This window comes from Bradyrhizobium sp. 195, from assembly GCF_023101665.1.
GTDB lineage: Bacteria > Pseudomonadota > Alphaproteobacteria > Rhizobiales > Xanthobacteraceae > Bradyrhizobium.
Genome location: NZ_CP082161.1, coordinates 2,167,880 through 2,283,222, shown reverse-complemented (window position 1 = coordinate 2,283,222; position 115,343 = coordinate 2,167,880). Strand labels below are relative to the sequence as shown.

At 64.4% G+C, this 115,343-nt stretch carries 92 protein-coding genes and 2 pseudogenes (2 of these 94 running past the window's edge); 51 read left to right on the top strand and 43 right to left on the bottom strand.

Annotation, left to right across the window (positions count from 1 at the left end; genetic code table 11):
* Both IVB26_RS10545 and IVB26_RS10540 read right to left on the bottom strand, forming a co-directional pair.
* Positions 1-260: the 5' portion of a (2Fe-2S)-binding protein gene (locus IVB26_RS10545; protein ID WP_247006817.1), read on the bottom strand. The gene continues 13 nt to the left of window position 1, outside the view; 260 of the gene's 273 nt are visible here — the first part of the coding sequence; it begins with the start codon at positions 258-260; the stop codon falls past the left edge of the window.
* 162 nt (positions 261-422) lie between these two features.
* Positions 423-719, bottom strand: coding sequence for a hypothetical protein (locus tag IVB26_RS10540; RefSeq protein ID WP_247971594.1), 297 nt, complete (start codon positions 717-719; stop codon positions 423-425).
* A gap of 146 nt (positions 720-865) precedes the next feature.
* On the opposite strand from IVB26_RS10540, the gene IVB26_RS10535 reads away from it, so the two are divergent.
* Both IVB26_RS10535 and IVB26_RS10530 read left to right on the top strand, forming a co-directional pair.
* Positions 866-1,189, top strand: coding sequence for a hypothetical protein (locus IVB26_RS10535; RefSeq protein WP_247971593.1), 324 nt, complete (start codon positions 866-868; stop codon positions 1,187-1,189).
* Positions 1,190-1,415: 226 nt separating this feature from the next.
* A complete protein-coding gene (locus tag IVB26_RS10530; protein ID WP_063201912.1) occupies positions 1,416-1,697 on the top strand; it encodes a hypothetical protein in 282 nt (93 codons plus the stop codon).
* Between the two features lie 80 nt (positions 1,698-1,777).
* Here the strand turns inward: IVB26_RS10530 and IVB26_RS10525 are convergent, their stop codons facing one another.
* Positions 1,778-3,004: a lytic murein transglycosylase gene (locus IVB26_RS10525; RefSeq protein WP_247971592.1), complete on the bottom strand. Its 1,227-nt coding sequence runs from the start codon at positions 3,002-3,004 to the stop codon at positions 1,778-1,780.
* A gap of 7 nt (positions 3,005-3,011) precedes the next feature.
* The gene (gene ettA, locus IVB26_RS10520) at positions 3,012-4,661 is read right to left on the bottom strand and encodes an energy-dependent translational throttle protein EttA (protein WP_247971591.1); all 1,650 of its coding nucleotides are present in this window, start codon (positions 4,659-4,661) and stop codon (positions 3,012-3,014) included.
* A 234-nt stretch (positions 4,662-4,895) separates the two neighbouring features.
* Here ettA and IVB26_RS10515 point away from each other — a divergent pair, with 234 nt between their 5' ends.
* Positions 4,896-5,111, top strand: a complete 216-nt coding sequence (locus IVB26_RS10515; protein ID WP_247323005.1) for a hypothetical protein — start codon at positions 4,896-4,898, stop codon at positions 5,109-5,111.
* Positions 5,112-5,241: 130 nt separating this feature from the next.
* Positions 5,242-6,204 (top strand): D-2-hydroxyacid dehydrogenase family protein, encoded by a 963-nt coding sequence (locus IVB26_RS10510; protein WP_247971590.1) that lies wholly within the window; start codon positions 5,242-5,244, stop codon positions 6,202-6,204.
* 56 nt (positions 6,205-6,260) lie between these two features.
* Here the strand turns inward: IVB26_RS10510 and IVB26_RS10505 are convergent, their stop codons facing one another.
* On the bottom strand, positions 6,261-7,463 hold the full coding sequence (locus IVB26_RS10505) for a L,D-transpeptidase (RefSeq protein ID WP_247971589.1): 1,203 nt from the start codon (positions 7,461-7,463) through the stop codon (positions 6,261-6,263).
* A 318-nt stretch (positions 7,464-7,781) separates the two neighbouring features.
* Here IVB26_RS10505 and IVB26_RS10500 point away from each other — a divergent pair, with 318 nt between their 5' ends.
* On the top strand, positions 7,782-8,627 hold the full coding sequence (locus IVB26_RS10500) for a hypothetical protein (protein ID WP_247971588.1): 846 nt from the start codon (positions 7,782-7,784) through the stop codon (positions 8,625-8,627).
* Positions 8,628-8,700: 73 nt separating this feature from the next.
* On the opposite strand, the gene sseA is transcribed toward IVB26_RS10500, so the two are convergent.
* The 3 genes from sseA to IVB26_RS10485 form a co-directional block, all read right to left on the bottom strand.
* A complete protein-coding gene (gene sseA / locus IVB26_RS10495) occupies positions 8,701-9,555 on the bottom strand; it encodes a 3-mercaptopyruvate sulfurtransferase (RefSeq protein ID WP_247971587.1) in 855 nt (284 codons plus the stop codon).
* Between the two features lie 223 nt (positions 9,556-9,778).
* Complete coding sequence (locus tag IVB26_RS10490; RefSeq protein ID WP_247971586.1) at positions 9,779-10,192, bottom strand: rhodanese-like domain-containing protein; 414 nt, start codon at positions 10,190-10,192, stop codon at positions 9,779-9,781.
* A 129-nt stretch (positions 10,193-10,321) separates the two neighbouring features.
* Positions 10,322-11,497, bottom strand: coding sequence for a vWA domain-containing protein (locus IVB26_RS10485; RefSeq protein ID WP_247971585.1), 1,176 nt, complete (start codon positions 11,495-11,497; stop codon positions 10,322-10,324).
* Between the two features lie 122 nt (positions 11,498-11,619).
* On the opposite strand from IVB26_RS10485, the gene IVB26_RS10480 reads away from it, so the two are divergent.
* The gene (locus IVB26_RS10480) at positions 11,620-11,865 is read left to right on the top strand and encodes a GlsB/YeaQ/YmgE family stress response membrane protein (RefSeq protein ID WP_247971584.1); all 246 of its coding nucleotides are present in this window, start codon (positions 11,620-11,622) and stop codon (positions 11,863-11,865) included.
* 93 nt (positions 11,866-11,958) lie between these two features.
* Positions 11,959-12,801, top strand: a complete 843-nt coding sequence (locus IVB26_RS10475; RefSeq protein ID WP_194404016.1) for an AAA family ATPase — start codon at positions 11,959-11,961, stop codon at positions 12,799-12,801.
* Positions 12,802-14,229: 1,428 nt separating this feature from the next.
* On the opposite strand, the gene IVB26_RS10470 is transcribed toward IVB26_RS10475, so the two are convergent.
* The 4 genes from IVB26_RS10470 to IVB26_RS10455 form a co-directional block, all read right to left on the bottom strand.
* Positions 14,230-15,876, bottom strand: a complete 1,647-nt coding sequence (locus IVB26_RS10470; protein ID WP_247971583.1) for a GMC family oxidoreductase — start codon at positions 15,874-15,876, stop codon at positions 14,230-14,232.
* A 16-nt stretch (positions 15,877-15,892) separates the two neighbouring features.
* The gene (locus IVB26_RS10465; protein WP_247971582.1) at positions 15,893-16,486 is read right to left on the bottom strand and encodes a GNAT family N-acetyltransferase; all 594 of its coding nucleotides are present in this window, start codon (positions 16,484-16,486) and stop codon (positions 15,893-15,895) included.
* A 116-nt stretch (positions 16,487-16,602) separates the two neighbouring features.
* Positions 16,603-17,529: an SMP-30/gluconolactonase/LRE family protein gene (locus tag IVB26_RS10460; RefSeq protein ID WP_247971581.1), complete on the bottom strand. Its 927-nt coding sequence runs from the start codon at positions 17,527-17,529 to the stop codon at positions 16,603-16,605.
* Positions 17,530-17,665: 136 nt separating this feature from the next.
* The gene (locus IVB26_RS10455; RefSeq protein WP_247971580.1) at positions 17,666-18,511 is read right to left on the bottom strand and encodes an AraC family transcriptional regulator; all 846 of its coding nucleotides are present in this window, start codon (positions 18,509-18,511) and stop codon (positions 17,666-17,668) included.
* A 167-nt stretch (positions 18,512-18,678) separates the two neighbouring features.
* On the opposite strand from IVB26_RS10455, the gene IVB26_RS10450 reads away from it, so the two are divergent.
* Positions 18,679-19,782 carry a mandelate racemase/muconate lactonizing enzyme family protein gene (locus IVB26_RS10450; protein ID WP_247971579.1) on the top strand — a complete coding sequence of 368 codons (1,104 nt, stop codon included), beginning with the start codon at positions 18,679-18,681 and terminating at the stop codon, positions 19,780-19,782.
* A gap of 9 nt (positions 19,783-19,791) precedes the next feature.
* Here the strand turns inward: IVB26_RS10450 and IVB26_RS10445 are convergent, their stop codons facing one another.
* Positions 19,792-20,148, bottom strand: coding sequence for a hypothetical protein (locus IVB26_RS10445; RefSeq protein ID WP_247971578.1), 357 nt, complete (start codon positions 20,146-20,148; stop codon positions 19,792-19,794).
* 186 nt (positions 20,149-20,334) lie between these two features.
* Between IVB26_RS10445 and IVB26_RS10440 the strand changes: the two genes are divergently transcribed.
* Positions 20,335-20,559 (top strand): hypothetical protein, encoded by a 225-nt coding sequence (locus IVB26_RS10440; RefSeq protein ID WP_091966320.1) that lies wholly within the window; start codon positions 20,335-20,337, stop codon positions 20,557-20,559.
* 280 nt (positions 20,560-20,839) lie between these two features.
* Here IVB26_RS10440 and IVB26_RS10435 read toward each other — a convergent pair whose 3' ends face one another.
* Positions 20,840-21,496 (bottom strand): glutathione S-transferase family protein, encoded by a 657-nt coding sequence (locus tag IVB26_RS10435; RefSeq protein ID WP_247971577.1) that lies wholly within the window; start codon positions 21,494-21,496, stop codon positions 20,840-20,842.
* 153 nt (positions 21,497-21,649) lie between these two features.
* Between IVB26_RS10435 and IVB26_RS10430 the strand changes: the two genes are divergently transcribed.
* Positions 21,650-22,873 carry a polyhydroxyalkanoate depolymerase gene (locus tag IVB26_RS10430; RefSeq protein ID WP_247971576.1) on the top strand — a complete coding sequence of 408 codons (1,224 nt, stop codon included), beginning with the start codon at positions 21,650-21,652 and terminating at the stop codon, positions 22,871-22,873.
* 47 nt (positions 22,874-22,920) lie between these two features.
* On the opposite strand, the gene IVB26_RS10425 is transcribed toward IVB26_RS10430, so the two are convergent.
* The gene (locus IVB26_RS10425; protein ID WP_247973133.1) at positions 22,921-26,250 is read right to left on the bottom strand and encodes an adenylate/guanylate cyclase domain-containing protein; all 3,330 of its coding nucleotides are present in this window, start codon (positions 26,248-26,250) and stop codon (positions 22,921-22,923) included.
* A gap of 317 nt (positions 26,251-26,567) precedes the next feature.
* Positions 26,568-27,083: a hypothetical protein gene (locus tag IVB26_RS10420; protein ID WP_247971575.1), complete on the bottom strand. Its 516-nt coding sequence runs from the start codon at positions 27,081-27,083 to the stop codon at positions 26,568-26,570.
* A gap of 812 nt (positions 27,084-27,895) precedes the next feature.
* Here IVB26_RS10420 and IVB26_RS10415 point away from each other — a divergent pair.
* Positions 27,896-28,429, top strand: coding sequence for a helix-turn-helix domain-containing protein (locus IVB26_RS10415; protein WP_247971574.1), 534 nt, complete (start codon positions 27,896-27,898; stop codon positions 28,427-28,429).
* Positions 28,430-28,447: 18 nt separating this feature from the next.
* Here IVB26_RS10415 and IVB26_RS10410 read toward each other — a convergent pair whose 3' ends face one another.
* From IVB26_RS10410 to IVB26_RS10400, 3 genes are all read right to left on the bottom strand, one after another.
* The gene (locus IVB26_RS10410; RefSeq protein ID WP_458309364.1) at positions 28,448-29,950 is read right to left on the bottom strand and encodes an aldehyde dehydrogenase; all 1,503 of its coding nucleotides are present in this window, start codon (positions 29,948-29,950) and stop codon (positions 28,448-28,450) included.
* A gap of 70 nt (positions 29,951-30,020) precedes the next feature.
* Positions 30,021-31,223: an ABC transporter substrate-binding protein gene (locus tag IVB26_RS10405; RefSeq protein WP_247971573.1), complete on the bottom strand. Its 1,203-nt coding sequence runs from the start codon at positions 31,221-31,223 to the stop codon at positions 30,021-30,023.
* Between the two features lie 44 nt (positions 31,224-31,267).
* Positions 31,268-33,202 carry an autotransporter domain-containing protein gene (locus IVB26_RS10400; protein WP_247971572.1) on the bottom strand — a complete coding sequence of 645 codons (1,935 nt, stop codon included), beginning with the start codon at positions 33,200-33,202 and terminating at the stop codon, positions 31,268-31,270.
* Between the two features lie 139 nt (positions 33,203-33,341).
* On the opposite strand from IVB26_RS10400, the pseudogene IVB26_RS10395 reads away from it, so the two are divergent.
* Positions 33,342-34,388 (top strand): annotated as a pseudogene (locus IVB26_RS10395) (CaiB/BaiF CoA transferase family protein); the annotation flags it as partial.
* Here the strand turns inward: IVB26_RS10395 and IVB26_RS43505 are convergent.
* Positions 34,325-34,543: a hypothetical protein gene (locus IVB26_RS43505; RefSeq protein WP_247973414.1), complete on the bottom strand. Its 219-nt coding sequence runs from the start codon at positions 34,541-34,543 to the stop codon at positions 34,325-34,327. The pseudogene IVB26_RS10395 and the gene IVB26_RS43505 overlap by 64 nt on opposite strands.
* On the opposite strand from IVB26_RS43505, the gene IVB26_RS10385 reads away from it, so the two are divergent.
* Positions 34,531-35,466, top strand: a complete 936-nt coding sequence (locus IVB26_RS10385; protein WP_247971571.1) for a hydroxymethylglutaryl-CoA lyase — start codon at positions 34,531-34,533, stop codon at positions 35,464-35,466. The genes IVB26_RS43505 and IVB26_RS10385 overlap by 13 nt on opposite strands.
* A 114-nt stretch (positions 35,467-35,580) precedes the next feature.
* Here IVB26_RS10385 and IVB26_RS10380 read toward each other — a convergent pair whose 3' ends face one another.
* Complete coding sequence (locus IVB26_RS10380; RefSeq protein ID WP_247971570.1) at positions 35,581-36,507, bottom strand: 2-hydroxyacid dehydrogenase; 927 nt, start codon at positions 36,505-36,507, stop codon at positions 35,581-35,583.
* A 7-nt stretch (positions 36,508-36,514) separates the two neighbouring features.
* Positions 36,515-37,843, bottom strand: coding sequence for an NAD(P)/FAD-dependent oxidoreductase (locus tag IVB26_RS10375; protein ID WP_247971569.1), 1,329 nt, complete (start codon positions 37,841-37,843; stop codon positions 36,515-36,517).
* A gap of 295 nt (positions 37,844-38,138) precedes the next feature.
* Between IVB26_RS10375 and IVB26_RS10370 the strand changes: the two genes are divergently transcribed.
* Positions 38,139-40,013, top strand: a complete 1,875-nt coding sequence (locus IVB26_RS10370; RefSeq protein WP_247971568.1) for an ATP-binding protein — start codon at positions 38,139-38,141, stop codon at positions 40,011-40,013.
* A 186-nt stretch (positions 40,014-40,199) separates the two neighbouring features.
* On the opposite strand, the gene IVB26_RS10365 is transcribed toward IVB26_RS10370, so the two are convergent.
* A complete protein-coding gene (locus IVB26_RS10365; RefSeq protein ID WP_247971567.1) occupies positions 40,200-41,225 on the bottom strand; it encodes an AraC family transcriptional regulator in 1,026 nt (341 codons plus the stop codon).
* 189 nt (positions 41,226-41,414) lie between these two features.
* Here IVB26_RS10365 and IVB26_RS10360 point away from each other — a divergent pair, with 189 nt between their 5' ends.
* The 4 genes from IVB26_RS10360 (at position 41,415) to IVB26_RS10345 (ending at position 45,661) form a co-directional block, all read left to right on the top strand.
* Positions 41,415-41,864 (top strand): cupin domain-containing protein, encoded by a 450-nt coding sequence (locus IVB26_RS10360; RefSeq protein ID WP_246921449.1) that lies wholly within the window; start codon positions 41,415-41,417, stop codon positions 41,862-41,864.
* Positions 41,865-41,961: 97 nt separating this feature from the next.
* Positions 41,962-43,452 carry a flavin-containing monooxygenase gene (locus IVB26_RS10355; protein ID WP_247971566.1) on the top strand — a complete coding sequence of 497 codons (1,491 nt, stop codon included), beginning with the start codon at positions 41,962-41,964 and terminating at the stop codon, positions 43,450-43,452.
* A gap of 92 nt (positions 43,453-43,544) precedes the next feature.
* Positions 43,545-44,612: a hypothetical protein gene (locus IVB26_RS10350; protein ID WP_247971565.1), complete on the top strand. Its 1,068-nt coding sequence runs from the start codon at positions 43,545-43,547 to the stop codon at positions 44,610-44,612.
* A 65-nt stretch (positions 44,613-44,677) separates the two neighbouring features.
* Positions 44,678-45,661 (top strand): NAD-dependent epimerase/dehydratase family protein, encoded by a 984-nt coding sequence (locus tag IVB26_RS10345; protein WP_247971564.1) that lies wholly within the window; start codon positions 44,678-44,680, stop codon positions 45,659-45,661.
* Here the strand turns inward: IVB26_RS10345 and IVB26_RS10340 are convergent.
* From IVB26_RS10340 to IVB26_RS10330, 3 genes are all read right to left on the bottom strand, one after another.
* Positions 45,658-47,001: a cytochrome-c peroxidase gene (locus IVB26_RS10340; RefSeq protein WP_247971563.1), complete on the bottom strand. Its 1,344-nt coding sequence runs from the start codon at positions 46,999-47,001 to the stop codon at positions 45,658-45,660. The two genes, IVB26_RS10345 and IVB26_RS10340, sit on opposite strands and share 4 nt — an antisense overlap.
* A 12-nt stretch (positions 47,002-47,013) precedes the next feature.
* Positions 47,014-48,729 carry a phospholipase C gene (locus tag IVB26_RS10335; protein WP_247971562.1) on the bottom strand — a complete coding sequence of 572 codons (1,716 nt, stop codon included), beginning with the start codon at positions 48,727-48,729 and terminating at the stop codon, positions 47,014-47,016.
* Positions 48,730-48,916: 187 nt separating this feature from the next.
* Complete coding sequence (locus tag IVB26_RS10330; protein WP_247971561.1) at positions 48,917-49,708, bottom strand: ABC transporter substrate-binding protein; 792 nt, start codon at positions 49,706-49,708, stop codon at positions 48,917-48,919.
* Between the two features lie 245 nt (positions 49,709-49,953).
* Between IVB26_RS10330 and IVB26_RS10325 the strand changes: the two genes are divergently transcribed.
* Both IVB26_RS10325 and IVB26_RS10320 read left to right on the top strand, forming a co-directional pair.
* Entirely contained in the window at positions 49,954-51,147 is a 1,194-nt protein-coding gene (locus tag IVB26_RS10325; RefSeq protein ID WP_247971560.1) for an efflux RND transporter periplasmic adaptor subunit, read from the top strand.
* A 12-nt stretch (positions 51,148-51,159) separates the two neighbouring features.
* On the top strand, positions 51,160-54,312 hold the full coding sequence (locus tag IVB26_RS10320) for an efflux RND transporter permease subunit (RefSeq protein WP_247971559.1): 3,153 nt from the start codon (positions 51,160-51,162) through the stop codon (positions 54,310-54,312).
* A gap of 117 nt (positions 54,313-54,429) precedes the next feature.
* Here IVB26_RS10320 and IVB26_RS10315 read toward each other — a convergent pair whose 3' ends face one another.
* Together IVB26_RS10315 and IVB26_RS10310 are read right to left on the bottom strand one after the other, a co-directional pair.
* Positions 54,430-56,697: a cation:proton antiporter domain-containing protein gene (locus tag IVB26_RS10315; RefSeq protein ID WP_247971558.1), complete on the bottom strand. Its 2,268-nt coding sequence runs from the start codon at positions 56,695-56,697 to the stop codon at positions 54,430-54,432.
* 360 nt (positions 56,698-57,057) lie between these two features.
* Complete coding sequence (locus IVB26_RS10310; RefSeq protein WP_247971557.1) at positions 57,058-58,230, bottom strand: MFS transporter; 1,173 nt, start codon at positions 58,228-58,230, stop codon at positions 57,058-57,060.
* A 62-nt stretch (positions 58,231-58,292) separates the two neighbouring features.
* Between IVB26_RS10310 and IVB26_RS10305 the strand changes: the two genes are divergently transcribed.
* Positions 58,293-59,093, top strand: coding sequence for an AraC family transcriptional regulator (locus IVB26_RS10305; RefSeq protein ID WP_247971556.1), 801 nt, complete (start codon positions 58,293-58,295; stop codon positions 59,091-59,093).
* A 271-nt stretch (positions 59,094-59,364) separates the two neighbouring features.
* Positions 59,365-60,717: a malonyl-CoA decarboxylase gene (locus IVB26_RS10300; protein WP_247971555.1), complete on the top strand. Its 1,353-nt coding sequence runs from the start codon at positions 59,365-59,367 to the stop codon at positions 60,715-60,717.
* A gap of 195 nt (positions 60,718-60,912) precedes the next feature.
* On the opposite strand, the gene tarD is transcribed toward IVB26_RS10300, so the two are convergent.
* From tarD to IVB26_RS10275, 5 genes are all read right to left on the bottom strand, one after another.
* Positions 60,913-62,082 (bottom strand): mandelate racemase/muconate lactonizing enzyme family protein, encoded by a 1,170-nt coding sequence (gene tarD, locus IVB26_RS10295; RefSeq protein ID WP_247971554.1) that lies wholly within the window; start codon positions 62,080-62,082, stop codon positions 60,913-60,915.
* 136 nt (positions 62,083-62,218) lie between these two features.
* Positions 62,219-62,461: a DUF3297 family protein gene (locus IVB26_RS10290; protein WP_041748727.1), complete on the bottom strand. Its 243-nt coding sequence runs from the start codon at positions 62,459-62,461 to the stop codon at positions 62,219-62,221.
* Positions 62,462-62,472: 11 nt separating this feature from the next.
* Complete coding sequence (locus IVB26_RS10285) at positions 62,473-62,949, bottom strand: glutathione peroxidase (protein ID WP_247971553.1); 477 nt, start codon at positions 62,947-62,949, stop codon at positions 62,473-62,475.
* 2 nt (positions 62,950-62,951) lie between these two features.
* The gene (locus IVB26_RS10280) at positions 62,952-64,352 is read right to left on the bottom strand and encodes an amidase family protein (RefSeq protein ID WP_247971552.1); all 1,401 of its coding nucleotides are present in this window, start codon (positions 64,350-64,352) and stop codon (positions 62,952-62,954) included.
* 224 nt (positions 64,353-64,576) lie between these two features.
* Entirely contained in the window at positions 64,577-64,834 is a 258-nt protein-coding gene (locus tag IVB26_RS10275; protein ID WP_247322934.1) for a DUF6894 family protein, read from the bottom strand.
* A gap of 249 nt (positions 64,835-65,083) precedes the next feature.
* On the opposite strand from IVB26_RS10275, the gene pqqA reads away from it, so the two are divergent.
* The 10 genes from pqqA (at position 65,084) to IVB26_RS10225 (ending at position 75,075) form a co-directional block, all read left to right on the top strand.
* Positions 65,084-65,164, top strand: a complete 81-nt coding sequence (gene pqqA / locus IVB26_RS10270) for a pyrroloquinoline quinone precursor peptide PqqA (RefSeq protein ID WP_007595659.1) — start codon at positions 65,084-65,086, stop codon at positions 65,162-65,164.
* Positions 65,165-65,297: 133 nt separating this feature from the next.
* A complete protein-coding gene (gene pqqB / locus IVB26_RS10265) occupies positions 65,298-66,227 on the top strand; it encodes a pyrroloquinoline quinone biosynthesis protein PqqB (RefSeq protein WP_247971551.1) in 930 nt (309 codons plus the stop codon).
* A 20-nt stretch (positions 66,228-66,247) separates the two neighbouring features.
* Positions 66,248-67,003: a pyrroloquinoline-quinone synthase PqqC gene (pqqC, locus tag IVB26_RS10260; RefSeq protein WP_430640356.1), complete on the top strand. Its 756-nt coding sequence runs from the start codon at positions 66,248-66,250 to the stop codon at positions 67,001-67,003.
* A 10-nt stretch (positions 67,004-67,013) separates the two neighbouring features.
* Complete coding sequence (gene pqqD / locus IVB26_RS10255) at positions 67,014-67,325, top strand: pyrroloquinoline quinone biosynthesis peptide chaperone PqqD (protein WP_247971550.1); 312 nt, start codon at positions 67,014-67,016, stop codon at positions 67,323-67,325.
* On the top strand, positions 67,322-68,503 hold the full coding sequence (gene pqqE / locus IVB26_RS10250) for a pyrroloquinoline quinone biosynthesis protein PqqE (RefSeq protein ID WP_247971549.1): 1,182 nt from the start codon (positions 67,322-67,324) through the stop codon (positions 68,501-68,503). The genes pqqD and pqqE overlap by 4 nt, the downstream gene beginning before the upstream one ends.
* A complete protein-coding gene (pip, locus tag IVB26_RS10245; RefSeq protein ID WP_247971548.1) occupies positions 68,493-69,479 on the top strand; it encodes a prolyl aminopeptidase in 987 nt (328 codons plus the stop codon). The genes pqqE and pip overlap by 11 nt, the downstream gene beginning before the upstream one ends.
* 13 nt (positions 69,480-69,492) lie before the next feature.
* Complete coding sequence (locus IVB26_RS10240; protein WP_247971547.1) at positions 69,493-70,170, top strand: DUF4286 family protein; 678 nt, start codon at positions 69,493-69,495, stop codon at positions 70,168-70,170.
* Between the two features lie 236 nt (positions 70,171-70,406).
* The gene (locus IVB26_RS10235; protein WP_247971546.1) at positions 70,407-72,206 is read left to right on the top strand and encodes an FAD-dependent oxidoreductase; all 1,800 of its coding nucleotides are present in this window, start codon (positions 70,407-70,409) and stop codon (positions 72,204-72,206) included.
* Positions 72,176-74,023: a 2-oxoacid:acceptor oxidoreductase subunit alpha gene (locus IVB26_RS10230; RefSeq protein ID WP_247971545.1), complete on the top strand. Its 1,848-nt coding sequence runs from the start codon at positions 72,176-72,178 to the stop codon at positions 74,021-74,023. Before IVB26_RS10235 ends, IVB26_RS10230 begins: the two co-directional genes overlap by 31 nt.
* On the top strand, positions 74,020-75,075 hold the full coding sequence (locus IVB26_RS10225) for a 2-oxoacid:ferredoxin oxidoreductase subunit beta (protein WP_063201775.1): 1,056 nt from the start codon (positions 74,020-74,022) through the stop codon (positions 75,073-75,075). Before IVB26_RS10230 ends, IVB26_RS10225 begins: the two co-directional genes overlap by 4 nt.
* 4 nt (positions 75,076-75,079) lie before the next feature.
* Here IVB26_RS10225 and IVB26_RS10220 read toward each other — a convergent pair whose 3' ends face one another.
* Together IVB26_RS10220 and IVB26_RS10215 are read right to left on the bottom strand one after the other, a co-directional pair.
* Positions 75,080-75,526: a DUF4399 domain-containing protein gene (locus IVB26_RS10220; protein WP_247971544.1), complete on the bottom strand. Its 447-nt coding sequence runs from the start codon at positions 75,524-75,526 to the stop codon at positions 75,080-75,082.
* A gap of 17 nt (positions 75,527-75,543) precedes the next feature.
* Positions 75,544-77,100: an SUMF1/EgtB/PvdO family nonheme iron enzyme gene (locus IVB26_RS10215; RefSeq protein ID WP_247971543.1), complete on the bottom strand. Its 1,557-nt coding sequence runs from the start codon at positions 77,098-77,100 to the stop codon at positions 75,544-75,546.
* Between the two features lie 325 nt (positions 77,101-77,425).
* On the opposite strand from IVB26_RS10215, the gene IVB26_RS10210 reads away from it, so the two are divergent.
* The 6 genes and pseudogenes from IVB26_RS10210 (at position 77,426) to IVB26_RS10185 (ending at position 80,196) form a co-directional block, all read left to right on the top strand.
* Entirely contained in the window at positions 77,426-78,046 is a 621-nt protein-coding gene (locus tag IVB26_RS10210) for a hypothetical protein (protein WP_247971542.1), read from the top strand.
* A gap of 40 nt (positions 78,047-78,086) precedes the next feature.
* A pseudogene (locus tag IVB26_RS10205) lies at positions 78,087-78,534 on the top strand (DsrE family protein).
* A gap of 208 nt (positions 78,535-78,742) precedes the next feature.
* Positions 78,743-79,066: an ArsR/SmtB family transcription factor gene (locus IVB26_RS10200; RefSeq protein ID WP_247322909.1), complete on the top strand. Its 324-nt coding sequence runs from the start codon at positions 78,743-78,745 to the stop codon at positions 79,064-79,066.
* On the top strand, positions 79,063-79,494 hold the full coding sequence (locus tag IVB26_RS10195; RefSeq protein WP_246918837.1) for an SRPBCC family protein: 432 nt from the start codon (positions 79,063-79,065) through the stop codon (positions 79,492-79,494). Before IVB26_RS10200 ends, IVB26_RS10195 begins: the two co-directional genes overlap by 4 nt.
* 55 nt (positions 79,495-79,549) lie before the next feature.
* Positions 79,550-79,762, top strand: a complete 213-nt coding sequence (locus tag IVB26_RS10190; protein WP_458309363.1) for a hypothetical protein — start codon at positions 79,550-79,552, stop codon at positions 79,760-79,762.
* Positions 79,759-80,196, top strand: coding sequence for a DUF1801 domain-containing protein (locus tag IVB26_RS10185; RefSeq protein WP_247971540.1), 438 nt, complete (start codon positions 79,759-79,761; stop codon positions 80,194-80,196). The genes IVB26_RS10190 and IVB26_RS10185 overlap by 4 nt, the downstream gene beginning before the upstream one ends.
* Positions 80,197-80,403: 207 nt before the next feature.
* On the opposite strand, the gene IVB26_RS10180 is transcribed toward IVB26_RS10185, so the two are convergent.
* From IVB26_RS10180 to IVB26_RS10165, 4 genes are all read right to left on the bottom strand, one after another.
* Positions 80,404-81,942 (bottom strand): SpoVR family protein, encoded by a 1,539-nt coding sequence (locus tag IVB26_RS10180; RefSeq protein WP_247971539.1) that lies wholly within the window; start codon positions 81,940-81,942, stop codon positions 80,404-80,406.
* Positions 81,939-83,216 carry a YeaH/YhbH family protein gene (locus tag IVB26_RS10175; protein ID WP_247973131.1) on the bottom strand — a complete coding sequence of 426 codons (1,278 nt, stop codon included), beginning with the start codon at positions 83,214-83,216 and terminating at the stop codon, positions 81,939-81,941. The genes IVB26_RS10180 and IVB26_RS10175 overlap by 4 nt, the downstream gene beginning before the upstream one ends.
* A 31-nt stretch (positions 83,217-83,247) precedes the next feature.
* Entirely contained in the window at positions 83,248-85,191 is a 1,944-nt protein-coding gene (locus IVB26_RS10170; protein ID WP_247971538.1) for a PrkA family serine protein kinase, read from the bottom strand.
* Positions 85,192-85,488: 297 nt separating this feature from the next.
* Complete coding sequence (locus IVB26_RS10165) at positions 85,489-86,151, bottom strand: hypothetical protein (protein ID WP_247973130.1); 663 nt, start codon at positions 86,149-86,151, stop codon at positions 85,489-85,491.
* 305 nt (positions 86,152-86,456) lie between these two features.
* Here IVB26_RS10165 and IVB26_RS10160 point away from each other — a divergent pair, with 305 nt between their 5' ends.
* The 6 genes from IVB26_RS10160 to IVB26_RS10135 are packed head-to-tail and all read left to right on the top strand — an operon-like array spanning position 86,457 to position 93,961.
* On the top strand, positions 86,457-89,306 hold the full coding sequence (locus tag IVB26_RS10160) for a bifunctional transaldolase/phosoglucose isomerase (protein WP_247971537.1): 2,850 nt from the start codon (positions 86,457-86,459) through the stop codon (positions 89,304-89,306).
* A gap of 12 nt (positions 89,307-89,318) precedes the next feature.
* Positions 89,319-90,317, top strand: coding sequence for a phosphogluconate dehydrogenase (NAD(+)-dependent, decarboxylating) (gene gnd, locus IVB26_RS10155; protein WP_247971536.1), 999 nt, complete (start codon positions 89,319-89,321; stop codon positions 90,315-90,317).
* Positions 90,318-90,345: 28 nt separating this feature from the next.
* The gene (gene zwf, locus IVB26_RS10150; protein WP_247971535.1) at positions 90,346-91,857 is read left to right on the top strand and encodes a glucose-6-phosphate dehydrogenase; all 1,512 of its coding nucleotides are present in this window, start codon (positions 90,346-90,348) and stop codon (positions 91,855-91,857) included.
* The gene (pgl, locus tag IVB26_RS10145) at positions 91,857-92,606 is read left to right on the top strand and encodes a 6-phosphogluconolactonase (RefSeq protein ID WP_247973129.1); all 750 of its coding nucleotides are present in this window, start codon (positions 91,857-91,859) and stop codon (positions 92,604-92,606) included. The genes zwf and pgl overlap by 1 nt, the downstream gene beginning before the upstream one ends.
* Positions 92,593-93,123 (top strand): gluconokinase, encoded by a 531-nt coding sequence (locus IVB26_RS10140; protein WP_247971534.1) that lies wholly within the window; start codon positions 92,593-92,595, stop codon positions 93,121-93,123. The genes pgl and IVB26_RS10140 overlap by 14 nt, the downstream gene beginning before the upstream one ends.
* Positions 93,124-93,148: 25 nt before the next feature.
* A complete protein-coding gene (locus IVB26_RS10135) occupies positions 93,149-93,961 on the top strand; it encodes an HAD family hydrolase (RefSeq protein WP_247971533.1) in 813 nt (270 codons plus the stop codon).
* A 211-nt stretch (positions 93,962-94,172) separates the two neighbouring features.
* Here IVB26_RS10135 and IVB26_RS10130 read toward each other — a convergent pair whose 3' ends face one another.
* Both IVB26_RS10130 and malQ read right to left on the bottom strand, forming a co-directional pair.
* Positions 94,173-95,972 carry a glycoside hydrolase family 15 protein gene (locus IVB26_RS10130; RefSeq protein WP_247971532.1) on the bottom strand — a complete coding sequence of 600 codons (1,800 nt, stop codon included), beginning with the start codon at positions 95,970-95,972 and terminating at the stop codon, positions 94,173-94,175.
* A 43-nt stretch (positions 95,973-96,015) separates the two neighbouring features.
* On the bottom strand, positions 96,016-97,977 hold the full coding sequence (gene malQ, locus IVB26_RS10125) for a 4-alpha-glucanotransferase (RefSeq protein ID WP_247971531.1): 1,962 nt from the start codon (positions 97,975-97,977) through the stop codon (positions 96,016-96,018).
* A gap of 205 nt (positions 97,978-98,182) precedes the next feature.
* Here malQ and IVB26_RS10120 point away from each other — a divergent pair, with 205 nt between their 5' ends.
* The 6 genes from IVB26_RS10120 to treY are packed head-to-tail and all read left to right on the top strand — an operon-like array spanning position 98,183 to position 112,192.
* Positions 98,183-100,129: a maltotransferase domain-containing protein gene (locus tag IVB26_RS10120; protein ID WP_247971530.1), complete on the top strand. Its 1,947-nt coding sequence runs from the start codon at positions 98,183-98,185 to the stop codon at positions 100,127-100,129.
* An 11-nt stretch (positions 100,130-100,140) separates the two neighbouring features.
* Positions 100,141-103,434, top strand: a complete 3,294-nt coding sequence (gene treS, locus IVB26_RS10115) for a maltose alpha-D-glucosyltransferase (RefSeq protein WP_247971529.1) — start codon at positions 100,141-100,143, stop codon at positions 103,432-103,434.
* Positions 103,427-105,574, top strand: a complete 2,148-nt coding sequence (glgB, locus tag IVB26_RS10110; protein ID WP_247971528.1) for a 1,4-alpha-glucan branching protein GlgB — start codon at positions 103,427-103,429, stop codon at positions 105,572-105,574. The genes treS and glgB overlap by 8 nt, the downstream gene beginning before the upstream one ends.
* 3 nt (positions 105,575-105,577) lie before the next feature.
* Positions 105,578-107,656: a glycogen debranching protein GlgX gene (gene glgX / locus IVB26_RS10105; protein WP_247971527.1), complete on the top strand. Its 2,079-nt coding sequence runs from the start codon at positions 105,578-105,580 to the stop codon at positions 107,654-107,656.
* Positions 107,653-109,404, top strand: a complete 1,752-nt coding sequence (treZ, locus tag IVB26_RS10100) for a malto-oligosyltrehalose trehalohydrolase (RefSeq protein ID WP_247971526.1) — start codon at positions 107,653-107,655, stop codon at positions 109,402-109,404. The genes glgX and treZ overlap by 4 nt, the downstream gene beginning before the upstream one ends.
* Position 109,405: 1 nt before the next feature.
* The gene (gene treY / locus IVB26_RS10095) at positions 109,406-112,192 is read left to right on the top strand and encodes a malto-oligosyltrehalose synthase (protein WP_247971525.1); all 2,787 of its coding nucleotides are present in this window, start codon (positions 109,406-109,408) and stop codon (positions 112,190-112,192) included.
* 2 nt (positions 112,193-112,194) lie between these two features.
* On the opposite strand, the gene IVB26_RS10090 is transcribed toward treY, so the two are convergent.
* Positions 112,195-112,512 (bottom strand): polyhydroxyalkanoic acid system family protein, encoded by a 318-nt coding sequence (locus IVB26_RS10090; RefSeq protein ID WP_247971524.1) that lies wholly within the window; start codon positions 112,510-112,512, stop codon positions 112,195-112,197.
* A gap of 183 nt (positions 112,513-112,695) precedes the next feature.
* Here IVB26_RS10090 and IVB26_RS10085 point away from each other — a divergent pair, with 183 nt between their 5' ends.
* Positions 112,696-112,860 (top strand): DUF3309 family protein, encoded by a 165-nt coding sequence (locus IVB26_RS10085; RefSeq protein ID WP_018318514.1) that lies wholly within the window; start codon positions 112,696-112,698, stop codon positions 112,858-112,860.
* A 133-nt stretch (positions 112,861-112,993) separates the two neighbouring features.
* Here the strand turns inward: IVB26_RS10085 and ligD are convergent, their stop codons facing one another.
* Positions 112,994-115,343: the 3' portion of a DNA ligase D gene (ligD, locus tag IVB26_RS10080; RefSeq protein ID WP_247971523.1), read on the bottom strand. 332 nt of this gene lie beyond the right edge of the window; the window shows 2,350 of its 2,682 coding nt (coding positions 333-2,682); the start codon falls outside the window, past its right edge; it ends in the stop codon at positions 112,994-112,996.

Genomic DNA, 115,343 nt, shown 5'->3' with positions numbered 1-115,343 from the left:
AGGGCGAATTGAGCGGGCTGGGCCGTCTCGTCATTGGCGGCCACGGTGTGGCTATGCGGGCAGCCCGAGCAGCAGGACTGGGCGCAGGGGCCAAGCGCTTCGTCGATGATGGTCTTGATCGTCCGGGCGCAGCGGCCGCATTCGGCGCTACAGCCGAGGCACCCATAGACCTGCTTGGCATGGCGCACAGCGTCGTCGGACTCGGCGACGGCGGCGCGGATGTCGTCATCGCTCAGCACGTTACAGGAACAAACGATCATGGAAGCGGCAGGCCCTTCGGTGATGCGTCACCATCGATATTTAACGGGCCGGCCGGATGCAAAAGGAAAAAGCGGTATTTGAAGCTATTCCAAACTGGCCCCAGCAGCAGCCTAGAACGGCTCTAAAACCCAGCGTTGCGCTGGATCAAGATTAGAGCGGATCTAGTCGCCGCCGCCCCCTCCACCCCCGTCGCCGCCACCTCCGCAATCCCCGCCACTACCGCCACTGTCACTGCTGGAACGGCTGCCGCCGTCGCTCGAGCTCCCCGAACTGCCGCCGGAAAACCAGCTCCCCAGCCAGACGCCGTCATTCGTCCCCGTGTAGCTGTCGCCGCCGCCATTACCGCCGTCGCCGCCGGCCGCGGCCCGCGAGCGGCGCTGGCTGCGGTTCTGAAAGTGCACGATCCAGCCGTAGCCGATCGCGAAGATAACTCCAGCAGCGATCAATGCACCTATCATCGTGGTCCAACTCGCCTCCCAGGCACATCTGTGCCCGATATCCATTGGTCGCGCCCGGCAAAGGGGCCGTTCATTGATCATTCAAACGAAGTATGGAACTTTGCTCCCAAAGAGTTCCCGCGCGTTCCTACGAAAGGCCAAAGCCCATGAAGAAGTTGCTCCTGGCGGTTACTGCCGTCGCCTCCTTGGCCTTTGCGGCCGCAACACCGGTCCATGCACAGCGCGGCGTCGCGGCGGGAGTGGCGGCCGGAATCATCGGCGGCGCCATTGTCGGCGGTGCACTGGCCTCTCCGTATTATTACGGACCCGGCCCGGGCTATTACGAACCCGGCTATTATCCGCCCCGCTACTACGCGCCGGGTCCGGGCTATGTTTCCGATGGCTATTACGGTGGCAACTGCGTCTGGCAGAAGCAGCGCTTCTGGGACGGCTATGGCTGGCGCGTCCGCCGCGCCAGAGTCTGCGGCTGAAGGCGTCGCGGGGCGGTTCGTCTGGACCGCTTTACTACGGAGGCGCCGTTCATCTCGGAGCCCGAAAAAGACCGCTTTTTCTCGTCACAGCTCCGTGCGCGTTTACCGTGGGTTGACCAATTGCGCGCTTCCTAGCTGCACGGCCAATTCCATCAGCGTGTGCGTGAACCTTTGAAACCCGGGCGCCTCTAACAAGAGGAACCCATCTCCCAGGAGAGCCCTGAGCATGAAGAAGACTTTAGTTGCCGCCCTCACGGTTGCGACGGTCGCCGGTTCGCTGGTGACCGCCACTCCGTCCGCCAAGGCCCATGACGGCGTCGGCGCCGGCATCGCGGCCGGCCTGATCGGCGGCGCGATCGTCGGCGGCGCCATCGCGTCGAGCCGCCCCGCCTACGGCGGTCCGGTTTACGTCGCCGAGCCCCCGCCGCCCGCGCCCTGCTACTGGCAGCGTCAGCGTTATTGGGACGGCTACGGCTGGGTCGTGCGCCCGGTTCGCGTTTGCTACTGATCTGATCGCACGGCGCTCACCAGCGCCGCGATCGAAGCCCGGCCGAAACCATCGGCCGGGCTTTTCTTTTGCCCCCTGCGCTATCGCGCCGCCTGGATCGAGCGCAGCACCTCTTCGCTCGGCCAGCAATCGACCTTCAGCCCCGCCGACTTCTGATAGGCGCCGAGTGCCGCCCGCGTCAGCATGCCGGCCTTGCCGTCGATCTTGTCCTTGTAGAGCCCGACGCGGGTGAGTCCGCGCTGCATGGTCTCGACATCCTTGGTGCGCAATTGCTTGGAGGCCGCCCAGGGTGTTGCGAACGGAAGCGGGCTCGTCATGCGGTCGCTGAGGTGGCCGACGAACAGCACATAGAGGTCGGAGAAATTGTATTCCTTGATGACGAAGTAGTTCTTCGTCGTCAGGAACGACGGGCCGTAGATGCCTTCCGGCTGGAGCAGCGAAGCCGGCTGCGCCTGCTCGGCCGCGCTGAGCTTTTGCCCGCGCACCGGCACAAAACCTTCGCGCAGCCACTGGCCGATCGGCTTCGTCACCTCCGGCACACCCGTCGTGCAATCGATCTTGGCCGGCGCCTGCACCTCGTAGGCCCAGCGCATGCCGCTCTGCCAGCCCTTGTTGACGAGCTGCTGTGCCGCGGAGGCCAATGCATCGGGCACGGAATGCCAGATGTCGATGCGACCGTCGCCGTCGAAGTCGACGCCGTGCTTGTAATATTCCGACGGCAGGAACTGCGTGAGCCCGGTGGCGCCCGCCCAGGACGAACGCATGTCCTTGCGCGTCACCACGCCCTCGCCGAGGATCTTCAGCGAGAGGATGAACTCGGTGCGGTACTGGTCCTTGCGGCGGCCGACATAGGCCTGCGTCGCCAGCACACGAACCAGATCATAGGGCAGCGTGTAGCGGCCGTAATCGGTCTCGCGGCCCCAGATCGCGAGCATGACGGTCGCGGGCACGCCGGACTTCTTCTCGATCTCGCTGAGCGCTGGACGATATTTCTGCAGCAGCCGCTGCCCCTCGCCCGCAAGCCGTGCGATCGAGGCTTCCTTGACGTAGTCGGCGGGCACCTGCACGAACTCGGCCTGCGACGGCGCGCCTAGCGCGGGGCGCCCGGGCAGGATCAGGTCGGGCAGCTTGTAGTCCGGCTCGAGCCCGCGCGTCTGCTCGTCGAACGTCTTGCGCGAGACGCCTTCGGCCTGCGCCTCCGGCCACAGCGAAGCGATGAACTGCGTGAAGGCGGCATCGGCGGCGCGGGCGGACGACGCGCCGCAGGTGACCGCGATCACCGCAGCGATGAGCGCCCGCCGCATCATGCCGCCATCACCGTGTCAGCTTCTTGTACTTCACGCGGTGCGGAATGATGCTGTCCTGGCCGAGCCGGCGCATCTTGTCCTTCTCGTAATCCTGGAAGTTGCCTTCGAACCATTCGACGTGGCTGTCGCCTTCGAAGGCCAGGATGTGGGTCGCGATACGGTCGAGGAACCAGCGATCGTGGCTGATGATGACGGCGCAGCCGGCAAAATCCTCCAGCGCCTCTTCGAGCGCGCGCAGCGTGTCGACGTCGAGGTCGTTGGTCGGTTCGTCGAGCAGCAACACGTTGGCGCCGGACTTCAGCATCTTGGCGAGATGCACGCGGTTGCGTTCACCGCCGGAGAGCGCGCCGACCTTCTTCTGCTGGTCGGCACCCTTGAAGTTGAACGACGAGCAATAGCCGCGCGAGTTGACTTCCTTCTTGCCGAGCAGGATCAACTCGTTGCCGCCGGAGATCTCTTCCCACACGTTCTTGCTGCCGTCGAGCGCATCGCGCGACTGGTCGACATAGCCGAGATGCACGGTCTCGCCGACCGTGATCGTGCCGTTGTCCGGCTGCTCCTGCTTGGTGATCATCTTGAACAGGGTGGTCTTGCCGGCGCCGTTGGCGCCGATCACACCGACGATGCCGCCAGGCGGCAGCTTGAAGGTGAGATCGTCGATCAAGAGGCGATCGCCGTAGCCTTTGCTGAGGCCTTCGAAATCGACCACGTTGGCGCCGAGCCGCTCGGCGACGGGGATGATGATCTGCGCGGTCTGGGTCTGCTTCTCGCTCGCCTGCTTGAGCAGCTCCTCGTAGCGCTGATAGCGCGCCTTCGACTTGGCCTGGCGCGCCTTCGGCGAGGACGCGACCCATTCCTGCTCGCGGGCGATCGTCTTCTGGTGCGCGGCGTCCTCGCGTCCCTCCTGCTCCAGCCGCTTCTGCTTCTGCACCAGCCAGGACGAGTAATTGCCCTCGTAGGGAATCCCCTTGCCGCGGTCGAGCTCGAGGATCCAGCTCGTGACGTTGTCGAGGAAGTAGCGATCGTGGGTCACGATCAGGATCGCGCCGGGATAGGTGCGCAAATGGCCTTCGAGCCACGACACCGACTCGGCGTCGAGATGGTTGGTCGGCTCGTCCAGCAGCAGCAGTTCGGGCTGATCGAGCAGCAGCTTGCACAGCGCGACGCGGCGACGCTCACCACCGGAGAGCTTCGTCACGTCGGCATCGTCGGGCGGGCAGCGCAGCGCGTCCATGGCCTGGTCGACCTTGCTGTCGAGATCCCAGAGGCCCTGGGCCTCGATCTCGTCCTGCAGCTTGGTCATCTCGTCGGCGGTTTCCTCGGAGTAGTTCATCGCCAGCTCATTGTAGCGATCGAGGATGGCCTTCTGCTTGGCGACGCCCAGCATCACGTTCTCGCGCACGCTGAGTGCCGGATCGAGATGCGGCTCCTGCTCGAGATAGCCGACGCGGGCGCCCTGCGCGACCCAGGCCTCGCCGTTATACTCCTTGTCGAGGCCGGCCATGATCTTGAGCAGCGTCGACTTGCCCGAGCCGTTGACGCCGAGCACGCCGATCTTGGCGTCCGGGTAGAACGACAAATGGATGTTGTCGAGCACCTTCCGGGTCGGGTAGCTCTTGGTCAGGCCCTGCATGAAATAGATGAACTGGCGCGCCATCGGTCCCGAAAACCTTCGATTTGAGGAAATTTGCTTCGCCTGCGATGTAGCGATCCCGCCCCCAAAGGGCAATGTTTTCCGTCCGTTCACCACGGATGAATACGGGACGGACACCATCCGGACACCGATCCGGACAATTGAAACCATCTTTTAATAAATCAGGCCGAAAGCTCGGTTTCGCGCGGAAACAGCGCCACCCGCTCAGAACGAACGGGAGCAAAGCGAGGCCGCATCATGGCTCTGATCGAGACCCATTCTCTTCCTGTTCCGGCAGAAGCCGGCCACGTCTCCGACTTCGCCTCGGAGATCAAGGGATTCTGGAAGCGCTTCTTCGCCACCGCCTTCAATCCCTACCGGCCCGAACTGCACTACATGCGCGGCCCCGGCCCCGCCTGGCGCGCCAAGCACGGCATGGATGCGCCGTTCCGCCTGAAGCCCCGCGATTTCTGAGCGTCGCTCTGCTGTCGGATTTTTGAAGACGCATGCGGCTTGCGCGCAAGGCTGATTGCGCGCAACCATGGCCCGGTTCCGACGACGGCGCTCGCCTGGCGCCCTCACCTCTCGCCGTGGATGAACGCTGATGAGCCGGCTGCGCTGTGCAATTCTCGACGACTATTTCAACCTAGCGCTCGACGTCGCCGACTGGCAGAAACTGTCCGACCGCCTCGACGTCACCGCTTTCAGCCATCCCTTCGCCTCCGAACAGGCCGCGGCCAGCGCGCTCGCCGACTTTGAGATCATCTGCGCGATGCGTGAGCGCACCGCATTTCCCAAGAGCCTGTTCGAGAGCTTGCCTAAGCTGAAGCTGCTGCTCACGTCCGGCATGCGCAACGCCGCGATCGACATGGAAGCCGCGAAGGCACGCAATGTGGCGATCGGCGGCACGCAATATTCGCGCGATCCCACGGCACCGCTGACCATGGGCCTGATCCTGGAGCTGACCCGCGGCATCGGCCGCGAGAACGCGCGCATGCATGCCGGCGAGCCCTGGCAGACCTTTGCGGGCGTCGAGATCGAGGGAATGACGCTCGGCATCGTCGGGCTCGGCAAGCTCGGCAGCAAGATGGCCGGGATCGCCAAGGCGTTCGGCATGAACGTGATCGCCTGGAGCCCGAACCTCACGCCCGAGAAGTGCGCAGGCGCAGGCGTCGGCTATGCCACCAAGGAGGAGCTGTTCGCCAAGGCCGACATCGTCACCATCCACGTAGTGCTGAGCGACCGCTCGCGTGGCCTCGTCGGCGCTGCCGATCTCGCGCGGATGAAGCCGACGGCCTTTCTCGTCAACACCGCGCGCGGGCCGATCGTGGACGAGCAGGCGCTGCTCGAGGCGTTGCAGCAGCGCAAGATCGCGGGCGCCGGCATTGACGTGTTCGCGGTCGAGCCGCTACCAGTCGATCATCCCTTCCGCAAGCTCGACAATCTCGTGCTGACGCCGCATCTCGGCTACGCCACCGAGGACGGCTTGCGCATCCACTATGGCCAGATGGTCGAGGCGATCGACGCCTTCACTGGGGGCCGCGAGTTGCCGCGCAAGCTGGCCTGAAACGATGAAGGGCGTGCCGATGGCACGCCCTCCAATCTATCGGATTCGTGGAGCTCTTAGCGCACGGTGACCGGCGCGGGCAGCGGCGGCACCACGGTCGGCTGCGTGCCCGGGACCGGACCGGCCTGGGCGGCCATCGGAGCCGGACCGGCCGCAGCGGGCGCGGGCGCTGCGGAGGCGGTCGCCGTTCCCGGCGGCGGGCCGCCCGGCATCACCACCACGCGGGTGCCGACCTTGACGCGGTCGAACAGGTCGGAGACGTCCTCGTTCAGCATGCCGATACAGCCGGACGACACGAACTTGCCGATGGTCGAGGGCTGGTTGGTGCCGTGGATGCGATAGACGGTCGAGCCGAGATACATCGCGCGAGCGCCGAGCGGATTGCCGGGGCCGCCGGCCATGAAGCGCGGCAGATAGGGCTGGCGCTCGATCATCTCGGTCGGCGGATGCCAATCGGGCCACTCGGCCTTGCGGGTGATCTTCTGCACGCCGGTCCAGGTGAAGCCGTCGCGGCCGACGCGGACGCCGTAGCGGATCGCACGGCCATTGCCGAGCACGTAATAGAGGTAGGTGTTGGGGGTATCGACCACGAGCGTGCCGGCCGGCTCCTTGGTCTGGAACGCGACTTCCTGGCGGCGCAGGTTCTGCGGCAACTGCACCGGGGCAGCATCGGGCTGCTCCTCGGGCGGGAGCGCGGCCATTGTCATCGGCCGGCCATCGGCGCCGACGGGCGGCTGACCGGCCTGGACCGTTCCGGTCGCAGCGGGACCGCCGACGGCTTCCGGTGGACGCAGGCCGTCACCGGCGGGAGCTTGTCCCTGCTGGCCCGGACGATTGGCATAGATCACCGGCGGCGGACCGGCAGGACGGCCGTAGCGGGGATCATCGGGCGACATCACGGGGCCCTGCGGCGGGGCGGCCGAATAGACCGGAGCGCCAGCCGGGCGGCCATAACGCGGATCATCCGGCGACATCACCGGACCCTGCGGCGGCGTGGCCGAGTAGACCGGGGGCGCGCCGACCGGGCGGCCATAGCGCGGATCGTCGGCCGGGCCGGGCGGCGGCAACGATGCCTGCGGCATCGCGTCGTCGTCATCTTCCAGCGCGTCGAAATTCGGTGTGCGATCGCCGGGCCGATATTCAGCCGGAGCGCCATAGCTCGGCGCCTGCTGGACCGGATAGCTCTGAGCCTGCGCGAGCGAGGTTCCCGCCGCAGCGACTGTTGCCGCAGCGCATATCGTCAGAAAATGTTTGATCATCATCGCTCTTGTATAGTCCCCAAGCCCGATCGGACCGTTAACGGCCAGATGGCCGAAGATAGCGGCACATTCAAGACATATCAGGCTTATTTGCGCCGGATTGCCGATTTGTGATCCGCAAGACTACCGTTGCCCCGTTGCATCACGGGGCGGAAATCGCATCGCGCCGTGGATTGCCGGAGTCATGGGCCCGAATTTAAGGGAACGGGGCGGAATCGTTGCGGTATGTTCGAATCAGCCTGATTCGCCACCGCTTTGAGCTCCCACTCCGTATGGCGAACGCGGCAAACAGTACCGTCACCGCGTTTCAGATGGCTCATGGGCCCTGGCCACTTCGCCGCCGGGGCGGAAATTCGCAATCGCTCGATGCTTCCCGGCTTTCGCTTCCTGTTTGCCGCGATCCTGCTGTCAACCTCCATCCTGGTGTTCGGCCTGGGCGCCGCCGCGCTGCTGCGGGCGAGCCATGAGCAGTATGCGAACAACCCCTCCTGGCGGAACGGCCCGCAGGAGCAGAGGTTCGCGCAGGCGTCCGAGCCTGCCGAGCCGGTGCTGGCGGTCCTCCGCGTAGAGCCGGAGGTGACGGCCGAGCCCGAGCCGTCATTGCGCGACCGGGTGCCGACCATCGGATTGCCGTTGACCGAGCCCGAGCAGGTCGCCGCGCTGACGACCGAGGCTGACGTACCGACGCAGGTCGCTGCACCCACGACCGACACTGTGGCCGCCGAACCGGCCAAGGCCGAGACGGCGACGGAGGCCTCTGCACCGGCGCCCGCCGACACGCTCACTCCGGACGACACCACGGCGTCGATCCCCGAAGCCAAGCCTGACCTTAAGCCTGCCGCTGTCGCAACCGCCGGCGAGCCGGCGCCGGCTGACCCCAGCGCGGCCATGGCCTCCTCTGCGCTCGACGTCGCCGCGGCCAAACTGGCCGCGCTGAACGAGCCGGCGACGACGGCCGTGAAGGCTCCACCGGCGAAGGCCAAGGTCAATGACAAGGTCGATCGCAAGGCCGATAGCGGCGCCTCCGACAGCAAGGCGACCAAGCGCAAGGCGGCCAAGAAGCGTCATCGCGTGGTGCGGCGTCCCCCGCCTCAGCAACTGCAGCAACAGCTCGATCCGTTCGGTCAGCAGCAAACGTTCGCGACGACCACGCGCACGCGCTGATGCTCCTTCTTCGCCTCTCCCCGCTAGCGCGGGGCGAGGGAGCGCACGTTCGGCGCGGCCACAATCGAACGTCTCACGCCGGCCCGGTCGCGATTGCAGGGCCTTTTTCCTGGCCCCATTCCGACCATGAGCCGTCATAGAGCGCGGTGTCGGCAATCCCCAGGCGATAGAGCGCGAGCGTGAGCACGCCGGCGGAGACGCCGGAGCCGCAGCTCGTCACGATCGGCGCATCGAGCTTGACGCCGGCGCCCGTGAAGGCGGCGCGGAGATCGTCGAGCGGCTTCATCTCGCCGGTGGCGGCATCGAACAGGAGATTGTAGGGCACGTTGCGGGCGCCGGGGATGTGGCCGGAGCGGATGCCCGCACGCGGCTCGGGCGCACGGCCCTCGAAGCGGTCGGCGGCGCGCGCGTCGATCACCTGCTCCTTCCTGCTTTCGACGTTGGCGATCAGCTGCTGCATGCTGCGCACGCGCTTTGAATCGTAGCTCGCCTTGAACGACGCCGGCTTCGGCTTCACCTCGCCGCTCTCGACCGCTCGCCCTTCGGCACGCCACTTCTTCAAGCCGCCGTTGAGAATGCGCACATTGCCGAGGCCGAAGGCCAGAAACATCCACCACGCGCGCGGCGCCGCAACCCAGCCACCGGCATCGTAGAGCACGACCGTGTCGGTATTTCCGATGCCGAGATTGCCGACGTCACGACCGAACTGCTCGGCGCTCGGATACATGTGCGGCAGCGGGTTGGAATGGTCCGACACCGCATCGACGTCGAAGAACACCGCGCCCGGCAAGTGCGCGGCGAGATAGTCGTCCTTCGGCAGCGGCAGCACGCCCGGCAGCTTGAAGCTGGCATCGAGGATCTTGACGTTGGAATCGTTGATATGGGCGGCGAGCCATTCGGTGGAGACGAGGGGGTCGGTGACGGTCATTGGCTTTTCCTTGTCATTCCGGAGCATGTGCCACGCGAACGAAGTTGAGGTCGCGCGCGTCAGACTCCGCTGTCATCGCCCGGCCAGGGCGCAATTGCGCACTAGGAACGGGCGATCCAGTATTCCAGAGGTGGTTGTGATTGAGCCGAGAGGCCGCGGCGTACTGGATTCCCCCCTTTTGCGGGGAATGACAGCTGATATTGGCGTGACAGCGACGCACCCCTCACCCCTTCTTCTTCGGCTCCCACTTCTCGACGGGGCCGCCGGCGTCGCGCCAGGCCGCGTAGCCGCCGGCGATGTGGGCGACGGGATTCAACCCCATGTCCTGCGCGGTCTTGGCCGCGAGCGCCGAGCGCAGGCCGCCGGCGCAGTGGAAGACGAACTTCTTGTCCTCCTGGAAGATCGGTTTTGCATACGGGCTCTGCGGATCGATCCAGAATTCGAGCATGCCGCGGGTGCAGGCGAACGCGCCGGGGATGCGCCCCTCACGCTCGATCTCGCGGGGATCGCGGATGTCGACGATGACGACGTCGCCGTTCTTGGAGATCTCGATGGCATCCTTGGCGTTGAGCGTCTCGATCTCGGCATTGGCCTCGTCGATCAGCGCCTTGATGCCGCGGGTGATGTTTTGGGGCATGTGGTTTTCCCTTCTCTTTCGTCATTCCGGGGCGCGCGCAGCGCGAGCCCGGAATCCATTTCTCTACACGTGCTGCGGCCCGATGGATTCCGGGCTCGATGCTTCGCATCGCCCCGGAATGACGAGGAGCTAGTGCGTCAGTTCCTTCATCGCACCTTCCAGCCCCTCGATCGTGATCGGGTACATCCGGTTGGCGAAGATGCGTTTGATGATGGTGGTGGATTCCGAATAGTCCCAATGCTTCTGAGCGACCGGGTTCAGCCACACCGAATGCGGATAGGTGCGGATGATGCGGTCGAGCCAGATCGAGCCCGGCTCCTCGTTGACGTGCTCGACCGAGCCGCCGGGCACCATGATCTCGTAAGGCGACATCGAGGCGTCGCCGACGAACACGACCTTGTAGTCGTGCGGGTATTTGTGCAGCACGTCCCAGGTCGGCGTGCGGTCGGTGAAGCGGCGCTTGTTCTGCTTCCACACGCCTTCATAGAGGCAGTTGTGGAAGTAGAAATACTCCATGTGCTTGAACTCGCTCTTCGCCGCCGAGAACAGCTCCTCGACCTGCTCGATATGCGCGTCCATGGAGCCGCCGATGTCGAAGAACACCAGCAGCTTCACCGCATTGCGCCGCTCGGGGCGCATGTGGACGTCGAGATAGCCGTGATTGGCGGTCTCGCGGATCGTGGTGTCGAGATCGAGCTCGTCGGGCGCGCCGGTGCGGGCGAACTTGCGCAGGCGGCGCAGCGCCACCTTGATGTTGCGGATGCCGAGCTCGACATTGCCGTCGAGGTCCTTGAACTCGCGCTTGTCCCACACCTTCACGGCGCGGTTGTTGCGGTTCTTCTCCTGACCGATGCGGACGCCTTCGGGATTGTAGCCGTGGGCGCCGAACGGCGAGGTGCCGGCCGTGCCGATCCACTTCGAGCCGCCCTGGTGCCGCCCCTTCTGCTCCTCGAGGCGCTTCTTCAGCGTCTCCATGAGCTTGTCCCAGCCCATGGCCTCGATCTGCTTTTTCTCTTCTTCAGTCAGGTATTTCTCGGCGAGCTTCTTCAGCCACTCCTCGGGGATCTCCGCCGTCTCCATGGCGTCGAGCAGGTTTTCCAGCCCCTTGAACACCGTGCCGAAGACGCGGTCGAACTTGTCGAGGTTGCGCTCGTCCTTCACCAACGCGGTGCGCGACAGATAGTAGAAATTCTCGACGGAGTAGTCCGCAAGGTCAGCGTCGAGCGCCTCCACCAGCGTGAGGTATTCGCGCAGCGTCACGGGGACCTGCGCGTCGCGCAGAGAGGTGAAGAATTGCAGGAACATGGGTGACAGATTGCCCGTCGGGTGGCGAACGTCAAGGGGCGGAGGCCATCGCGCTGCGCTGGACCCGGGTGCTTTTTGCTCTAGAATTGGCGCCCTCACGGGGTTTTTGGGGGACGTTTGCAATGGGAATTGTCGCAGCGCTCATCATTGGCGCGATCGCCGGCTGGCTTGCGGGCAAGATTGTCCACGGGGCGGGATTTGGGCTGGTCGGCAACATCGTCGTCGGCATCATCGGCGCGCTGGTTGCGAGCTGGGTGCTGCCGCAGCTGCACATCCAGCTCGCCACCGGCACGGTCGGCGCCATTGTGGACGCCACCATCGGCGCGGTGATTGTGCTCGTCATCCTTTCGCTGGTAAAACGGGTCTGAAAGCCTGACCGAACCAGGAACGGCCGCCGCGAGCGGCCGTTCGCTTGTCGTGACCAAGGCATTGCCTGGGACGACGACCAACAAGGACGCGCAATGAAATTTACCGGCACCAAGGACTATGTTGCGACCGACGATCTCAAGGTCGCCGTCAATGCCTCGATCGTGCTCGAGCGGCCACTTCTCATCAAGGGCGAGCCCGGCACCGGCAAGACGGTGCTGGCCGAGGAAGTGGCCAAGGCGCTGAACGCGCCGCTGCTGACCTGGCACATCAAGTCCACCACCAAGGCGCAGCAGGGCCTCTACGAATACGACGCGGTGTCGCGCCTGCGCGACAGCCAGCTCGGCGATAGCAGGGTCTCCGACATCAAGAACTACATCAAGCGCGGCAAGCTGTGGGAGGCCTTCACCGCCGAGCAGCGCCCGGTGCTCCTGATCGACGAGATCGACAAGGCCGACATCGAATTCCCGAACGATTTGCTGCTCGAGCTCGACCGCATGGAATTCCATGTCTACGAGACCGGCGAGACGATCAAGGCCAAGCAGCGCCCGATCATGATGATCACCTCCAACAACGAGAAGGAGCTGCCCGACGCCTTCCTGCGCCGCTGCTTCTTCCACTACATCAAGTTCCCCGACGCCGACACGATGGCCCGCATCGTCGACGTCCACTTCCCCGGCATCAAGAAGCGCCTGGTCGAGGAAGCGTTGCGCATCTTCTTCGAGGTGCGCGAGGTGCCCGGCCTGAAGAAGAAGCCGTCGACATCGGAGCTTCTGGACTGGCTCAAGCTGCTGCTCAACGAGGACATGAGCGTCGAGCAGCTGCGCGAGAGGGATCCGCGAAAACTGATCCCGCCGCTGCACGGCGCGCTGCTCAAGAACGAGCAGGACGTGCATTTGTTCGAGCGGCTGGCGTTCTTGAGCCGACGGGAAGTGTAGGCTGTTCGTGTCCCGGACGCGCTGCAGCGTGCAACGCTGCTGCGCAGAGCCGGGACCCAGAAGGCGACACGGATTGCTCGGAGACATGGGCCCCGGCTCTGCAGCGCACCGTCGAAGGGACGCTGCGCTGCGTCCGGGGCACGAGAGTGGAGTATCACGCACGGTGCCGTAGGGTGGGCAAAGGCGCAAAGCGCCGTGCCCACCGTTCGGTAATGACGCGCGAGATGGTGGGCACGCTTCGCTTTGCCCACCCTACGATACCGAGTGTGTGGCACACTCTCTCCACGTCATTGCGAGGAGCGTGGCGACGAACCAATCCAGAATCCCTCCATGGAAAGACTCTGGATTGCTTCGTCGCAAGGGCTCCCCGCAATGACGGAGTGTGAGGTGACAACTTCGTTCCTCCCATTCGCAGCTTGAATCGCAGACACGCCTTCGCAGCCTCGCGGCGCATGTCGCCCGAGCTTTGCCTGGTCATTCCACCCTCAAATCAAAGAGGGCGCAGGGAAGGCCGGGTGCTGACCTCGCACCCGCGGTCTGCTGCGCGAAACGCACGCGCAGAGAAACCGCACAGCAGCATACAGGTGGTGCCAATCACTCGGCCTTCCCTGCGCGATGGTCGGACGGCTTATGCCGTGCTCTCCCGGGAGCCGAACTTTCCTTCTGGCCTCCCTCACCGTTCGAAGTGACGATGCCGTCCACCCGGTTGGGCTCGCGCACATCTTCGACCGGCTTGACCGTAGCAACGACGGCCAGGACCACACGGTTTTGCCGTACGCAAACAGCGCCGCTCGTCCGCACGCGGGTTGCGGGCTCACAGGGACTACCCGCCCTGCCCGCCCCATCTCGTGCACGACGCCACCGCGTCCACCGCAACCCGGCCCGCGTTTCGAACGACTCGCGAACCGCCCCTCTTCGTCGGGCCGGGCTGTGTCGACTTATGCCGCAAAACCGAATTTCGGTAAAGTGGAATATTTTTATGCGGAGGGGTTGACGGGTGGCGGGGTGTTTTGCCCGACGGAAGAGATCAATGCTTCAGCTCGCCGCCCACTCCAGAGCCGAAAGCACCGTGCCGACGAGCAGGCCATATGAAAATGCCTTTTGAACTGGCGTGCCCCTAGGAAACCATCCAATTCCGCCCATGAAGTACATGACTGCCCAGAGGCCAGCAAACAGGGTCCAATCCCGCCAGCCTACGCGCAACAGCAGACCGACCGGAATAGCGGTGCAGAGAAAGACGAGGCCGCAGACGGCAATCTGGCCAACGGATTGTCGCTCGGTGCCGGTTTGAGTCAGTAGAGCGCGTAGGGCGGATTAGCCGAAGGCGTAATCCGCCACAATCCGTTTCCCCGCCGGCAGAAGTGGTGGGTTACGCCAACGGCCGCGCTTTGCGCGGCCGTTCGCTAACCCACCCTACGCAATTGCGTCTCACGCCACCGCCGTATCCGGAATCCTTGCAGCTTCCATCGGCTGCTTGCCGCGGATCAAATCCGACGCACGATCCGCGATCATCATGGTCGACGCATTCAAATTCGCCGAGATCATGCGCGGCATGACCGAGGCGTCGATGACGCGGAGGCCTTCCAGGCCATGGACGCGGAGTTGGTCGTCGACCACTGCCCAGGTCGAGTCCGCCGGGCCCATGCGGCAGGTGCAACCGGGGTGGAAGGTGGTGGTGCCGCGCTCGGTGGCGGCGGCCAGGAATTCGTCGTCGGTGTTGATGTTGGGGCCGGGGAAATCCTCGTAGGCGTAATAGGGCGACAGCGGCGCGGACTTGAGAAGTCTGCGCGCGAGCTTCATGCCGCCGACGATGACGCGGCGGTCGAGTTCGGCGTCGAGATAATTGGTCTGGATGATCGGCGGCGCGAACGGATCGCTTGAGCGGATGCGGACATAGCCGCGGCTCTCCGGACGCTGCTGCCAGGAGGCAACGGTCATGCCGGGCTCGTCCTCGAGCTGGCCCTGCACGCCTTCCTTGTAGCTCGCTGGCGTGAAGGTGAGCTGCAGGTCGGATGAGTCGGCGCTCTCGCCGGAGTGCCAGAAGCAATAGACCATGGTCGGCGACAGCGAGAGCAGGCCGCGGCGCGCGGTCGCCCATTTCAGCGCCTCGATCCACAGCGAGAAACCGCGGCGAAGCTCGTTGATGGTCTTGATGTCCTTGACCCGCGCCACCGTGCGCGGCGCGTAATGGTCCTGCAGGCCCTCGCCAACGGGGAGCGCGTGACGCACGGCGATGCCGTGGGCTTGCAGCAAATCCGGCGAACCGATGCCGGAGAGCTGCAGGAGCTGCGGCGAGTTATAGGTGCCGCCGGACAGGATGACTTCCTTGTTGGCGCGCACCTCCACCGGCGTGCCGCGAGGGCCGCCCTTCATGTAGCGCACGCCGACGGCGCGCTTGCCTTCGAAAATGATCTCGGTCGCGTGTGCATGGGTGTGCACATGCACATTCGGTCGTTTCATCGCCGGCTTTAGGAACGCGGTCGAGCCGGAGACGCGCAGGCCTTTGTCGATGGTGCGCTGGCAGTAAGAGACGCCCTCTTGCTTGGCACCGTTGTAGTCGGGATTGCGGGGAATGCCGAGCGAGACCGCGCCTTCCATGAAGGCTTCGCAAAGCGGATCGCGCCACTCCATCGTCGTCACGGTGAGGCTGCCCTCGCGGCCGCGATAGGTGTCTTCGCCCTCGCCGACGCGTTTCTCCAGCCGCCGGAAGTACGGCAGCACGTCGGCATAGCCCCAGCCGCGATTGCCCATCTGCGCCCAGGTATCGAAATCCATGCGCTGGCCCCGATTGTAGATGTGGCCGTTGATCGAGGACGAGCCGCCGAGCGTCTTGCCGCGCGGTGCGTAGATGCTGCGCCCGCCGGTCCAGGGCCCCGGCTCCTGCTGGTAGGCCCAGTTGATGCTCTTCATGTGGAAGGTCTTGATGAAGCCGGCCGGCAGATGGATGTAGGGGTGCCAGTCGGAAGGGCCCGCCTCGAGCACGCAGACGCTGACGTTTGGGTCTTCACTGAGCCGGCTGGTGAGCACGCATCCGGCCGAGCCGGCGCCGACGATCACATAATCAAATCTATCCATGGTGCCTCGGCCGCCTCTAGCGCGGCTTGTCGTTGAGTTGAAATTCCAGATGCGCCTGCACCGTCGGCCATTCGGCGGCGGTGATGCTATAGACAACGGTGTCGCGCAGCGTGCCGTTCGGCGCGATTTGGTGGCTGCGCAGGATGCCGTCCTGCTTGGCGCCCAGGCGCTCGATGGCGCGGCGGCTCTGGTGGTTGAAGAAGTGGGTGCGGAATTCGACCGCGATGCAGTTCAGCGTCTCGAAGGCATGGCGCAGCAGCAGGAGCTTGCACTGGGTGTTGAGCGGGCCGCGTTGCGCGCTCTTGCCGTACCAGGTCGAGCCGATTTCGACGCGGCGGTTGGCGGCATCGATGTTCATATAGGTGGTCATGCCGACGACCTTGCCGTCGGCATCGAACACGGTGAAGGGCAGCATCGAGCCCGCGGCCTGCAAGGCCAGGCGGCGATCGATCTCCTTGCCCATGTTCTCCGGCAGCGGAATCGCGGTGTACCAGAGCTTTGACAGCTCGCCGTCCTCGACCGCCGCTACCAGCCCCTCGCGATGATCGTGCGACAGCGGCTCGAGACGGGCATGCTGTCCGCGCAGGGTGACGGGATCGGGCCAGGGCATTGAAGTCTCTCCTTACGTCATTGCGAGGAGCGAAGCGACGAAGCAATCCAGACCATCGCCGCAGAGGCATTCCTGGATTGCTTCGCTCCGCTCGCAATGACGGTAACTAGCACCGTTTATTTGTTTAGGAAATTGAGAGGCAAACCACCGCGCGGCCAGTCCATGGCGACCAGCTCGCCCTTGCCGGACAGCGTGATGTAGGCCGTCTTCAGCTCGGGGCCGCCGAAGGCGATGTTGGTGGTGACGCGGTCGCCGGTCGGGATCTGCTCGACCAGCGTGCCGTCGGGCGCGATCACCGAGATGCAGCCGGAGACGAGGGTGGCGACGCAGACATTGCCGCCAGCTTCGACCGCGAGCGAGTCGAACATCTGGTAGCCGCCGAGGCCGCAGATCGGCTTGCCCCGTTCGCCGCGATAGATCGGATCGCGCGGCTTGAGCGTGCCGGGCGCGGAGAGCTCGTAGGCCCAGAGCCGCCCGGTCGGCGTCTCCGCGATGTAGACAACGTTCTCGTCCGGCGACAGCCCGATACCGTTCGCCGGCAGCACGCCGTGCACGATCTCGACGAGCTCGGTCATCCCGGGCTTGAGATAGTACATGCCGCCGACGTCCATCTCGCGGGCGCGACGCTTGCCGAGATCGGAGAACCAGAGGCCGCCCTGCTTGTCGAACACCAGATCGTTCGGCCCGCGCAGATCGTGCGCGTCGCATTTGGTCACGACGGTCTCGACCTTGCCGGATTGCAGGTCGACGCGCTGGATCGAGCCGCCGAGATAATCGTCCGGCTGCGGGCCCGGCATGATCATGTTGCGGGTCGGGATCCAGGAGAAGCCGCCATTGTTGCAGATGTAGATCTTGCCGTCGGGGCCGAGCGCGGCGCCGTTTGGGCCGCCCGGAATTTTCGCGACGATTTCCTTGCGGCCGTCGGGGTAAACGCGCGTCAGGCGCTGGCCGCGGATTTCCACCAGCACCACCGAGCCGTCCGGCATCACGACCGGCCCTTCGGGAAATTCGAGGTCGGTGGCGAGAACGCGGACGTTGGACATGTGGGGACCCTCCCGGCTGCTTGTTATGACTTGCACGGGATGTCCGGCACGGGCCCCGCAGGCAAGATTTGCCTGCGGTTATGACAAAGTCGCCGGGGCTTGCCAAGCAAGGCGGACGGTATGCCAGCGTTGCGTGCTACTCCTTCACCGGCACCCAGATCTCGAAGCCGCCATTTCCGGTCGCCGGGTCGAACTTTTCGTCATAGCGTTCGAAGCTCGGTGCGTCTGCGGCCTTCAGGCCGGATGCCGGCAGCCACTGATTCCAGATCGTGTTGACGGTGCGGCGGATCGAGGCGACGTGATCGGTGTGGGTGAAGACGGCGTAGCGTTGCTCGGAGATGCGGATGCGGCCGAAGCGGCGCGGCAGGTCCGAGAAATCGGCGACCTCGACGCCAGCGATGTAATCGAAATTGCCGGCATCATCGCCGTTGCAGCAAACACCATAGGCGACTTGATTTTTCCCTTGGCCAACGCGCACGGGAATGTCGGCGACTTCCTGGTGAAAGCGCTGCCACAGACCCGGGATCATGGCGCCGTTGTCGCAGGCGATGCGCTCAGCGGGACCGGCGACGAGGAAGGCCTTTGCGGTCTCGAACCGCGGCGGGGCGAGATGGTCGAGCATGGTGGAATCCATGAGGATCGGCTCCTGAAGCTTGAGGTGGCTCACACACGTTGCCGCCCTCACAGCTTCGGGCGTCGTGCCGAACTGGTCGCGGAACGCGCGGGTGAATGCTTCGTGCGAGCCGTAATCCGCCTCCAGCGCCAGCGACAGGATGTCGGGCGCACCGTTTGCAAGACTGCGCGCAGCTTCCGTCAGCCGCCGCGCGCGCACGTACCGCATCACCGGAAGTCCGGTGGCTGCGGCAAACGCACGCACGATGTGGAACCGCGACACACCCGAGATCGCAGCGATCTCGTCGAGCGTCATCGGCTCGGCCAGATGGCTCTCGATATACCAGAGCGCGCGCTGCGCTGGGTTCATGGCGGTCGTCCTCGTTCGAAGCGCAGTCATGATGCGCGGCATGCGGCCGCGTCGCTTGATCGGCGTTGCTGTCCGCGCGGGAGGATAGTCCGGGAATGGCCACTGGCAACGCCTTGGCGTTCGTGGCTAAACTCCCTGAACCGCTCACGAGAAAGGGGAACCGCGCCATGGAAATCACCGATGTGCGGGCGCACCATATCCGCATCCCCTATGACGCCGGCGTCGCGAGCTTTCGCCAGGGCGCGTCCGCGATCACGGCCCTCGACATGGTGCTGGTCGAGGTCACCACCGATGCCGGCCTGACCGGCTGGGGCGACGCCTTCGCCTATGTCTGCCCGCGCACCACGCGCAGCGCCGTCGAGGAGATGATCGCACCGCAGGCCCGCGGGCTGAAGGTGCCCGATGCGGCCGGCATCCCCGCCGTCATGGAGCAGATCCAGCGCAACCTGCATCTGTTCGGTCGCTACGGCATCACCATATTCGCGATCTCCGGCCTCGACATCGCGCTGTGGGACCTTGCTGCCAAGGTCGAGGGCGTGCCGGTGCATCGTCTGCTCGGCGAGACCAGGCGCACCGCCATTCCAGCTTACGCGAGCCTGCTGCGCATCGGCTCACCCGACAACATCGCGGCCGAATCCCGGAAGGCGCTCGCGCTCGGCTATGGCGCGATCAAGCTGCACGAGACCACGGCGCCGGCGGTGTTCGCCGCGCGGGAGGCGATCGGCCCCCACATTCCGCTGATGGTCGACATGAACTGCCCGTTGACCCCAGGGCAGGCGATCGCGTTCGCGACGAGCTGCCGGGACGCGCGACCGATGTTCCTGGAGGAGCCGGTCTGGCCGCCGGAGGATTTCGCAGGGCTCGCCGAGGTCCGCAGCAAAGGCGGGCTCGACATCGCCGCCGGTGAGAATGCCTGCACGGAATATCAATTCCGCCAGATGATGGAGGCGGGCGCGGTGAGCCACGTCCAGCCGTCGGTGACCAAGGTGGGCGGTATAACCGAATTTCTGAAGGTCGCGGCGCTGGCCGATCAGCTCGGCGTCAAGATCGTCCCGCACTCCCCGTATTTCGGTCCGGGCCTGCTCGCGACACTGCACTTGCTAGCGACGCGCGACGACGGGCTCGTCGAGATGTTCTATCTGAAACGCGAAGCGTGTCTTTGGGGCGGCCGCGCGGATAGCGATGCCACCGGCCATGTCGCGGTGCCGACAGAACCCGGGCTCGGCTGTGAGCCTGATCGCGGCGTGATGGAGCGATATCGCGTGACGTGATGGCCAAGCTTATTTCGCAGCGTCCTTTGCCGGCGGCGCATCCTGCTTCTTCTTCAGGTCCTCGGCCGTCTTGGCCTGGGCGGCCTGGAGATCGCCGAGCGTCTTCTGCAGGCCGGCCACTGTCGTCTTCAACGCGTCGATCTGGCGACCCGCGGCGTCCAGCTTCTGCTGGTGATCGAGGCTGAGCTTGGTGATCGTCTTCTGCAGGAAGTCGACGTTGCTCTGCAGGCAGCTGGTGCGCCGCTCCATGGTCTTCTCGACGGTGCAGATCTCGATGCCGGGCACGTCCTGCGCGTGCACCGGCGCATTCGCCAGCGTTGCGAGCAGCAATATCGCGAAACAAATGCCGGCGTTTCGAAGCAGCATGAAAGGTTCCTCGTCCGATCGATCACGTCAATGTGCGCTGTTTGCGCACAGCCGGGTGAGGCTACCACACTCGCACCGCATTCTCGCGTTGAGCTTGCGCCCGTTCCCTCGGACGGGGAACGATGATCCGCAGGCGGAAGATAGTGGGCGCTCTTTCCGCGGCTTTGTTTAGGGGAGATTTTTCGAATGGCAACGCGCGATAGACGACTGGCGGAATTCGACGGCGCCGGAGAACCACCGCCGGGCCTTGCGCTCGAAGTGCTGTGCGAGGACCACAGCGGAACGTATCAATTGCCGTTCGCCTGCCGCTATGTAGAGGGACGCTGGCAGAACAACGAGGCCGGCATTGCGGTCGAAGCCACCGTCATCGGCTGGCGCCTGCCGCGCGTAAGGCAGCGCGGGGCCGCCTGACGCCCATCTCTGTTCCAAAATGCAACGGCGCCGCGCTCCGCCTTAACCAACGGAACGCGGCCTGAACGAATCGCGCCCGAATCAGCCGAAACGCCATGTACGCAGCTGTTCACGGCTAGATGTCGATGCGGCTGCGCAGCCGTGTACAATATCTGTGCGGCGCGGCCAACGGCATCAGCCGCCAACGGGCCCCAAAGGTTAATCCTGACAAGGGCATAGCTCTCTCGCACCGCCGCGACCGGTCCCGCCCCCGAAACAGGCAAGGCCGCACCAGGCCTGCCTAATATTCGACCTCGAGCTCCTCGATCTCGGCCGGCTCCTCCTTTGCTGCCGCGATCCATTCCTGCATCTCGGGCATCGCCATGATGGTGTCGGCATAGGCCTTCAGCACCGGCTCCAGCTTGACGTCGTAGGTGACGAAGCGCGTCACCACCGGCGCGTACATCGCATCCGCCATGGTGCGCTGCGCCCCGAACAGGAAGGGGCCACCCGATACCGCCAGACAGTCGCGCCAGATGGACCAGACGCGGTCGATGTCGGCCTGCGCCCGCGACCAGATCTTGAAGCCGGGGAAACGTCCCTTCAGATTCACCGGCAACGAGGCGCGCAGCGTGGTGAAGCCGGAATGGATTTCGCCCGAGATCGAGCGGCAATGAGCGCGCTGCACGCGGTTATCAGGCAACAGGCCGGCTGACGGCATCACCTCGTTGAGATATTCGCCGATCGCCAGCGTATCCCAGACTACCGCACCCTCGTGCCGCAGGCACGGCACCAGGATCGACGACGACAGCAGCAGGATCTCGGCGCGCGCCGACGCATCGTCCGGCGCGGTGACGATTTCCTCGAAATCGAGCCCGGAGAATTTCGCCAGCAGCCAGCCGCGCAGCGACCAGGACGAATAGTTCTTGCTGCTGATGGTCAGTGTCGCCTTTGCCATATGGCCCTTCCCTGATCCCGCCTCCGCCGGCTCGCGGACTGCCCTGTGCTTGCCGTGACGTGAACAGCAAGCGACGTGCCAATTTCGCGGCGGGTCCGGCCGTCGTTTGGCGTCGTTATTGCATAGCCCTGCGGAAGGGGTGGGCGTTTCAGTATGATGTCGATGTATTATCAGGCTTTTCAGAACCACATGGACCTGACCGCGCCGTGGCGGACGGGGGCTTCGTCCGCGCTGAGATTCCTCAATCTGGTGCCGCAGGGCATGTCGGATCAGGTCGTCGGCCGGCTGTCGGCGGCGCTGGAGCTGATCTCGCGCTCGACGCTCACCTATCACCGTCCCGCCTACGGCATCGACAGCGTCATGGTGGGAAATCGGGAAGTCGCCGTCAGCGAGGAGATCGCCTACGCGACGCCGTTCGGCTCGCTGCTGCACTTCAGGAAGGACGGCGTGTCGGATCAGCCGCGCATGCTGCTGGTGGCGCCGATGTCCGGCCATTTCGCGACGCTGCTGCGCGGCACCGTGCAGACGCTGCTCCAGGACCATGACGTCTACATCACCGACTGGCACAACCCGCGCGACATTCCCCGCAGCGAAGGCCGCTTCGGACTCGACGACTACACCGAGCATCTCATCGATTTCCTGGGACAGCTCGGCCCCCGCCCGCACATGGTCGCGATCTGCCAGCCGTCGGTGTCGGCGCTCGCGGCGGCCGCGATCATGTGCGAGGACAACCATCCCTCGCGCCCGGCGACGCTGACGCTGATGGCGGGGCCGATCGACACGCGGATCCAGCCGACCAGGGTCAACGACTTCGCCAAGAGCAAGCCGATCGAATGGTTCGAGCGGAACCTGATCAACTATGTGCCTATGCAGTGCCGCGGCGCCCTGCGGAAAGTCTATCCCGGCTTCGTGCAGCTCACCGCCTTCGTCTCGATGAACCTCGAGCGCCACATCAAGCAGCATATGGATCTCGCCAACCACATCGCCAAGGGCGAGAAGGACAAGGCCGCGACCATCAAGACCTTCTACGACGAATATTTCGCGGTGATGGATCTTCCGGCCGAGTTCTACATCGAAACCGTGCGCGACGTGTTCCAGGAGCACCTCCTGCCGCAAGGCAGGCTGATGCATCGCGGCCGTCCCGTGAACACCAAGGCCGTCAGCCGCATGGGCCTGATGACGGTCGAGGGCGAGAAGGACGACATCTGCTCGATCGGCCAGACGCTGGCGGCACAAGATCTCTGCACCGGCGTGCGCGCCTATCGCAGGGTGCACCACATGCAGGCCGGCGTCGGCCATTACGGCGTGTTCTCCGGCAAGCGCTGGAACAACGAGATCTATCCGCTGCTACGGGATTTCGTCCACGTCAATTCGTGACCGTCATCCCCTGCCCGCGGATGGCTCGCTAAGGAAACGGCACGCGCCTAACGCGCTTGCGCGAGCAGCTCCTTCGCTTCCATGACCTCGGGAAGACCTCGCTCCGCATCAAATTCGGCGAGCACGGGAGCGAGCACTTCGGATGCCGCGCCCGCTCGGCCATTTGTCTTGTGCAGGCGAGCAAGCCCAAGGGCGCTGCGCAACTCGAAGGTCTTCGTCTGCTGGCCTCGTGCGATTTCCAGCGCTCGCTTGAGGGCATTTTCGGCACCGGAATCGTCTCGCGGGTCACGACGCAGCAAAAGCTCGCCGAGGGCGCGGTGCAGCTCGGCATCCAGCCAATGCTGACCGGACTGTTCCGTCCATGCAATCAATTCGCTCAGGATTTCCAGTCCGGTTTCGAGTTGGCCCACCTCCGCGTCCGCCATGGCGACATGCATTCCCCAAAATGGTTCACAGAGATAGCAGTCATTCTCGTGCAGCAAGGTCCAGCCGCGACGCATTTCCGTCAGTCCGGCCGTTCGGTCGCCGGCACGCCACTTGGCCAGGCCATTGAGGTAGGTGCCGGCGGCCACATACAGCGGCATCGTGTGGTCGCGCGCGAGACCGAGCGCCAGGATCGTCTCTGTCTGCTGCAACATGCCCCCGCACAGCCCGTCGAACACGGCGCGGTGAACGAGCGCATTGGCCTGGGACAGCGCGCGTTTTTCTCCGGAAGCACTCACGGCTTCGGGGGCCAGCTGACGCGAGCGAGCGATCCTGCCGAGTGGCCAAAGCACCAGGGCAAGGAACCTCATGATCACGAACGGGAGATCCAGCGCGGACGCCCTGAACGTCGCCGGATCCGGCTCGGCACCATAGATCTCCAGTGCCTGCTCGAGATGAACTCTCGCGTTCAGGTAATCACCGCCGAACCAGCACGTGACGCCGCCCGTCCAATGTCCGACGACGGCGGCGACCGGCGAGTCCGGTCGTCGTTCGGCGGCACTCCGGATGGCATCCGCCAGCTCCCGCATCGGAGCGAGTTCGCCGTGTGTCAGGCAGGCATTGAAAAGGCCTGAATGGACCGGCGCGAGTTCAACGGGATCATCGATGTCGGCTGCGAACTGCCGGGCGCGCGTCCAAGCAGCGACCGTTTCGGGAGCGCTGTGACCGAGGCTGCCCCGTAATGCACGGCCATATGCGATTTGAAGATGCAGCCTGCTCATCATCCGGCGGGGCTCATCGGGCAGCTCATCGGCGGTCGCGATCGCCTTGCCGAGATGCGCGATCGCCTCGGAATAGGCCGAGCGTTTCAGCGCCTGCTGGCCCGCCTTCCACCACCACTCGAGGGCGTCCTCGCTCAGCCCCGCCTCGGTGAAGTGATGCGCCAAAACTTCCGGCTCAGTCTCGGCGACGACTGGAAACTTCTCACGCAGGACATCGCCGATGCGCTTGTGAAGCACCTGCCGTTTGCTCCTGAGCAAGCCCTCATAGGCTGCTTCCTGAACGAGGGCGTGCCTGAAACTATAGTTTGCTTCGGGCGGAGCGCCGCGACGCACCAGCAATTCCGCTTCTTCGAGTTGCCCGAGCGCTGCGCTCAGCGTCAGATCATCGCGTCCAGCCACGTATCGCAGCAGCGCGTACGAGAAGTCGCGGCCGATGGCGGCGCCTATTTGCGCCACCTCCTTCACGGGAGCCAGCCGGTCGAGCCGCGCCATCAGCGAATCCTGCAGCGTCGCCGGAATGGCAAGCGGCGGGAGTGGACTATCGAGGCGATAGCCCCCGGACTCCTCGACGAGCAATCCAGACTCCAGCACCATCTTGGTCAGTTCCTCGACGAACAGCGGGATGCCATCCGTCTTGTCGATGATCCGTTTCATCATCTCGCGTGGCAGCTGGCGGCCCACGGTGACCTGCTCGACCAACGCACGCGTGTCCTGCCGGTCTAGTCGGTCGAGCCGTAGCAGACTGACGTTCGCAAGGCCCGACCAGGAGGGCTCGAACTCTGGCCGAGATGTCGTGATCACGAGGATCGGCAGTCCCCTGATCCGATCGACCGCGAGATCGAACAGCTCGAGTGACGTGGCATCGGCCCAATGCATATCCTCGCAGATGATCAACAGGGGCTGCTCTCGCGCCAAACCCTCTAGCTGATCGAGAAGCGAAGCAAATGTCTGTCGCCGCTGCTGCGCGGGGCTCAAACCAAGCGGCGAACAATGGTCGCCGGTTGGAATCGAAAGGAGAGCCGCAATGAGCGGTGTCGCCTGGGCGACCTGCTGCGTTCCAAGGGCCAGCATGGCCTCGAGCTTCTCGAGCTTTTGCCCCGGCGTGTCGTGCGAGCGGATGCCGGCGGCGCGCTCGAGCTGCGCGACAAAGGGATGAAGTGCACTGTTGGTGTGGTAGGGCGAACACTGATATCGCACCCGCCGGTGCGCTCCCAACGCGGGGCTTTCGCACAGCGTTGCGACGAAGCGCGACTTGCCGATGCCGGCTTCGCCGGAAATCAACACCATCTGGCCGTGCCCCTGCCAGGCCAGAAGCTGGCGCGAGAGCGCAAATTCGATCTCCTCCTTGCGGCCGACAAAGCCGATCGAGCGCGCCGCGCGGACCGCCTCGAAGCGACTTTCCGATGCGGGCGCCCCCTCGACGGCCCAGACCGCGATGGGTTCGGCTATCCCCTTGACCTCGCGACGGCCGAGATTGCGAAACGTGAAGAGATCGCCAAGCAGCCTGCGCGTCGAGGAGGCAACGACGACCGCTCCCGGTTCGGCGAGGCTCTGGAGCCGCGCAGCGAGGTTTGGCGTATCGCCGACCGTTGCGTGCTCCTCCGAAGCATCTCCGCTGATGAGGTCGCCGACCACCACAAGCCCGGTCGCGATTGCGATCCGCAGTTCAACCCTTTCGTCGCTGCCTGTCTTGAGTTGCGCAATCGCAGAGATGGCGTCGAGGCCCGCTCGAACTGCCCGCTCGGCATCATCCTCGTGAGCGCGGGGATAGCCGAAATAGACCAGTATTCCGTCACCGACGAACCTGGCTATCCTGCCGTCGTAGGCAGCAACGACGCTCGCGCAGGCGGCGCGGTAGGCCCGGATCACTTCCCACATATCCTCGGGATCGAGACGCGCCGAGAGCGCAGTCGACCCGACCAGATCGCAAAACATCACAGTGAGGTGACGCCGCTCGGCGTCATGAGGAGGCGCCCGCGATGCGATCAACGCGGCTGGATCGAGATCGGCGATAGCGCGAAGCATCTTGCGACGATGGCCGAGCAGGACGCCGAGCTTTTCGAAGTCCTGGTCCATCAGTTCGGGAAGGACGCCCATGTCGATCCCATTTTGGGCAAAACGCTCTGCGTATTGCCCAAGCCCCAGCGTATCGAGCCACTCCGCAATCTGCATTGGCTCCACCGATCGATCGTGTGGTTGGCGGTTCGCAGAGTTTTGGACCACGGCGTGCGGGAACAATATCCCAACGCCATCATGATGGCACGTCTTGTTTGCGGCGCGACAACTTCGGTTGCTCGGTACCGGCACCGCTTCGAGGCAGGCGACATTGCTCGATGCGAACGGCCGCGCTACTCAAAATCGTCTGCACGCCGCGTTGGACGACAAAGGTTGCGATGAGCCGTCAGCCACTCACTCAAGCTGAATCCGACACCGGGCTTGTGCTGACGTCACGACACCGAGCGGACGCCTTTCCGTAAGCACAGTAGCCTTCATTCCTTGTCCATGGGCACTTCATGGTTGCGCGCCATCGTTCCCGCCACGACTTGAAGCGAAGAACCAACCACCCAACAGCCGGCAACAAAGCCGATCAGGCCGTTGGGAAGGTTTTGATCAAGGACAAGGATGCTGACGGACAGAGTTGCTGCGATCGCCGCGCCGAACGTTCCGGCTGCACTCATGAGCTCAGCCGCCTCGGATCCGTTGTATTCCTCCGAGGTGCTCGCAATCGATTTCCGCGCGACACTGCGCGACAAATCGATTCCGACATAGTAACTGAGAGCTCCGTAGAACATCGTCAGCAGCACGATCCAGCCGCTTTCAAAAAGGCCGCCTTTCTGACGCAACAGGGTCGCGCCCACGTAGAGGCCGCAAGAGGCCCCGACGGCCGCGAGCCCAATTCTTTCAAGAAGATGGGCCGTCTTGATAAGGCTGGAACGGGCGATCCTAAGATTGCCGGCGTGCTTTGTCAGAGAAAATGCGCTGGAAATCGGGTTGCTGATCTTCATTGGGGGCTCCTCGTAAGTAGCAGCCTACCGGCCGACCCCGAACAGACGCTGCGTGAACGCGTTTCGCGATGCCCGTGATTCCAATTTCAGAAAGATCTGTGTTGAGTGATGGGGTTGGCTTGCTCGTGAGCAAGACGAGAGCCAATCCAAAGCTGCGAGCACGCGGCCGCGCAGGCATTGCATCTCACCCGTGCCTGTCGGTCAGCTTCCGGGTGCGGCAATTTCTTGTGGGAGTGTTAGACCCTAAGAGAATGACGGAATATGAAGCGGTTCACATACCGCAGCACTCTGGCGTTTCGGCCGGTCACAATTTCCGGAGTTGACGTGGTCAGGCAGGTGATCGGCCATCAGCTCGCAGACACGACCGGCATGGCCAACCCGAAGCGCGTGAGACAGCGCGTCAAGGCCGTGCTTGATCTCGTCCAGCGCGGCAGGTTGACGCTGCATCAATGTGACGGCGGGTTTCGATGCCGGCGCGCTCCGGTTCGATTCGTCCCTCGGGGCCTCGGCGGCTGTCCGTTTGCGCCGGGAGGCGTCGGGGCAATGTCTGCACAGCGGCCCCCCTTGCCGCACAGCCGGTGCGACCGAACGGCGCTTCGGCGAGCGCCGGGGCACATACAACCTTGTGAGGCGCCGCAACTTCTGAAAATATGCGGCGCATGCATGACAGATTGCCTGGACGACGTCCCAAAATTTCGGAAGCGCCTGGAAACGAGGGCGCAATTTCCCGCAAAGCATCGACGAAATCGAGGCGGCAGCCGCGAACAGGCCGCACGGCCGACGATGCCCTCATCATCGAGCTCGGCAGCCGGGTGAAGCGGCTGCGGACGCAGGGGGGCCTGACGCTGGAGGAATTTGCAGCGCAATCCGGCGTCAGCCGCGCGATGCTATCCAAGGTCGAACGTGGCGAGAAGAGCCCGACACTCGCGATCATCGTGCGCATCGCCAAGGGGCTCAATGTCTCGATGTCCACGCTGATGGGCGCAGAGCCCGATCCTGCGCAGGTCGCGGTCATCCGCAGCGCCAACCGTTTGGCGTTCAGGGATCCCGAGACCGGCTTTGAACGTCACAATTTATCGCCGTCCCATCTGGACAACGACCTCGAGTTCCTGCTGCATCGAATCCCGCCAGGCGAATCCTCCGGTGAGCTGCCGCCCTACAAGGTGGCGACGGAAAAATACCTGGTCGTGCACGAGGGCCAGCTAACGCTGCAGACGGGCGACGCGAATTACGTCCTCGAGACTGGCGACTCCTTCTACTTCGATGTGCGTGAGCCCTACCGTTTCACCAATGCGGGCAAGACACCATGCGCGTACTATCTCGTCATCCGGCGGCGCCGCTCCTGACCCGAATGACTGCCCGAATTACTGCAACGTGAACGGATTGGAGATCGACGGCGTCGGATTGATGAAGACGCTCTTGGCCTCCAGATATTCGTAGATCGCTTCGAGCCCGTTCTCCCGGCCGAGGCCGGACTCCTTGAAGCCGCCGAATGGCGAGAGATAGCTGACGACGCGATAGGCATTGACCCAAACCGTCCCTGCGCGCAGGCGCTTCGGCATCGCGAGCGCACGCGCAAGATCGGTGGTCCAGAGGCCTGCGGCGAGGCCAAACGGCGTGTCATTGGCGAGCGCGACCGCCTCGTCGTCGGAATCGAATTTGATCACGCTCAGAATCGGACCGAACACCTCCTCGCGCGCGATCCGCATGTCGTTGGTGACGTCGGCGAAGATGGTTGGCTCCACGAACCAGCCGTCGCCGCATTCCGGCCGGGAAGCCCGCCGGCCGCCGAGGACGCAGCGGGCGCCCTCGTCCTTGGCAAGTTCGATATAGTGGAGCACCTTCTGTAGCTGCTGTTCGGTCGCAACCGGTCCGACGTCAGTCTCGAGGCTATTGGGGTCTCCGAGGCGCGCCGCTTTCATCACCTCGACGAGACGCGCAAGAAATGCGTCGTGGATCGACGCATGCAGAAGCAGGCGCGATCCCGCCATGCAGGTCTGGCCGCTTGCGGCGAAGATGCCGGAGATGACGCCCTTCACTGCATCTTCGATGCTGGCATCGCCGAAGACGATGTTCGGCGACTTGCCGCCGAGCTCCAGCGACACCCGCTTGAACTGCCGCGCCGCTGCTTCATAGATCTTGCGGCCGGCAAGGTTGCCGCCCGTGAATGCAATCCGGTCGACGAAGGGATGCTCCACCAGAGGCTCCCCGGTCTCAGCACCGAAGCCGGTGACGACGTTGACCACGCCTTTCGGGAAGCCGGCCTGTTCGAACAGCTCGACCAAGGCGAGCAGAGAAGTCGATGCGAACTCGGACGGCTTGATGACGACGGTGTTGCCGGCGGCAAGCGCAGGGGCGAGTTTCCAGACCGTCAGCAGCAGCGGCGAATTCCACGGCGTGATCGCGCCGACGACGCCGACCGGCTCGTAGGAGACGTAGTGCAGCACGCCCTTTTTGTCGGTCGGCGGCATGCGGCCTTCGATCTTGTCGGCAAGCCCGCCGTAATATTGAAACCAGCGCGGCAGATACCTCATCTGGCCGAGCATCTCGACCTTGAGCTTGCCGTTGTCTCGCACCTCGAGCTCGGCCAGCAGCTCCGCGTTCGCCGCAATAAGGTCGGCAACCCGGTTCAGCAGGACGCCCCGGTCGCTCGGGTGCATGCTGGCCCATTGTCCGCTCACGAAAGCGCGGTTCGCCGCTTGGACGGCCCTGTCGACGTCCTCCGCATTCCCCCTCGGGATGACGGCCCAAGGCTTTCCCGTGTAAGGATTTTTGGTCTCCAGCCAACGCCCGGAGGCCGACTCGCACCATTCGCCGTCGATAAACATCTTGAACGCCTGGAGCTGATGCGGGGCATGGCCCCGCATCTCATCCTGCGAGGTCGCGCGCGTCGTACCTTCTGCATTCATGCCAGCACCTCAATTCCCAATGTCGGCCTTACCTCACGGCGAGGTATGGGCATCCGCTTTTTTCGGCCGAGACGAACAGACCATCGCCCGGCAGTGTCGCGACCAGCTTGTACAGATCCGCCGGGCTCTTGGACTCCTGCGGGCTCTTCACCTCGAAAATATGCATGTCGGAAACGACGCGGCCGTTGGGCTGGATATGCGCGTGCTGGATCAGATTGCCTTCGATCGGCTGCTGCAGCATCTTGGCTTGCACTTGCGCGGCGTCGTCGGAGCCGACCGCGGCGACCGCTTTCAGATAATGCGTGGTCGCGAGATAGGCGAGCACGTGGCCCATGGTCGGCACGGCGTTGCCGTTGCGGGCCATGAAGCGCTTCGACCATGCGCGGGTCTCCTCGTTCAGATCCCAGTAAAACGATGCCGCGAGTCGCAGGCCCTGTGCGGTCGAAAGCCCGAGCGCGGTGACGTTGTTCTCAAACACCAGCATGGTCGCGAGCTTGGCGCTCACGCCGAACTCTTTGGCCTGCTTGATCGCGAGCACCAGATCGGGCCCGGCATTGGCCAGCCCGATCACGTCGGCCCCCGAACCTTGCGCCGCCAGCAACTGGGATGCGAGATCGGTCACGTTGAGGGGATGCAGCACCTGGCCTACGACCTGCCCCCCTGAGGTCTTCACGGTCTCGCCAGCGTCCGCCGCGAGATTCTTGCCGAACACGTAATCAGCGATGATAAAGAACCACTTCTTGCCGCCCCCCTCGACGATGCCTTTGGCAATGGTCTTGGAGAGTTCGCTGGTAGATGGCGCCCACTGGGTGCCATAGGGCGAGCAGCCGTCGGCGCTGAAATTCGAGGCATAGCCGCCGCTGACCAGGGTGGTCTTCTTCAGCGAGCGCGCCATCGCTTGCACCGCGAGCCCAACCGAACTCGCACCGCCCGGGATGATGGCGCTCACGCCCTGTTGCTCAATGTATTGGCGCGCGAGGGCCGCGCCGATATCTGGCTTGCTTTGATGATCGGCGGAGATGACCTCGATCGGACGGCCCAGCACCTTGCCGCCGAAGTCCTCCACCGCCATCTTGGTGGCGAGCACCGTGCCGGGCCCGCCATTGCCGGAATAGACGCCGGACATGTCGTCGATCACGCCGATCCGGAACGGCGCGTCCTCTGCGAGCGCCGCCGCCGGAGCGCCCAGCAGCATCGCAAGCGCTGCCGCGCGAAGCAGTGACAAGGTCATGTATCCCTCCCTGGTGTATCGCTGATTGCTCTTTCTCATCGTCGCTAGAACGCTACTTTGACCGCGCCTTGCAGGGCGAATTGCGGAGTGCTGGCGCCGAACGTTCCCGCCGCAGTCAGCATAGCGTTGACATTACCCGATAGCGCCGTGCTGAGACCCCCAACCACCTTGCCGTAGGTCCGATCGGGATTGCCCGCCACGACAGTGTAGATCGGCAAGGCGAGAGCCACGGTCTCCGCCGCAAGCAAAGTGCGCGCGCCGCCGAGAAAGTCGTGCTCGGCCGTCAGATTGACGAAGGAATTGACCGGGAGCGTCCCGACCATGAACGGCGCACGGACCTGCACGCCCGCGCTGCCCGTCAGGCCTTCGAGCTTCTGCCGAGCGACGAACTGGGTGATGATGGGATCACCCGTTTCCGTGTACGGATTGACGTTGGTGTAGTCATAGACGAGCCCGGCCAGCGGACCGATCCGGACGGCGCCCACGTCGAACAGATAGGCTGACTTGACGCCGACGGTGAAGGTGTCGCCCGTGGTGCTGCCGCGGATCGTATCGACGACGCCGGGGCGATCGATGCGGTAATTGTTGTAGCCGTAGGTCGCAACGATGTCCGTCAGCAGATGCGGATAGGTAAAGGACGCATAGCCTCCGACCTGATAGCTGTCGAGATTGAGGTGACCGGTGCCACCATGCAGATTGGCAACCGGATTGGTATAGTTGAGCGCGCCGCCGACGCGAATGTTGGGATCGAGTTTGACATCGGCGCCGAAGGTGCCGCCGGCCAGGGTATAGTCGAAGCCGACGGCGTTTCCGTCGGCGCCGAAGCGATCGCCGCGGCTGCCGCTGCCATAGGCTGCGGCGAGATAGACCGAGAGCGGCAATTCCGGCGCAACACGCGACGGCGCCTTCGTAGTCATGCCGGGCCGGTCCATAGATGCAAAGGCTTGCGACGGTGACGCCGTCCCTGTGACACGCGGATCGTTGCCGCGATAGGCATCCAGTCGCGAGAAGATCGAATTCGAAAAATTCTGGGCGGTGAGTTGCGCGATGTCGCCCTGCGCGGCAAGTCCGTCCTGCGCCGCAAGTATATTGGCCTCATAGCGCGCAATCACGGCATACCCGGCGTCCGTCGGGTGCAGATCGAACATGAAATGCTGGTTCTGCACGTCCTTCGACGCGGTGAGGCAGTTTCCGTCGAAAATGCAGGCCGTACCGGTCTTGAAACCCAGGCTGGTCGGATCGGTGTAGGCCTTGGTGTAGATCGCGGCAAGGTCGACGACGTGAAGGCGTACGCCCGGCCGGGCCAGCGGCGCGAGCGTGGCCGCAATATTATCGTTGACCAGACCGAAGAACGTCGTCGCCCCCGGAATGTTCGGAAACGCGTAGGGCGCGCCGAGCGGATAGAAGCCGCCGATGACATAGAAATTATAGGCCGACGAGGAGAACATGTTCTCGACGACGAAATTGTGCCCGCCTGCTTTGATCAATTGCGAAATGTTGCTGTACTGCTGAGACAAGGTTGCCGCGGACAGCGTTTGCGGCGTGTACGGAAGTCCGTTCGGATCGAGAATTCCCAGCAACGGTGCCGCCGAGTTGTTGGGCATGCCACCGACGACGATCACGTCGTTCGGCTGAAAACTTCGGCCGGCGCTCGTGAACTCCACGATCTGCTGGGCGACTGTCGGCCCGCCATTGAATGCCGGAAAGACGCCATTGCCCACGCCGTTGTAGGCGTAGTCGTTGCTCTTGATGAAGCTGTAGCTGGTGAGTTGCGACAGCCATTGCAACGAGCCTCGACCGTTGCCGCAGGCGCCGTACGGCGCAGATTGCGGAAACGCGATCGGGCAGTTGCGCGCCACGTCGAGCAGGCTGTCGCCAAAGCCGTAGATCGTCCCGACCTGCTGCGCCTGCGCGCAGGTAACAGGCATTCCCGCGGCCAGCAGCAATGCTGCGGCCGGTACCGCTGACTTCAGTCTCACGGCGATCCCCCGTTTATCGTTTCACGTCCCTGCGTGGCGTCTTGATCCGCGCCTTGCAAAACGAAACCTAGCAGAAATTTTCTATTATAAAAGAGAAATCTTCTATAGGAGATTTAGCGATCGTTCGGAGGAGACGAATATGAAAGGTCCACTCAGCGGCATTCGTGTGCTCGAGTTCGGCACGCTGGTAGCGGCACCATTTGCAGCGAGGTTGTTCGCTGAATTCGGCGCAGAGGTGATCAAGATCGAGCAGCCGGGCCAAGGCGATCCCTTGCGCAAATGGCGCAAGCTGCATCAGGGCACGTCGCTATGGTGGTATCTGCAATCCCGCAACAAGAAATCAATCGCGCTCGACCTGAAGTCCGAAGAAGGCCTTGCGATTGCAAAGGCTCTCGCGGCAAGGGCCGATGTCGTTATCGAGAATTTCCGGCCCGGCATGCTGGAGAAGATTGGCCTCGGCTGGGATGTGCTCTCCGCACTCAATCGCAGTCTGACGCTGGTGCGCATCTCCGGCTATGGGCAAACCGGCCCCTACCGCGACCGCCCCGGCTTCGGCGCCATCGGTGAAGCAATGGGCGGCCTCCGCTACACGACGGGCGATCTCGAATCCCCGCCCGCGCGCACCGGTATCAGCATCGGCGACAGCCTCGCCTCGCTGCACGCCGTGATCGGCGCCCTGATCTCGCTGCTGCACGTCAAGGCCGGCGGCGGCAAGGGACAGATCGTAGACGTCTCGCTGTTCGAGAGCGTCTTCAATCTGATGGAGAGCCTCATTCCGGAATTCGATCTGATGGGCCATGTTCGCACGCGCAGCGGCGGTGCGCTGCCCGGCATCAGTCCATCCAACACTTATCCGACGCGCGATGGCGGTTACGTCGTGATTGCCGGAAACAGTGATGCGATTTTCAAACGGCTGATGGTGGCGGTCGGCAGACCTGATCTGGCTGCCGATGAAGAGCTGGCAACCAACGACGGGCGTGTCGCTCGCAATGCCGAACTCGATGGTGCCATTGCCGATTGGACCCGCCGGCATACCGTTGCAGAGGCGCTCGCGGTTCTCGAATCCGCCGGCGTCCCCGCCGGCCGCATTTATTCGGTCGCCGACATCGTCAATGATCCGCACTATCTCGCGCGCGAGATGATCATCCCCGCGGCGCTGCCCGGCGATGTCTCCGTCAAGATGCCGGGCATCGTGCCAAAGCTTTCGGCACCCCCGGCGCGATCCGCTGGAGCGGCCCCGAGCTCGGCGCACACACCGACAGCATTCTCGCCGAACTCGGCAAGTCCGAACAGGACGTCCGGAAGCTGCGGCAGCGCGGCATCGTCCAATGAGCGGCGCACCCGACATCATCATTCAGGAGGTCTGCCCGCGCGACGGATTGCAGATCGAGCCGGTCATCGTGTCGACCGAACGCAAGATCGGTCTGATCGACCGCTTGTCCGAGTTGGGGTTTCGCCGGATCGAGGCGGGCTCCTTCGTCTCGCCAAGAGCGGTCCCTGCCCTCGCCGACGGGGATGCCGTGTTCCGTTCCATCGTTCGACGCCAAGGGGTGACGTTCGTTGCGCTTATCCCCAACCGCAGGGGCGCCGAACGCGCCATCGCGGCCGGCGCCGATGAGCTAAATTTCGTGATGTCGGCGAGCGAGACGCACAATCGCGCCAACATGGGCATGGACCACGAGGGTTCACTATCGGCCCTCGCCGAGGTGACCGCTACGACCGGCGGACGCATTCACATCAATGCAACCCTCGCGACCGCCTTCGGATGTCCGTTCGAAGGCGAGCAGGACGAGGGAAAGGTGCTACGCCTGATCGAGGCATATCTCCGCCGCGGCGCGCAAAGCATCACCCTCGCAGATACAACCGGCATGGCGAATCCGAAGCTCGTGAGACAGCGCGTGAAATCCGTTCTCGGTCTCGTCCCTCGCGACGAGTTGACCTTGCATTTCCACAATACGAGGGGGCTCGGACTCGTCAACGTGATGGCCGGTTTCGACGCCGGCGCGCTCCGTTTCGATGCGTCTCTCGGCGGTCTCGGCGGCTGCCCCTTTGCACCGGGCGCCTCAGGCAATGTCTGCACCGAAGACCTCGTCAATCTCTGCGAGGACATCGGTCTAAACACCGGCCTCGATCTGCCAGGGCTGATTGCACTGTCCAGAGAGCTACCGTCGATCGTCGGACACGCCGCACCGGGACAAGTGGCAAAGGCGGGCCGCGCCTGCGATCTCCACCCGGCTCCGCTCAGGATCACATTAGCGGACTGAGCAGGAGAGGCATGTTAAGGCAGTTGCCGCGCCGTGTGCTCCGACGCGACGGATCGCGCGCCGGCACGACGACCATCAGCTGGCTGCTCCGACGTTCTGATCACCAGCACGCCCTCAATAGCCGCGGCCGCGATCCACACGCCCTGGCAAGTCTTCTCCGCGGCGGTGACGAGCGATGACGTCGAGCACGAAATCGACGGCCGTGTCGGGCGTCGTCATGCTGGCATTGTGCGGTGTCAGCAGGATGCGCGGGTGGCTCCAGAAGGGGTGGCCGGCCGGCAACGGCTCGGGATCGGAAACGTCGAGCACCGCACCCGACAGCGCGCCACTGTGGAGGGCGGCGAGGAGATCCGCCTCGATGAGATGCGGACCACGTCCGACGTTGACGAGCGACGCGCCACGCGGCAGGCGCGCGAACAGTTCGGCATTCAGGATGCCGCGTGTCTCGTCGGTGAGAGGCAACAGGCAGATAAGAATATCAGCCTGCGCCAAAAATCCCGGCAGCGCGCCCGCACCGACATGGCAGGTGACGCCCTCGATCTCGCGCGGCGACCGGTTCCACCCCGACAGCGGAAAGCCGAACATTTTGAGGCGCTCGATCACGGCCTGCCCGAGCTGGCCGAGCCCCATCACGCCGACACGCCGCCGCTTCGCCGACGTGATCCGGATCTCGCGCCAGACCTGCTCCTTCTGTTGGCTGATGAAATCGAGGAGATCGCGGTGCAGGGCCAGCACGGCCATGGTGACATATTCGACCATGGTCTCGGCAATGCCGCGCTCCAGCATGCGGACCAGCGGAATGTGCGCTGGAAGTTTTGATGCGTCGAACTGATCCACGCCCGCGCCGACCGAGAACACCAGCTCGAGATTTGGAAATCTCGTCGCGATGTCGTCAGGCGGGACCCAGGTCACGAGATAGCGGACCTCAGCGGGATCGCCGATGTCGGGCCAGAGCAGGAACGGCACGTCGGGCGCGCGTTCGGCGAAGAAGCGCGCCCATTCGGCGCCGCGAACCATATTGGCCTTGTAGAGAACCGTCATGCGTCCCTCAGAACGGGCTGACCGGCGCAAGCCGACGGCCGTCGATCATGCGCTTGTGGCTATAGGGGGCGGGATCGACCAGCGGCGTTGCGCCGGTCACGATGTCGGCGGCGAGCTTGCCGGCCGTGGGGCCGATGCCAAAGCCATGGCCGGAGAAACCGGTCGCGAGGAAGAAGCCCGGCAAGGCATCGATCGGCGAGATCACCGGGATCGTGTCGGGGGTGCAATCGATGGTGCCGCCCCAGGCCTCCGCGATTGCGATGGCCTTCAGTTCCGGGTTGGACTTGATCAGCGATGCCAGCGCGGCATTGACCAGCGACATGTCGGGCTCGGGATCGCGTACGCGCTCGGTCTCGAACGGCGACGGCCCGTCAAAGCTCCAGCTGGTGCCGCGCAGGATCTGGGCGAAGAAGGACTTGCCGAGCGAGAGTTTCAGTCCGTTCTTGCGATGCTGGTAGGTCGGCCAGAAGGTGCGTGCGTAGCGGAACAGGTCGGGCGACAGCTCGACGGTGCCGCGATTGCGCAGCGCCAGTGTGAAGCCGCCGTCGAGGCGGCGACGAATGCAATAGAGATCCGTGCCGAGCGCGCCCGAGGTGATCTCCGGACCCGGCGTGGTCCGGCACGCGGTGGCGTTGACAAGGCCGATCGGCAGCTCGATGTCGTGACGGCGGCAGAACAGAGACGACCACGCGCCGCCCGACAGCAGCACGGATTGGGTGCGGATGGTGCCCTTCTCGGTGACGACGGCGCTGACGCGGCCGCCTTGCGTCTCCAGCCCGCGCGCGGCGCAGCCCTGGTGGATGGTGACGCCATGTTTTCGCGCCGCAGTGGCGAGCGCGGGCACGGCCATCGAGGGCTCGGCGCGACCATCGCTCGGCGTGTGCAACCCGCCAACCCATGCGTCGGTATTGCCCGGCATGCGCTCGGCGACCTCCCTTGGCGTCAGGACGGTGGAGTGGACCTGCATCTCGCGCGCGACGGCGGCCCAGCGCTCCCAGCTCGCGAGCTCCTCCTTGCTCTTGGTCAGGAACAACACGCCGGTGCGGCGGAAACCGGCATCGACGCCGGCATCGGTCTGCATGTCTTCCCACAGAAGCAGCGCCTCGCGGGCCAGCGGAATCTCCTCGCGGGCGCGGCCCTGCTGCCGGCACCAGCCCCAATTGCGGCTCGACTGCTCGCCGCCGACATGGCCCTTCTCGACCAGGGCGACGGAGTGACCCTTCTTCGCCAGATGATAGGCTGCGGACACGCCGATCACGCCCCCGCCGATGACGACGACATCCACCTGCGCCGGCAGGGTTTGGTCGCTTGCTATGCGGTTGAGCGGCGGAGACACGGGACACTCCTGGACTTAAGTTCGAACGACCATGACCAAATACAGCTGTCAATCGCATTGCTAGTATGCGCGACCATTTCCTCCGCGCGGCGGCACCAACGGTCCGAAGGACGCCTCGTCGATCGAAGTGGACGCTGCGCCAGACCGATTCGTCCAGAGGTTGAGTTCACCCGCCGCCTGGTACCACCGCAAATTGCCCCTCGACGCCGCCGCGCGGAGTCTGTAGCTCACATCAAGCGGCTCCCTGAACCGGGCGGCCGGGGCGGTCCGTGGCTGGCGTTTTTGGTATGAGACCATGAAACTCAGGGGGCTTCTGACACTCGCGCTGGCCGCACAGGCCATCGTGACGGCCGCAGCCCTTTTCGCCGCCTATGCCGTGACCGGCAACGACACGCGTGAATTCGGCATTCCCCAGCTTGTCGCCCTGCTGGCAAGCGCCGCCGCCGCGGTGCTGATTGTCCGGCTCTGCACCCGCACGATCGAGACGTGGCAGGAAAAGCGCGCCGCGGCGCAATCGGCTGAGCTGGCGCGGGCAGGCAGCGACAGCGCACAGGTGATGCAAGCCGTCATCAAGACCGCGCTCGATGCCTTCATTCAGATCGACGACAGCGGCGCCGTGCTGGAGTGGAGTTTTCAGGCGGAGGCCCTGACCGGATGGACGCGCAAGGAGGCTCTCGGCGCCGACGTCGTCGACCTCATCGTCGCCGAATCGGTCCGCGCCGCCTTCAGGCAGCGCATGGCGCGGCTGGTTCCGGAATTATCGAACACGCCTGCCGGCATGCGCTTCGAGCTCACCCTGATCCACAGGAACGGTGAGCGGATCCTGGCCGAGGCGTCCAGCACGGTCTTGCGGCTGGGCGGGCGCGCCATCGTCAACACTTTCGTCCGGGACATCACCCAGAAGCGCGCGGCCGAGGAGCAACTGGTCCAGTCCCAGAAGATGGAGGCGGTCGGGCAACTCACCGGCGGCATCGCGCACGAATTCAACAACATGCTCACGGTGATCACAGGCACGATCGAGATCCTCGCCGACGCCGTCAAGGACAACCCGCCGCTTGCGACCATCACCAAGCTGATCAGCGAAGCCGCCGATCGCGGCGCCGCGCTGACATCGAGCCTGTTGTCATTTGCCCGCAAGCAGGCGCTGCAGCCGGCCGAGATCGACGTCAACGAGCTGCTGGAAGAGCTGGCTAAGCTGCTGCTGGCGACCTTCGACAAGAAGATCGAGATCGTGATCGGGCTTGGCGGCAACGTCTGGCTCGCCTTCGCCGATCGCAGCCAGCTGAGTTCCGCGCTGCTCAACCTCGCGATCAACGCCCGCGACGCCATGCTGGATGGCGGCAGGCTGACGCTGACGACGCGCAACGTCGTGTTCGGCGTGCGCGAGGCGGTCGCGGTCGGCGCCGGCTATGCCGGCGACTATGTCGAGATCGAGATTGCCGACACCGGCACGGGCATTCCGCAAGCCATCCTGGAGCGGATCTTCGACCCGTTCTTCTCCACCAAGGAGGTCGGCAAGGGCACGGGGCTAGGGCTCAGCATGGTGTTCGGCTTCGTCAAGCAGTCCGGCGGCGGCATCAAGGTCGCGTCCGAAGAAGGTCGCGGCACGATCTTCACGGTCTACCTGCCGAAGGCGGAGGCGAGCACGCTGCGTCCGACCGGCTATGACGACCGCAAGATCGTGGGGGGCCAGGAAACCGTTCTCTGCGTCGAAGACGACCGCGATGTCCGCCAATACGTGACGGTTCAGCTCGAAGCCCTCGGTTACAAGGTCATCCCGGCCGCCAATGCGACCGAGGCCCTCGCCATCTCCGCCGAAGGCAGGCCGTTCGACCTGCTCTTCACCGACATCGTGATGGCCGGCGGCATGAACGGGCGGGAGCTCGCCGAGCAGATGGTGGCCGCGCGGCCTTCCTTGCGGGTCCTGTTTACGTCGGGCTATGCCTACGACTCGCTGCATGCGCAGGGACGCGCCACCATGGGCGCACCGCTGCTGAGGAAGCCTTATCGCAAAGCCGAGCTCGCACGCATGCTGCGCCGCTGCCTCGACACCGCCGTCGATTCCGCCGGCGACGCGATCCCGACGCCCTACTCGGTGCAGGCCGATGTCGAGGCTTTTCTGCGCAGGCAGGCGGCGGAAGACAGCGGGACACGGAAGCCGCGGAAGTAGGTCTCTCGTTCTAAGGGCATGATGAGATGAAGGCTTGATCGCTGCAACGACGGAGGTGCACTCCCTCTCCCGCTTGCGGGAGAGAGTATCTCCGCAACCAACACTCCCGATGTGGAGAGAGCCCCCACCGGCGCTTCGCGCCGACCTCCCCCGCAACCGGGAGAGGTTGAGCGAGCCCGCGGCACGTCAGCTCATCCGTCGCCGTAGCGTGGCCGACGGCGTCTCGCCGAATTTTTCGCGGTAGGCGCCGGCCATGCGGCCGAGATGGGTGAAGCCGAGATCGAAGGCGAGGTCGGTGATGGAGACATCGGGTGACGCCTGCGCGAGGCGCGCGTTCAGACCGGCCAGGCGCATGTCGAGCAGCATCTGCGAGATCGACAGGCCGAAGTGACGGCGGAATCCGAGCTGGAGAGCGCGGATGCCGATGCCGGCGGCGCAGGCGAGCTGCACGAGGTCGAGCGGCTCGCCGGCATTGTCCGCCAGGTGGTCCCGCGCGGCGCGGAGCGCGCGCGGCAGCTGCTCGGCCCGGCCGGAGAATGTCGCGATCGCATCCGACAGGCCATGCCGCTGGCCCATGAGCAGATGATCGAGCAGCAGCTCGCGCCAATCGGCCATCGCGACCGCTGACAGCCTGCCGGAGGGACCGAGACGCTCGGCGAGCATCATCAGCTCGGCCAGGCTGGTTCGCAAGGCGTGCCCCGACGGCGCCTCCAAATCGATCACGGGATCGAACTCGACCGTGCCTGACGCCCTGCCCGACAGCGCCGCGGCGCGCTGCTCGACCATGCGGCGGTCGAACAGCAGGATCGCCTGCGCACAATCGCGCCACATCATCCGGGTCGGGATCGTCGGCGACAGCAGTGACGCCGTCCGGTCCGGCGCGGCATCGAGCTCGGTGACGCCGGCGCGAATGTGGGCCGAGCCCGTGAGCGGGACCTGCACCAGGAAGAAGCGCTCGAGGCAGCCGGGATCGATGCCGACCGACCCGCCATAGCCAACGTAGTTGATGGAAAAGCCGTCGAAGGCCGCGCAATTGTGCCGGGCCGAGAAGTCGCCGGCGCGCGCCTGTGCCGGCTGGAGGTCGTGCGGGCAGAAGATGCGCCCGATCTCTTCGGCCGCTTCGTCGACATCGTCCGTGGTGACGCGGGCGAAATCCGCGAGCCGTTCGGCCGCGGGCACCCTTGCGCTCATTTCCAGCACGGCTGCGGACATGGTCGACCACGCTTCGCGTCACGGAATTGCTTTAAGCCTATAATAGTTCCCCGGACGCGAAAAGGGCGGCGTCGGCAAAATCGTCATGCTGCACGGCAACAGGCGCCTTGCGGATTCGTTTGGCGGATAGACAGACGGCCCATTGTTGACTGAAGCTCCATCCTCGCCGGAATCCAATGGGAGCGCGTCATGACTGCACTCGAAAAGGGCATTACCGCCGCTGGCACAGGCTACGGCGACAAGAGCTGGAACATCCTGGGCCAAGTTTATTTCCCCAAGGCCGTCACCGACTCCACCTTCGCGTTCGAGACCAACAGCGATCCCGGCCAGTTCGTGCCGGTGCACATCCATCCGACCCAGGACGAGTTCATCCTGGTGCAGGAGGGCACGCTCGACCTCAAGCTCGACGGCAAATGGGTCAAGGCCCATGCCGGCGATCTCGTGCGCATGCCGCGCGGCATCCCGCACGGCTATTTCAACAAATCCGACAAGCCGTGCCGCGCGCTGTTCTGGGTCTCGCCGATGCAGAAGCTGGAGGCATTGTTCAACCAGTTGCACAATCTGACCGACCCTGCCGAAGTCGTGCGCATCTCGGCGCTGCATGAGGTCGACTTCCTGCCGCCCGAGGCCAACGACTAGGCCGCCGCCTCCACTTCCATTTGCTTGCGGTTCCGCCGGCTGCGCCTTGCGGCCGAACGAAGCCGCTTGCGCGAAACACATGATTGCGAGCCATCCCATGGTCAGCCCAAAACATGTCTGCGTGATCGGCGCCGGCGTCTCCGGCCTTGCTGCCGCCAAGGCGTTCTCCAGTCGCGGCCACCGCGTCACCATCGTCGAGCGCAGCGCCGACCTCGGCGGCGTCTGGGAACCGGCGCGCTCCTATCCGGACGTGCAGACCCAGAGCCCGAAGGAGCTCTACCGCTACACCGACCGCGCCATGCCCGACGCTTATCCGGAATGGCCGACCGGGCCGCAGGTGCACGCCTATCTCGCCGACTATGCCAAAAGCTTCGGCCTCGACCGCATGCTGCGTCTCGGCACCGAAGTTGCCGGCATGGCGCGCCGTGCCGACCGCAAGCCGGGCTGGACGCTGGCGCTGAAGAGCAAGGACGGCGCGCGCACGAACGAGGATTTCGATTTCGTCGCTGTCTGCACCGGCCAGTTCAACGAGCCGCGCGAGTTGCATTGCCCGGGCGAGGACGGATTCCTGGCACAGGGCGGCCAGATCCTGCATTCGTCGAAATACGGCGATCCCTCGCTGGCGAATGGACGCCGAATCGTCGTGCTCGGCGGCTCGAAATCGGCGACCGATATCGCGGTCAACGCGGTGAAATCGGGTGCGCGCGAGGTCACCATCGTGATGCGCGAGCCGGTGTGGCGCATTCCCTATTTCATCGGCGGGCTGGTGAACTTCAAGCGCATCCTCTACATCCGCGCGCAGGAAGAGATGTTTCCGGGCTGGGGCATCGGCGCGATGACGCGGCTTGCGCATCGCATCGCCGCGCCGCTGGTGTGGGCGAACTGGCGCGGGCTGGAGAGCCTGTTGAAAGCGCAGCTCAAGCTTGGCCGCTGCAAGATGGTGCCGAAGGAGCGGATCGAGGACGGCGTCAACTGCTCGGTGCCGATCGCAACGCCGGGCTTCTATCCGATGGTCGCCGACGGCCGCATCAAGGCGGTGTTCGGCACCTTCGACCACTATGACGGCGACAGCATCGTGATGAGCGGCGGAGAGCGTGTCGGTGCCGACATCGCACTGCTCGCGATCGGCTACAAGCTCGGCGTGCCGTTCCTGCCCGAGGCCTACAAGCAGAAGCTGGTCGATGCCGACGGGCAGTATCGGCTCTACCGCCTGATCGCCAACCCTGACCTGCCCGAGCTCGGCTTCGTCGGCTTCAACTCGTCGTTCTGCACCGTGCTCTGTGCCGACCTCGCCGCCAACTGGCTGGTGCGCTATGCCGACGGCCAGCTCGCCAGCCAGCCGACGGCGCAGCAGATGCACGACAACATCGAGATGATGCTGCACTTCAAGCGCGTCGAACGGCCGGCCGCCGGCGTCTATGGCGGCCTCTGCGTCGCGCCCTATCACTACCGCCATTTCGACGAGCTGATGGCCGACATCGGCGCGAAGAACCAGAAGCGCGGCGGGCTTGCCGGACGCTTCCAGCCGCCGGATGCGGATGCCTATGCGAAGTTCCTGGCCTCGGCGCCGGATTACCGGGCGGCGTGAGAAGAATTGAGGCTGAGCGGGATTTGCATCTCGCCAGCCCGCTCTTCCGATGCTTACGATCTCCATGGCCAGCGAATCGATGGGAAACGGCCATGAGATCCAGACGTCTTGCCATCTTTGCGGCTGTTGCCTTCTTCGCGGCGGCGCCCGCCGCCGGACAACAGCGCGCGCTCACGCCCCGGCAATCGGCGGCGGTCGCCGCCTATGACCGGGCGCTCGCCGAGTTCAAATCGGTCCTCGCCGAGCGGCGGCGCCAGATCGACGCCAAGGAGCCGCTGCCGAACCTGCCGGGACAGGCGCTCTACCTCGCACGCGTCGCGGTAATCAGTTCGTACAAGGATCTCACCGACGCCATGCCGTCGCGGATCGGCAAGCCGAACAAGTTCGAGATTCCTCCGGCCTATTTCGACGCCGAGATCGAGCCGTTGATTGACGAGTATTCCAAACTGTTCGACGTCATGGAGGCGCCGCCCGCCAATGCGCAGAACTCGGCGACACCGTTCAAGGACGTCGTCGACCTCGCCAGAGCGATCGCGCGCGCCAAGGGACTCGCGCCTGACCACGCGGACGCCGCGGGACGCATCAGCCTCGGGCTGTTTTTTGCAGAGACCAACGGCAAGCAGAACGTTCGCAACGGACGCTCGAATACGTATATGGGCAGCTTCCAGACCGGCCCGTCCGAGGACCGCAACGGCCGCAGGAAATGGGAGGCGATCAAGGGCGAGATCGCGGCGATCGATCTGGGCCTGAGCGCGCGCGACGACAAGGAGGAGGCGCGGGCCCGCGGCACCGACCACCGCTTCAACCACTGGACCAACGTCCGCGACGGCCTGATGAACGCGCATGCGGATGTGTTCCGTGAGATCCCGGGAATTGTGAAGACGCTGCCCGACCCGATCGACCAGATGAAGCTGTTCGAGCTGATCCAGATCGTTCCCACCCCGACCAGATCGGCCCTGAAGTCGGGCGATCTCCTGAACTACCGGGTGTCCAGTCCCACGATCATGAAGCACCTGCGCAACAACAGCATCCTTGCCTTCGGACAGGCCGACCGGGCGCGCACCTCGGCAAGCTTCCGCGAGATCCTCGCGGCGATGTGGCTGTTCAACCGTAAGTTCGAGCGCGCCATGGCGAAATACGCGGAGATCAAGGGACGCTGAGGGGCGGTTGCAACCGCTACCGGACGTTGTAGGCTCTTCGCCTCATCGGCCGCACGGACCTTTCCATGCGCATCCTCATTCTCGGCGGCAGCCAGTTCCTCGGGCGCGCGATCGCCTCCCACGCGTGTGCTGCCGGCCATGACGTGACCTGCGCCGCCCGCGGTCTCGCGGGGCCGATCGCGGCCGGCGCCCGCCTCGTCCGGATCGATCGCGACGTCGCTGACGGACTTGCACCACTGACCGGCGAGACGTTCGATGCAGTGGTCGACGTCTCGCGACATCCCGGCCAGGTCCGCCGCGCGGTCGCAGCGCTGAAGCGGCCGGGTGTGCATTGGACCTTCGTCTCGACCATCAGCGTGTACGCGGACAATCGCATACCGGGACAACGCGCCGACGCGGCACCGCTGCGTGAGCCCCTTTCGGTGGAGGTCGAACACAGCACCGATGCCATCTATGGCGCCGCCAAGGTTGCTTGCGAGCAGGCGGTCGACGACGATGCCTTCATCTGCCGAGCCGGCCTCATCGCCGGGCCGGAGGACCCGACCGGGCGCTTCGCCTATTGGCCGGCGCGGCTGGCGCGCGGCGGCGAGGTGCTGGCGCCGGGCTCGCCTGATGATGCCGTCCAGTTCATCGACGCGCGCGATCTCGCGCAATGGATCGTGCATGCCGCAGAGGTTCGCCTCACCGGCATCTATGACGGGATCGGACCGGTGCGCACGCGGGGCGAGTTTCTGGTCGAATGCGCCGCCGCACTGAACGCGTCCTGCACGTTCACCTGGGTCGATCGCGCCTTTCTGGAAGCGCATGACGTGCGGCGCTGGGCGGGTCCGCGGTCATTGCCGCTGTGGCTGCCTCTGCCCGACTTCGCCGGCTTCATGACGCGCGACCCCTCGCCGACCTGCGAGGCTGGCTTGACCGCGCGGCCGTTTGCCGTCACCGCACGGGATACGCTGCATTGGCTCCACGCCAGCAGCGGCCCGGTGATCGGCCTCACCAGCGACGAGGAAAGGGACGTGCTCGCCGCCTGGCACGCGCGCAGGGCCAACTAGTTCTCCGGCTTGTAGCCGTCCGTCAGCGTCTTCAGGAATGCAATGATGTCAGCTTCGTCCTGTTCGGTCATCGCCGGCTTGTCGCCGGGATGGCGATCAAAGGGAGGGTCACTGACATCGACATTGGCGTGATGCTTCTGCGGCAGGTCGTTGTACTTCAGCACCGTGCCGTCGGCGGCGCGCGGAAATACCTTCTCGGGATTCGTATCGCGGAAATTGTAGAAGTCGAGCACCTGCTCGAGCGTGCTGAAGACGCCGTTGTGGAAGAAGGCGTGGCGTGTCGCCGCGTTGCGCAGCGTCGGCGTCAGGAACATGCCGCAATATTGCGTCTGTTCGGGAATGTCGGTGCGATGCGGGCCGCAGACGCCGAGATCGAAATGATCGGGATCACGGTTGCCGGCGAGCGCGGCATTGCGCGGCGCGCCGAGCGCCTCGTATTGGTGGTCGGTGAAGAGCGGCGGCAGGCCATCGCGGGTCGGCGCCGAGGTGTGGCATCCCGCGCAATTGGCCTTGTCGGGATCGTTGAAGACTTGCAGGCCGCGCAGCTCGCTCTCGGACAGCCGCGCCTTTCCTTCGAGCCAGTAATCATACTTGCTGGTGTAGGGATGGAAGCTGACTTCCTCGACCTGATAGCGCGCCACCGCGAACATCTCCTCCGCGATCAGGAGCCGCTGATTCCTCAGCACGCCGGCGCCGAACAGCTCGACGAAGCGCTGCACATAAGGCGCGCGGCGCAGCTTGTCGGCGACGATCTCGGCGCTGCCGCCGTCCATCTCGTTGGGATCGAGCAGCGGAAACAGCGCCTGGTCCTGCAGCGTGTCGGCGCGGCCGTCCCAGAACAGGCCGCCCTGCGGCACGATGTTGGCCGAAGCGCCGCTGCCGCCCGCGGTCTTCGTCGCGCGCACGGCCTGCTGGCCTATTGCGGCCATCTGGGCGAGGTCGACGATGTTGTCGTCATCCCCTTTGTCGGAACCGATGCTGAAATTCGGCTGGCGTTCGAGATAGGTCAGCGACGGCACCGCACGGGCGCCTTGCTGCGCCAGGTTGGCGCCGCCGAGCATGACCGGCCCGTCATTGGGCGGTCCATAAGCGTGATCCGGGCTGTGACAGGAGGCGCAGGAGAGCGAACCGGACGAGGAGAGTGAGGCGTCATAAAAAATCTCCCTGCCGAGCTGCGCCATCGCCGACAACGGCGCGACCGGCGGACGCATAAGGCGAACCGGATTCGGATTGGCGCCCGCCGGGATCGCCTCAGCAAACCCTTGCGTCTCGACCGCAAAGACGGCGCCGGCCAGACAAAGCAGGCCGGCGCCGAGGAGCCACATCGTGCAGCGGTTCATGTGACGAGCGTCCTAGTGATGGTGGTGCTCGTCCGGCGGGCTGGTGATGACAGTGCCGGAGGTCGGATCGAGGAACAGCGCGTCGGCCCGGAGATCGTGGCGATGGTCCTGATCGAAATCGAACAGGTCCATGATCGATCCGGCGCCGGCGTCGAACGAGCCGCCGCCCAGACGCCGGCCGCGCAGCCAATTGTCCTCGATGAACCGCACCACGGAGGCCTGCGAGATGTAGGTGTGGCTGACGAAGTTCGTCCTGGCGTAGGGCGAGACCACGATGAAGGGAACGCGGGTGCCCGGACCGCAGCGGCCGTTCACCGGTTGACCGGCGAGGCCCTTCGGCGCCGGCTGCTTCTGCGGGCCGAGGCCGCAGAGGCCGGGGCCGTTGACCTGATCGGCGGTCGCATCGTAGGAGGCGCTCTTCGGCGCGACGTATTGGTGGTCGTACCAGCCGTCGGAGTCGTCATAGGTGATGATGACTGCGGTCTCGCGCCACTCCGGCTGCCTCTGGAGGAAGTTGATCAGCTCGACATTGCCGACCTGCTCGTCGAGCGGATCGGAGTTGCCGGCATGACCGTCCTGGAAGGCCGGCATCTTGATGTAGGAGACGGCCGGGAAATTGCCGGCCTTCACCGCGGCGTAGAAGTCCTCGAGATCGTAGCCGTGGTTGGCCGGATCGATCTTGCCGCCCATCGCGTAGGTATGGCCGACGGCGTGGACCGAGCTCGGCCGCGCATGGGTCGGGTTCGCGGTCGACTTGTAGTACTGGAAGAAGGCGTGGTGCGGGATGTAGTCGACGATGGTGCCGTTGACGTTGCTGGAGAACGTGCTGCGGGCGCAACCGGTGGTGCCGTTGGCGTTCTTGAGCGTCAAGTCGAAGCCGCCCATGAAGCTGCCCCAGCTGATCCGCTCGTCGTTGAGCAGATCGCCGATGTTCTTGCCGCCCATCAGGATCGTGCTGGTGGTGCTCGAGCAGGGATCGTTGCCCGGGTCGGTGTCGCCGATCAGCGTCAAACCGCCCTGGCCGTCGGCGATCGAGGATGAGGTGCCGACGACGTTCTGCACGCCGTTGGTCTGGCCCGAAACGACTTCCAGCATGCCGGGCGTCGACGGGCCGAAGGTGTCGGTCCAGGCGTTGTCGCTCATGGAGAAATGCTGGGCGTAAGTCCACAAGGCGGTGACGGTGTTGCCGTCGAAATAACCCATGACCTGACCGTTGGTGCCGAACGCGCCGGCGCCGCCGGCGGTGCCGCGGCCGGTGAATTTCGGGAACAGATCGTCCTTGCCGTTGTCGACGGCCTGCTGCTCGGGTGTGTAGCTGTGGTTCTGCGAGCGCGTGTTGGCCTGGGTACGGTCGAGGCGGAACGGCTCCGTCGCGCCGGTGCCGTTGGCCGGGCTGTTGTTGGGGTTGTTGACCAAGAGGTTCGCCGTGGCGAGGTTGTTCACCTTCGGCGTATGCGGCTTCGGCACGAACGGGATCGAGCCCGACGGATTGGCCGCGTTCGGATAGGTCGCGAAGTAATGATCGAAGGAGCGGTTCTCGTTGAAGATGATCACGAGATGCTTGATTGGAGTCTCGGTGTGGATCTCATGCGGATGGCGGTGGTGATCGTCTTGATCATGCCCGTGATCACGGTCCCGACCGAAATCGTCCGCAAGGACGGGAATGCTGCACGCGAGTGCCGTCGTGGCCGCGAAAAACGCGACCGTCGTCAGAAATCTGGATTTCATTGTTGTGTTGCCCCGAAGGAATGACGCCGACCTTCGGGACCTTAACGGCGCCCCATGACAGACCCGTGTCAGTTTGACGCACGACAATTTGCGCAATTGCTCGAACAGACTTATCGTCTGGGCGAAGCTGGCCGGGACGGCACCGCTTCACCACGAGATGGTGGTGCGAGCCGAGGATTCGACAACGCTACTCCGCCCGGATCGGCGCGTCCTTCATGCCGTTATTGTCATAGGCCTTGCGCAGCGTGCCGTTGGTCGTCGCATCCGTCATGAACCTCGTGACGAAGGTCAGTGCTTGGCTGTGGCCGAGCGGCACGGCGGCGGCGGTCACCGTCTTCTTGAAGGTCTCGTCCAGCACCCTGGTGCCGGGAATCTTCTGGGCCATCTTGTTGAGCTGATCGCGCGAGAGCGCAAAGGCGTCGATCTCGCCGCTCTTGAGCAAGCCGAAGATCTCGTCATAGGTCTGATAGCCCGTGACTGTTGCGTGCTTCAGATGCGCGATCGCGCCGCGCATGGTCGTGGTGGCGTTGACGGCGGCCACCTTGATGCCGGGCTGGTCGAGCGTCGCAAAATTGGTGACGACCGAGCCGGGCTTGACGATGTAGGTGGCGTCCGCGACCTCGTAGATCGGGCCGAACATCATCTTGGTCTCGCGCTCGGGATCTTTGGGCAGCCAGGTGACGTCCCAGGTCCCCTTGCCAGCGGCATCGGTGATCTGTCCTGAATTCTGGTGCACGACATATTCGACGGGGACGCCGAGCTGGGCGGCCATCGCCTTGCCGAGATCGACAGGGACGCCGGCATAGCCGGCATCGGTCTTGGTCGACCAGAATGCGCCGCCTGCGGGGCTGATTGCGATCGCGACCCGCAGCTTGCCAGTCGGCGCGATCTCGTCCTTCAGACCATCGGCTAGCGCGGGCATGGCAACCGCCGCGGCAAGAGCGAGGCCGGCGAAGGCCGACCGAAATAGCGCTGGCATGTCATGGTCTCCTCACCTTTTCTTCTTGGCTTCTTCGCGGCTGGCTCGCGCACCGCCATACGGTCTTTGACATAATTCTGGTCGATCGTGCGCTCGGTGAAAAGCGGTTTGACGTGACAAATCTGTCAAAGGCCACACCGCCCCGGGCAGCGCAAGGCCTGCGACTGCCATGGCCATGGTGTTTCACGGCCGGACATTTGTTGGTAGCCTGTCGCACCCACAGACGATACTCGGGGGGCTACCGAATGACCTCATCCAATCCCGCATCGCCCGCACGGCGCAATGAAGCGTGGAGACAGGCCGGGCGGACACTCGCCGCCACGGCGGTCGTGATCGCGCTGACGGGCTGCGAGGACAAGAACACGTTCGTGGCACCGCCGCCCCCCAAGGTGGAGGTGGCAACGCCGGTGCAGCGTCCGGTGACGCGCTACATCGAGGCCACCGGCAACACCGCGCCGATCAAGAGCGTCGACCTCGTGGCGCGGGTGCAGGGCTTTCTGCAATCGATCGACTATCAGGACGGCAGCTTCGTCAAGCAGGGCACCCAGCTCTTCACGATCGAACCGGAGACCTATAAGCTCAAGCTCGAGCAGGCGCAGGCGGCCGAGTCCGGCGCGCAGGCCACGGTCAAGCAGGCGGAAGCGGACTTCAAGCGGCAGGTCGAGCTGGTGCAGCGCCAGGCGGTCTCGCAGTCGACGCTCGACACCTCGACATCGACCCGCGACAACGCGCAGGCCAGTCTCTCGCAGGCCCAGGTCAACACCAAGCTCGCCCAGGTGAACTACGGCTACACCAACGTGACCGCGCCGTTCGACGGCATCGTCAGCGCCCACATGGTCTCGGTCGGCGAACTCGTCGGCGTGTCCTCCCCGACCCAGCTTGCGACCATCGTCGCGATGGACCCGATCTGGGTAAACTTCACGGTCAACGAGCAGGACGTCCTTCGCATTCGCGCCGAAGCGGCCCGCCGCGGGCTGACCGTCTCCGACCTCAAACAGTTGCCGGTCCAGGTGGGCCTCCAGACCGAGACTGGATATCCGCATGAAGGCCACCTCGACTACGTCTCGCCGACCCTCAATACATCGACGGGCACGCTCGCGGTGCGCGGCGTCGTGCCCAACGACAAGCGGGCGCTGCTGCCAGGTTATTTCGTCCGCGTCCGCGTGCCCTTCGACCAGGAGAAGAGCGCCCTGCTCGTCCCCGACACCGCGCTCGGCAGCGACCAGGGCGGCCGCTATCTCCTTGTCGTCAATAACGACAATGTCGTCGAGCAGCGCAAGGTGCAGATCGGCCCTGTCGACAACGGGCTGCGCGTCATCGAGAGCGGCTTGAAGCCGGAGGACCGCGTGGTGATCGCTGGGCTGCTGCGGGTGATCCCGGGCCAGAAGATCGATCCGCAAGCAACCAAGATCGAGCAGCCGCAGGCGTCTGCCAAGTAAGGAGCCGCCGCCATGATCTCAAAGTTCTTCATCGAGCGGCCGGTCCTCTCGAACGTCATCGCGCTGTTGATGATCCTGATCGGCGGCGTCGCGCTGTTCAATCTCGCCGTCGCGCAATATCCGGATGTGGTGCCGCCGACCGTGCAGGTCACCACGCGCTATCCCGGCGCCAGCGCCAAGACCGTGATCGACACGGTTGCCTTGCCGATCGAGCAGCAGGTCAACGGCGTCGAGGACATGCTCTACATGCAATCCTATAGCGGCTCGGACGGCACCTACACGCTGACCGTGACCTTCAAGATCGGCACCGATCTCAACTTCGCGCAGGTGCTGGTGCAGAACCGCGTCTCCAGCGCGCTGTCCCAATTGCCGAGCGCCGTGCAAAACCAAGGCGTCACCGTGCAAAAGCGATCGACCTCGATCCTGCTGTTCGTGACGCTGACCTCGCCGGACTCCAGGTTCGACAGCCTCTATTTGAGCAACTATGCCACCATCAACATCCGCGACGAGCTCTCGCGCCTGCCCGGTGTCGGCAACGTCACCGTGTTCGGCGCCGGCCAGTATTCGATGCGGGTCTGGCTCGATCCGAACAAGCTGCAGGTCCGAGGCCTCGTGCCGCAGGACGTCATCAACGCAATCCAGCAGCAGAGCCAGCAGGTCTCCGCCGGTCAGGTCGGCGCACCTCCGACGCCGCCGGGTCAGGCCTTCCAGTACACGCTCAACGTCAACGGCCGGCTCGACGACACCAGCCAGTTCGAGAACATCATCGTCAAGACGGGCACCAGCGGCGACGTCACGCGCGTGCGCGACGTGGGCTGGGTCGAACTGGGCGCGCAGACCTACAGCCAGATCTTCTCGCTGAACAAGCAGCCGGCCACCGGCATCGGCGTATTTCAGTCGCCCGGCGCCAACGCGCTCCAGGTCGAGCAGGCGGTCGAGAAGAAGATGGCGGAGCTCGCCAAGCGGTTCCCGGAAGGCATCAAATACGACACGCCGTTCGACACCACCAAGTTCGTCGAAGCCTCGGTGCACGAGGTCTACATGACGCTGATCGAGGCCGGCCTTTTGGTGCTGGTCGTGATTCTGGTGTTCCTGCAGGACTGGCGCGCGATGCTGGTGCCGGCGACAACCGTGCCGGTGACCATCATCGGCGCGTTCGCGGCGATGGCCGCGCTCGGCTTCACCATCAACATGTCGACGCTGTTCGCGATCGTGCTCGCGATCGGCATCGTGGTCGACGACGCGATCGTCGTGGTCGAAGGCGCCGCGCACAACATCGAGCAGGGCATGAACGGCCACGACGCCGCCATCAGGGCGATGGACCAGCTCTTCGCGCCGATCGTCGGCATCACCCTGGTGCTGATCTCGGTATTCTTGCCGGCCTCGTTCCTCGCCGGCCTCACCGGGCGCATCTATTCACAATTCGCGCTGGTGATCGCGGCGACCGCGCTTCTCTCCGCCATCAACGCGGCGACATTGAAGCCGACGCAATGCGCGCTGTGGCTGCGGCCGACGGTGCCGCCGGAGCAGCGCAATTTCTTCTACCGGGGCTTCAACGCGGTCTATGACCGGGTCGAGCGCGGCTACTCGCGGCTGATCACGTTCCTGTGCAGGCACGCCACCATCTCGGTCGCGTTCGCGCTGCTGGTCATCGGAGCCAGCGGCTACGGCCTGTCGCGGGTGCCGACCGGCTTCCTGCCGATCGAGGACCAGGGCTACCTGATCGCCGCCGTCCAGTTACCCGATGGCGCTGCGCTCGAGCGCACCCAGACGGTGCTCGACCGAGCGAGCGAGATCATCAAGGATACGCCCGGCGTCCAGCAGGTCATCACCATCGCCGGTATCTCCGCGCTCGACAACAGCGCCAGCCTTGCCAATGCCGGCGTCGCCTACATCATCCTGAAGGACTGGGAGGCGCGCAAAGGCCCCGGCGAGGATCTGCGCTCGCTGGTGTACGGGCTCAACGACAAGCTCGCGACCATCATGGAGGCCCGCACCATCGTGTTGCCGCCGCCGCCGATCCAGGGCATCGGCAACGCCGCCGGCTTCTCGATGCAGGTCGAGCTGCGCGACGGCAACAGCGACTTCGCCAAGCTACAAGCGATCACCGGGGCGATGGTCTCGAACGGCCAGAGCCAGAGCGCGCTGCAGCGGGTGCAGTCCTCGTTCCGCTCGTCGGTGCCGCAATTCAACGTCGAGATTGACCGCATCAAGACCCAGACGCTGCACGTCACCACGGACCAGGTGTTCGCGGCGCTGTCGACCTATCTCGGCTCGTCCTACGTCAACCAGTTCAACAAGTTCGGCCGCGTGTTCCAGGTCTATACGCAAGCCGATCCCGCCTTCCGCGTCACCGAGCGCGACATCGCCAACATGCAGGTTCGCAATTCGAACGGCGACATGATCCCGATCGGCACCGTCGCCAAGATCACGCCCGCCACCGGCCCGTCGCTGATCAGCCTCTACAACCTCTATCCGTCCTCGACCGTGATCGGCCTGCCAGCACAGGGCTACTCATCCGGCCAGTCGTTGAAGCTGATGGAGGAGATCGCGGACAAGACGCTGCCGCCGGGCACCGGCTATGAATGGACCGCGATGTCCTATCAGGAGAAGGCGGTCTCCAACCAGATCTACTGGGTGTTTGGCCTTGCCATGCTGCTGGTCTATCTCGTGCTCGCCGGCCAGTACGAGAGCTGGTACGCGCCGATCTCGGTGATCCTCGCGGTGCCGCTGTCGCTGCTCGGGCCGATGCTGATCCTCTCTGCGCTCAAGATCGACAACAACCTCTATTGCCAGATCGGCCTGATCCTCCTGATCGCGCTGTCGGCCAAGAACGCGATCCTGATCGTCGAGGTCGGCCTCGAGCTGCACAATCGCGACGGCAAGCCGGTGCTGGAGGCCGCGATCGAGGCCGCGCGCGCCCGCTTCCGCCCGATCCTGATGACCTCGTTCGCCTTCATCCTCGGCGTGGTGCCCCTGGTGCTCGCGACCGGCGCCGGCGCCAGCGCGCGCAAGTCGATCGGCATCACCGTATTCTCCGGCATGCTGGCCTCGACCTGCCTCGCGGTGCTGTTCGTGCCTGCTTTCTTCGTGGTGGTGCAGCGGTTCGAGAACTGGCGGGCGTCGAAGAAGGCGCCGAAGGCTGAGACGGTGGCGGTGAAGTAGGCGACTTTCAACCAAGTCCGTCATTGCGAGCGCAGCGAAGCAATCCAGAAGCTTTCCGCTGAGGGAGTCTGGATTGCTTCGTCGCTTCGCTCCTCGCAATGACGACGGAGAGGGATGTCAGGCCTTCTCCGCCGGCACCTGCCGGGCCTCGCCGCTCGACACCAGCAGCACCGAGACCTTCGACTGCCTGAGCACGGCATCGGCGACGCCGCCGAAGGAGAGATGATCGCCCTGGATGCGGTCGACGCCCATGACCACGAGATCGACATCGGTGGTGTCGATCTCGCGCAGGATCGCGGCTTCCGGCGCCCGGTTCACCCGCAGCGTGGTGGTGATGTCGACGTCGTAGCGGGCGGCGAGATCGCTGGCGTCCTTGAGGATGCCCGCCTCCTGGCTGAGGCCACGGGAGGCTCCGCGCTGGGCGCCCTTGTCGCGCGTCGTCGCGACATAGATCACCCGTAGCGAGCCTGATCCGGCCTGCGCCAGCGCGACCGCGACCTCGGCGCCGCGCTTGGAGACGCCGCTGCCGGAGACCGGAACGAGGATCTTGAGCCCTTCGGGCATCGGCTGCTTCAGGTGCTTGCCCTTGGCGGCGACGATCGCGAGCGGTCCTTCAAAGGTCGCTGCGATGTCCTCGATCTTACGGTCGAAGCGATCCTTGGTCGCGGCAACCTTGTCGACACCGACAACGAGAAGGTCAAAGCCCTTGCGCGCCTCTTCAGTGATAGTCTCGCCGAGCTCCGCACGCCGCGCGCGGGTGACGACATCGACGCTGCCGGCGCCTCCCTCGCCGCTCGCGGACACCGCCTCGGCCGCCTTCTTCACCACGGCTTCGTGGCTCTCCTCCTCGTTGCGGCCCTTCTCCCGCTCCTCAGGCCGCTTACCGATGTGGAGCACGGTGATCGGCAGGCCGCGCATGCCGACGACCAGGCCCGCGATGTGGGCGGCAAAGGTGGCGTTGACGCTTTCGTCCACCGCCAGCAGAGGGCGCTCGAGATTGGCGAGGAAGCCGCGCTTGTCGAATTCCTCCCGCTCCAGGCGCTCCTTCTCCTCCTTGCTCATTGGCAGCCTTGCCAGCGCCGCGCGCAGCATTGGCGGCATCGCCATCGTGGTCACGATCGCCATGGTCACGATCATCGTGAACAGGTTCTGACTGAGCACGCCGATGGAGAGTCCGATGGTCGCGATGATCACCTCGGTCGAGCCGCGGGCATTCATGCCGCTGGCGAGCGCCAGCGACTCCCGATAGTTCAGCCCGCCCAATGTGCCGCCGACAAAGGCGCCGCCGAACTTGCCGACGCTGGCGATCACGACCAGGAGGCCGGTGAGCATCAGGAGATTGGGATCGCGCAACACCGAGAGATCGGCGGCAAGGCCGGCCAGGCCAAAGAACACCGGCATGAAGAAGCTGGAGATCAGCCCGCGCAAACGCTCGTCGATCTGCCGCGTCAGGATCGGGGATTCCCCGACCAGGATGCCGGCGACGAAGGCCCCGAGCACGGTGTGCACGCCGATCAGATGCGTGATCATCGCCATGACGCTCATCAACAGCAGGATCACCGTGATGACCGCCGCCGCGCTGACGAGATTGTCGTTGGCCCAGCGGATCAGCTGGAACACCAGCCGGCGGCCGATGGTGAAGCTGACGGCGAGGAAGGCGAGTGTTCCCAGCACGGCTTTCGCCACCGAGGCGATATCCAGCGTGCCGTGCGACGCCAGGCTGAAGATGACGGCGATGATGACCCAGCCGATGGTGTCGTCGATGACGGCGGTCGCGACGATGATCTGCCCGACGTTGCGCCGCATGAAGTTCATCTCGCGCACGACCACCGCGACGATCTTCACCGAGGAGATCGACAGCGCCGTGCCCATGAACAGCGAAGCCACCAGGCGCTGCTGCGGATTGGGCAGCAGCGCATCCGGCAGGAACTCGCCGAGCGCAAAGCCGCAGGCAAAGGGCACGAGGATGCCGGCGATCGAGATCGCGATCGCGGCCCTGCCGACCTTCCGGACCAGCTTGAGGTCGGTCTCCATGCCCGTGAGCAGCAGCAGGAGCAGGATGCCCACTTGCGCGATGCCGTCGATCATCGCCTTCTGCTCGGGTGTCCTCGGGAAGATCGCGTGCTGCGCCTCCGGCCAGATCCAGCCGAACAGCGACGGCCCGAGAATGATGCCGGCGAGCAATTCGCCCATCACCGAGGGCTGGCCGATCCGCTGCATGATCTCGCCGAGGCCGCGGCCGACCGCGATCAACAGCACGATCTGCGCCACCAGCAGGAATTCGGACGGGCCGGCGGCTTTGCCCGCTTCGGCACTGGCCGCAATGGTGGTGAGGACAAGCGCCGCGGGGACAAGGCCAACCGGTCGGAGCAGGCTCCATCGCATGCAGGTGTCTTTCCCCCTTCACCCCGGTGTCGGGGCCATGGGGATAGAACCCGCGGGAGGTGGAGCGGGTTCCCGGCCTTCTCCGTCATTGCGAGCGTAGCGACTTGTCCGCCGAAGCCTTTGGCGAAGGCGGAAGCAATCCAGAGTCCCGCCGCGGAGACAGCCTGGATTGCTTCGTCGCTGCGCTCCTCGCAATGACGGGGGTGAGAGAGTTCAGCCCTCGTTCCCCGGACGCAGCGCAGCGCCACTTCGGCGGTGCGCTGCAGAGCCGGGGCCCATTCGACACGGGAATTCGCGGCTTCTGGGTCCCGGCTCTGCGGAGCGGCACTTCGCGCCGCACCGCGTCCAGGACACGAGAGATCAGGCTGCCGCGGGCGTCCTGATCTCGCGCGGCAGGATGATCGCGGCCGCGATTGCGAGCAGGCAGAGCGCGGCGAAGGCGTGCAGCATGGTGACGAAGCCGCCCTGCTCGTAGAGCCAAGCGACCAAGCCGACCGAGGCACCCGCCGCGGTGAAGCCGATGAAATAGCGCACGGCGTAAGCGCGCGAGCGCCATTCCTCGCTGGTGTATTTCCCGACCATGGCGTCGTTCACCGTGACCTGCCCGAACGCGCCCATGACGATGCCGATCGAAACCAGGATCAGCGGCAGATTGTTGAGGGTCGCGGCCAGATACAGGAACGGCGCCAGCATGAAGGACAGCGGCAGCGCCACCGTCTTCAGCGAGTAACGGTCGAGCAGCCGGCCGATCGTGTACTGGGTCATCGCGCCGAACACGTAGACGCAGGCCGCGATGACGCCGAGCAGCGCCGGGCTCTTGGTCAAATCCGCGAGCCGCTCCGCAAACAGTTTTGGCAGCGCCACGGTGACGGCGTTGAACGTGGTCGAGATCGCGATCACGACGATCAGCAGCGACAGCACCACGCGCCACATGTCCTGTTTTGCCACCCGCGCCTGCGCCGCAGCCTGCTTGGCGCCCTTGCGGTCCTCGTGCACAACCATCATCGCAAACGCGATGCCGATCAGGATCGTGACCACGCCGGGAACGATGAAGGCAAAGCGCCAGCCGAGATATTGGCCGATCACGCCGGTGACCAGCGCCGAGGAGGCGACACCGAGATTGCCCCAGACGCCATTGATCCCCATCTCGCGGCCGAGCCGATCGGCATAGGACACGATCATGGCGGTGCCGACGGGATGATAGATCGAGGCGAAGACGCCGATCGCCAGCAGCGCGGCGCCGAGCTGCGCCGGGGTCTGCACGAAGCCGACCGCGATCATGGAGGCGCCGATGCCGACGAAGAAGATCAGCATCATGTGGCGGCGGCTCCAGCGGTCCCCCAGCCAGCCGGTGAGCAGCGAGCCCGCGCCGAAGGCAACGAAGCCCGGTGTCGCGTAAGGCAAAAGTTCCGAATAGGCCATGCCGAGCGCCGGCCCCATGATGATCACGGCCGCGGCGAAGATCAGCATCGAATAATGGTCGATGAAATGGCCTGCGTTGACGAAACTGATCACCCGGCTGGGGCTGTTCATTTCCCGAATCCTCTCCTGCTCCGAAATGAGTTATATGTCCTCCCCATGACGGGATGCTGCCAATGACTGTCTTGGAAACGCCAATCCTCCGGGAGGTCCGGAGCAACCACCGCTCGCCCGCCGGCGTGCACCTGGTTGCGCGCGACTATCCCAAGGGCATGCGGATCGATCCGCATTTGCACCGCGAGGCGCAGCTGATCTATGCGGCCAAGGGCACGATGCAGGTGACGACGCCCGGGGGACGCTGGCTGGTGCCGCCCGACCGGGCCGTGTGGGTCCCGGCCGGGCTCGAGCACGCCATCGACCTGCTCGCCGACATCGAGATGCGGACGCTGTATTTCGACCTGTCCTGGCTGAAGCGCGAGCAGCGCCATGAGGGATTGACCAAGGAATTCGTGGTGCGGGTCTCGCCGTTGCTCAACCAGGCGATCCTTGCGCTGTTCGACGCGCGCAACACGGAGGAGCGCACCGAGCTACTGGTTCGCCTCGTCATGCTGGAGCTGCACCAGGCCGAGGATTCCGCGACCTTCGTGCCGCTGCCGCGCGAGGTGCGCTGCCGGCGCGCCGCGATGATCGTGCTCGACGACCCCACCGGCCTGCACGACATCGACACGCTCGCGCGCGAGGTCGGAACCTCGGCACGCACGCTGTCGCGGCTGTTCTCGACGGAGACGCAATTGAGCTTCAAGAGCTGGTGCCAGCGCGCGCGGATTGCGGCGGCGATCCAGCGCCTGTCGACGGATGCCAACGTGTCGGTGAAGCAGCTTGCGACATCGCTCGGCTATGCCAGCGTGCCGGCGTTTTCGGCGGCGTTCCGTCAGGTGACGGGACGGACGCCGACGGAGTTTGCGGGGAAGGGGTGAGCGTAATCCCACTCTCGGCGTCATTGCCCGCGAAGGCGGGCAATCCAGTATTCCACCAGCGGTGGTGATTGAGCCGAGAAGCTGCGGCATACTGGATGCCCCGCCTTCACGGGGCATGACAGCTTTCGTGTGGCAGCCGCATCGGGCATGCCTGCATTCTCCAAACGCACGGCCCGACTAAAGTTGCCGCATTCGCCTGCTTGATTGTGATCGGCTTCCACCCAAATCCCGTGTAAGCTTCGCAACGCACAAACCTGACACGAAAGCCCAGATGGCCAACGCCTTCTTCTCCGACCTGCTCGCCACCATCTCCGAGCGCGGCCGCACGCTGCTTCGTCGGGGAGACTCCGCTGACACCAAACGGGATGCCGACGGGCTGATCGAGCTCTGCGATGCGCTGCTGTCGGGCCGGGGCGAAGCCTCCGGCACCGCGATGGCGCGTGAGGTGCTCGACATCTACCGGGAGCTGGATGCGGTGGGACGCCGCGCCTTCTTCGACGGACTGGTGCGCGATTTCGGCCCCGATCGGGAGCGCCTGTCCAAGGCGATCGAGAAATGGCGCGCCCAGCCCGGCGACGAGGACGCAAGCTCCCTGCACTTCGCCTCGGAGCCGCGGCGGCAGGAGCTGATCCGCCGGCTCAACCGCGCGCCCGGCGGCACCGGCGATCTCGTCAACATGCGCGCCGATCTGCTCGGCATGATGAACGGGCACACCGATCTCGCCGCGCTCGATCGCGACGTCTCGCATCTTCTCTCTTCGTGGTTCAACAGGGGGTTTCTCGTGCTGCGCAGGATCGACTGGTCGACCCCGGCCAACATCCTCGAAAAGATCATTCGTTACGAGGCCGTGCACGAGATCAGCGATTGGGACGATCTGCGCCGCCGCATCGATCCGGTCGACCGCCGCTGCTACGCCTTCTTCCATCCCGCGATGGTCGACGAGCCCCTGATCTTCGTCGAAGTGGCGCTGACCGAGACGATCCCCGGCGCGATCGCGCCGCTGCTTGCGGTGGATCGCCAGCATCTGCCGATCGACCGAGCGCGCACCGCCGTGTTCTATTCGATCTCCAACACCCAGCGCGGCCTCGGCGGCATCTCCTTCGGCAGTTTCCTGATCAAGCAGGTGGTCGAGGAGTTGCGCCGCGAGACGCCCAAGCTCGACACTTTCGTGACGCTGTCACCGGTGCCGGGCTTCATGCCATGGGTGAAGCAGGACAAGGACCTGCCGCTGTCGGACGAGGACCGCGAGGCGCTGAAGCGTCTCGACGATCCCAAATGGTTCGAAAGCCCCGAGACCACGGCGCTGCTCCGCAGCGTGCTGGAGCCGTTAGCTGCGCACTACTTCCTCAAGGCGCGCACGCCGAAGGGCAAGCTGATCGATTCCGTCGCCCGCTTCCATCTCGGCAACGGCGCGAGGCTCGAGCGCATCAACTGGCTCGGCGATCTCTCGCCGAAGGGCGTGCGCGAATCCGCCGGCGTCATGGTCAACTACCTCTACCGCCTCGACGATATCGAGAAGAACCACGAAGCGTATGCCAATGACGGCGAGGTCGTGGCGTCCAGCGCCGTGAAGAAGCTGCTGAAGGGCGAAGGGCGAAGGTTGCTGGATATGCGGTTGTCGTAAAGGGGCTGAGACGGCGCTGCAAAGACGGTGTCGTCGCCCCTCGACCGGGCGATCCAGTATTCCAGAGGCCGGCGTTGGAGAGCTTTCTCTCTCTACATCCGCCGCGGCTTACTGGATGCCCCGGTCAAGCCGGGGCATGACAGCGGAGAGCGTGGCGCGGCCTTCCCGCCACAAGCGCTCCGTTGCCTCTGCCCCCTACTCCGCCAGCGCCTTCATCTCCTTGTAGAGATCGGACTTGCCTTCGAACCCGATACCCAGGAGATCCGGCATGGTGATGTGGCCGTTCTCGACGCGCACACCATCCGGGAAGCCGCCATAGGGCTGGAACAAGTCGGGATAGCTCTCGTTGCCACCGAGGCCCAAGCCCGCTGCGATGTTGAGCGACATCTGGTGGCCGCCGTGGGGAATGCAGCGGCTGGGGGACCAGCCGTGGGTCTTCAGCACTTCCAGGGTGCGCTGGTATTCGCACAGGCCGTAGGACAGCGCGCAGTCGAATTGCAGCCAGTCGCGGTCCGGGCGCATGCCGCCGTAGCGGATCAGATTGCGGGCGTCCTGGTGGCTGAACAGGTTCTCGCCGGTCGCCATCGGGCCCGGATAGAATTCGGCGAGCGCGGCCTGCAACGCATAGTCGAGGGGATCGCCGACCTCCTCGTACCAGAACAACGGATAATCGCGCAGCATTTTTGCGTAGGCGATGCCGGTCTCCAAATTGAAGCGGCCGTTGGCATCGACCGCGAGCTGTGCGTCCTTGCCGATCTCCTTCAGCACCGCCTCGATGCGGGTGCGATCCTCATCAATCGGCGCTCCGCCGATCTTCATCTTCACGACGTTGTAGCCGCGATCGAGATAGCCGCGCATCTCAGCCCGCAGCATCGAGAGATCCTTGCCGGGATAATAATAGCCGCCGGCGGCATAGACGAAGACGCGCGGATTGGCAGTGACGCCATGACGTTCGGCGAGCAGGCGGAACAGCGGCTTGCCGGCGATCTTCGCCACCGCGTCCCACACCGCCATGTCGATGGTGCCGACCGCGACCGAACGCTCGCCATGACCGCCCGGCTTCTCGTTGGACATCATCGCGGCCCAGACCTTGTCGGGGTCGAGATTGTCGCCTGATACATTGAGCAGGGACTTCGGATCGGCTTCCAGAATGCGCGAGGCGAAGCGCTCGCGGATCAGGCCGCCCTGCCCGTAACGGCCGTTGGAATTGAAGCCGTAGCCGACGACGCGCCTGCCGTCGCGCACGACATCGGTGACGACGGCAACGAGGCTGGTCGTCATCTTGGTGAAGTCGATATAGGCGTTGCGGATCGGCGATGAGATCGGCTTGGTGATCTCGCGGACGTCGACGATGCGGACGGACATGGAGGTTGGCCTTTCAGTTCGTCATTGCGAGCGAAGCGAAGCAATCCAGAAATGCATCTGCGGAGGGATTCTGGATTGCTTCGTCGCAAGGGCTCCTCGCAATGACGAGGAGAGAGCGGCGCGCGCTTAGCTCGAACTACTTTTTGTCTCGAAAATACGGCTCCACCGGCCCGTGCACCTTGATGGTCAGCGGGTTGCCGTGGCGGTCCTTGGCATTCCCTGCGGTGACGCGGACCCAGCCTTCGCTGATGCAGTATTCCTCGACATTGGTTTTCTCGACGCCCTTGAAGCGGATGCCGACGTCGCGCGACAGGATGTCCGCGTTGTAGTAGGGGCTGTTCGGATCGACCGACAGGCGGTCCGGAAATTCGTCGCTCATGATTGTCTCGCTTACAGCAGTGTTTCGATTTGATTGCGCAATCCTTCGGGCCGGGCGGTCGGCGCGTAGCGCGCGATCACCTTGCCGGCACGGTCCACCAGGAATTTGGTGAAATTCCATTTGATGGAGGCGCCCAAGAGTCCGGATTGCTGGCGTTTCAGGTACTCGTACAGAGGGTGCGCATTTGCGCCGTTGACGTCGATCTTCTCGAACAGGGGAAAGGTGACGTCGTAGTTGGTCGAGCAGAACGCCTGGATCTCATTCGCCTGCCCCGGCTCCTGCGCGCCGAACTGGTTGCAGGGAAAGCCGAGCACGGAGAAGCCGCGCGGCGACAGATCGCGATAGAGATCTTCCAGCCCGCGATATTGCGGCGTGAAGCCGCATTTGCTCGCGGTGTTGACGATCAGCAGCACCTGCCCTTCGAAACGGCGAATGGCGACCTCCTCGCCGGCAAGCGAGTTAGCCTTGAAGTCGTAGATCGCGGTCATCGCTAGCTCACGGGATCGATCGGCGACGGCGGCACGCCGCCGGCCTCGATCGCTTCGCCCGCGAGGAGACAGAGATCCTCGCGATAGCGGCCGGAGACGATGTGCACACCGACGGGCGCCTTGCCAACCAGACCGGTCGACACCACGAGGCCGGGCAATCCCATGAAGGGAATCGCGATCTGCGGCAGCTGCGCTTCCCAGACCCGCTTGAAGGATTCGTCGTCCTTGCGGTCGAGATGATCGGGAAACGGCAGCTCGCCGGACACCGGCGTCAGCAGCACGGCATATTTTTCGAAGAACAGCATCCACTCGCGCGTCAGCGTGGCACGTCGGGTCAGCGCCTTCGCGTAGTTGGCCTGATCCATCGGCGTGACCCTGCTGCGGTTGCCGCGCAGGCACGCCAGCGCGCCGGGATCGCCCTCACGCTCAGCCGCCTCCAGCTGCGCCTCATAGCCGTCGCCGAGCCAGAGCTTGATCTGCCACTCCACCGCCTCCCGCATCGGCGGCGTGTCCTCGATCACGTCGACGGTCCAGCCCGCACGCTCCAGCCGCTTGCCGGCATCGCTCACCGCAGCCTTCACCTCCGGCGTGGTGGCAAGCCCGCCCGGATTGAGGCAAAGCGCGGCGCGCCAGTCCCGCACGGGACCTTGCAGCGGCACCGGCACGAACCAGGGGTCGCGGATGTCGCGGGCCGACATGGCTTCGAGCGAGATGCGCAAATCATTGACCGTGCGCGCCAGCGGACCCGAGACCGCCATGATCTGCGGCCCGATCGGGCGCTCCGGCAGGGCCGGATTGAAGGCGGGGATGCGGCCGAGAGTCGGGCGCAGGCCATGCACGCCGCAGGCATAGGCGGGATAGCGGATCGAGCCGGCGATGTCGGTACCGTGGGCGATGTGGCCAATACCGGCCGCGACCGCCGAACCGGCGCCGCCGGAGGAACCGCCCGGCGTCAGCGAGGCGTCGCGGGGATTCTTGGTGTCGCCATGGATGAGGTTGGTGGTGAACCAGCGATAGGAGAAGGCTGGGCAATTGGTGCGGCCGAGTAGAATGGCGCCGGCCTTGCGGAAATTGGCGACCACCGGATTGTCCTCGCGCGCCATGACGTCGCGCTGGAGCTTGAGGCCATTGGTGGTGGCAAAGCCCTCCTGGTCGACATTGGCCTTGATGGTCACGGGCACGCCGGCCAAGACGCCGGGATCCTCGCCCTTCGCGATGGCGGCATCGACCGCATCGGCCTGCTTGAGCACATCGTCAGGACGGTGATCGATCACCGCGTTGAGCTGGGGATTGACGGCGTCGAGCCGGGCGAGACCGGCCTTGGCGGCCTCCCTGGCGGAGACCTTTCTGGACTTGACGAGGGTGGCGAGGTCGGCGGCCGACAGGCGCCAGAGATCTTGCATGGCTTGCTCCGTATGACCGGCGTCTTTTAGCGCCGGGAACGCGGCAAAGCCATGCGGATTTCGCAGGGGCGAAGGGCGGCAGCGGCCCGGATTGCCGCATCCGTCGTCATTGCGAGCGCAGCGAAGCAATCCAGAATCCCTCCTCGGAGACAGTCTGGATTGCTTCGTCGCAAGGGCTCCTCGCAATGACGGGGAGAGAGCGGCGTGCCCCTCACCCTTCGCCCTCAATGCCTCGTCGCCGACGGATCCGGAATGTCCAGCAGGGCCTCGGTGAAGGGAAACTCAAGCACGATGTCGCCTTCGACGTCGGTGACCTCGATCACGGCGTCCAGCAGGGCCCGCTGGGCGCCCTCGGACTTCACCACCTCCAGGATCATCTGGCGGGCGACCTCCCAGGCGCGGTCGGGGTTGCGCAGGTCCTCGCCTTCGGGATCCACGATCAGTTCGTCGCCGATGCGGGTGTTGAAGAAGTATTTGGGCATCACGAGATCCAGTTTGGGTCGCCTGTACCGAATTGAAAGCTGCACTGCACTCACAACTGCTTTATCAGGACAGGGTTCGCGACCGAATGCGCCGGACGCAAGGCAGGCGCGTCAGAAGCGGTGTTCCGGAGGCACTTTTCGCGCCGCAACATGGCTTTTCTCGGGAAAATTTCACTGGCGAACTTTTCGGCGCGCACTAACTTAGCGGCTGGGCGGATACGTCCGAATTCGCGAAAATGGAGTGCCAAAATGGCTTGGAAAGCCCCGAAGATCGTCGAAGTGCCCTGCGGCATGGAAATCAACATGTATGTGAGCGCCACCCGCAAGTAAGCGGCTGGTGAGTTTGCGTTCTGCGCAGGTGGGTCTTTCGGCGCACGTTCTTTCGGTCACGATCAGTTTCCGGAAGACAAAAACTGTGTCGGCCTGAGATCCACCTGGCGACGTTGCCTCCAGGAGACGGATCATGCTTCGCGTCGTCGTCCTGGGCGCCGCAGCCGGCGGCGGGGTGCCGCAATGGAATTGCGGCTGCGAGGGCTGCCGGGCGGCCCGTAGCGCCGGTCATGAACTCGAGAGAACCCAGGCCTCGGTCGCCTTCAGCGGCGACGGCGAGCATTGGTTCCTGATCAATGCCTCTCCCGATTTGCGCCAGCAATTGAATGCCACGCCGCAACTGCACCCCAAGGCCGGGGCGCTGCGCCATACGCCGATTGCGGGCGTGATCTTGACCAACAGCGAAGTGGACGCGGTGGCGGGCCTGCTGTCGATGCGCGAGAGTTCGCCGTTCACGATCTATGCGCATGACAAGGTGCTGGCGATCCTTACCAGCAACAGCATCTTCAACGTGCTGAACGAGAAGCACGTGCGGCGCCAGCCGATGGCTATCGGCGAGCCATTCGAGCCGCGCCTCACCGATGGCGTGCGCTCGGGCCTGGAGGTGCTGCCCTTCGCAGTCTCGGGCAAGTCGGCCTGGTATCTGGAAGGCAAGGCGCATCCCGGCGGCGAGACCGGCGACGGCGATACGCTGGGGCTGAAGATCACCGACAAGGCGACCGGCAAGTGCTTCTACTTCATCGCAGCCTGCGCCGAGGTCACCGATGCGCTCAAGGCCGAGCTCGACGGCGCCGCCTTGGTGTTTTTCGACGGCACGGTGTGGCAGGACGACGAGATGATCAAGGCCGGGCTCAGTCACAAGACAGGCAAGAGCATGGGACATGTCGCGATGTCCGGCGAGGCCGGCGCCATCTCACGGTTGGCCGACCTCACACTCGACAGGAAGATATTTCTGCATATCAATAACTCGAACCCGGCGCTGCTGCCGGCCTCCCCGGAGCGCAAGGCCGCGGAGGCGGCAGGCTGGCAGATACCGGCGGACGGAACGGAGATCGTGCTGTGAATGCGGCGTCAATGACTGGAATGACTGCGCTCTCGATCGGCAAGGACATCAGGCTCACCAGCGCCGAGGAGCTCGAGGCGACGCTGCGCCATATCGGGGCGACGCGCTATCACAGCCTGCATCCGTTCCATAAGCTCCTGCACGGCGGCAAGCTGAACAAGGGCCAGGTGCAGGCCTGGGCGCTGAACCGCTACTATTATCAGAGCACGATTCCGATCAAGGACGCGGTGGTGATCTCGCGCTTCCGCGACCGCGCCACGCGGCTGGAATGGCGCCACCGCATCGAGGACCATGACGGCGATGTCGGCAGCGAGGGCGGCATCGAACGCTGGCTGAAGCTGACCGAGGGCCTTGGCCTCGACACGGCCTATGTGGAATCGACCGAAGGCATCCTGCCGGCGACGCGCTTCGCGGTAGAGGCTTACGTGCACTATTGTCGCGAAAAAAGTCCGCTGGAGGCGATCGCGTCCTCGCTCACAGAGCTGTTCGCGCCGAACCTGCATGAAGAGCGTATCTCCGGCATGCTGGAGCATTACGACTTCGTCAATCCCGACATCATGAGCTACTTCAAGCGCCGCCTGGCCCAGGCGCCGCGCGATGCCGGCTTTGCGCTCGACTATGTCAAGGCGCATGCCACGACGCCGGAGCAGCGCGCGCAAGTCTGCAACGCGCTGATCTTCAAGACCAACGTCTTGTGGGTGCAGCTGGATGCGCTCCAGCACGCCTACGTCGAGGGCCACATTCCGCCGGGCGCATTCGTGCCCAAGGCGAGCTGAGGGAACAGCGATGGCCGGTCCGCGCAATATCAGCGTCAACGAGGCAAGCCGCCCCGTGCTGCCGCGGCATGCCAAGCTGAAATATGACGAGACCCGCAAGGTGTGGGTGATCCTGGCGCCGGAGCGGGTGCTGGCGCCCGACGAGATCGCGGTCGAGGTCTTGCAACTCTGCGACGGCAAGCGCAGTGTCGGCGACGTGTCCGATCACCTCGCGGCGAAATACGCAGCGCCGCGCGAGGCGATCCTGGCCGACGTCATCGTCATGCTGCAGGACCTCGCCGACAAGGGCTTCCTCACCGAGATCAGGGAGAAGACGTCATGAGCGACGTGACCATCCCACCCAGCGACAGCCTCGCGGTGCTGGAGAAGCAGCGCTCGACGGCGGAGACCTTCGGCATTCCGCTCGCGGTGCTGCTCGAGATCACCCATCGCTGCCCGCTGCAATGTCCCTATTGCTCTAACCCCGTCGAGCTCGACCGCTCGGGCAAGGAGCTGACGACGGACGAGTGGAAGAAAGTGCTGAGCGAGCTTGCCGAGATCGGCGTGCTCCAGGTGCATTTCTCCGGCGGCGAGCCGACAGCGCGCAAGGACCTTGTCGAGCTGGTCAAGCATGCCAGCGACGTCGGGCTCTACACCAACCTCATCACCTCGGCCGTGCTGCTGACGCGCGAGCGGCTGAGCGAGCTCGCGGATGCCGGGCTGTGCCATGTGCAGATCAGCTTCCAGGGCGTCGAAGAAGGCCTCGCCGATCGCGTCGCCGGCTACAGGAACGGCCATCGCAAGAAGCTTGAAGTCGCGAAATGGACCCGCGAGCTCGATCTGCCGCTGACCGTGAACGCGGTGATGCATCGGCAGAATTTGCACCAGCTCCCTGACATCATCCAGATGTCTGTCGATCTCGACGCCGACCGGCTCGAGGTCGCCAATGTGCAATATTACGGCTGGGCGCTGAAGAACCGCGCCGCACTGATGCCGACGGTGGCGCAGTTAGATGAGTGCACCCGTATCGTCGAGGAGGCGCGCGAGCGGCTCAAGGGCACGCTTGCGATCGACTACGTCGTCCCCGATTATTACGCGTTGCGGCCGAAGAAATGCATGGGCGGCTGGGGCCGGCAGTTCTTCAACATCTCGCCCGCCGGCAAGGTGCTGCCCTGCCACGCCGCCGAGAGCATCACCGGGCTCGACTTCGAATCCGTGCGCTCCAATCATTCGATCGCCTGGATCTGGCAGAACTCCGACGCCTTCAACCGCTATCGCGGCACCGGCTGGATGAAGGAACCGTGCAAGTCTTGCGAATTCCGCGAGATCGATTTCGGCGGCTGCCGCTGCCAGGCCTTTGCGCTGACCGGCGATGCCGCCAACACCGATCCCGCCTGCGCGCTGTCGCCGCTGCACGAGACCATCTTCAAGCAGGCTGAGCGCGAAGCCGAGGGCGAGACTAGCCGCTTCCTCTATCGCAACTTCGCCGGCGGCACCCTGGAATCCGAGAATGGGACCTGACGCCGACGCGGCCGCTTCCGTCAGGCGTGCCGATCCCTTTGCGCCGCTGACGTCCGACATGCTCGACGTCGGCGACGGCCATGAGCTCTATGTCGAGAGCGTCGGCCGCAGCGACGGCATCCCCGCGATCTATCTGCACGGCGGTCCTGGCTCGGGCTGCCAGCCCGACCATCGCCGGCTTTTTGATCCCGAGCGTATGCATGCGATGCTGTTCGACCAACGCGGCTGCGGCCGCAGTCGTCCCAAGGCATCGCGCGAGCACAACACCACGGCGCACCTGATCGCGGACATGGAGAAGATCCGCGAAAAGTTCGGCTTTGACCGCTGGATGGTGGTCGGCGGCTCCTGGGGCGCGACACTGGCGCTGGCGTATGCGCAGGCGCATCCCGAGCGTGTGTCCGGCATTGCGCTCCGCGCGACGTTTCTCGGCACGCGGGCGGAAGTCGAGACAGGCTTCACGGTGCGCCTGCCGCAATTCTATCCCGCGCTGTACGAGGATTTTCTGAGTGTGCTGCCAAGGGAAGAGCAAGCGCGGCCGGTAGACGCCTATTGGCGCCGCATCCTCGATGCCGATCCTGCCGTTCACGGACCTGCGGCGCGCGCCTGGCACGACACCGAGCGCGCCTTGTCGGAGCACAAGCCGGCCAAGACGCGGCTGGACCTGGCGTCGCTGAACGTCTGGCGCACGCTGCCGGCAACGCCGTTCATGGAGGCGCATTATTTCATCAACAACTCCTTCATGAGCGAAGACCAGTTGTTGCGGAACGCGGGCCGGCTCGCCGGCATTCCCGGCATCATCATCCAGGGCCGCTACGATCTGCTGTGTCCCCCTGAGACATCGCAGGCCCTAACGAAAGTATGGCCCGGTTCCGAGCTTCGCGTCGTGGAAGGAGCCGGGCATTCGCTCTATGATGCCGGCGTGAGGGATGCGGTGATGAAGTCGATCGCCGACCTCGCATCGAAGATCGGGCGATGAGAGGACAAGAAGAATGCCGCTCGCCGGAAAAGGCATGCTGCTGACGTCGATGAATGTCGATGCAGCGGATGAACACGATTTCAACCGCTGGTATGATCGCGAGCATCTGGAAGAGCGCGTCGCGATCGAGGGCTTTCTGGAAGCCCGGCGCTATGTCGCGCATGCCGCCAACCCCAAATATCTCTCGCTGTACTCGACCGCGACGCTCGACGTCCTCGACAGTCCCGCCTACCGGGCGCGGCTGGCCAATCAAACCGACTGGTCACGGCGCAGCATGGCGCGCTTCAAGGACATGCTGCGCGTCGTCGCGCGCATCACACTCAGCAACGGCACCGGACGTGGTGCTGCGCTCGGCGTGGTGCGGCTGCGACCGAGGCCGGACAATGCCGCGTCCTGGCGTGATGCGCTGCAAGACAAGCTCAGGCCCGAAGGGCGCGACGGCATCATCTCGATGCATCTGCTCGAAAGCGAGCCGGAATTGTCGGGCGCAACCGCGGGCATTCCGGCGGTGCGCAATGAAGGCGCCCGCGACTGGTTCGTGCTGATCGCCGGCACGCATGTCGGCGCGGTCTCGGCCGTGATCGCCGAACGCTTCACCGGCCCGGCGGCGGCGCCCTTGCCGCTTCCGGTCTCGGTCGGCACTTACAGCCTGATGTGGGATCTCGCGAAGAGCGACCTCGCGCGCGGCTGACGCGCTCGCACGCATCGCAACATGCTGCACCGCACGCAGAACCCGCGCGCCGTTAATGCTGTGCGCGCTTGGCTCCTATGAAACAGGGGAAGCGCGCAAGTTTGCCGTTGTACTTCGGAAAGGTTCTAATAAGCTAACCCAATGACGTCATTCAGAAACCAGATCGAGGCGCGTTAAGCGTTCGCCAAGCTCAGAAGAGGCCGCCGGGTCTTTGAGCCTGCGCGGACAGGGTAGGAATGAAACCGACCGATATTGCGGCCCCCGACTACTTTCACAAAGTGGTCGATTGCCAATGGGCCTGTCCCGCGCACACCCCGGTTCCCGAATACATCCGACTGATCGCACAAGGCCGCTACAGCGACGCCTACATGATCAATTGGAAATCGAACGTGTTTCCCGGAATCCTGGGACGCACCTGCGATCGTCCCTGCGAGCCGGCGTGCCGCCGCGGACGCGTCGAGGAAACACCGGTTGCAATCTGCCGGCTCAAGCGCGTGGCCGCCGATTTCAAGGATGACATCAAGCAGCGCCTGCCGCGCCCGGCGGCGAAGAACGGCAAGCGCGTCGCCTTCGTCGGCGGCGGCCCGGCCTCGCTGACAGTGGCGCGCGATCTCGCGCCGCTCGGCTATCACTGCACCGTGTTCGACGGCGATCCGGAAGCCGGCGGCATGATGCGGACGCAGATCCCGAAATTCCGCCTGCCAAATTCGGTGATCGACGAGGAGACCGGCTATATCCTGGGTCTCGGCGTCGAGTTCAAAGGCGGCCATCGCATCGAGAGCATGAAGGCGCTGCTCGGGGAGAAGTACGACGCGATCTTCGTCGGCTCCGGCGCGCCGCGCGGCCGCGAACTCGACATTCCCGGCCGGAAAGAGGCAGCCGCCAACATCCATATCGGCATCGACTGGCTGTCCTCGGTCTCATTCGGCCACATCGACAAGATCGGCAAGCGCGTGATCGTGCTCGGCGGCGGCAACACCGCGATGGATTGCTGCCGCACCGCGCGCCGCCTCGGTGGCGAGAGCGTCAAGGTTGTCGTCCGCTCCGGCTTCGAGGAGATGAAGGCCTCGCCCTGGGAGAAGGAAGACGCGCTCCATGAGGATATTCCGATCCTCAATTACATGGTTCCGGTGGCTTTCAAGCATGTCGCCGGCAAGCTGATCGGCGTCACCTTCCAGAAGGTGAAAGCCGAATACGACGCCAAGGGCCGGCGCAACCTCGTGCCGTCGGGCGAGCCGGATGAGACGATCGCCTGCGACGACGTGCTGGTCGCGGTCGGCCAGGAAAACGCCTTCCCCTGGATCGAACAGGATTGCGGCATCGAGTTCGACAAATGGCACATGCCCAAGGTCGATCCGAAAACCTTCGTCTCGACCAATCCCAAGGTGTTCTTCGGCGGCGACGCCGCGTTCGGGCCGAAGAACATCATCTGGGCGGTGGCGCAGGGCCATGACGCCGCGCTGTCGATCCACAAAATGCTGTCGGGCGAGGACATCACCGAGCGCCCGCTACCGGACGTGCAGATCTCATCGCAGAAGATGGGCATCCATGAATGGAGCTATGACAACGACATCTCCATCGACAAGCGTTACAAGGTGCCGCATCGCGACAAGGTGGTCGCGCTGAAGGACATCCGCGCCGAGGTCGAGCTCGGCTACGACGTCAAGCTGGCCTTGGGCGAAGCCGAGCGCTGCCTGAACTGCGACGTGCAGACGGTGTTCTCGACATCGCTCTGCATCGAATGCGATGCCTGCGCCGACATCTGCCCGATGGATTGCATCACCTTCACCGGTAACGGCGAGGAAAGCGATTTGCGCCAGCGCCTGAAGGCGCCCTCGCCGCATCCGGACCAGGATCTCTACGTCTCCTCGGATCTCAAGACCGGGCGCGTGATGGTGAAGGACGAGGACGTCTGCCTGCATTGCGGGCTGTGCGCCGAGCGTTGTCCCACCGGCGCCTGGGACATGCAGAAATATTTCATCGAGATGACCCACGCAGGTTCGACATGCCCGACAAGAAGCCGCTCAGCAGCGTAAACGACTTCGTCGTCCGCTTCGCCAACGTCAACGGCTCGGGTTCGGCCAGCGCCAACGAGATGTTCGCGCGCGCGATCCTGCGCCACGGCGTTCCGGTGTCTCCGCGCAACATCTTCCCCTCCAACATCCAGGGCCTGCCGACCTGGTACGAGGTGCGGGTCACCGAAGACGGCCATCTCGGCGCCCGCGGCGGCGTCGACATGATGGTCGCCATGAACCCGCAGACCTGGGATAAGGACGTCGCCGGCATCGAGCCGGGCGGCTATCTGTTCTACGATTCCACCAAGCCGATGCCGTCGACGAAATTCCGCGACGACATCACCGTGATCGGGGTGCCCTTAACCGCCATCACCAACTCGACCTATACCGATCCGCGCCAGCGCCAGCTGTTCAAGAACATCATCTATCTCGGCGCGCTCTCGGCGCTGCTCGACATGGACCCGAAGCTGATCGAGCAACTGATCGGCGAGCAGTACAAGGGCAAGGAGAAACTGCTTTCCTCCAACGTCCACGCGCTGCATCTCGGCCGCGACTGGGCGCTGCAAAACCTGAAATGCCCGATTGGGCTACGGGTCAAGAAGTCCGACAAGGTCGGCGACCGCATCTTCATCGAGGGCAACAGCGCCGCCGCGCTCGGCGCGGTCTATGGCGGCGCCACCGTCTGTGCCTGGTATCCGATCACGCCGTCCTCATCCGTGGCGGAGGCTTTCACCGCCCATTGCAAGAAGTACCGGCACGATCCGGAGACGGGCAAAGCCAAATACGCCATCGTGCAGGGCGAGGACGAGCTGGCCTCGATCGGCATCGTGATCGGCGCGTCCTGGAACGGCGCACGCGCCTTCACCGCGACCTCCGGCCCCGGCATCTCCCTGATGACCGAGTTCATCGGGCTCTCGTACTTTGCCGAGATCCCGGCCGTGATCATGAACATCCAGCGCGCCGGCCCCTCGACGGGCATGCCGACCCGCACCCAGCAATGCGACATCATCGCCTGCGCCTATGCTTCGCACGGCGACACCAAGCATGTGCTGCTGTTCCCCGAAGATCCTGCCGAGGCCTTCGAATTCGCGGCCGCCGCCTTCGATCTCGCCGAGCGGCTGCAGACCACGATCTTCCTGATGCTCGACCTCGACATCGGCATGAACCATCGGCTCTGTCGCCCGCTGAAGTGGGATGATGCCAAGCAGTACGACCGCGGCAAGGTGATGACCGCGGAGATGCTGGAAGAGGGACGCGACTTCGGCCGCTATCTCGACGTCGACGGCGACGGCATTCCGTACCGAACCTATCCCGGCACGCACGCGACCAAGGGCTCCTATTTTACCCGCGGCACCTCGCGTGACCGCTATGCGCGTTACTCCGAGGAAGGCCCCGTCTACGCCGACAACATGCAGCGCTTGATGCGCAAGTTCGAGACGGCGCAGGATCTGGTGCCGCGGCCGCTGCAGGCCAATGCGGAGCGGCCGACCAAATATGGCGTGATCTATTTCGGCTCGACCTCGCCGGCGATGGACGAGGCGATCGGCCTGTTGGAGGCACGCGGACATCAGCTCGACCGGATGCGCATCCGCGCCTTCCCGTTCCATTCGAGCGTGGCGAGCTTCCTCGCCGAGCACGACTTCGTCTACGTGGTCGAGCAGAACCGCGACAGCCAGCTCCGCCAGCTCATCGTCAACGAGAACGGCATCGATCCCGTCCGCCTCGTGCCGATCGTGCATTATGACGGCTCGCCGATCACCGCCCGTTTCATCGCAAAAGCCATTGGCGACCATCAGGATCACCTCAAGGTGACCCCGCTCCGCAAGGCCGTGTCATGACCTACATCGCAAAGCCGAAATTCCATCATCCGAGCCTGAAGAAGAACGAGCTCGGCTACACCCACCGCGATTACGAAGGCAAGATCTCGACGTTGTGCGCCGGGTGCGGCCACGATTCGATCACGGCCTCGATCATCGAGGCCTGCTACGAGCTCTCGATCGAGCCGCACCGGGTGGCGAAGATCTCCGGCATCGGCTGCTCGTCGAAGACGCCGGACTATTTCCTCGGCAATTCGCACGGCTTCAATTCCGTGCACGGCCGCATGCCCAGCGTGCTGACCGGCGCCAATCTCGCCAACCGCGATTTGATCTATCTCGGCGTTTCCGGCGACGGCGATTCAGCATCGATCGGCTTCGGCCAGTTCGCGCATTCGATCCGGCGCGGCGTCAACATGACTTATATCGTCGAGAACAATGGCGTCTACGGCCTGACCAAGGGCCAGTTTTCGGCGACCGCCGACCGCGGCTCGAAGTCCAAGAAGGGCGTCACCAACACCGACAACGCCATCGACCTCGTCGCGATCGCGCTGCAACTCGGCGCCACCTTCGTCGCGCGCTCCTTCTCCGGCGACAAGACCCAGTTGGTGCCGCTGATCGCGGCCGCGATCCGCCACAAGGGCGCGTCCTTCATCGACGTCATCAGTCCCTGCATCGCCTTCAACAACCACGCCGGCTCGACCAAGAGCTTCGACTATGTCCGCGAGCACAACGACGCCGTGAACCGGCTCGACGTGCTGGTCGGCCGCGACCCGATCGCCGTGGATTACGCGCCGGGCACGGTGCAAATGGTGGAGCAGCACGACGGCAGCAAGATCGCCCTGCGCAAGATCGACGCGGATTACGATCCGCACGACCGGCTCGGGGCCCAGACCTTCCTCGCAAGGCACGCCGCCAAGGGGCAGATCGTCACCGGGCTGCTCTATGTCGACCCGGACGCGGAAGATCTGCACGAGCATCTCAACACGGTCGAGACGCCACTGAACACGCTGGAGGCGGACACGCTCTGCCCGGGCTCGGCAGTGCTGGACAAGATCAACGCCAGCCTGCGCTGATCGTTTACTTCCGTGCCGAAGCCGGCGGTCTGACGCGTACCGTGATCTTGTCCGACACGACAGGCGGCTCGAACGGATAGTGCTTCGCATCGCCCAGCACAAGCTGGAGCGTGTGCGTGCCGGGCGGAAGCTCGAGGAGGGTTTCAGTCTGCCCCGCCCCGAAATGCAGGTGCGACTTGTCCTGCGGGATCGGCTCCTTGGAATCGATGGGCTCGTTGACGTCGACCAAGAGATGGTGATGACCGGCATTCTGGTACTCGTCGCCGGCATGCGTCACGCCCATGTTGCGCAAGCCGAACCGGACCCAGAATCCACCGCGAACTTTCTGCCCGTCATGCGGCGTGATGAAATAGAGCTTCGCGTCCTTCGGTGCGGTCTTGCCTTGCGAGTTGGCCGCGCCCGAATGCAATGCAATTGCGGCCGCCAGCGCCGCACAGGAAATGATCCTCATCAAGTCTACTCCAGCACTCAAGGACCGAGCGCGACACGGAATCCGTGCGTGGGATAACGGACATTGGTGTCGTAACCATCGCGATTGGACGGCCGCACATATCTCGAATCGTTTTTCCAAGAGCCCGAACGGAGGACGTGCGAGGAGCAGTCGCTGCCGGTCCGCGCCGAGCCGTCGGTCGGCGCCCCCTGATAAGTCCTGTGCCAGCAGTCCTCGACCCACTGGTCGATACCGCCGCCCATGTCATAGAGCCCGAATGGATTAGGCTTGAAGCTGCCGACCTTGGCCGGCTGCTCGGCCGCAAGATCACCGCAATCCTTGCAACCGGCCATGCCCGGTTGGAGCTTGTCGCCCCACCAGTACTTGCTCTGCGTTCCGCCGCGCGCCGCATATTCCCATTCGGCTTCGCTCGGAAGCCGGTAGGGCTTCTTCACCGCCTGCGCGAGCCAGACGACATATTGCTGCGCGTCGGCCCAGCTCACATTGCTGACCGGGGCATTGTCCTTGCCGGTGGCCGTGAATCCGCACCCCTTTGCAGCTGCGCATTCGTTCCATTCCCGCACGGTGACCGGATATTTTCCGATCGAGAACGGCTTGATCGTGACCTGGTGGACAGGTCGCTCGGTCGGATCATCATTGCTTCCCATCGCGAAACTGCCGCCGCGAATGGCGATCATCTCGGGTTCGGGAGGCGGCGCCGCCGATGGGCTGGGCGCCGGCGGCGAAGGCGACGAAGCCAGTGACGGAGATGGTTGCGGCGTCTGCGTCGCCGCCTCGCTTGGCAGCGGCCGCGGGCTCGGTGAAGCGGCAGTAGCGGCAGCTGGAGAAGCGGCAGGAGAGGCAGCTGGAGAAGCGGCTGGCGCGGCGGCCTGCTCTCCCATCCTGCCGGGCTGCGCCAGCAAATACCAGAGCACGCCCGCGGCCATCATCATCACTGTGATGGACAGCAGAAAGATCAGGGCATTCTCACGCCGGCTCCTGGTTTTGCCGACGGCATCCGCGTCCGGCAGCACGCGATAGACGCGCACAGGATCGGTGATGTTCTTGACTTTGCGGTCGCCGAGCGACTCATAGCCGCATACCACCTTATGCTTGATCTGCTCGTAGATCGCGCCCGAGATGTAGACCTGACCGGGCTCGGCAATGCCCTCAATGCGTGTCGCGATGTTGACGCCGTCGCCGTAGACATCGTCCGGCTCCACGATCACGTCGCCGAGATTGACGCCAATTCGGTATTCGAGCCGCGAATGCTTCGGAAGCGAGGCGTTGCGGCCGATCAAGTTCTGCTGGATGACGATGCTGCATCGAACGGCCTCGACAGGACTATCGAAAATGGCAATGAAACCATCGCCCGTTGTCTTCACCAGAGCACCATGGTGCTCGACGATGCTGGGCTGAATGAGATCCCGCTCGATCCGCTTGACGCGGACATGCGTCCCCTCCTCGTCGGCCTGCATCAGGCGGCTGTAGGAAACGATGTCACCGACAATGATCGCAGCGAGACGACGAGGCATAGGACCGTGTGGAGGCGGCCCGTCCTGATTGCCGGATTTGAAGTTGCGAATTTCGCCCATCGCGGGGGACTCCACATACTGACAAGGCAGCCCCAGCTTACGACTGCCAAAGGCGGTCGTCTGTGAAGGCTATCACATTGACGAACCGAGACAATGTCAGAGCATCGGGCGGCATCGGGTTCCGAGGAACGAAGGCGCCCCACCGCTTGAACCTTCTTGATCCCCTCTGTGACTAAGGCTCTGGCCTGAAAACCACTGGCCCGAGTCGGCATCGCGGTGGCCGCAGGAGCGATTGGGACGGTTGAACGCGGGGCACCGCGCCTGCGTCTAACAGATAGCAGCTCTATCCTGCTGCGATAGAAATCGACACGCGCTCGAGGCCGTCATGAAGCTCTCCCTCTTTGCTGCCTTCATTTTGGCTGCGCTGACCAGCGCCGCCGTGGCCGAGGAAGGCGATGACATTCGTGAGGCCAGCAAGGCCGAAGCCGAAACCTTCAATACGCGCATGTATTCGGGCGCGCCCGGCAACGAGGCCTACGCCTGCTTCGTCCGACGCTACGATGCCGATCATCTGGCGCGGCACCCGAAGCAGAAGGTCGCCGCGATGAAGCTGCTGATCTCCGCGGAGGTCGACAAGGAGGACAAGGAGCTGCACAACTCCTTCCGTCTCGGCTTCAGGTACCGTCACCGCAGCGGCGATTTCGACTCCAGCGGCTCGTGCAACCACGCCGTGTTCACCAGGAACGGCAGCGAGGTTCGTCTCGGCTGCGGCGTCGACTGCGAGGGCGGCGGCATCGGCGTTGCGCTGTCGAAGGACGACAAGTCGGCGATCGTGCGGCTCGAACGGGTGCGGGTCTGGCAGAACAACAAGCCGGACGACGATGCCGAGCAATCGCTGGTGGCCGGCGCCGATGACAAGATTTTCCGCCTCGACCGCACCGACAATAGCGAATGCGCCTCGCTGGTCACCGACCGCAAGGAACTCGCAGCGCTGCGCCACAAATGATATCTGTCCGGCGAACTGGGATCAGTCGAAGGAGGTCGCCATGAATCGCCGGAACATCTTATGGAGCGCCATTTCGGCTTTCGGCGCAGCCTTTGGCGCCTCGCGTGCACGGGCCGCCACCGAAGCCGGCGCGGGCAACAAGCTGAAGGTCGTCTATCACCTCAGCGATGCCGAGAAGGTCAATTTCGTGCTCGGCAACATCCAGAACCACATCGACGGCGTCGGCGGCCCCGAGCACGTCACGCTCGCGCTCGTGATCCACGGTCCCGCGCTGAAGGCATTCCACGGGGCGCAGGCCAACCGATGTCAGCAAGCGGGTCGGCGAATTCTCCAAGGGCGGCGTCGAGCTCGCCGCTTGCGGCAACACGATGAAGGCGCAGAACGTCACGCTGACGGATCTGCTGCCCGGCTTTGTCAATGCTGAGAAAGGCGGCGTGGTCCGCCTCGTGGAGCTGCAGTCGCAGGGGTTTTTGTATCTGCGGCCGTAGCAGTGCGCATGGCGGTGCCACATTCTCCGTCATTGCGAGGAGCCCTTGCGACGAAGCAATCCAGACTGCCTCTGAGGACGAAGTCTGGATTGCTTCGCTGCGCTCGCAATGACGGAGCGACAGCGAGCGCCTCACCTTCCAATCCCGCTTGACTCACCCATAACTCTACGGTTATGAGTAATCCATAACTTCCTGGTTATGGATCTCCATGTCCCCCGCCCCCGATCTCCTGTTCAGGACGCTCGCCGACCCCACAAGGCGGGCGATTTTCGAGCGGCTGTGCCGCGAGGGCGAGCAGACGGTCGGGGCACTGACGGCGCTATCGGGCGTTTCACAGCCTGCGGTTTCGAAACATCTCGGCGCGCTGAAGCAGGCCGGCCTCGTACGTGACCGCCATGAAGGACGGCAGACTCATTACAGCGCACTGCCCGGCGCGCTCGATCCGCTGATCGACTGGACCAGCCAGATGGCCGGCTTCTGGCAGCGGCGGCTCGACGCGCTCGACGATCTCCTGAAGAGGATGGACCAATGACTGAAGCCTCAAGCCAGACGCGCTCCGTGGTCGTCGAGCGCGAATTTGCCTTTCCGCCCGAGCGGCTCTGGCGCGCGCTGACGCAGCCGCATCTGATCGAGGAATGGCTGATGAAGAACGACTTCAAGCCATCAGTCGGTCATCGTTTCAATCTGCGCGGCGAATGGGGCGGCGTGCTGGACTGCGAGGTGCTCACCATCGAGCCGCAGAAGAGCCTCGCCTATACCTGGAATTTCTCGCATGAGGATTCCGCCTTCGACCTCAAAAGCGTCGTGACCTTCACGCTCACGCCGACGAGCGCGGGCACGCATTTGCGCGTCGAGCAGGCGGGCTTCGGCCCGACGCAGAAGCAGGCCTATGGCGGCGCGCATGCCGGCTGGAAGCAGTTCTTCAACAAGCTGGACGAGGTGCTGGCGCGCGCTGACTAGCTCCGCCGGCGTCCATTCCGATCAATCTCAAAGGAGGTCTCTAGTGAGCACGCATATGTGGGTTCGGCAGATTCATCGCTGGCTGTCGATGGCTTTCACGCTCGCGGTCATCGCCAACATCGTGGCGATGACCATGCAGGTCCAGGCCGTCTGGATCGGTTTCCTGGCGCTGGTGCCGCTGATCCCGCTGCTCGCGACCGGGCTCTATCTGTTCGCGCTGCCCTATCTCGACCAGCGCGACGGCGTGCGCAGTGAGGCAAGCTCGTGAAGAAGGCGATGGCGAAGAAGAGCGGCGCAAAGGACGCGAATGGGCCGTCTCCCTCCAAAATGATCGACGGCAGGATCAAGGAGCTCGGCGATTGGCGCGGCGAGATGCTGGGACGGATTCGCGGCCTGATCAAGCAGGCCGACCCTGATGTCGTCGAGGAGTGGAAATGGCGCGGCGTTCCCGTATGGGAGCACGACGGCATCATCTGCACCGGCGAGACCTACAAGGCGGTGGTGAAGATGACCTTCGCCAAGGGCGCGGCGCTGGAGGATCCGGCCGGCCTGTTCAATTCCAGCCTCGACGGAAATGTGCGCCGCGCGATCGACATTCGCGAGGGCGAGAAGATCAACGAGAAGGCGCTGAAGGCGCTGATCCGCGCGGCGGTCGAGCTGAATATGCTGAAGAAGAAACCGGCGAAGAAGCGATCGGCGTAGAGAGATCTTTGTGCAGCCTCGAACGCCTTCCTTCGCCCCTTGTGGGAGAAGGTGGCGCGAAGCGCCGGATGAGGGGTCTCCATCGACGAGGCACGGTGCGGAGAGATACCCCTCACCCAAACGAGCTTGTATCTGCCGGCGTCGCGGCCCTCTCCCACAAGGGGCGAGCGCACATCAACGCGCTTCTGTGTGTGTGGCCGACCGCCCTCACGCCACCGCCGCGGGGATCGGGCGCGGGCTCACGACGTACTCGCGCATGACCTTGTCGTTGGCATCGACCTCGATCAGCGAGACGTCGTAGGTCCAGAGATCGGCCAGATGCTGCAGCACCCGCTTGGCATCGGTCTCGTTGAGCTGCGAGCCCTTGATGACGTGGTGATGCAGGATCAGGCGGCGGTCGCCGGAGAGATCGACGTCGACCACCTCGATATTGGCGTCGATGAAGCCGACATCGTGCTGCCGCGCCAGCTCGCGCCGCACGCGGCGGAAACCGCGCTCGTCATGGATGGCATCGACCCGGATACCGGCGCGCTCCTCGGGATCGTCATGCAGGTGGAACATGCGGAAGTGCCGCATCAGCTTCGGGCTCAGGAACTGCGCGATGAAGCTTTCGTCGCGATAGTTGGCCCAGACGTCGCGCAGCACGCCCATCACGTCGTTCTTGCCGGCAATGTCAGGGAACCACTCGCGGTCCTCATCTTCCGGTCGGGTGACGATGCGCTCGATATCCTGCATCACGGCAAAGCCGAGCGCATAGGGATTGAAGCCGGAGAAGCGCTGATCGTCGAATTCGGGCTGGAACACCACGTTGGTGTGCGATCCCAGGAATTCGAGGAAATTGCCGTCGCTGATGCGGCCCTGCTGATGCAGCTTGGTCATGATGCGATAGTGGACGTAGGTGGCCGTCCCCTCGTTCATCACCTTGGTCTGGCTCTGCGGATAGAAATATTGCGCGATGTGGCGGACGATGCGCAGCAGCTCGCGCTGCCACGGTGCCAGGCGCGGCGCACTCTTCTCCAAGAAGTAGAGCAAGTTTTCCTGCGGCAGGCCGAGCAGCTTGCGGCGGCGCTCGATGCTGAGTGCCGTCCGGCTTTTGGCAGCGCCCTTGGGCACGGTGCGCCAGAGGTCGTTGAAGACCTCCTCCTCGTGCTGACGGCGGCGCCCTGCCCGCTTCTCCTCGGCGCGCAGATCCAGCTTCTTCTTGCCGGGATAGCGGTCGATGCCGTGCGACATCAGCGCGTGCGCGGCATCCAGCGTGCGCTCGACGTCGATGCGGCCGTAGCGCTCCTCGCACTGCATGACATACGTCTTGGCGAAGTCGAGATAATCCAGGATGCCGTCGGCGTCGGTCCACTGCTTGAACAGATAATTGTTCTTGAAGAAGTGGTTGTGGCCAAAGGCGGCGTGGGCGATCACCAGCGTCTGCATCGTCGCCGTGTTCTCCTCCATCAGATAGGAGATGCAAGGCGAGGAGTTGATCACGATCTCATAGGCGAGGCCCATCAGGCCCTTGCGATAGGACGCCTCGTGGTACGCAAAATGCTTGCCGAACGACCAGTGCTTGTAGAACAGCGGCATGCCGACCGACGAATACGCATCCAGCATCTGCTCGGCGGTAATCACCTCGATCTGGTTCGGATAGACGTCGAGCCCGAGATCTTTCAGCGCCACCTCCTCGCAGGCATCGGTGATGCGCTGCAGGGTGTGGAAATCCCAATCCGCGCCTTCGAACAATCGTTCCGTCATGGAGCGGCCTTCTCCTGGGCAGTTTCGCGACGCTGAAACAAATCGTGGAACACCGGAAAGATCTCGCTGCGTTCCGAGACCTTGCGCATCGAGAGCGGTGCGCCGCTGTTGCGCAGGCGCTCATAGAGAGTCCACAGCGAGGAGTCGGAGAGATCGAAGGCGCTGCCGCCTGATTCCCCGACCTCGAGATAGGCAAAGAACTGGCAGACCGGCAGGATCTTGTCGGTCAGCAGCATGCCCGTAAGCTCGCCGTCGGAATAGGAATTGTCGCCGTCGGAGGCTTGCGCGGCATAGATGTTCCAGTCCGACGGGTTGAAACGCTCGCGCACGATCTCGTGCATCGCCTGCAGCGCGCTGGAGACCAGCGTGCCGCCCGAGGCCGGGCCGTAGAAGAAGGTCTGCTCGTCGACCTCCTCGGCGCGGTCGGTGTGGCGGATGAAAACGATCTCGACATGCTTGTAGCGGCGCTTGAGGAACACGTAGAGCAGCATGTAGAAGCGCTTGGCGAGATCCTTCATGTGCTCGGACATCGAGCCCGACACGTCCATCAGGCAGAACATCACGGCCTGCGCAACGGGCTTGGGCACCGTCTCGAAGCGGCGGTAGCGGATATCGAGCGGATCGATGAAGGGAATGCGCTTGGTCTTCGCTTTCAGCTTTTCCAGCTGGGCGAGCAGCACCTCACGCTCGTCCTCGTCGGTGCATGCGGCGATCGCGGCTTCCAGCTCCTCGATCTCCTCCTTGCGGGGACGCTTGAGCGCGATACGGCGCGCCAGCGCGAGCTTCACCGTCCGGCTCACCGAGATGTTGGCGGGCGAGCCCGACGTGGTGTAGCCGGCGCGCTGAATGCCCTCGCTCTCGGTATGCGCGATCTTGCGCTTGGCAAGATCCGGCAGCTCGAGATCGTCGAGGAAGAGATCGACGAACTCGTCACGACTCAACACGAAACGGAACGCGTCCTCGCTGTCGCCTTCGCCCGGGCCTGAATCCTTGGCACTGCCCTGGCCGGAGCGCTGGAGATAGTCGCCCTCGATGAACTTCTTGTTGCCGGGCAGCACCATGTCGCGCGTTCCGCCTTCGCGGCGGAAGCGCGGCTCGTGCATGCCGTCGAGGGGAATCGTGACTTCGCCCCCCTCCAGGACGTCCTTGATGTCGCGTTCCTGCGAGGTCTTCTTGACGGCGCCCTGCACCAGGGACTTGGCCCGACGCAAGAACCGCTGGCGGTTCTCAAGACTCTTGCCGCCTGGATTCAGGCGCCTGTCAATAATGTGAATGGGCACTTTACCATTCGCCTCCCACTCCGCCTCAACCGGCCTGCTTCACGCGCATGTACCATTCGACGAGCCGGCGAACCTGACGCTCGGTGTAGCCGCGCTCCACCATGCGTGCGACGAACTCGCCATGCTTCTTCTCCGTCTCGCCGTCCTTCTTCGACCCGAAGGAGATGACCGGAAGCAGGTCCTCGACCTGGGAGAATATCCTCTTTTCGATCACGTCGCGAATCTTCTCGTAGGAGGTCCAGGTCGGATTCTTGCCGCCGTTCTGGGCCCGCGATCGTAACGAGAATTTGACGACCTCGTTGCGGAAATCCTTGGGGTTGGCGATGCCCGCCGGTTTCTCGATTTTCGTCAGCTCCTGGTTCAAAAGCTCGCGATCGAGCAGCTGGCCGGTGTCCGGATCCTTGAAGTCCTGGTCCTCGATCCAGGCGTCGGCATAGTCGACGTAGCGATCGAACAGGTTCTGGCCGTAATCCGAGTAGGATTCCAGATACGCCTTCTGGATCTCGTTGCCGATGAACTCGGCGTAACGCGGCGCCAGATCCGCCTTGATGAATTCGAGATAGCGCTTCTCGACTTCCTCCGGCAGTTGCTCGCGTTTGATCGACTGCTCCAGCGCGTACATCAGGTGCACGGCGTCCGCGGCGACTTCCTGCGGATCGTGGTTGAAAGTGGCAGCCAGGATCTTGAAGGCGAAGCGGGTGGAGACGCCGTCCATGCCCTCGTCGACGCCGGCGGCGTCGCGATATTCCTGGACGCTGCGCGCCTTCGGATCGGATTCCTTCAGGCTCTCGCCGTCGTAAACCCGCATCTTGCCGAACAGGGTGGAGTTCTCGTGCTTGCGCAGGCGCGACATCACCGAGAACCGCGCCAGCGTCTCCAACGTCGAGGGCGCGCAAGGGGCCGAGGCGAGCTCGGAGCCCTGGATCAGCTTCTCGTAGATCTTCTGCTCTTCGGTGACGCGCAGGCAGTAAGGCACCTTGATCACGCAGATGCGGTCGATGAATGCTTCGTTGTTCTTGTTGGACTTGAAGCTCGCCCACTCGGCCTCGTTGGAGTGCGCGAGGATCACGCCGGTGAACGGGATCGCGCCGATATTCTCGGTACCGATGTAGTTGCCTTCCTGCGTCGCGGTGAGCAGCGGGTGCAGCATCTTGATCGGCGCCTTGAACATCTCGACGAACTCGAGCACGCCCTGGTTGGCGCGGTTGAGGCCGCCGGAATAGCTGTAGGCGTCGGGATCGTTCTGCGCGTAGGTCTCGAGCTTGCGGATGTCGACCTTGCCGACCAGCGAGGAGATGTCCTGGTTGTTCTCGTCACCGGGCTCGGTCTTGGAGACTGCGATCTGGCGCAGCCGCGACGGCTGAATCTTGGCGACGCGGAATTGCGAGATGTCGCCGCCGAAGGCTTCGAGCCGCTTGTAGCACCACGGGCTCATCAGGCCGGTGAGACGCCGGCGCGGAATGCCGTACTTCTCCTCCAGCATCGGCCCGAGGTTATCCGGATCGAACAGGCTGAGCGGGCTCTCGAACACGGGCGAGAGCTCGTCGCCGGCCTTGAGCACGTAGATCGGATGCACTTCCATCAGCGACTTCAGCCGCTCGGCGAGCGAGGATTTGCCGCCGCCGACCGGCCCGAGCAAATAGAGGATCTGCTTGCGTTCCTCCAGGCCCTGCGCCGCATGGCGGAAGAAACCAACGATGCGCTCGATGGTTTCTTCCATGCCGTAGAAGCCGGCGAAGGCCGGATAGGTACGGATCGTGCGGTTCAAAAAAATACGGCCAAGGCGTGGGTCCTTGGCCGTGTCAATCGTCTGGGGGTCACCGATCGCTGCTAGAAGTCGTTCGGCCGCGTTCGCGTATTTCATGGGATCGCTTCGACACGATTCCAGATATTCCGCCATCGACATGTCGTGCTGGCTTCTCGCCTCGAACGACCGAGCGAAAGCGTTGAATAGAGAATCGTTGTACATGATCCCTCTCCGCGTGAGTTCCGCTACAAGCTGAAACGAAAGCAGTTGCCGGACCGTTCCTCAGGCCGTTTCGAATCAGCGTGAGCACATGACGATCATTGGACACCCGGGTGCCAACACGACGCAACGCACAACGTAGGCAGTCGCTGAGTTACGAACAGGCACCTGCCCGTAATTTGTGCGAATCTCTGTCTATATTGGCTCATTTCCAGAAATTGTCACTTGGTCGCAACATCCGGGCGTTACCGGGGATGAGTCCATCCGGCACCGCAGCATAGCGATCCGCGCGCGGCGATCTTATGACGCTTGTACGGCGAAGCCTTGAGCGCCGCCTTGGGTGCCGCGTTCATCTTCCTGCTGCAATGCGGCGCGCGGACTGGCGGCTGCAATGTGACAGTCGCGACAAGCGCGCAGCAGTGTATCAAAATCGGCCGCCAGGCCCTCCGACCGGATGACGATGCGACCGTCCTGCGCGCAACCGGCCAAGGTGCGGATGCTGTCGAGCTGGCGCTGCAAGCCCGGGGTCGGCGTCAGCACGATCATCTTGCGGCCGCCTTCTTCAGCCGAAATCTCCGCTATCGAATCCCACGGCAGAAATTCATTGCCGATGCGGAGATCGCGGATGCCGTAGGAGGTCACCACCACCACCGCTCCCCGCTCGGCCGGGAGCATCCAGATCAGCCGGATGGTCACCAGGGCGAAAATCACGACGCCGGCAAATCCGACCATCGTGTCGTACTCACCAAGACCATCCCACCAGTCGAAGGCGAGGCTCGCGCTGAGCAGCGTCATGGCAAAGCCCGCCGCGACCAGCAGTCGCAGCGAGGTCGTACACGGACCGATTTCGAGATCGTGCGGTGCGTCGACGCATCCGGCCGGCGCGACCGGCGACGCACTGTTGGCGACGGCGAAGGCGACACCGTCATTTTGAGCCTGCATGCTTTTCCCCAGCATAGCCATTCGCGGCCAAGCCACGATACACCAGACGGACCGGAATCCGCTGATGGCACTCCACGCAGCCACTGGCCGACAGAACGAAGCGGCCGACGTTACGCAACGAGACCCGGCCGAACCTTCGGCCAAGACTTTTTACGCAACAAGGGCTACTCCCGCCCGGATCGCCATGATCGCGACGGAGTTACACCGGAGGGTATGACGCCTGTACCCTTGATTGGTTCCCTCCCGGGAGCATGTAAGTTAGAGGATAGCGCGTCAGGACCGGCGCGGAAACCCCTCGCCCGCAGGCTTGGAGATAAATAAGCATCATGAATCCCGTCAAAGAACTGGAAAAGCACGGCCAGGCCGTCTGGCTGGACTTCCTCGCTCGTGGCTTCATCGCCAAGGGCGACCTGAAGCGGCTGATCGACACCGACGGCGTCAAGGGCGTCACCTCCAATCCCTCGATCTTCGAGAAGGCGATCGGCAGCTCGGACGAATACGACGCTCCGATCGGCAAGGCGCTGAAACGCGGCGACCGGACCGTGGCCGACCTGTTCGAGGCCGTCGCGGTCAAGGACATCCAGAACGCAGCCGACGTGCTGCGCCCGGTCTATGACCGCCTCAAGGGTGGCGACGGCTATGTCAGCCTGGAAGTCTCGCCCTATCTGGCCATGGACACCGCCGGCACGGTCGCTGAAGCACGGCGGCTCTGGAAGGACGTTGGCCGCAAGAACCTGATGGTGAAGGTGCCGGCGACGCCCGAGGGCGTGCCGGCGATCGAGACACTCATCGGCGACGGCATCAGCATCAACATCACGCTTTTGTTCTCCAAGGCGGTCTACCTGGAAGTGGCCGAAGCCTACATCGCCGGCCTGGAGAAATACGTCGCTGGCGGCGGCGATCCCTCGCATGTCGCGAGCGTGGCGAGCTTCTTCGTCAGCCGCATCGACTCGGTGGTCGACAAGCAGCTCGACGAGAAGATCGCCCGCGCCAACGATCCAAGCGAGAAGGAGCGGCTCGCCGCGCTCAAGGGCAAGGTCGCGATCGCCAACGCCAAGGTCGCCTACCAGGACTACAAGCGCCTGTTCTCGGGTCCGCGCTGGGACAAGCTCGCCGCCAAGGGCGCCAAGCCGCAGCGCATGCTGTGGGCCTCGACCGGTACCAAGAACAAGGATTACAGCGACGTCCTCTATGTCGAAGAATTGATCGGCCCCGACACTATCAACACCGTGCCGCCGACGACGCTGGATGCGTTCCGCGACCACGGCAAGCCGCGCGACAGCCTTGAAGAGAATGTCGATGACGCCAGGCGCGTGCTTGAAGAGCTCGAGCGCTCCGGCATCTCGCTCGACGCCATCACCGAGGAGCTGGTCAAGGACGGTGTCAAGCTGTTCGCCGACGCGGCCGACAAGCTCTATGGCGCCGTCGCGCACAAGCGCGCGACCGTGCTCGGGCCCGCGCTCGATCGGCAGCTCCTCTCGCTCGGCGACGGCCTCGGCAAGGCCGTTGCCAAGAGCACCGAAGAATGGCGCGCCTCCGCCAAGATCCGCCGGCTATGGCAGCGTGACAAGTCGGTCTGGACAGGCACGGACGAGGACAAATGGCTCGGCTGGCTCGACAGCGCCGCCAAGGCCGACGTCGCCGACTACGAGGACTATGCGGGCCGGGTGAAGGGCCAGAAATTCTCCGACGCCGTCGTGCTCGGCATGGGCGGGTCGAGCCTCGGCCCGGAAGTGCTGGCCGAGACCTTTGGCAAGAAGCCGGGCTTCCCGAAGCTGCACGTGCTGGATTCCACCGATCCGGCCCAGGTGCGGGCGATGGAAGCCAGGATCGACATCGCCAACACCGTGTTCATCGTGTCGAGCAAGTCCGGCGGCACCACCGAGCCGAACGCGATGAAGGACTATTTTCATGAGCAGGTTGCCAAGGCGGTCGGGCCGAAGGTGAAGACCGGCCATCGCTTCATCGCGGTGACCGATCCGGGCTCGTCGCTGGAGAAGACGGCCAAGAGCCTCAACTACGCCCGCATCTTCCATGGCGAGCCCTCGATCGGCGGACGCTATTCGGTGCTTTCGCCGTTCGGCCTGGTGCCGGCGGCAACGGCCGGCATCGACGTCAAGACCTTCGTCAAGCATGCCTTGGCGATGGCCCGCTCCTGCGGACCGGACGTGCCGCCGAGTGAAAATCCGGGCGTGCAGCTCGGCCTCGCCATCGGCCACGCCGGCCTTGAAGGCCGCGACAAGGTGACGATCCTGTCGTCGAAGAAGATCACCGATTTCGGCGCCTGGGCCGAGCAGCTCATCGCGGAATCGACCGGCAAGGAGGGCAAGGGCCTGATCCCGATCGAGGGCGAGCCGCTGGGCGACCCATCGGTCTACGGCAACGACCGGTTCTTCATCGACATCCGCATCGAGGGCGAGGCGGACGCTGCCCATGATTCCAAGCTTGCCGCGATCGAAGCGGCCGGCCACCCCGTGGTACGCATCGTCATGAAGTCGATCGACCATCTCGGCCAGGAGTTCTTCCGCTTCGAGATGGCGACCGCAGTGGCGGGCTCGATCCTTGGCATCAACCCGTTCGACCAGCCGGACGTGGAAGCTGCCAAGATCAAGACCCGCGAACTCACGGCGTCGTTCGAGAAGACCGGCGCGCTGCCGGCCGAGGAGCCGGTGGTCAGCACGGATGAAGCCGATCTCTACACCGACGAGGCTAACGCAATGGCGCTGCGCGCCGCCGGCGCCAACGGCGATCTCACGTCCTGGCTGAAGGCGCACCTCTCGCGCTCGGGCGAAGGCGACTATGTCGCCCTGCTCGGCTACATCGCACGTGACAAGATCACGATCGATGCCCTCCAGGCCATGCGGCTCGAGGTGCGCGAGAAGCGGCATGTCGCGACCTGCGCCGAGTTCGGACCGCGCTTCCTGCACTCGACCGGGCAGGCCTACAAGGGCGGGCCCGACAGCGGCGTGTTCCTTCAGATCACGGCCGACGATGCCAAGGATCTCGCGGTGCCCGGCCAGAAGGCGAGCTTCGGCGTGATCAAGGCGGCGCAGGCGCGCGGCGATTTCGACGTGCTCACCGATCGCGGCCGGCGCGCGCTGCGCGTTCACCTCAAGGGCGGGCTCAAGAAGGGTCTTGCCGCACTCAATGCGGCGCTCAACGACGCGCTGAACTAAGGAATATTGCAAATGCAACTCGGCATGATCGGCCTCGGCCGAATGGGCGGCAACATCGTTCGCCGCCTGATGCGCCACGGACATTCGACCGTGGTCTATGACAAGGACGCCAAGGCCGTCGCTGGCCTTGCCGCCGACGGTGCAGTGGGCTCTGCGACGCTCGAGGAATTCATCTCGAAACTCGAGCGGCCGCGCACGGCCTGGGTGATGCTACCTGCGGGGCACATCACCGAGACGACGATCGAGACGATTGCGGGCGTGATGCAGGCCGGCGACGTCATCATCGACGGCGGCAACACCTTCTGGCAGGACGACGTCCGCCGCGGCAAGGCACTGAAGGTGCGCGGCATCCATTATGTCGACGTCGGCACATCCGGCGGCGTCTGGGGCCTCGACCGCGGCTATTGCATGATGATCGGCGGCGAGAAGCAGGTCGTCGACCGCCTCGATCCGATCTTCGCTGCGCTCGCGCCGGGCGCCGGCGACATTCCGCGCACGGAAGGACGCGAGGGCCGCGATCCCCGCATCGAGCAGGGCTACGTCCATGCCGGCCCCGTCGGCGCCGGCCATTTTGTCAAGATGATCCACAACGGCATCGAATACGGCCTGATGCAGGCCTATGCCGAAGGTTTTGACATTCTCAAGAATGCCAACATCGAGGCGCTGCCGGCTGATCACCGCTACGACTTCGATCTCGCCGACATCGCCGAGGTGTGGCGGCGCGGCTCGGTGATCCCGTCCTGGCTGCTCGACCTGACCTCAACCGCGCTCGCCGACAGTCCGGCGCTCGCCGAATATTCCGGCTTTGTCGAGGATTCCGGCGAAGGACGCTGGACCGTGAATGCGGCGATCGACGAGGCCGTGCCGGCCGAGGTCCTCACCGCGGCACTTTACACACGTTTCCGTTCCCGCAAGGACCACACCTTCGCCGAAAAAATTCTTTCCGCGATGCGCGCAGGCTTCGGCGGCCACAAGGAGCCGAAGCAGCCGGGCGCAGCGAAGCCCAAGTAAGGCGCAACAAAACGAAGGCCGACATTTCGTGACAAAAGACCCGGAAACAAAGCGCAAGCCGGAAAATTGCGCCTTCGTCATCTTTGGTGTCACCGGCGACCTCACCCATCGCCTGGTGATGCCGTCGCTCTACAATCTGGCGGCGGAAAACATGCTGCCGGAGAAATTCTGCGTCGTCGGCGTGGGCCGCAAGGCGCAGTCGGATGGCGAGCTGCGCGACAGCCTGATGAAGGGCCTGCGCGAGTTCGCCACCCGCCCCGTCGACGACGTTGTCGCGAAACAGCTGCTGCAATGCGTGACCTTCGTCGAGGCCGATCCGAAGGACCCGCCCTCGTTCGATCGCCTGCGCGAACATCTGGATTCGCTGGAATGCGCCCAGGAGACCGGCGGCAACCGCCTGTTCTACCTCGCGACCCCGCCGGCCGCGTTCGCACCGACCGCGCGCGAGCTCGGCCGCACCGGTATGACGAAAGAGAACGGCGCCTGGCGCCGGCTGGTGATCGAAAAGCCGTTCGGCACCGACCTCGCCTCGGCGCGGGCGCTGAACGCCGAGCTGCTGAAGATCATGGACGAGCACCAGATCTACCGGATCGATCACTATCTCGGCAAGGAGACGGTGCAGAACATCCTGGTGCTGCGCTTTGCCAACGGCATGTTCGAGCCGATCTGGAATCGCAACCATATCGACCACATCCAGATCACGGTCGAGGAGAAGCTCGGCGTCGGCCATCGGGGCGGCTTCTACGACGCCACCGGCGCGCTCCGCGACATGGTGCCGAACCATCTGTTCCAGCTGATGTCGCTGGTCGCGATGGAGCCGCCGGCGCGATTCGATGCGCATTCCGTGCGCTCCGAGAAGGCGGAAGTGCTCACGTCGATCCAACAGCCGAGCCCGGAGGAAGCACTGAGGAATTCGGTGCGCGCGCAATATCTCGCAGGGCGCATCGGCGACGACGAGATCCCGGACTATCGCAGGACCGAGGACGTCAAGCCCGGCAGCACCACCGAGACCTTTGTTGCACTGAAGCTGATGATCGACAATTGGCGCTGGGCCGGCGTTCCCTTCTATTTGCGCACCGGGAAAGCGCTCGGCCACAAGCGAACCGAAGTCGCGATCAAGTTCAAGCAGGCGCCGCTGTCGATGTTCTCAGGCACGACGGTCGACCGGCTCTCGCAAAATTTCCTCACTATCGGCATCGCTCCGACCGAGACTATCGAGTTACAATTCAACGCCAAGATCCCGGGGCCGAGCGTCACCATCGACGGCGTCGAGATGAAGTTCCGCTACGGCGATTATTTCCGCGCTGATCCCTCGACCGGCTACGAGACGCTGATCTACGACTGCATGATCGGCGACAACATTCTGTTCCAGCGCGCCGACGGCATCGAAGCCGGGTGGCAGGCGGTGCAGCCGTTCCTGGACGCCTGGAACAGCGCGGGCACGAATGGCATCGAGACCTATCAGGCCGGCGGCGACGGCCCGGCCTGCGCGGACGAGCTGCTCCGACGCGACGGGCGAAGCTGGCGGAAGTTTTCGTGATGGCAGCGGCCGACCAGCCTAAGCTGATCGTCGCGGTCGACGCCGAAGCTCTGGCGCGGGCCGCGGCCGAACGGGTGATGGCGCGGATCGCCGCCAATCCCGGCCGCATCGCAATCTGCCTGACCGGCGGCTCCAGCCCGAAGAAGCTCTATCAACTGCTCGGAAGCGACGACTGGCGCGGCGCGATTCCGTGGGAGCGCGTGCATTGGTTCATCGGTGACGAGCGATTCGTGCCGGAAAGCGATCCCCTCAACAACATGGCGGTGGCGCGCGCGACCTTCCTCGACCGCAATGCGCCTTCAGGCCAAGTCCATCCGATTCCGACCACAGCCGACAATCCCAATCGCAGCGCCGAGGCCTATGCGCGCGAGCTGCAAGCCTTCTACGGCGCCGAAAACCTCGATCCGGCGCGGCCGCTGTTCGACCTGGTCCTGATGGGCGTCGGCCCCGACGGCCACACCGCCTCGCTGTTTCCCGGCTTCTCCGAAATCGAGGAGACCGAACGCTGGGTGGTCGGGGTGCCCAAGGCCAATGTCGCCCCCTTCGTGCCGCGGGTCTCGCTCACCCTGCCCGCTTTGGCCTCCTGTCGTGAAATGCTGTTCGAGATTGCCGGGCACGACAAGCAGGCGATCTTGACGCGCCTCCTCAATGGCGAGACTCTGCCGGCGTTACGCGCGCGCTCGAATGGTGAGACCGTCTGTCTGGTCGACCAGGCCGCGCTTCCGGAGGACATTCGTGGCGAGCGTTGAAGCACCTTGTGCATTGATCGTGATGGGCGTGTCGGGTTCGGGCAAGAGCACGGTTGCGAAGGCGCTCGGCGAGCGGCTTGGCTGGCGCTTCGAGGACGGCGACAGCTTCCATCCCGCAAGCAATGTCGAGAAGATGCGGACGGGCCATCCGCTCACCGACGAGGACCGCTGGCCCTGGCTCAACGCCATCGCCGACGAGATCGCGCGGGTCTGCGGAGGCGGCGGGCACATCATCATCGCCTGCTCGGCGCTGAAGCACACCTATCGCGACGTGCTGCTGCGCGGACGCGAGGACGTCCGCTTCGTCTTCCTGAAGGGCACCAAGGAGTTGATCGCCGAGCGGCTCGCGCAGCGCAAAGGCCATTTCATGCCGCCCGGATTGCTGAAGAGCCAGTTCGACACGCTGGAGCCTCCGGAGGCGGGCGAGCACGTCATCACCGTTTCGATCGACGAAACCGTGGAGGCGATCGTGGATGGCATCGTGCGGCAACTGAAACTGGGCGGCGCGAAACGCTGAGGCAAGAGGAACGTTAGGTCCTGCCATGACGAAAATCTCACTCGTGGTGTCCGACGTCGACGGCACGCTGCTGACCAAGGACAAGACGCTGACCGAACATGCGAGGTCCGCGGTGCAGCGGCTGCACCAGGCCGGCATCGGCTTCACCATCACCTCCAGCCGCCCCGCCATCGGCATGCGCTTTTTGATCGAGCCGCTGGCGCTGTGGCTTCCGGTCGGTCCGTTCAACGGCTCCTCGATCGTCGATCCCGAGTTGAGGCCGGTCGAGCAGCATCTCATTCCGCCGGGGGCGGCGGAGCGGTCCCTGCAAATTCTGCGGGAGTTCGGCGCCGACATCTGGCTCTTCACCACCGACAAATGGCTGATCGACAACCCCGGCGGCAAGTACGTCGCGCACGAGCAGCACACGATCCGCTCCGATCCCACCATCGTGACCGACTTCTCGCCTTACCTTGCCAGCGCCTGCAAGATCGTCGGCGCCAGTGCCGATGCCCCCGGCCTCGCCGCTTGCGAGAAGGCGATGCAGGACGCGCTCGGCGTTGAGGCCACCGCCGTGCGCTCGCAGACCTATTATCTCGACATCACCCCACCCGGCTTCAACAAGGGCACGTTCGTCGAGGCGATGGCCAAGCGCCTGGGGATTGCCACCGACGCAGTCGCCACCATCGGCGACATGCAGAACGACCTCGCGATGTTCGCCGTCAGCGGCGTCTCGATCGCCATGGGCAACGCCGCCGACAACGTCAAGGACCAGGCCACCCACGTCACCGCGACCAACGAGCAGGACGGTTTTGCGGAGGCGATGGAGATGATCTTGAAACGGAACGGGGTGGGTTGAGCTAGAGCCAATTGGTCTTGAGCGGGCTAATCGAGCCGCAGGCTCGCTGTAACCTCTCCCGCTTGCGGGAGAGGTCGCCGCGTAGCGGCGGGTGAGGGATCTCTCCTCTCGGGGGTTCTCGCGAGTGGAGGCACCCTCTCCCCAGCCCTCCCCCGCAGGCGGGGGAGGGAGCGCACCTCCCGCTCTGGATGCATTGCGACAGCCACGATCACTACTTCGACCGCTGCACCGCCGGCTTCTCGCTCTCCTGCCTTGCGGCCGACAGGTTGTGCGCGGTGTTGACCAGCGCGATGTGGGTCAGCGCCTGCGGGAAGTTGCCGGTCTGGCGGCGGGCGACTGAATCGTATTCCTCGGCCAGCAGACCGACATCGTTCGCGATGCCGGCCACGCGGTCGAGCAAGCCTTGCGCCTTGTCGAGATGACCCGACAGCACATGGGCATCAGCCAGCCATAATGTGCAGGCCAGGAACGCGCCTTCGAGCGGCGGCTGCTCCGCAGGCAATTCGCGCGGATCGTGCCGCAGCACGAAGCCGTCGCGCATCAGGCATGTCTCGACCGCCGCGATGGTGCCGCGGATGCGCGGATCGTCCGCCGGCAGAAAGCCGACAGAAGGCAGCAGCAGCACGCTGGCATCGAGCAGTTTCGAACCGTAGGATTCGACGAAGGCGTTTTCCTCCGCGTCAAATCCCCTGTTGCAGACGTCGCGATGAATGGCCTCGCGCAGGGTGCGCCAGTGCAACAGCGGCGCCTTGAAGCCAAAGGTCTCGGCGCTCTTGATGCCGCGGTCGAAGGCGACCCAGGTCATCACCTTGGAGAAGACGTAGTGTTTGGGCTCGCCGCGGCGCTCCCAGATGCCGTGATCGGGCCGGTCCCAGACCGCGGCGAGATGATTGAGCACCGCGCATTCCAGCGCCCAGGTCTGCTCGTCGAGCTTGAGCTTGGCCATGCGCGACTGGTGGAAGGCGTCGATCAACTCGCCGTAGACGTCGAGCTGGAGCTGCGCATGCGCGGCATTGCCGACGCGCACCGGACGGGCGCCCTCATAGCCGTCGAGCCATCCCGCCTCCCATTCCAGCAGCCGCCGCTGGCCCCAGATGCCGTACATGATCTGCATGTTCGCCGGCGCGCCGGCGGCGGCACGCAAGAGCCAATTGTGCCAGGCCGACGCTTCCTCGGTGTAGCCCGAGTTCATCAGCGCCAGCAGCGTGAAGGTGGCATCGCGCAGCCAGCAGAAGCGATAATCCCAATTCCGGCTGCCCCCGAGCTTCTCCGGCAAGGAGGTGGTGGGCGCTGCGACGATGCCGCCGGTCGGGCCGAAAGTCAGCGCTTTCAGCGTGATCAGCGAGCGCATGATCAGGTCGCGATAGTCGCCGTCGCGGGTGCAATGGCCGCACCAGTCCTTCCAGAATCCCTCGGTGTCCCGGAGCGCGGTCTCCGGATCGATCGGCGCGGGTGGGTCGAGATGCGAAGGGCCGTAGGTCAGCACGAACGGCACGGTCTCGCCGGCCTTCACTTCGAAGTCGGAGACCGTGGTCAGATTTTCGCCGCGAGTCTCGACCGGCGTGCGCAGCACCGTCATGTCCTGGCCGGCGATCGCCATCAGGGAATGATCGATCCGTCGCACCCAGGGAATATCGGCGCCGAAGCCGAAGCGGATGACGAGCTCCATCCGCATCTTCACCGTGCCGCTGACGCCGCGCACCAGCCGCACGATATCGGACGCCTTGCCGCGCAGCGGCATGAAGTCGATCAGCGCAATGGTACCGCTCTTCGTCTCAAAACGCGTTTCGAGGATGAGTGTGTCGCCGAGATAGCGGCGCGACGTCTTCGTGACGTCCTCGCTCGGTGCGATCAGCCAGCGGCCGTTCTTGTGCGTGCCGAGGATCGCGGCGAAGCAGGCATCGGAATCGAAGGCGGGCCAGCACAGCCAGTCGATCGAGCCGTTGCGCCCGACCAGCGCCGCGGTCTCGCAATCACCGATCAGCGCATAGTCCTCGATCCTCTGAGACAATGTCGTGCGAGCCTGGAATTAGCCCCCGGAAACCCCGCGCGCGTCAACTCCCACCGGTCAGCGAACGTTCCCGCGTCGCGGCCTTCAAAGCTGTGAGATCGATCTTGGCGGCGATCTTGTCGAGCGCGACGGGAAGGCGCTGGCGCCAGTTCGGATGTTCGTCGATCGTGCCGGGAATGTTGGGTTGATCGATCACGCCCAGCAGATCCTCCATCGACACCGCAAGCAGCCGCGACGGCGTGCGCGACAGGAAGGCGAGGACCGAGTAGAGGTCGTTGGCCTTGATGCCGTTCTGGCGCAGGATCTCGTCGAGCCTGCCGAGCGCATCCCAGCGCGCCTGGTCGTTCTCGCCGGGATCGAGCCCGAGCGAGCGCTTCATCTTGAGATCGCTGAAGGAGCGCCAGCCGGCATAGGTCGACAGGTCATGCGTGTTCAGCGTGACGAGCGCGTTGGGCCGGTAATGGTCGACGTTGCGGAAATGGCCGGCATCGTCGCGCTCGAACATCATGACGAGATAGGACCAGATGCCGAAATCCTGCATCATCTCGCGAAATCCTTCCGGCACGGTGCCGAGGTCCTCGCCGATCACGATGCATTTGTGGGCCGCGCTCTCGCGCGCCACGGCGCCGAGCAGCGCCTCGAACGGCATCTGCACATAGGCGCCGTTGTCCGGCTTGAAGCCGCGCGGCACGAGATAGAGCCGCTTCAGGCCGAGCACGTGGTCGAGGCGGATCGCGCCGGCATGGCGCATCGAAGCCGCGAGCATGTCGGCGAACGGCACGAAGGATTGCGCCTCCAGGCCACCGGCGTTGAAGCCGGCAAGGCCCCAGTCCTGGCCGATAGTGTTGAGCACGTCGGGCGGCGCGCCGACGGCGAGATGACGGGAGATCGCCATCTGCTCGTTCCAGGCATCGAAGCCGTTGGACTGCACGCCGACGGCCACATCGAGATAGAGCCCGACGCGCATGCCGAGCCGGCTGGCGAGTTCCTTGGCGGCATGCAGCTGGCTATCTGCGGTCCATTGCACGAACTCGACGAATTCGACCTCGCGCTTGTCAGGGCCATTGCGCAGCCCGGCGCATTTGGCCTCGTCGGGCTGCCGCCATTCCACCGGCCATTCCCACCACGGCGCGGCGAAGCGATGGCGCAGCACCTCGAAGCAGGCAAAGCGCGACAACAGCGGTGCACGGGCAGTGCGGAACGTGTCGAATTCCTTGCGGCGCGCTTCGCTCGCGCTCGTCACGAAGCTGTTAAAGGCGGCCCGCAAGGCCAGCCATTTCAGCGCCGCCATGTCGGCATAGGGCACGCGGTCGCCTTTACGCAGACGGGCGGCGGTCGCGGCCGCGTCGGGCACAAAGTCTGCCGAGAATTCGGGAATGGCCTCGACGTCGATATAGAGCGGATTGAGGAACAGCCGGCTGTTCGGCGAATAGGGGCTGCAATCGGCCGGGTGGTCGTCGAACAGGACGTGCAGCGGATTGAGCCCGACGCCGTCGGCTCCGAGCTGCTTGGCGAGCCGCACGAGATCGGCAAGGTCAGTGAAGTCGCCGATGCCCCAGTTTCGGTCTGAACGGACGCTGTAGAGCTGCACGGCGAGCAGCCAGCCGCGGTCGAAATCGCCGCCGAAGGCCCGCTCGGGCGCCACGATCATCGGCACCTCTTCCGTCACACCTTTGGCATCGGTCAGTGTCAATCGGTGATACCCGAGCGGCAGGCCGGCGGGCCAGGCGATCACAGGCTCGCGCGTCTCGCCCTGGGCAATCAATTTGCCGTTTGCGGCCAATGTCCATTGCAGCGGCGGCGCGCCGATGGCCGGCAATTCCGTGCGCGGGTGTCCGAGCGCGCGAACCACCACCGGCCCAAGGACGAAGCGGTAAACCCGCTTCTCCGGCAGGGCGTCGAGGATCGATTTGAGGGCCACGGGATCTGTGACCCGCAGCTTCCCCAGGGCATCGACGAATTCGGATTGAACGCCCTTGATCCGGGCTTGAGCTAAAAGATCCATTCGGCACGCAGCTTGCAGGCCACCCGTTTGCCGGGGGCATCGATTTTAACGAGGCAGCGGAAGACGTTAGTCGGCCTTAACGCACAAACGGCGGTTGCCGTTCCCAGGGGGAACTAATGACACACAAGCGGCTTTCTATATAGGTATCAAGCGTAGGTTCCCGACAAGGGAAACGGGCTCCTGCTTTCTTGTCAATGGCATCACCGTGAACAAGACAATTCAAACTGTCGAAAGTGCCGCAACCGGCAGCGCTTTCCTCGTCGAAGACGTCTATCCCGCGATCGATAGCGGCCGCTTCGCCGTGAAACGGATCGCGGGCGAACGGGTCGAGGTGTGGGCCGATGTTTACCGCGATGGCGACGCCGTGGTCAGCGCCGCGCTGCTCTGGCGTCCTGAGCAGGACCGGGACTGGCGGCGCGAGCCGATGATCCATCATGGCAATGACCGCTGGTCCGGTGCGTTCACGCCGGTCGAGACCGGCCAGTATGTCTATGCGGTCGAAGCCTGGACCGACGAGTTCGCCACCTGGTCCCATGGAGTCGTGCGCAAGCAGCGAACCGGCGCCGATGTCAGCCTCGATGCCATCGAGGGTGCCGGGCTCTTGACCAAGGCGCATGGCGCGCCGCAGGCCGCCGCGGCGATCATCGTCAGGCAATGCGAGGATTATCTTCAAACCGGCGATGTCACCTCGCTGCTTGCGACCGAACTCGGCGATGCCATGGCCGAGAGCCAGTCCCGGCCGGACCTGACCCGCTCACAGCCCTTCCCGCTGACCGTCGACCGCGACAGAGCGCGGTTTGGCGCCTGGTATCAGATGATGCCGCGCAGCCAGAGCCGGATCCCCGGCCAGCACGGCACGCTCCGCGACTGCATCGCGCGCGTGCCCGACATCACGGCGATGGGTTTCGACGTGCTCTATTTCACGCCGATCCACCCGATCGGGCGTCGCCGCCGCAAAGGCCGCAACAATGCGCCGGTGGCAACCCAAGGCGAACCCGGCTCGCCCTATGCGATCGGAGCTGCCGAGGGCGGCCACGATGCGCTGCATCCCGAGCTCGGCACCGTCGAGGATTTTCGCGCACTGGTCGCGACCTGTCTCGAGTACGGTCTCGAGCTGGCGCTCGACTTCGCCGTGCAATGCTCGCCGGAACATCCCTGGCTGACGCAGCATCCGGAATGGTTCAAATGGCGGCCGGACCGCTCAGTGCGGACCGCGGATGGACCCTATTCCGACATCGTGATCCCCGATTTCGCCTCGGTCGACCGCGTCGGCCTGTGGAATGCCTTTCGCGATGCCATGCTGTTCTGGATCGACCATGGCGTCACCATCTTCGCCATCGACAACCACGACACCGCGCCGCTTGCGTTCTGGGACTGGCTGATCCGCGACATCCGCCGCCGGCATCCCGAGGTGATCCTGTTCTCCAAGACGTTTGCGCGGCCAAAGCTGATGAAGGGCCTCGCCAAGCTCGGCTTTGCGCAGTCCTTCACCTATTTCCCCTGGCGCACCTCGCGGTGGGAGCTGGAGCAATATCTCGGCGAGCTGACGCGCTATCCCGAGCGCGACTTCTATCGGCCTAACCTGTTCGTCAACACGCCCGATCTGCTGCCCTTTCATCTCCAATGCGGGGAGGCCTGGGCGTTCAAGTCGCGCGTTGCGCTGGCGGCGGGTTTGTCGGGCAGCTACGGCGTTTACAGCGGATTCGAGCTGCTGGAACACGAGGCGATCCCCGGCCGCGAGGAATATCTCGATTCCGAGAAATACCAGATCAAGCAGCGCGACTGGGATAAGCCCGGCAACATCAAGTCCTACATTGCCGAACTCAACCGCATCCGCAACGACAACGCCGCACTTCAGCAAACGGCGAACTTGCGTTTTCTCGGCATCGAAGACGGCGAGACGATCGCCTTCCTCAAGGAGGCGGCTGAGCCCGCCAATACCGTCGTGATCGTGATTGCGCTGTCCCGCCATGTGCGCGAATGCTGGCTGCCGCTCGGCGACGTCACTGTTGACGCCGGCGGGCAGCGTCACCATGTGACGACACTCGAAAACCTCCTCACCGGCGAGCGGTCCCGCATCGAATGGGGCGGGATCAGGTTACGCATCGATCCCGACCGCGATCCGGCGTTCTTGTTCCGCTGCCTGGCGTAAGGGGCCACGCCATGAATGTTCTATCTTCCGTCGACACCAAGAAAGCCGAGGCTGCCGAGATCGTGGACGAGCTCTGGTACAAAGACGCCATCATCTACCAGCTCCACGTCAAGGCCTTCGCCGACAGCAACAATGACGGCATCGGCGACTTCGCCGGACTGACCGAGAGGCTGCCTTATCTGCAGGAGCTCGGCGTCACCGCGCTGTGGCTACTGCCGTTCTACCCCTCGCCCGGCCGCGACGACGGCTACGACATCGCCGACTACGGCTCGGTCAATCCCGATTTCGGGACGATGAAGGACTTCAAGCGCTTTATCCAGGAAGCGCAGAAGCGGGGCCTGCGCGTCATCACCGAGCTCGTCGTCAACCACACCTCGGACCAGCACAATTGGTTCAAGCGCGCGCGCCGCAGCCATCCGGGCTCGAGCGCTCGCAACTGGTATGTCTGGAGCGACACCGACCAGAAATACCAGGGCACGCGCATCATCTTCACCGACACCGAGAAGTCGAACTGGACCTGGGATCACGAGGCTGGCGCCTTCTACTGGCACCGGTTCTTCTCGCACCAGCCGGACCTCAATTTCGACAATCCGCGCGTGGTCAGCGCGCTGATCCAGGTGATGAAGCGCTGGCTGGACGCGGGCGTCGACGGCTTCCGGCTCGACGCCATTCCCTATCTCTGCGAGCGCGACGGCACCAACAACGAGAACCTCCCCGAGACTCACGCCATCATCAAGCGCCTGCGTCAGGAGCTCGACGCCTACTCCAAGGGCAAGCTGCTGCTGGCCGAGGCCAATCAATGGCCGGAGGACGTGCAGGAATATTTTGGCCGTGGCGACGAATGCCACATGGCCTATCACTTCCCGCTGATGCCGCGCATCTACATGGCGATCGCCCAGGAGGACCGCTTCCCGATCACCGACATCCTGCGCCAGACGCCGGACATTCCGGCGAGCTGCCAATGGGCGCTGTTCCTGCGCAATCATGACGAGCTGACGCTGGAGATGGTCACCGACGTCGAGCGCGACTATCTCTGGACCACCTACGCCAACGACCCCCGCGCGCGCATCAATGTCGGCATCCGCCGGCGCCTCGCGCCGCTGATGGACAACGACCGGCGCAAGATCGAGTTGATGAACTCGCTGCTGCTGTCCTTCCCCGGCACGCCGATCATCTATTACGGCGACGAGATCGGGATGGGCGACAACATCTATCTCGGCGACCGCAACGGCGTGCGCACCCCGATGCAATGGAGCCCGGACCGCAATGGCGGCTTCTCGCGCTGCGACCCGGCCCGCCTCTACGCGCCGCTGATCATGGACCCGGTCTACGGCTACGAATCGGTGAACGTGGAGGCGCAGTCGCGCAGCCTGTCATCGCTGCTCAGCGCCACCAAGCGGCTGATCTCGGTGCGCAAGTCGACGCTCGCCTTCGGTCGCGGTACCATGACCTTCATCCGCCCGGCCAACCGCGCCGTGCTGGCCTATGTCCGGCAGTACCACGACGAGGTGATCCTGTGCGTCGCCAACCTCTCGCGCGCCGCGCAGGCGACCGAGCTCGATCTGTCGCCGTGGAAGGACCGCATCCCGCAGGAGATGCTCGGCCGCACCCGCTTCCCCGCGATCGGCGAGCTGCCCTACATGATCACGCTGGGGCCCTACGGCTTCTACTGGTTCCAGCTTCAGGAACGCGATAAGTCCGAGCCGGTGACGCCGCGCGCGGTGCCGGAATTCGAGACGCTGGTGGTGCCGGTGAATTCGAACTGGGTGTCGCTCGCCCGCGAGCGCGGCGTGTTCGAGCGCGACGTGCTGCCGGGATTTTTGTCGCGGACGCGGTGGTATCCCGAGCACAATCCCAAGCAGATCAAGACCACGCTGACCTCGGCCGTGCCGTTCTGCGATATCGGCGACAACAGGCCCTGGATCGCGTTCTTTGAGAGGGCGGACCAGGACGCCGCGCGGCGTTACGTGCTGCCGATGCAGATCGAGTGGGTGCGCTTCGACCGGGAGCGCTTCAACCCCAAGGCGCTCGCCGCGGTGCGCCAGGGTGCACGCGAAGGCACGTTGCTCGACGTCGCGACCGACCAGATCTTCATCGGCCTCTTCCTGCGCAACCTGTCGCAGAATTTGGTGGTGGAGGAGAACAATCTGCGGCTCGAGTTCAAGGCGACCAGCCGGTTCGCCGACTACACCATCAAGGAGCCCGAACGGATCCGCGCGATCGAACAGTCGAACAGCACCGCGATGGTCGACAACCAGTACGTCGCCAAGCTCTATCGTCAGCTCGAACGCGGCATCAATCCCGAGATCGAGATCGGCCATTATCTGACCGAGGTCGCGCGCTTTGCCAATACGCCGGCGCTACTCGGCAGCGTCGAGCTGGTCGAGGGCGATCAGCGCAGCGCGCTGGGCGTACTGCATGCCTATGTCGAGAACCAGGGCGACGGCTGGACCGTGACCACGGGTTATCTCGATCGCTATATCGACGAGCAGCGCGTGTTGTCGGCGGGCGAAGCGCCCCGCGAGACCCAGGAGCAATCGCCCTATCTGCACTTCATCGCGCAGATCGGCAGGCGGCTCGCCGAGATGCATGTCGCCCTGGCCGCGGCGAAGGCGGACGATCTCGCCCCGGAGCCGATCGGCCCTGAGCACGTCAAACGACTTGTGTCCGACCTCAAGGCGCGGGCCGAACGGGTTTTCGAGCGGCTTGCCGACAGCCGCGACGGCCTGCGGGAGGCGGACCGGCCGCTGATCGACCGGCTCGCCGCAGTGCGCGCGACCCTACCCGACCACCTCGATGCGCTATTGCCTTCAGAGATCGGCGGGTTGAACATCCGTCATCATGGCGACTTCCGCCTCGGGCAAACTCTGATCGTGAAGGACGATATCTTCATCATCGACTTCGACGGCGATCCGCGTCTGCCGCTGGCCGGCAAGCGGCGTAAGCTGCCTGCCGCGCGCGACGTCGCCGGCCTGATCCGCTCGATCGATGGTTCGGTGAACGCGGCGCTGAGCCGCGCGCTCACGGGTGCCTCCGACGAGCAAGGCCGGCTCACGGCCGCGCTCGACGAATGGCGCGAGCGCGCCGCCGCAACCTTCCTGTCCGCCTATCGCGACGCCATGACCGATCGGCGGCTGTGGCCGGAGAACCGGCAATCCGCGGAAGGCCTGTTAAGATTTTTCCTGCTTGATCAGGCCTTCCATGACGTAGAGTACGAGCTGTCCCACCGGCCTGAGGGGCTCCATGCGCCGCTGACCGGACTGCTTCGCATTCTGTCCAGTACCGAGAGCGAAGCCCATGCCTAAACTGCCTGCCGAAGCCTATGCGATCATCGAGGGCCGCCACTCCGACCCCTTCCACTATCTCGGGCTGCACCCCGAGGGCGGTAGAAGCGTGGTGCGCGCGTTTCTGCCCGAGGCCTCCAATGTCGAGGCGGTCGGCGAACAGGGGGAGGTCGCCTCGCTCGACCGCGTGCACGATGCCGGGCTGTTCATCGGTGCCCTGCCCAACGGCTCGAAGCACTATCAGCTGCGCGCAAAGTTCGGCGGCAACGTCGTCGAGTTCGAGGATGCCTATCGCTTTCCGCCGGTCCTGACCGATTTCGATCTCTATCTGCTCGGCGAAGGCACCCACCAGCGCCTCTACGACAAGCTCGGCGCCCATCCGATGCGCCACGAAGGCATCGACGGCATCGGCTTCGTTGTGCTGGCGCCGAATGCGCGGCGCGTGTCCGTGGTCGGCGATTTCAATTTCTGGGACGGGCGGCGTCATCCCATGCGGGTGCGCGGCGCCGGGTATTGGGAATTGTTCATCCCGCATGCCAAGGCTGGCGATCACTACAAGTTCGAAATCATCGGGCCGCATGGCCATCTGCTGCCGTTGAAGTCAGATCCCATGGCGTTCGCCAGCGAGGTGCGGCCGAAGACGGCCTCCATCGTGTTCGACGAGGCGCATCTGCCACGGCCGCGCCCGGCACCCGATGGCATCAACGCGCTGTCGGCGCCAATGTCGATCTACGAGGTTCATCTCGGCTCATGGCGCCGCAAGAACGGCGATGAATGGCTGACCTATCGCGAGCTGGCCGAGCAGCTGCCGGCCTATGTCCGCGACATGGGTTTTACCCATCTCGAATTCCTCCCCGTGAGCGAGCATCCCTTCGACGGGTCCTGGGGCTACCAGCCGACCGGCCTCTATGCCCCGACCAGCCGCTTCGGCACACCGGAAGATTTTGCCGCCCTCGTCGACGCCTGCCACCGCGAAGGCGTCGGCGTGCTGCTCGACTGGGTGCCCGGTCACTTCCCGGACGATCCGCACGGGCTCGGCAGCTTTGACGGCACCGCGCTGTACGAGCACGCCAATCCGCTGCAGGGGCGCCACCTCGACTGGGGCACGCTGATCTACAATTACGGCCGCACCGAAGTAACGAACTTCCTGGTGTCGAACGCGCTGTTCTGGCTGGAGCGCTACGCGATCGACGGGCTGCGCGTCGATGCGGTGGCGTCCATGCTCTATCTCGACTACAGCCGCCCGCCGGGCGCCTGGGTCCCGAACCAGTATGGCGGCCGAGAGAACATCGAGGCGATCAACTTCCTGCGGCGCTTCAACACCGAACTGTTCGCTCGCTTCCCGCAGGCGACCACGGCTGCCGAAGAGTCCACCGCCTGGCCGCAGGTCTCGCGCCCGGTCGAATTCGGCGGGCTTGGCTTCGGCTACAAGTGGAACATGGGCTGGATGCACGACACGCTGAACTACATCAGCAAGGATCCTGTTCACCGCAAGCACCATCACGGCGACATCCTGTTCGGTCTGCACTACGCCTTCTCGGAGAACTTCATCCTGCCGCTCTCCCATGACGAGGTCGTGCACGGCAAGCGCTCGATCCTCGGCCGCATGCCCGGCGACGAGTGGCAGCGCTTTGCGAATTTGCGCGCCTATTACAGCTTCATGTTCGGCCATCCCGGCAAGAAGCTGTTGTTCATGGGCGCCGAAATCGCGCAGAGCCGCGAATGGAACCACGACCAATCCCTCGACTGGCACCTGCTCGAATACAAATACCATTCCGGCATCCAGGCGCTGATCCGGGACCTCAACCGGCTCTATCGCGCGGTGCCGGCGCTGCACCAGATGGACTGCGACCAGGCCGGTTTCGAATGGCTGATCACGGACGATGCCAACCGCAACGTGTTCGCCTGGCTGCGCAAGGGATTTGACGAGCACGCACGGTGTCTCGTCATCACCAACTTCTCTCCCAATGTCTATCAGAACTATCGCGTTCGCGTGCCCTTTGCCGGCAAGTGGAAAGAGGTGTTCAATTCGGACTCCGCCCATTATGGCGGCAGCAATGTCGGGAACATCGGCGAGGTTCATGCCGTTGACGGCAAGGCGCCCGAGCTTCGCCTCACCATTCCACCGCTCGCCGCGATCTTCCTCGTTCCGGAAAGCTGACACATGCGCCTGACTGCTGGATCGCCCGCACGCCTCGGCGCAAGCTGGGACGGACGCGGCACCAATTTCGCGCTGTTCTCCGCCAACGCACAGAAGGTCGAGCTCTGCCTGTTCGACAGCCAGGGCCGTCGCGAGCTCGAGCGCATCGAATTGCCGGAACGAACCGAGGACGTCTGGCATGGCTATCTCAACGACGTCTCGCCCGGCCAGCTCTACGGCTATCGCGTGCACGGTCCCTATGAGCCCGAGCACGGCCACCGCTTCAACGCCAACAAGCTGCTGCTCGACCCCTATGCCAAGCGGCTCTCGGGGCGCCTGGTCTGGAGCGATGCGCATTTTGCCTACCGCACCGGGAGCCCGCGCGAGGATCTCTCCTTCGACCGCCGCGACAACGCGCGCGGCATGCCCAAGGCCGTCGTGGTCGACGAGACCTTCAACTGGGGCCGCCGCGAGATCCGTCCCAACATCGCCTGGGAAGACACCGTCATCTACGAGGCTCACGTCAAGGGTCTGACGCAGAAGCGTGACGACGTGCCGCCGAACCTGCGTGGCACCTATGGCGGCCTGTCCTCGCCGGCAATGATCGAGCACCTGAAGAAGCTCGGCGTCACCACGGTCGAGCTGCTGCCGGTGCACAGCTTCGTCGACGACCGCATCTTGGTGGAGAAGAAGCTCGTCAATTACTGGGGCTACAACACGCTGTCCTTCTTCGCCCCCGAGCCGCGCTACGCCCAGGACAACGCGCTCGACTCCTTCCGCACCACGGTGGCGCGCCTGCACGATGCCGGCATCGAGGTGATGCTCGACGTCGTCTACAATCACACCGCCGAGGGCAATCACCTCGGCCCGACGCTGTGCTACCGCGGCATCGACAACGCCTCCTATTACTGGCTGAACCGCGAGAACCCGCGCTATTACGACGACTTCACCGGCTGCGGCTCGTCGGTGAACCTCACCCATCCGCGCGTGTTGCAGATGGTGATGGATTCGTTGCGATACTGGGTCGAGGTCTGCCACGTCGACGGCTTCCGCTTCGACCTCGCCACCACGCTCGCGCGCGGCCCGAACGGCTTTGATCGCGGCATCTCGTTCCTCACCGCGATCCGACAGGATCCGGTGCTGGCGGCCGTCAAGCTCGTCGCCGAGCCCTGGGACCTCGGCCTCGGCGGTTACCAGGTCGGGGCATTCCCCTCGCAATGGTCGGAATGGAACGATCGCTATCGCAGCGCCATGCGGCGCTACTGGAGCGGCGAAGGCAGCCTGATCGGCGATATCTCCAGCCGCATGACGGCGTCATCCGACCTGTTCAACCATGACGGACGGCGGCCGCGCGCCAGCATCAACCACATCACCGTCCACGACGGCTTCACGCTCGCCGATCTCTTCAGTTACAACGAGAAGCACAACGAGGCCAACGGCGAGGACAATCGCGACGGCTCCAACGACAACCACAGCAACAATTGCGGTGTCGAGGGTCCGACCGACGATCCTGATATCATCGGCCTGCGCCGCCAGCTTCGCAAGAACGTGCTGGCCTGTCTGATGCTCGCGCAGGGCATTCCGCTGATCCTCGCCGGCGACGAGGTCGGCAATTCGCAATCCGGCAACAACAACGCCTATTGCCAGGACAACGAAATCGGCTGGGTCGGCTGGGACAATCTCGGCAAGGAGGGCGACGACATGGTCGATTTCGTCGCCCAACTCGCCGACATCCGCCGCCGGTTCTCGCAACTTCGCAGCCATCGCTGGCTCGACGGCCGCCCCAAGGACGGCATCTCCTACGGCGCGCTGTGGCTGACCCCTGAAGGCAACGAGATGACGGAGAACGACTGGAAATTCCCGGAAGGCAGGTTCCTCTCCTATGTGATGGGGCCGATGGAACCAGGCAGCGCCGCGATCTTTATCGTTCTGAACGCCGCCCCGGAAGAGATCGCATTCAAATTGCCCAAAATGACCGAATACAAGAGCTGGCAGCAGATCCTGAACACGACCGATGCCAAGCTGAACACGGCCGACTTCCAGCCCGGAAGCGACAGCAAGGCGCAGCCGCGCTCCGTGCTCGCCTTCGCGGGGGCGCTATGAGGCCATCCTTCGGGGCGAAGCCGACGAAGGACGGCGTCTCGTTCCGTCTGTGGGCGCCCGCGGCGCGGCGCGTCGATCTCCTGCTCGACCGAAGACACGCGATGCAACGCCGCCAGGATGGCTGGTATGTCGCCGATATCGTCGGTCTTCCCGTGGGCAGTCGCTACAAGTTCAGGATCGACGACGAGATCGACGTGCCCGATCCGGCGTCGCCCTTCCAGCCCGAGGATGTGTTCGGCCCGAGCGAGGTGATCGATCACGATGCCTTTTCATGGCGTGCGCGCGATTGGCGCGGTCGTCCCTGGGAAGAGACGGTGCTGATCGAGACCCATGTCGGCACCTTCACCGCTGCCGGCTCTTACCGCGCCATGATCGACAAGCTCGATCATCTCGCCGCAACCGGCATCACGGCGCTCGAACTGATGCCGCTGGCCGATTTCGCAGGACGCCGCGGCTGGGGCTACGACGGCGTGCTATGGTATGCGCCCGACAGCGCCTATGGCCGCCCCGAAGAGCTCAAGACGCTGATCGACGAGGCGCATCTGCGCGGCCTGATGGTGTTCCTCGACGTCGTCTACAATCATTTCGGCCCCGAGGGGAATTATCTCGGCCGCTATGCGCCGGCCTTCTTCACCGACGCGCACACACCCTGGGGCAGCGCGATCGACTATCGCGTGCCGCAGGTGCGCGCGTTCGCAGTCGAGAATGCGCTGTCCTGGCTCAGCGACTACCGTTTCGACGGCCTGAGGCTGGATGCCGCCAATCACATCATGGCGGTGCCCGGCGAGCAGTCGATGCTGCAGGACCTCAGCGTCGCCGCCGGCGAACTCGCCAAGGCGACGGGGCGGCACATCCATCTCGTGCTGGAGAATGGCGACAATCGCGCCAGCCTGCTCGATGCCGCGCAGAATCCACCAAGCGGCAAGTATCGCGCGCAGTGGAACGACGACTATCACCACGTCTGGCACGTGATGCTGACGGGTGAGCTCGCCGGCTATTATGCCGACTACCAGACGCCGCGTATGGACCTCGCGCGCGCACTCGCCTCGGGCTTCGTCTATCAGGGCGAGGTTTCGGAGTTCTGGGGCAAGAAACCGCGCGGCGAGCCGAGCGGCGAGCTGACGCCGGCGACCTTCGTCAACTTCCTGCAGAACCACGATCAGATCGGCAACCGTCCGCTCGGCGATCGGCTCGAAAGCCTGGCATTGCCGCAGCAGATCGAAGCCGCACTCGCGGTGACCCTGCTCGCGCCGATGGTGCCGATGCTGTTTCAGGGCGAGGAATGGGGCTCGACGGTGCCCTTCCCGTTCTTCTGCGATTTCCAGGGCGAACTGGCCGACGCCGTCCGCAAGGGGCGCAAGCAGGAATATGCCTGGGCCTACGAGAAATACGGCAATGAGGTGCCCGACCCGCTCGATCCGGCCACGCTGCAATCGTCCGTGCTCGACTGGACCGGCCGCACGGCGGAGCAGGACGCACGGCTCGCCTTGGTGCGGCAACTGCTTGCGGTCCGCCGCAAGGAGATCATGCCGCGACTGAAGGAAGCGGCTTTCGGCGACGCCGACGCTGCCGACAACGGCCTGCTCACTGCGCATTGGCGCATGGGGGACGGCGCGACGTTGCGCCTGACCGCCAATCTGTCGGACCAGGAGATCACGTCCGATGTCAGCGCGGGCACGCCGATCTGGGGCGGCGGGACCAGCGAGCGGCTCCCGCCCTGGTCGGTGGTCTGGCGCCTCGGAGGTTGACATGCCTCCCGCCATTCCTATCGCGACCTACCGGCTTCAGCTCACCGCGGATTTCGGCTTCGACAAGGCAACTTCGGTCGTTCCTTACCTCAAGGCGCTGGGGATCACGCATCTCTACGCCTCGCCGGTGATGAAGGCCCGCAAGGGCTCGACCCACGGCTACGACACCGTCGATCACGGCCAGTTCAATCCGGAGCTCGGCGGCGAGGCCGGCTTCGCGCGGCTGAGCGGGGCCCTTACGCAGAACGACATCGGCCTCATCATCGACTTCGTGCCCAACCATGTCGGCGTTCATTTTGCCGACAATCCCTGGTGGCTGGACGTGCTGGAATGGGGCCAGGCTTCGCCGCACGCGGTCTCCTTCGACATCGACTGGGATCAGCTCGCCTACCGCGCCCGCGGCGGCGTGCTGCTGCCGATCCTGGGTGCATCCTACGGCGAGGCGCTCGAGCGCGGCGACATCGAGCTGCGCTACGATCCGGATCAGGGGAGCTTCTCCGCCTGGTATTTCGAGCATCGCTTACCCATCGCGCCGGAGCGCTACGGCGAGATGCTGCGCATGATCGTGAAGGAAGCGGATGCCGCCGAGACGGAGGCCGGTAAAAGCCTGCTCTCGCTAGCGGCGAGCTACACCGGACTGCGCCGTCCCAACCGCAAGGAAGCTCCCGCGTTCAAGACCGAACTCAGGGAGATCGTGGGTGCCGCCGAGATCATCGCACGCGGACTTGCCGCCTATCGTGCCGCCAAGGATCGCCCCGCGCAGACGCTGGCGCTGCATCACCTGCTGGAGCGCCAGCATTACAAGCTCGGGCATTGGCGGCTCGCCTCCAGCGACATCAATTATCGCCGCTTCTTCGACGTCAACGGGCTCGCAGGTCTGCGCGTCGAGGACGCGAGCACCTTTGCCGCCACGCACCGGCTGGTGAAGCAGCTCATCGTTGACGGCAAATTGCAGGGAATTCGGCTCGATCACATCGACGGCCTGCGCGATCCCGCCCAATATTGCCAGCGCCTGCGCCGGCTGGTGCGCGACGCGCAAGGCAATACGAAGCCGTTCTATACGGTGATCGAAAAGATCCTGTGCGAGCACGAACGCCTGCCGCACTTCGCCGGCGTCCAGGGCACCACCGGCTATGAATGGATGAACGTCATCACGCAGGTGCTGATCGACGCCAAGGGGCTGGCGGCGCTGGACGAGACCTGGCGGCAGCTCAGCAACCGGCCGCCGCGGCTTGCGCCTTACGTCAAGGACGCCAAGCGGCGCGTGCTGGAGACGCTGCTCACCAGCGAATTCACCGTGCTGACGCGCCTGCTCGCGCGCATTGCCAACGGGCATTACTCGACCCGCGATTTCTCCGCCGACAGCCTGCGGCAGGCGCTGGAACTCTATGTGCTGCACTTCCCGGTGTACCGCACCTATCTGACCAACAGCGGCCCGACGGCCCCCGACCGCAAGCTGATCGACGACACCATCGCGCGCGCCCGTTCGGAATGGTTCGCCGCGGACGAAGGCATCTTCGATTTCCTGCGCGACGCGCTGACCATGGACCTGCTCAAGCCCGGTCGTCCGCCACATAGTGTCCCGCGTGTGCGCCGCTTCGCGCTGAAGGTGCAGCAATTCACCGGGCCGGTGATGGCGAAGTCGCTGGAGGACACCGCGTTCTATCAGTTCCACCGGCTGCTCGCCCTGAACGAAGTCGGCGGCGATCCCGCCAGCACCGGCCTCACCATTCCCGCTTTCCACGAGGCCATGCAGGGCCGCGCCAAGGAATGGCCGCAGGGAATGACGGCGACCGCCACGCATGACACCAAGCGCGGCGAGGATGCCCGCGCGCGGATCGCGGCGCTCAGCGAAATTCCCGGCGAATGGACCAGCGCGGTTTCGCGCTGGAAGGTGTCGAACGCACCGCACCTCGCGCTCCACGGCAATCTACGCGCGCCATCGGCGACGTTCGAATACATGCTCTACCAGACGCTGCTCGGGGCCTGGCCGCTGCAGTCGCCGGTCGATGCCGGCTTCGTCGAGCGCATCCAGGGCTATGCGCTGAAAGCCGCGCGGGAGGGCAAGGAAGAGACCAGTTGGCTCAATCCGCACGAGGCCTATGAGAACGGCGTGAAGAGCTTCGTCGACAAGATCCTCGACCCCGCGCTGTCAGCCGAATTCCTGGAGGCGCTGCAAACGCTGGCGCGCCGCCTCGCACTGCTCGGCATGTTGAACTCTCTGAGCCAGCTCACCCTGAAGGCGACGCTGCCCGGCGTGCCCGACTTCTATCAAGGCACCGAGTTCTGGGACCTGTCGCTGGTCGATCCCGACAACCGTCGCCCGGTCGACTTTGCCGCGCGGCAGGCGGCGCTGGGCTCGCTGGACGATCCGGACTGGCGTGGCCTGATCAAGAACTGGCCGGACGGCCTGATCAAACTGGCCTGGACACGGCGCCTCCTCAAGCTGCGCAATGAACTCGCCGACGTTTTCGCTCAAGGCGACTACGAGCCGCTGGCGGTGCGCGGCGCACATGCCGACCATGTCATTGCCTTTGCTCGCCGCCACGGCCGCGCTGCGGCGATCGTCGCGGTCGGGCGTCAGTTCGCGCCGTTCACGAAAACCGGGCGGGAATGGCCCACGCTCGAAGGGTTCGACGCAACCGTCGACATCACCGGCTACGCTGCGGCGGGCTTTGCAGGCAACGAACTGCCGCTCTCGCAGGCTTTCCGCGATCTTCCCGCCTCCGTCATCGAGGCCCGCACGGCAAATGCCATCCGGCCCGCACGGCCGCGCGTGCGCGCCTGAAATTACTTTCCCTGGTCCTTGGTCAGCAGCAACTGCCCGCGCTTCTTGATCGTAGCCTGCGCCATCTCGGCAAAGCGCTGCAATAGCCAGGGCAGCACCACCTCGACCTTCACGTGATCGTCGGCGACATCGACCTGCCCCGTCGCGACCTGCCCGAGCGCGCGGATGCGAAAGGCCATGTTGTCCCCGGTCCAGCGTTCCTCCTCGACCTGCATCACGGGAATGCTGGCGGCCGCGCGACCAAGCCCCGACTTGAGCCGGCGCACCGCCTCCTCGCGGCCGAGACGATGCGGAATTGAAACGACAAGCGGTGCTGACATGGCCGTGCCCTGTGGATTGATTCTCACATAGTCATGCCGGCCGAAACGCCAAATGTTCCATGCAGGTTTGGTCCTGCAACCGGTGTTTCCATGGGCGGAACTTTAAAACCTGCGGCAAGTTGCCCTTGCACCAAGGGGACAGGTGCAAACGACCCTTTCGACAAAGGGCTGGAGGAGATTCGCATGTCAATCGGTACGATCATTCTGATCATTCTGGTCATCGCCCTGCTTGGCGGCTTCAGCGGCATCGGCGGCGGCCCGTTCTACGGCACCGGCTATTACGGCGGCGGCGGCCTCGGGCTCGTCATCGTCATCCTGCTGATCCTGCTGCTGATGGGAAGGATCTAGCGAGACAGCTAGGATTTCGTAGGGTGGGCAAAGGCGCTCTTGCGCCGTGCCCACCTTCCTCGCCGCAACGAGATGGTGGGCACGCTTAGCTTTGCCCACCCTACGGGAGTTGCGCCCGTAGCAAGCATCTACTTCATTTCCCCGCGAGCTTCTTGATCGCCGCCTTGATCGACGCGGCGGCATCTTCATAACCCTCCCATGCCTTCGATCGCGCCAGCAAGCCCGGCGCGGTTCGCAGCGTATAGCGCTTCGGATCGAGATCGCTCTTCACCTGCGCCCAGGTTACCGGCATCGACACCGTGGCGCCGGCGCGCGCCCGCGGCGATAACGGCGCCACCGCCGTCGACATGCGGTCGTTGCGCAGATAGTCCAGGAAGATCTTTCCCTTGCGCAGCTTCTTCGACATGTTGAGCAGATAGCGCTCTGGATCGTCATCGGCCATCCACTGGCAGACGCCCTGGGCGAAGGCCTTGGCCTCCTTCCAATCCACCTTGTCGCGTGCGCCGTAGCGCAGCGGCACGACGACGTGCAGACCCTTGCCGCCCGTGGTCTTGCAGAAGCTCTCCATGCCGATGTCGGTCAGCCGCTGCCGCATCTCCTTGGCCGCCTCCACGACGTCGGCGAACTCGACATCCGGCGCCGGATCGAGATCGAACACCAGCCGGCCCGGCGTGTCATAGGCGTTTGGCGCGCAATTCCATGGATGCAGCTCGACGCCGCCAATCTGCGCAACGGCGGCCAGCCCTTCGACCCGATCGATCTGCAAATAGGGTTTACGATCGCCCGAGACCTTGGCCAGTTCGAGCAAATTCGAGGTGCCCTGCATGGCATGACGCTGGAAGAACGTCTCGCCACCGATTCCGTCGGGCGCACGCACGATCGAGCACGGGCGGCCCTTCAGATGTTCGATCATCCAGGTCCCGACCGCCTCGAAATAGCGGGCGAGATCGAGCTTCGTCGCGCCCTCGCCATCACCGCTATCCGGCCACAGCTCCTTGTCCGGCTTGGAAATGACGACGCCCATCACCTCGGCCGTGCCGGCGTCCTTCGATCGCTTGGCCGTCTTCGCCACGCGCTTGCTGGCTTTGGGCACGACGAGCTCGGTGTCGACAGGCGTTTCCGCCTCGACCTCCTCGGCGGGCTTGTCCTGCCGCAAGCCCTTGAACGCGGCCTGGCGGATATTGCCGTCGGCGGTGAAGCCGGCGAACTCGATCTCCGCGACCAGCTCCGGCTTCAGCCAGTGCACCTCTTTGGCTTTCCTCGGCGCGTTCTTGCCGCCGAAGGGGCTTTCCTTGGCCTCCATGGCCTTCAGCGACGGCATGATGCGCTTGACCTTGTCGGAGCCAAATCCGGTGCCGACCATGCCGACGAAGACGAGATGATCGCCGCGGTGCACGCCCGCCATCAGGGAGCGGAATTTGCCATTGGTGGTCTTGTAGCCGCCGATCACGACCTCATGGCCGGCGCGGCATTTGGCCTTGATCCAGCTCTCGGTGCGGCCGGAGCGATAGGGCGCGTCCAACTTCTTCGACACCACGCCTTCCAGCTCGAGCTTGCAGGCCGATTGCAACACCGCATCGCCGCCGCTCTCGAAATGCTCGACATAGCGGATCTGGGCTGATTTCCGCTTGCGCGATTCAAGAAGCTCCTTGAGCAGGGCCTTGCGTTCGCCGAGCGGCAGCCGACGGTAATCCTGGCCTTCTGCGAACAGGAGGTCAAAGGCGAAGAAGATCAGCTCGCCGGTCTTGCCGTCCGACAGCGCAGCCTGCAGCGAGGAGAAGTTTGGCGCGCCGTTGTGATCGAGCGCGACGATCTCGCCGTCGATCATCACGTCCGGCAATGACCCCGCCTCTTTCGCGATCGTCGCGAACTTGTCGGTCCAGTCGAGGCCCTTGCGCGTCTTCAGCGTTGCCTTGCCGTCTTCGACCCGGAGCTGCACCCGGTAGCCGTCGAACTTGATCTCGTGGCACCAGCCTTCGCCGGCCGGCGGCCGCTCGACCGACGTGCAGAGCTGCGGCGCCACGAAGTCCGGCATCTCAGCGACCTTCCTGGCGTTGGTCGCGGTGGTGGCTTTCTTCTTTCCCGTCTTGCTCTTGGAGATCTTGCCGGCCTTCAATGCCGTGCCCGGAGCCGGCTTGACCGTGTGCCCTTTCGTCTCCTCCGCGCGATTGGATTGCCAGACCGCATCGGCCTTGGTCTTGGCCCCTTTCGCCAGCATGAACGGTTTCGGCGCGCGGCCCTTGCCTTCGGCGATCTGCTCCATCGCACGGCCGGAGGCGACCGATCTGTCCTCGTCGAGAATGTCGTTGTCCGCGCCCTCGCGGACAAATTCGTCGCGATGCTTGATCAGGAGCCAATTGGTGCGCTTGCCGCCGGTACGGTCGTTGCGCATGCGCACCAGCACCCAGCTTCCGTGCAGCTTCTCGCCATGCAGGGTGAACTTCAAATCGCCTTTCTTGAATCCGCGCTCGGCGTCTTCGGAT

Coding starts and splice junctions, on each gene's coding strand:
- IVB26_RS10540 (WP_247971594.1), bottom strand. CDS start 719: ATGATAGGTGCATTGATCGCTGCTGGAGTTATCTTCGCGATCGGCTAC.
- IVB26_RS10535 (WP_247971593.1), top strand. CDS start 866: ATGAAGAAGTTGCTCCTGGCGGTTACTGCCGTCGCCTCCTTGGCCTTT.
- IVB26_RS10530 (WP_063201912.1), top strand. CDS start 1,416: ATGAAGAAGACTTTAGTTGCCGCCCTCACGGTTGCGACGGTCGCCGGT.
- IVB26_RS10525 (WP_247971592.1), bottom strand. CDS start 3,004: ATGATGCGGCGGGCGCTCATCGCTGCGGTGATCGCGGTCACCTGCGGC.
- ettA (WP_247971591.1), bottom strand. CDS start 4,661: ATGGCGCGCCAGTTCATCTATTTCATGCAGGGCCTGACCAAGAGCTAC.
- IVB26_RS10515 (WP_247323005.1), top strand. CDS start 4,896: ATGGCTCTGATCGAGACCCATTCTCTTCCTGTTCCGGCAGAAGCCGGC.
- IVB26_RS10510 (WP_247971590.1), top strand. CDS start 5,242: ATGAGCCGGCTGCGCTGTGCAATTCTCGACGACTATTTCAACCTAGCG.
- IVB26_RS10505 (WP_247971589.1), bottom strand. CDS start 7,463: ATGATCAAACATTTTCTGACGATATGCGCTGCGGCAACAGTCGCTGCG.
- IVB26_RS10500 (WP_247971588.1), top strand. CDS start 7,782: ATGGGCCCTGGCCACTTCGCCGCCGGGGCGGAAATTCGCAATCGCTCG.
- sseA (WP_247971587.1), bottom strand. CDS start 9,555: ATGACCGTCACCGACCCCCTCGTCTCCACCGAATGGCTCGCCGCCCAT.
- IVB26_RS10490 (WP_247971586.1), bottom strand. CDS start 10,192: ATGCCCCAAAACATCACCCGCGGCATCAAGGCGCTGATCGACGAGGCC.
- IVB26_RS10485 (WP_247971585.1), bottom strand. CDS start 11,497: ATGTTCCTGCAATTCTTCACCTCTCTGCGCGACGCGCAGGTCCCCGTG.
- IVB26_RS10480 (WP_247971584.1), top strand. CDS start 11,620: ATGGGAATTGTCGCAGCGCTCATCATTGGCGCGATCGCCGGCTGGCTT.
- IVB26_RS10475 (WP_194404016.1), top strand. CDS start 11,959: ATGAAATTTACCGGCACCAAGGACTATGTTGCGACCGACGATCTCAAG.
- IVB26_RS10470 (WP_247971583.1), bottom strand. CDS start 15,876: ATGGATAGATTTGATTATGTGATCGTCGGCGCCGGCTCGGCCGGATGC.
- IVB26_RS10465 (WP_247971582.1), bottom strand. CDS start 16,486: ATGCCCTGGCCCGATCCCGTCACCCTGCGCGGACAGCATGCCCGTCTC.
- IVB26_RS10460 (WP_247971581.1), bottom strand. CDS start 17,529: ATGTCCAACGTCCGCGTTCTCGCCACCGACCTCGAATTTCCCGAAGGG.
- IVB26_RS10455 (WP_247971580.1), bottom strand. CDS start 18,511: ATGAACCCAGCGCAGCGCGCGCTCTGGTATATCGAGAGCCATCTGGCC.
- IVB26_RS10450 (WP_247971579.1), top strand. CDS start 18,679: ATGGAAATCACCGATGTGCGGGCGCACCATATCCGCATCCCCTATGAC.
- IVB26_RS10445 (WP_247971578.1), bottom strand. CDS start 20,148: ATGCTGCTTCGAAACGCCGGCATTTGTTTCGCGATATTGCTGCTCGCA.
- IVB26_RS10440 (WP_091966320.1), top strand. CDS start 20,335: ATGGCAACGCGCGATAGACGACTGGCGGAATTCGACGGCGCCGGAGAA.
- IVB26_RS10435 (WP_247971577.1), bottom strand. CDS start 21,496: ATGGCAAAGGCGACACTGACCATCAGCAGCAAGAACTATTCGTCCTGG.
- IVB26_RS10430 (WP_247971576.1), top strand. CDS start 21,650: ATGATGTCGATGTATTATCAGGCTTTTCAGAACCACATGGACCTGACC.
- IVB26_RS10425 (WP_247973133.1), bottom strand. CDS start 26,250: ATGCAGATTGCGGAGTGGCTCGATACGCTGGGGCTTGGGCAATACGCA.
- IVB26_RS10420 (WP_247971575.1), bottom strand. CDS start 27,083: ATGAAGATCAGCAACCCGATTTCCAGCGCATTTTCTCTGACAAAGCAC.
- IVB26_RS10410 (WP_458309364.1), bottom strand. CDS start 29,950: ATGCGGGGCCATGCCCCGCATCAGCTCCAGGCGTTCAAGATGTTTATC.
- IVB26_RS10405 (WP_247971573.1), bottom strand. CDS start 31,223: ATGACCTTGTCACTGCTTCGCGCGGCAGCGCTTGCGATGCTGCTGGGC.
- IVB26_RS10385 (WP_247971571.1), top strand. CDS start 34,531: ATGAGCGGCGCACCCGACATCATCATTCAGGAGGTCTGCCCGCGCGAC.
- IVB26_RS10380 (WP_247971570.1), bottom strand. CDS start 36,507: ATGACGGTTCTCTACAAGGCCAATATGGTTCGCGGCGCCGAATGGGCG.
- IVB26_RS10370 (WP_247971568.1), top strand. CDS start 38,139: ATGAAACTCAGGGGGCTTCTGACACTCGCGCTGGCCGCACAGGCCATC.
- IVB26_RS10365 (WP_247971567.1), bottom strand. CDS start 41,225: ATGTCCGCAGCCGTGCTGGAAATGAGCGCAAGGGTGCCCGCGGCCGAA.
- IVB26_RS10360 (WP_246921449.1), top strand. CDS start 41,415: ATGACTGCACTCGAAAAGGGCATTACCGCCGCTGGCACAGGCTACGGC.
- IVB26_RS10355 (WP_247971566.1), top strand. CDS start 41,962: ATGGTCAGCCCAAAACATGTCTGCGTGATCGGCGCCGGCGTCTCCGGC.
- IVB26_RS10350 (WP_247971565.1), top strand. CDS start 43,545: ATGAGATCCAGACGTCTTGCCATCTTTGCGGCTGTTGCCTTCTTCGCG.
- IVB26_RS10345 (WP_247971564.1), top strand. CDS start 44,678: ATGCGCATCCTCATTCTCGGCGGCAGCCAGTTCCTCGGGCGCGCGATC.
- IVB26_RS10340 (WP_247971563.1), bottom strand. CDS start 47,001: ATGAACCGCTGCACGATGTGGCTCCTCGGCGCCGGCCTGCTTTGTCTG.
- IVB26_RS10335 (WP_247971562.1), bottom strand. CDS start 48,729: ATGAAATCCAGATTTCTGACGACGGTCGCGTTTTTCGCGGCCACGACG.
- IVB26_RS10330 (WP_247971561.1), bottom strand. CDS start 49,708: ATGCCAGCGCTATTTCGGTCGGCCTTCGCCGGCCTCGCTCTTGCCGCG.
- IVB26_RS10325 (WP_247971560.1), top strand. CDS start 49,954: ATGACCTCATCCAATCCCGCATCGCCCGCACGGCGCAATGAAGCGTGG.
- IVB26_RS10320 (WP_247971559.1), top strand. CDS start 51,160: ATGATCTCAAAGTTCTTCATCGAGCGGCCGGTCCTCTCGAACGTCATC.
- IVB26_RS10315 (WP_247971558.1), bottom strand. CDS start 56,697: ATGCGATGGAGCCTGCTCCGACCGGTTGGCCTTGTCCCCGCGGCGCTT.
- IVB26_RS10310 (WP_247971557.1), bottom strand. CDS start 58,230: ATGAACAGCCCCAGCCGGGTGATCAGTTTCGTCAACGCAGGCCATTTC.
- IVB26_RS10305 (WP_247971556.1), top strand. CDS start 58,293: ATGACTGTCTTGGAAACGCCAATCCTCCGGGAGGTCCGGAGCAACCAC.
- IVB26_RS10300 (WP_247971555.1), top strand. CDS start 59,365: ATGGCCAACGCCTTCTTCTCCGACCTGCTCGCCACCATCTCCGAGCGC.
- tarD (WP_247971554.1), bottom strand. CDS start 62,082: ATGTCCGTCCGCATCGTCGACGTCCGCGAGATCACCAAGCCGATCTCA.
- IVB26_RS10290 (WP_041748727.1), bottom strand. CDS start 62,461: ATGAGCGACGAATTTCCGGACCGCCTGTCGGTCGATCCGAACAGCCCC.
- IVB26_RS10285 (WP_247971553.1), bottom strand. CDS start 62,949: ATGACCGCGATCTACGACTTCAAGGCTAACTCGCTTGCCGGCGAGGAG.
- IVB26_RS10280 (WP_247971552.1), bottom strand. CDS start 64,352: ATGCAAGATCTCTGGCGCCTGTCGGCCGCCGACCTCGCCACCCTCGTC.
- IVB26_RS10275 (WP_247322934.1), bottom strand. CDS start 64,834: ATGCCCAAATACTTCTTCAACACCCGCATCGGCGACGAACTGATCGTG.
- pqqA (WP_007595659.1), top strand. CDS start 65,084: ATGGCTTGGAAAGCCCCGAAGATCGTCGAAGTGCCCTGCGGCATGGAA.
- pqqB (WP_247971551.1), top strand. CDS start 65,298: ATGCTTCGCGTCGTCGTCCTGGGCGCCGCAGCCGGCGGCGGGGTGCCG.
- pqqC (WP_430640356.1), top strand. CDS start 66,248: ATGACTGCGCTCTCGATCGGCAAGGACATCAGGCTCACCAGCGCCGAG.
- pqqD (WP_247971550.1), top strand. CDS start 67,014: ATGGCCGGTCCGCGCAATATCAGCGTCAACGAGGCAAGCCGCCCCGTG.
- pqqE (WP_247971549.1), top strand. CDS start 67,322: ATGAGCGACGTGACCATCCCACCCAGCGACAGCCTCGCGGTGCTGGAG.
- pip (WP_247971548.1), top strand. CDS start 68,493: ATGGGACCTGACGCCGACGCGGCCGCTTCCGTCAGGCGTGCCGATCCC.
- IVB26_RS10240 (WP_247971547.1), top strand. CDS start 69,493: ATGCCGCTCGCCGGAAAAGGCATGCTGCTGACGTCGATGAATGTCGAT.
- IVB26_RS10235 (WP_247971546.1), top strand. CDS start 70,407: ATGAAACCGACCGATATTGCGGCCCCCGACTACTTTCACAAAGTGGTC.
- IVB26_RS10230 (WP_247971545.1), top strand. CDS start 72,176: ATGCCCGACAAGAAGCCGCTCAGCAGCGTAAACGACTTCGTCGTCCGC.
- IVB26_RS10225 (WP_063201775.1), top strand. CDS start 74,020: ATGACCTACATCGCAAAGCCGAAATTCCATCATCCGAGCCTGAAGAAG.
- IVB26_RS10220 (WP_247971544.1), bottom strand. CDS start 75,526: ATGAGGATCATTTCCTGTGCGGCGCTGGCGGCCGCAATTGCATTGCAT.
- IVB26_RS10215 (WP_247971543.1), bottom strand. CDS start 77,100: ATGGGCGAAATTCGCAACTTCAAATCCGGCAATCAGGACGGGCCGCCT.
- IVB26_RS10210 (WP_247971542.1), top strand. CDS start 77,426: ATGAAGCTCTCCCTCTTTGCTGCCTTCATTTTGGCTGCGCTGACCAGC.
- IVB26_RS10200 (WP_247322909.1), top strand. CDS start 78,743: ATGTCCCCCGCCCCCGATCTCCTGTTCAGGACGCTCGCCGACCCCACA.
- IVB26_RS10195 (WP_246918837.1), top strand. CDS start 79,063: ATGACTGAAGCCTCAAGCCAGACGCGCTCCGTGGTCGTCGAGCGCGAA.
- IVB26_RS10190 (WP_458309363.1), top strand. CDS start 79,550: ATGTGGGTTCGGCAGATTCATCGCTGGCTGTCGATGGCTTTCACGCTC.
- IVB26_RS10180 (WP_247971539.1), bottom strand. CDS start 81,942: ATGACGGAACGATTGTTCGAAGGCGCGGATTGGGATTTCCACACCCTG.
- IVB26_RS10170 (WP_247971538.1), bottom strand. CDS start 85,191: ATGTACAACGATTCTCTATTCAACGCTTTCGCTCGGTCGTTCGAGGCG.
- IVB26_RS10165 (WP_247973130.1), bottom strand. CDS start 86,151: ATGGCTATGCTGGGGAAAAGCATGCAGGCTCAAAATGACGGTGTCGCC.
- IVB26_RS10160 (WP_247971537.1), top strand. CDS start 86,457: ATGAATCCCGTCAAAGAACTGGAAAAGCACGGCCAGGCCGTCTGGCTG.
- gnd (WP_247971536.1), top strand. CDS start 89,319: ATGCAACTCGGCATGATCGGCCTCGGCCGAATGGGCGGCAACATCGTT.
- pgl (WP_247973129.1), top strand. CDS start 91,857: ATGGCAGCGGCCGACCAGCCTAAGCTGATCGTCGCGGTCGACGCCGAA.
- IVB26_RS10135 (WP_247971533.1), top strand. CDS start 93,149: ATGACGAAAATCTCACTCGTGGTGTCCGACGTCGACGGCACGCTGCTG.
- malQ (WP_247971531.1), bottom strand. CDS start 97,977: ATGGATCTTTTAGCTCAAGCCCGGATCAAGGGCGTTCAATCCGAATTC.
- treS (WP_247971529.1), top strand. CDS start 100,141: ATGAATGTTCTATCTTCCGTCGACACCAAGAAAGCCGAGGCTGCCGAG.
- glgB (WP_247971528.1), top strand. CDS start 103,427: ATGCCTAAACTGCCTGCCGAAGCCTATGCGATCATCGAGGGCCGCCAC.
- glgX (WP_247971527.1), top strand. CDS start 105,578: ATGCGCCTGACTGCTGGATCGCCCGCACGCCTCGGCGCAAGCTGGGAC.
- treZ (WP_247971526.1), top strand. CDS start 107,653: ATGAGGCCATCCTTCGGGGCGAAGCCGACGAAGGACGGCGTCTCGTTC.
- treY (WP_247971525.1), top strand. CDS start 109,406: ATGCCTCCCGCCATTCCTATCGCGACCTACCGGCTTCAGCTCACCGCG.
- IVB26_RS10090 (WP_247971524.1), bottom strand. CDS start 112,512: ATGTCAGCACCGCTTGTCGTTTCAATTCCGCATCGTCTCGGCCGCGAG.
- IVB26_RS10085 (WP_018318514.1), top strand. CDS start 112,696: ATGTCAATCGGTACGATCATTCTGATCATTCTGGTCATCGCCCTGCTT.